Genomic DNA, 114,555 nt, shown 5'->3' with positions numbered 1-114,555 from the left:
ATTCGCGGCCAGGCTAAGGTTGGGGAGCAATGCCGGATTGGGAATTTCGTGGAGGTCAAAAAATCGACCATCGGCAACAATACCAACATGGCCCACCTCTCCTATATCGGCGATGCCACCCTAGGAGCAAAGGTCAATATCGGCGCTGGGACGATCACAGCAAACTATGACGGTGTGAATAAGCATCAAACAGTGATTGGCGATCGCAGTAAAACCGGAGCCAATAGCGTCCTGGTTGCGCCCATCACCATCGGCGAAGATGTGACCATTGCGGCAGGTTCAACAATCACCAAGGATGTGGATAATGATTGCCTCGTTGTCGCCCGGGCTCGCCAGAAGGAAATTAAAGGGTGGCGCTTGCAGTCTTGAACGGGGAAGCAGGCGTAATGGGGAATCAAACCTGATTAAAATTGCCGCCGACTGAAAATAAAGATGGCGATCGCCTGGAGCAAAATTACATAGACAAGGCCATAAATCGCGCTGAGTAGTAGGGTTTGGCCATCGGGAACCACCCCATAAACCACCTCATTACGGAAATTTAGACGCGATAAATCCGGCAAAACTTTATAGAGATTTTCGGTGATCCACTGAACTCCGGCATTTTGGCTCAATTCCCCTAATTTCACTAAATCGGTGCTGAAGTGGCCCATCAGGTAAATCCCAAAGGAGAACAAGGTCGCCAACAGAGAACTGGTAAATACCCCAAAGGCGATCGCCACGGCAATGATCAGCATTAGCTCAATCAATAAATAACCGAGGGAAAGGGAGATTGGCCCCAGCGGCACCGTTGAGTCCTGCCACAACAGCGGCATCATACTTTGTGACCAGGCCAAAAGCGCGAAATAAATAATTCCCATGGCAACTAACATCACCGCCACCACCGCCGACAGCCCCAGATGCTTCCCGACAATCAGTTCGGCGCGGCTAATCGGTTTGGGGATCAGCACCAGGATTGTGCGTTTTTCAATTTCTTTGTTGACCAAGCCTGTGCCGACAAAAATAGCCACCAGCACACTCAAGATACCGATCATCCCCAGGCCAAAATCCACGACGATCTTCGCCCCTGCCGTCGCCGACACATCGGGTAAAATCCGTACCGCCAGGGCAAACACCAGGCCGTAAAATCCCAAAAAATACAAAATGCGATCGCGGATCACTTCTCGAAAACAATTACTGGCGATCGCCCAAATGCGCTTAAGATTCATCGCTTTTCTCAACAGGACAAGCATCAAGGAAACAGCATATCAAGATTTTTTCATCCCGCAGCGAAAATGCCCCGACAAACACCCCAAAATCGTGATTTTTTAACGATTTAATAAAAAAGGCTGCATCCCTTCTTAGCCATGGGTGAGAATGCCAGAGTATCCCTACAGACGAAACTGCCCCTCCCCATGAGCCATCCCCACGCTGCCCAACTCCAAACCCTCATGGCCCAAGCCAATGTGAGCGATGTCATTCAACTGGCGGCCTATTCGCGGGTCGCAGCGCGGCAAATTTACCGACTGCAAGCTGGGCTCATTCATAGCATCCCCGTCGAAGCCGTGGTGAAATTGGCTCAATATTTCGATCAATCGGTGGATGAATTTCTCGCTCTATTTCTGCCCACAGGGATTCAGCCGTTAGAATTTACCCCCAAAACGACCCAAGCGACTGGCGTTGACCCCGTCGAACTCGAAGCACTTCAAGCAGAAGGCGATCGCCTCCGCGCCCAACTAGAAACCCAGGCCATCAACCACGCCGAGGAAATCGAGCAGCTCCAACACCATCTCCAAGCCCAGCAGCAGGAATATACCGATAAAATCGATCACCTCCAACAACAGTTAACCGACCAAGCCGAAGCCCAGGCCCAGCAGGAAGAAACCCTCAAAGCCGAGTATGCCCGCCTAGAAACCCAACTCGACAGCCAACAAGCGCAAAATGAGCAACGTTGGCAACAGGAAGCCCTGGATATCCTCGAAGCTTGGCTGTTGCAATGGTCTGCCGCAGCGAAGGCCGCCCAAGACAATGCCCAGTTCCCCGCTAGAACCCTGGTGGCCCTCACACAACCCTTTGAGCAACTCCTGGCGAGCTGGGACGTGACTCCCATCGGCACCGTCGGCGAAATTGTGGACTATGACCCCCAAGAGCATCAATTGGTGAAAAATCACGGTGATGTCGGCCCAGGGGATGCGGTGGTGATTCAAAATGCGGGCTACCGCCAAGGCGATCGCCTTTTGCATCGGGCGAAAGTGATCCATCAGGAAGAACCAAAAGGGACAGAAAACTAAGGTTTGTCATTGAATCCTAATCTCCAAGCCCTAGTGAGATGACAAATCCACCATGCGCATCCTAAAAAGCACTCCCCGCCAACTACATATCGAATTTCCAGAAGAATGTACGGCCCAAGCAACCTTAGGAATCGTATTTGTCATTACGGCGTTACTTTCCCTAGGATTAGTACTGATGGCAGGAGGGGGCGAAAGCTTTTTTTTTCTAGTACTGTCAATAGTGGTCGCAGTTTATTGCTTTTTAGAAAAAATTCCCTACGCCTGCTTAATAGACCGCACCGCAGCACAGCTAAGCATTCTTCGTCGCAATAGTTTAGGTCAGCAGCAGTCCCTCATCTACTCCATCAATGACATCGACACTGTAACCGTAATCCGAAATGTGCGCCGAGGGCGGCCTTGTAGCACCAATGTTTGCTTGAAGTCAGGTGGGCGATCGCGGCTAATGTCCTACCAATCCTGTGCCGCTCAGCACCAAGTTGCAGATCGAATCACAACTTTCTTGCAAAACCCATAGCTACATCTGGCTGAATTGATGAAACACTCCAGGGATCTAGACAGAGGTGGGCGATTGTTCCTGAAGATTTTTAACATAGTCCCGAAAACGGTGGAGATCGGCTTGGATGGTTGATTCCACGACCCGGCCTAAAAAGAGATTGTCCATGACCTGTCCCAAAATACCAGGGATATCATAGGCAATGCTGAGGCGAACAATGGTTTTGCCATGGCGGTCATAGAAACGGATCGCCCCCCGATTCGGCAGGCCATCAACGGATTCCCACTGAATAATTTGGTGCTTAACAACCTTTGTGATCCGAGAGAGCCAGGTAAATTCAAAGGAGCCACTGGCCAATTTCCAGCGGGACAGATCTGGGTCATCCTTGAGGATGGCGACAGAATCAATCCATTTCATCCACTGGGGCATTTGTTCGAGATCTGACCAGAGTTCCCAAACGAGATCGATGGGGGCGTCAACTTCTACCTGTACGCTGTGCTCTAGCCAACCTGACATAAAACTTTATAAAACCAAACGTCCCCCTCACTGTAACAGAATTCCCAAATGAATTGGTACCGCTTCTGGAGGGGGAAATAGCCCCTAGTCTTTAGGCAGTTCGTACTGGGCGACGATTTTTTTCGCAAACTCTGGCACATGGGCTTCCAGCTTGTCTGGATAGTTGCGGCGGGTATAGAGATAGTTCCGCGTAAAGTGAGAATCAATGGAAAATTTTGCGTACTCTAAACCCTTCGGGCCAATTTTTTCGATCACAACTCCCATCAGTTTCGCGGCCCACATTGGTAGAGTAACGCCTTTGTCATAGGCAGGAATACTATTTTGCACAGCGGCGCGGCGATCGCCTTTAGAACTAACCGGCTGCGTTTCAATTTGATCGGCGACGAGATCAAACATTTCCTGGCCTGTTTCGTTGCGCACCACCATCCACTGCCAACCAAATGGTGCGCCCATGTAACCCACCACGAGATCCGCTAAACCGTTGGTATAGTCAAAGCAACTCATACAAGACGGTGCAAACACATCCTTCAGTTGATTGGTTTTTAAACCAAAGAAGGGGACTGTTTCCGTCGAACCATCCTCATGCTTAAAATGCACCTTAAAATCCTGCATGAACTCGTAGTAAACCACCGTTTCCGGGGAGCGACTGGTGGTATCGAGGAATTTTTGCAAACCCGCGCGAGTAACATTATCCACACAGGGCAAGCCCAAAACATAAAGTTTTTCGAGGCCCAATTTATCCTGTACTGCCCGCAAAGCTTGGATCTGGCAACCCACACCGATCACCAATAGTTTCTTAAATTCCCCCTGTTCAATCTGCTCTAGGATCGTCAAGTTGGGCGACAGGGTTGGCTTGTTGACACGGGCGGCGAGGATTTCCTCTGGGGTAGTGGCGATGATCGGCATCGGCTGAAAGCGATCATCAGGGGAACTCTGCACACAGACCACGCCTTCTACCAATTTCTCTTCAAGCATTTTGCAGGCGAGGGAACTGACAATCCCCGTCCATTGCGCCCCTTCGATGGGTTCCGTTTTCCGGGCGGCGACCATTTTTTGATGCACGCCAAAATACATTTCCTGCTCTTGGTCTAGATCCCGCTTGCGGCCATGAACTTTGGTTTCGAGCTTGTCAAACTGCTGGTTCAGAAAAGCACAGGCTTCTTTAACATAGTGGATAAAATGGGTATCACAGAGACCACAGTCACTACACAGGGCCTTGGCCGGACGGACACTTCCCCGGGGTAAACCTTTCGCTTTCTTGTGGGCAGGAATTTGGGCAGTCATGGGCAGCAGAGTCGATCAAAGAACAGTATTTGTCAGCGTAATGGAAAGGATTACCGAAAAGGGAGCTTTTGTGACGAACTGTAACGCGATCGCCGTCAGGATGATTGAAGACCGAAAATCAAGCAGATATCAATCGGCAGTTCAAACACCGTATCCAGGTTGCACAGGGGAAACAAGCCAAACGAGAAATTTATTAATTTTGCCAAATCCACCAGATTGACCTCGAACCAGAGGCGATCGCCTAAGTTTTTATCAACAAAGAGTCGTTTCTACTTATTCATAAACATTTTGGCGATGACCAACACGAATAATTTCAATGATTAATGCATTTTTTAAGACAGAATAAATAATGCGGTAATTGCCTTTGCGAATACGATAAGTTGAAGACATCCCAGCCATTTTTTTACAACCATTAGGATAGGGATCAGCCGCTAAAGATTCAACAGCTTTAATAATTTCTGGAATAATCTGGGGTTGAATTTTTCGAAGTTCTTTTTTTGCTGAAGCTTTCCAGCTAATTTGGTAGGAGTCCATCAGCTTTTAATTCTTCGATAAATACTTGATGTTCTGTTGTTTCTTCTTGTTGCCGCTGAATGACGATGGCAAGGTCTTCAAGCTCTTCAAGTAGCGCTTCAAATTCTCGGATGGGTAAAATGACTTCTGTTTGTTTCCCGCTTGAATCTGTGACATATTTCGGATGCAAATCTGCAATATTCATAATCATTACAGGTGTTGGAAACGGATATTCAGCATCGTAACATCAAATCCACTGGGTGCCGCCCATACCCAAGGCTCGTCGGGACTGGACAAAATCCTGAGAAAAATTCAAAAGTGCCCGTTGGCCGACTGCCGTTTCAAAAACAGTAGAGAGTACAAAATTCAGCTTTTTAGTTTGACAGAAATCTTGAAGACGGGACGGAAAGCCGGCGATCGCCAATTTGATCACAAAGACACCGCGCCACCCTTGGCGGTAACAATGTTTTAAAGAAGCGATCTGGGAAACGGACTCATCCAGGGCGATTTGGGTCTGAAATTCTGCGTTTAGCTGTAATAAATCAGAAAAAGACTTGGGAGCTAGGGGTTGCTCGATAAATTCTAGTTTTGCCTGGGCTTCCCCCCAATCTAACCATTGCTTTGCTTGTTCTAGGGTTAAACCGCCATTGGCATCGAGGCGCAACCGACCATCGGCGGGCAAGGTTTCCAGGATCTGCTGGCAGAGGGCGATTTCTGTTGCGGGTGTATCCAGGGCAATTTTCAGTTTAAAGGTGCGAAATCCTTGTTGTAGTAAAGTTTGTAGGTCTTGGAACAGGGTGGGCGATCGCCGGATTAACTGACAGAATTTTATAGGGTGTAGAGGAGCTAAATTTTCGGTACTGGCAAGATTAAGTTGGGCCGTCTCAAAACCGAATTGACAGGCTGGCAGGGCATCGGGCATCGCCGCAATTTGCCCATCAGTAATGTTTTCCCCAAAGGCAGCACAAAAGGCGATCGCCTCCTCAAGGGTTTCTGTCCCAAACCACGGCAAAGGCGCTATTTCCCCCTGGGTAATCTGTCCCACTTCATCCCGGAGCGACAGAATAATGCCCTCCCGCACCGTCCACAAACCATGGTGAGTTTGCAGAGGCGTTTTAAAGGGGCGGCGGTAGGGGGCAAAGCGAAACTGGTAATTCACCTAGGCCACTCGCTGCACCGCAGGCAGGGTTTCCAGGAAGGTCAAAGGCCGACTCATATTCGCCGCAAACCCTAGAATATTTTGGTCGAAGTGTTCATATTGCAGCGTGCCATCGGCAGCAAAGAGGAATGTCGCTCCCCGTTGGGTCATGTACTGGGCATCGGGCACATAGGTAGACCAATTACCGAGGACTTCAGCCATATTTCGCAGGCGCAAAGTTGCCAATTCTAAGGGCCGCTGAAAGCCTTTTCCCCCAGCCGCCGCAAAAAATTCTCCCTTGAGAGCTGGTAAAGGAGCCGCTTTAACGACTTCATCATCGGCAAACAGTTGGGGCGCTTTTTTATCCCCCGTATAACCCCGCAAAACTTCCTTGAGAGTACCTGGGCTGCCAATGCCAGCACACATCAGCATCAGATTTACCCAAGCATTTTGTCCTGCTTTGAGTCCGGGAATTTTCCAGGTTAACCCGCGATATAGGCCCAGTTCCTGATGAATGGTTGCATTGGGATCGATGAATAATTTCTCGGCCGGGAAACCCGTATAGTCACAAAATTTTTGACCAGAACGGCGATCGCCAATGCCCACTGCCACATAATCTACCCCGCGACAGAAATCAGCATCCTTTTGGAGCCACCAAGCATACTCAAGACTGTCAAAATCGCCGAGTTGGGATAGGATCAGCACCATTAGGGGGCGAGTCAAACCGGACGGGATTAATGGTGTCAGTTGACCATCGCTCACCCGCTGCCGTTCTGTGTGTTGAAAAAACTGAAGATAATCCACGGTTATTGGGAAACATTTAGGATAGAGAACAAGGGTTGCTATGGAGCCATAGCCTCGCCTTCGTCAGGATAAACAGATCTCGTTTAAAAATGCTACAGTGCCTGTCGCCCTATGGTTGCTTCTCATTATAGTGTCGCGGTTTTATCAACGGATATTAACGTTTACCAACGGCTGCAAACGCTTTTGGTAGAGGAGCAGGCTGAAGATTTCCAACTGGTTTGGCTTGATTTGACGGCGGCGTCTGCGCTGCAAAGTTTGGGTCACCATGATCTTTATCTCAGTGATGCACCGCTGACTTATTTGGTTGACCATGCCGAGGTGGTGCAACGGTGGCCTTGGATTGGGTTGACCGATGAGGCAGCACTCCAGGATGAAATGCTGCGCCTTGGGGTTTTAGATTGTTTTTTGTGGTCTGAGCTGACGGGGCCGCTTTTGGTACATACGCTGCGGGTTGCCCTACGGATGATATTGGGCCGAACTCAGGGGACACTCTCGGCAGCACCTTTAGGCGATTTCCAGGGCGATCGCCTCCAAACGTTGATTCAAAATATTCCGGGCACGGTGTACCGCTGTTTAAATACGGCGGAATGGCACGGGATCTATTTCAGCGAAACCATTGAGCAATTGCTTGGATATCCTGCGGCTGATTTTTTACCGGGGGGCGATCGCCACTATGCCAGCCTCATCCACCCCAATGATCGGGCCTTTGTGCGCCAAATTATTGAGCGGAAAGTACAGGAGAAAAAACCCTTCGCCCTCGAATACCGCCTCAAACATCGCGATGGCACGGTGAGATGGGTTGATGAACGGGGCCAAGGGGTCTTTGATGACCAGGGAAATCTGCTTTGGCTCGATGGGGTGATCATTGATATTTCCGAGAAAAAGGCGATCGCCTTCGAATTAGACCAACAGGCCATCCACTATTACGAAAAAACGCCGGCAATGTTGCATTCGATGGATGCAACGGGGCAAATCCTTGCGGTCAGTGATCGTTGGTTGCAGGTGCTGGGTTATGAACGGCGGCAAGTCATTGGCTGCAATGTCACTGATTTTCTGACGCCAGTCTCCCGCCATAAAGCAGAACAAGTCCTCCTGCCTACCCTAACCACCCAGGGCTCTGTAGAAGATGATGCCTATCAGTTCATCAAGAAAAATGGCGACATTTTAGAAGTGGAGTTGGCGGCTGTCTGCGAACAAACAAACCATCACTCTCGCCTGTTGGTGGTCTTGACGGATGTGACCGCCCGTAATCACCTGGCCCAACAGGTCAACCGTTATCAAACCCACCTCGAAGATCTCATTGAGCAACGCACCCAAGCCCTCGCCGCGAGTCAAGCCCGCCTTGCCCAAGCCCAGGCGATCGCCCATATTGGCGTTTGGGAATGGGATATCCGCACCGATCAAATCTATTGGTCTCCAGAAACATTTCAGATCTTTGGCTTTGCCCCTGGTGAAATTCAACCCAATGCGGAAACCTTTTTTGAGCGGCTTCACCCCGACGACCGCGATCGCATAAAGGCCAGTATTGAAAGTCTCTTTAGCGGTCAACAACTACCCAGTTCTGCATATCGCATTATTACTCCCGCCGGCGAAGTGCGTTATCTCAAGGATTACCACGAACTGACCCGGGACGAGCAGGGACAACCCATTTTCCTAGGGGGAGCCGTGCAAGACATTACGACAATGCAGCAAACCCTCAATGTCTTGGCCGCCAGTGAAGCCCGTCTACGGGCAATCTTCGACCAAGCCGCCCTGGGGATCGTACAAATTGACCGGACGGATCATTTCTCGCTGGTCAACCAAGCCTTTTGTCAGATCTGTGGCTACAGTGAAGCGGAATTGCAGCAACTCACTTGCCAAGAACTCACCCATCCAGAAGATATCCAAATCTGCCGTGAAGCACGGGCTAAACTCGATTGCCGCCAAGCTGCCAGTGCTGTTTTAGAAAAACGTTATCGTCACCGCCAGGGCCATTTTATTTGGGTCAAGGTGATCTGCTCCTATATCTATGACAACCAAGGCCAACCAGAATATCTTTTGACCATTATCGAAGACATTACTGAATATAAACAGGCGGAGATCGCCCTGGCCGAGAGCCAAACTCGCTATCAAAAAATGGTTGATGGGATTCCAGCGATCATCTACCAATATTCGCCCCAACGGGGTGGTTTGTTTTATTCTTCTCAGGTGGAGCAGATCCTTGGCTATGAAGTGCAACGTTTGCTAGATGAACCAGAACTCTGGCACCGGTCGATCCACCCAGAAGATGTCGTCGATGTCGATCAAGTCCTCCAAACCTTACACACCGGGAAAAACTTTGAGCTGGAATATCGGATCCGGGATGCTACTGGAAATTGGCACTGGTTCTACGACTGCTCCTTTAATATCCATGCGGTCGATAGTGGCGATCTAGTTATTGATGGTTTTGCCCTAGATATTACGGAGCGAAAAAACTTTGATGAGGTGCTCCGCCATCGCCTCAAGCTCGAAACCATGCTGGCTGAGATGTCCCATCTGATGGTCGTTGAAGCGGAGCTGAATTTAGAGAAAGTTTTAGCGTTACTGGGGCGTACTTTCCAGGCAGACCGCGTTTCGGTGATGATCAGCCAAATGGAGGCCAACTCTGTCGAGCGCCTTGTGAGTTGGCACGCTGGCCCTCACCTCGACCTCGACGAAAACTTTAACACCATCGATCTCAGTGCCTATCCTTGGTGGTTAGACCATTGGCAGCAACAAAAAGTCATTCTCTTTGATCGCCAACATCCCCTCCCGGAAACGGCAAAACCGGAACAGACATTGGTCGCTTACTTAGATCTTAAGGCGGTATTGTGGGTGCCGATTCAGGATGCGACCGGGCAACCCTGGGGTTACATTGCTTGCTCTTCGACAGCGGTAGATCATCTGCTGTGGTCAAAGGAAGATGCGGATATTTTGGCGATCGCCGGGAACTTAATCTACAACTATTACCAGCGGCAGCAGGCCAATAAGCAACTCGAACTGGCGAAGGAATTGGCGGAGGCTGCGAACCATGCCAAAAATCAGTTCCTCACAAGCATGAGCCACGAACTAAGAACCCCCCTAAATGCGGTCTTAGGCTTTACCCAAATTATGGAGCGATCGCCAGACCTCTCGACGGATCACCAGGAATACCTCAGTATCATTCATCGGTCGGGGAAGCATCTCCTTGCGTTGCTCAACGATATTCTCAACTTGGCGAAATTTGAAAAGGGCACCCTACAACTAAACCCCAACCTGTTTAATCTCCATGATCTCCTGGATGATCTCGCCCAAATGTACGCCCTCGAAATCCAGCACAAAAATATCCAGCTTGATATCCATTGGGACGAACAGGTGCCCCGCTATATCAACGCCGACCAAGCAAAACTCCACTCCGTGCTGCTCCATCTTTTGAATAACGCCCTCAAATTTACCGACAGTGGCTGCGTTCAACTGATGGTCAAAACCCTGGCGCAAAATCCCCTCCGTCTCCGGTTTAGCGTCACGGATACAGGGATTGGCATTGCCGAAACAGATTTCACCAGACTCTTTGATAATTTTGTGAAACTAGAAGCGGGCGATTGCATGGGTCAAGGCAGTGGTTTGGGCTTGGCTCTCAGCCAAAAATTTGTCAACCTCATGGGCGGTGAAATCGTCGTCAGTAGCCAGCCGGGAGTCGGTTCGTGCTTTTCCTTTGAGCTCACGGGGGCGACCCCGGCCAACCCGATGCACCTGGCCCTCTATCCTCCCCAAGCACGGGATGAACAACTCCCAGCCTTAACACCAGAGGCCTTACAAAAATTTCCCCCTGAATGGTTAACTGCCTTTCACCAAGCCGCCCTTGCGGCCCGGGCCCAACACCTCAAATCCCTCATCGATCAACTGCCGCCCCAGGCAACGGCGATCGCCCGGGCCCTAGAAATCCTAGTGCAAAAATTCGCCTTTGATACTCTAGCCAAACTCAGCCAACAAAGAACCCCCAATGACTTTTCTTCATCAAAGGGGGAAACTGGAAGTTAGCCTAAAAACGACCGTGATTTAGCCCTCACTATCCTTTGGTTTGGGTCGGGGCACCGGTCTCGCTCTAGCAGTTGCCCCATGGCTGTCACTGGTATGATGATCGGCGACGGGTCTGGGTTTGCTTTTGTCGCGGTTAAAGGGTTTTCCGCCTGGCTTGGGGCCTTTGCGACGACTGCTGATATAGCCAATATCTTCGCAGGTTTGAATCATCAGCATATTATCGAGGAGCTTCGCCTGGAGATCGTAGAAATGGTTAACGGGGCGATCCGGCAGAGCACCGATCAGTTGAATCTTGAAAAACTTGGGCTTGTCCCCTTGCTTCTTCGGGGATTGGCGAATTTTAACGATGACTTTTTTGGATTCGGCATCATAGAAAACCACCTGGCCGCGAATGGAAAAATAGCCGTCTTCGACTTGGTCACTGGTGGGAATAGACTCCGTGAGGGCCTCTGGATCATCAAGGTTTTCGGGCTCCCAAATGCCGAGAATCTGGAGGTGGAGATGGTTATCATCCTGGCGGGTGCGGGGATAGACGACCCAAACGTGCTCTTGGTTGAGGTCAATGTGATTTTTGATCAGGCTAATCACACGACCTAATAAAACGGCTTCGATAGTGCCATCTGCTGTGGCGATCGCCCCCTTACTAATTTGCTCTGGATCTTCGGGGGTATATTTGCCGCGCACAATGCCAATGGCCCGATATTGACGGGGATGGCTCGCGGGGGGAATGGGATGTTGCCGTAGTTTTTGGGAGGTCGTCTGGTCCTCATGGGGATTCGGCGCTGGTGGAGACGATAGATGATGGTTAGATTCAGACACGGGCTTATCCAATGCTTTCTAGGTGGGCTAACAAAAAATACAGATCGTTTTCGATACCAGATAGTCAACTATCAGACATCAACATCATCGGTAGGCGATCGCCATCACGATAAAAATTAGCATTCTGCCTTCGATCATATAGGACGGACGAAGACGTTTAGCGCCTGCCTATTGTACTCAATGGGGTGTCAGAGGTGATAAATCAGTAAAATTTAGATAAAATTTTGCCAACCTTCTGACTTTTTCGGTCTTTTAGGTCTGGTTTTTATCCCTCTAGTTTTCCCCACTATCTATAGCCATGGCGAGTCACATCATCGAAAAATACTATCGTCCCCGTCCCTGGGTCTATGGTCTTTCTGGGCTTCTATTTCTGTTGGCTGGGGGACTTTTGGTGATGCCCCGCTTCGACCAGTGGATGTTGGCCCGGCAGACGGCAGCGGCGGCAAAGGTGCAACCCGAAACAACTCCTGATCCGGCGATCGCCCTCCTCGAAAAAGACCAACAAAGTTATGAAATCTGGTTAGAAAAAGAACCCAATAACGAAAAAGCGCTGCGGGGTCTCTTGGATACCAGCCTCAAGCTTAATGATTTAGAAAAAACGGCCACTGCCCTCGATGGTCTGGCGCAAATCCACAGTGATAATCCCGATTACCTCGTCCTGCTGGGCCAGGTGGAACAGGAGGCCAAGGATTACGAAGGAGCGGCGGCCACTTACAAAAAAGTGCTGTTGACAGATCCGACCCACATCAACGCTCTCCAGGGCATGGTGGATCTGCTCCTGGTACAAAATCGGCCAGAGGGGGCAATTGAACTGCTCCAAACCACCCTCAAGGACATGGGGCAATTAACAGAAGACGAAACCATTGACATTGATCCAGAAAAAGTGACATCTATCCAACTGATGCTGGGGCAAATTTACGTCGCCCAAAAACGCTTCGGGGAGGCGATCGCCATCTATGACCAAGCCGCCACGGTGAATAAAACAGACTTTCGGCCAGTCCTCGCCAAGGCCATGGTCTTAAAAAATCAAGGGAATGAAGCCGCCGCGAAACCCTTTTTCATGACCGCGATCAACCTCGCCCCCGCCACCTACAAAGACCAAATTAAGGAAATGGCCGTACTCAGTGCCGCAGATCTCAAGGCCCTCGAAGCCGTCCCCACCGAAACCGACCCAGAAGCAGAGGCAACGGAATAATTTCCCTGGGGCGATCGCCTATAATGGCGGCTTGAAAATCTTTCCCCCAAACCCATGTCCGACGCCCCCCAAACCCGCCTGGCCCAACTGCGATCGCAACTGCAAAAAGCGTCCTATGCTTACTATGTCCTCGATGCGCCGTTCATGGAGGATGCTGTCTATGATCAGCTCTATCGGGAACTGGTGGCCCTGGAAACAGAATATCCCGAACTCATTACCCCCGACAGTCCTAGCCAACGGATCGGCGACCAGCCCGCCACCCAATTCACCAGCGTCAAACATAATATTCCCCTCTACAGTCTGGAAAATGCCTTTGACTTTGGGGAACTGACCCAGTGGGAACAACGGTGGCAGCGGGCGTTGGCCGGAGAAATCTCCAGCGATTCCGGTTATGTGTGCGAACTCAAAATCGATGGCTCGGCGATCGCCTTAACCTACGAAAACGGGATTTTAGTGCGCGGAGCCACCAGGGGCGACGGTGTGACAGGCGAAGAAATCACCCAAAATCTGCGTACCATTCGCACCATTCCCTTGCGTTTAAACCTCGATAATCCGCCCTCTTTAGTGGAGGTGCGGGGGGAAGCCTTTTTACCCCTAGAGACCTTTGAAAAGATTAACCAAGAGCGGGAAAAAGCGGGCGAAAATCTATTTGCTAACCCGCGAAATGCCGCCGCTGGTACCCTACGACAACTCGATTCCCGGATTGTTGCGGCCCGGAAGTTAGACTTTTTTGCCTACACCCTCCACCTCCCAGAATCGCATAATTCCCCTCAGTTAAATAGCCAATGGGAGGCCCTCGAATTTTTAAAAAAAATGGGGTTTCGGGTCAATCCAAACCGTGAGCTTTGCCCTAATTTAACTGCCGTAAAAAATTATTTTGAAAAATGGGATGAAGGCCGCAAAAAACTCCCTTACCTGACCGATGGAGTTGTCGTTAAACTCAATGACTTTTCCCTCCAGGCTGAGTTGGGCTTCACCCAAAAATTTCCCCGCTGGGCGATCGCCTTGAAATATGCCGCCGAGGAAGCCCCCACCACCGTCAAAGATATTATCGTCAACGTGGGCAGAACAGGCGCTGTCACTCCCATGGCCGTCATGGAACCGGTGCAATTAGCCGGAACAACGGTACAACGGGCCACCCTCCACAACGAAGACCGCATTAAAGAATTAGATCTTAGAATCGGTGATACGGTCGTCATTCGCAAAGCAGGGGAAATTATCCCGGAAGTTTTGCGAGTTTTAGTTGATTTACGCCCAGAAGCTACTATTCCTTACGAATTTCCAAGTCATTGTCCCGAATGCAACTCAGCCCTGGTACGCCCCTCTGGAGAAGCCGTCGCCCGTTGTGTGAATAGTTCTTGTCCGGCAATTTTGCGGGGTTCCCTCGTCCATTGGGCTGGCCGCGACGCCCTCGATATCCAGGGTTTAGGCGAAAAAAATGTGATTCTTTTGATTGAGCATGGTCTAGTGCAATCCATCGCCGACATTTATGACCTAACCAGCGAACAGTTGCAGTCTCTCCCCCGTATGGGGCAAAAGTCAGCGGCAAATTTAATCCAGGCGATCGCCCACTCAAAAGCTCAAGACTATGCCCGTGTTTTGTATGGTCTGGGGATTCGCTTTGTGGGGAAAGTCAATGCAGAAATTTTGGCGCAAAACTTCCCAACTTTAGACCAACTCCAAAAAGCCAGCTTCGCCCAATTACAGGGGGTTTATGGCATTGGCGAAGAAATTGCCCAGTCCGTCGTCGATTGGTTCCGGGTAGATGCTAATCAACAATTGATCGAAAAGCTGCAACAAGCGGGCTTGACCTTTGCCCAAACCCAGACGGCCCAAACCCAGACCAATCGTCAGATTTCCGGTAAAACCTTTGTGATCACAGGGACATTACCGACCCTCAAACGCACTGAAGCTGCCGAAAAAATCAAAGCAGCCGGCGGCAAAGTCACGAGTTCTGTCAGCAAAAATACTGACTATCTTGTGGCAGGCGAAAATGCCGGATCTAAACTAGACAAAGCCCGACAATTGGGGATTCAAGAACTGAATGAAAACCAGCTTTTAGAGTTGTTGGTATGGAAAAAATCTTTTTAATATGACGCAATCTCAACCGCCAATTGCCGCCCTGGCGCTCCGTTAGAGAATCGATGGCAAGTGACTTGGGATTTGCCTTAGAGATAAAAACATTTGCACTAAAAAAATATCAAGAAATTTAACGAAACCGCGCTTTTAACCCCCGGAAATCCTTGCTATGATTCAGAAAACTCCCCCTAAGGTACTGAAACGATGACTTATCCTAATTTTCCTGACGAAATCCCCTGGACGGAAGAAGCGAAAACCAAATACAAAAATATTCCTTTTTATGCCCGTTCCCAGGCGCGACAAACCATCGAAGAACTTGCCCGTGAAGAAGAAGTCGAAGAAATTACGGCGGAACTGGTGATGCGCGCGCAACAAAAATTTGGAAAATAAGTCTAGAGCTAGATTATGGTGGTGGCGATCGCCAAAAAAATTCCTAGATTTGGGGGGCGACCCGTGCAAATTTTTTACTCTGTCCCGGATATGGTGCGTCCATGATTTTTGATGCGTCAAACTTAGGCTACTGGGTGCTCCTGGGGAGTGGCATCCTGTTGTATTTGTTTGTCATTTTCTCTGGGGGTGGGGACGATGATCTCGATATGGAAGCCGATTTTGATGCAGACATCGACGCCGATATGGACTTAGATGCCGACGTTGATGGTGATCTCGATGGGGATACCGAGGTTGAGGGTGAAGGGTTTGGTCTCTGGTCGGTGTTGTCTTGGTTTGGTTTCGGGCAAGCGCCGTTGATGTTGCTGCTGGCCACAGATTTGAGTCTATGGGGTCTGTTGGGGTGGATGTTCAACGTGGGCCTGGGGACACCGACGGGATTTTTAGGAATTGTGGTCTTTTTTGGGAGTGGGGCGATCGCCTTCTGGATCGGGAAACTGTTGGCTTACCCCCTGGGGAAAGTGTTTGCCGCCTTTGGGGAAGATGTCAGCAGCGATCGCCTGATTGGGTGCCTGGGGGTGGTCTCTTCTAAAACTCTCCCCCATTACGTCGCTGGCAAAATTGGCCAGGCGGATGTGTACGATTCGGCTCGGAACCTGATGACTGTCCCGGTGAGTTTACCCCACTGGGCCGAGGTGATTCCCCGACGGGGCGACAAAATTTTGATCGTTGATCGCACCGAACATAGTTATCTGGCGATCGCCAAAGATAGTTCCGACGAAGACCGCTGGCTCGCTGAAGTGAAACAGCTTCCCCAATAATCTTTTCCCCTTTTGCCCTAGGATAAGGCCAGGCTAAATCGCACCTTGTGGAGAGTGAGCACCGATGCCGATCGAAATTATTGTGATCGTCGCCGCTTTGATTATTTCTTGGTTAGTTTTTACCGCGTTTATCAAAATCGTGAAAACCAGCGTGCAAACCGCTGTGACCATTGCGGCCATTGTGCTGGTGTTGCAACTGGTCTTCGGGATTCAGTCGGGGCAGGTGATTACACAGATTATTGAACTCCCCCGCATCATCTGGGACTTTTTCAATAACCGTTAAGGCATAGACATTAAAGACCTTTGGCTAACGGTACTGTTCAATTAAATCCGCCAGACGGTCGAGTACCTGCTTAATTTGCGCATCGGTTTTATGCTCTAGGCCCATGGCCACCATCAATAGGCCCATTTCCACTGCATCATTTAGGCTCAAGGCTAGATCAACGGCTTCGGTAGCTTCGAGGACATCATGGAATTTTTCTGGGTGATCAACGCTTAGGTCAATGTAGATAGCAGCAGGGTTTTTGCGGGGATCGTCTCGTTTTTCTTCCACGCGAGAGATGCGATTGGCCCGTGCCGTCACGCTGGTCACATTACTGGTGAGGGTGATGTCGCCCGTGGTGATTTCTGTGGTGAATAGTTTGTTTGTCATGGTACAAACTCCTGCGGCGATCGCCAACGATAATTTAGAACAACATCGGCTACTTTTAGCTTAACTCCCTCCTTTGGGGGCAGGCCAGAAACTGTACATATCTTGAGCTTGATGGCGCTTTATGGTCTAAACCGAACTTTAGGGCAATGCCGACGAGAGACTTCTGTCCCAAAGGCGATCGCCTCCCCCGTAAACCCCCGTAAAAACATTGCCAAAATTTGAACAACCCCTTGTAAAATAGCTAGGTTGTATTCTGCGGCACATCTCGTGATTGAACGTTATACCCTCCCCGAAATGGGGAATCTCTGGACAAATGAAGCAAAACTCAAGGCCTGGCTGAAAGTCGAAGTTGCCGTCTGTGAAGCGCAAGCAGAGTTAGGGTATATTCCCACAGAAGCTGTAGAAGAAATCAAAGCCAAAGCCCAGTTCGACGAAGCGCGGGTTTTAGAAATTGAGAAAGAAGTGCGCCATGATGTGATCGCCTTTCTCACCAACGTCAATGAATATGTCGGCGATGCGGGACGCTATATTCACCTCGGCATGACCAGTTCCGATGTTCTGGATACGGCCCTCGCCCTACAGATGGTGGATAGTCTTGATCTGATCCTGACCTGTGTCGAAGAACTGATCCAAGCGATTCGCTACCAAGCCCAACAACACCGCTACACCGTCATGGTAGGTCGTTCCCACGGCATCCACGCCGAACCGATGACCTTTGGGTTTAAGCTGGCGGGTTGGCTCGCAGAAATGCTCCGGAACCGCGATCGCCTAGTCGCTGTGCGCAAAGAAATTGCCGTGGGACAAATCTCTGGCGCTGTGGGAACCTATGCGAACATTGAACCCCGCGTTGAAGCTTTAGCTTGTCAAAAACTCGGCCTGGATCCCGATACTGCTTCGACCCAGGTGATTTCCCGCGATCGCCACGCCAACTACATGAACCAACTGGCTGTGTTAGCCGCCAGCATCGAACGCTTTGCCGTGGAAATTCGTAACCTCCAACGCACCGATGTATTAGAGGTCGAAGAATATTTTTCCAAGGGTCAAAAAGGCTCTTCGGCGATGCCCCACAAACGCAACCCGATCCGTTCTGAACGTTTAACCGGGATGGCACGCTTGGTGCGGGGGAATGCGATGGCCGCCCTCGAAAACGTTGCCCTCTGGCATGAGCGGGACATTTCCCACAGTTCCGTCGAGCGGGTCGCCGTGCCCGATAGCTGCATCCTCGTGCATTTTATGCTGCGGGAAACCATTAGCCTCGTGAAGAATCTTTTGGTGTATCCAGAGAACATGAAACGTAACATGAACGTCTATGGCGGCGTGATTTTCAGTCAGCGGGTACTGCTGGCCCTCGTCGAGAAAGGCTTGACCCGTGAGGATGCCTACCGCCTTGTGCAAGGTTGCGCCCACACCGCCTGGAACACTGAAGGCGGGAACTTCCGCGCCAACGTCGAGCAAGATGCGGAAATCACCCAACACCTCTCTGGTGAGGAGATTGCAGCCTGCTTTGACCCACAATTCCAACTGCGTCACCTCGATCAGGTCTACCAACGCCTCGGTATCTAAACCTTTCGTTTAACCGACGTCAATTTGGCAATCGCCTTTTTTGAACTAAGATCCAAGAGAGGCGATTTTTTATGGATAAATATTGATCTTCATGGAAACAAACCCTAACCGCTGAATATGTTGATGTTCAATATTGATCATCGCCAAGATAGTTAAGAGACCCTATAAATTAGGTGCACCATGGAATGTAGAGAATGCACGAATCGAAATAAACTCGATTTTGAATTCACAATGGCCTTTCAACCCATTGTCAACCTAGAAACCCAAACAATTTTTGCCCATGAAGCCCTGGTGCGGGGTTTAAATAATGAGTCAGCCCAAGCAATTTTTCAACACATTAACGACAGTAACCGCTACTTATTTGACCAGTCCTGTCGCACCACAGCGATTCGTCTTGCCGCAGAACTGCATATTCCCTGTTTTTTGAGTATTAATTTCTTACCCAATGCCGTTTATGAACCAGAACGCTGCATTCGCACAACCCTAGAAGCGGCGGAAACCTATGGATTTCCCATTGAGCAAATTATTTTTGAGATTACCGAAAGTGAACAAATCACAGATTTAGTCCACCTCCGAAAAATCGTTGAATATTATCGAGCCCGTGGTTTTAAAACAGCCATTGATGATTTTGGGGCAGGCTATGCTGGGTTAAATCTTCTATCAGAAATTCAGACTGATTTGATCAAGCTTGACATGGCCTTAATTCGCGGCATTGACCAAGATAAAGTGCGGCAAGCGATCGTCAAAGGTGTACTACAAGTTGCCGGGGAACTCTCTAGTCTGGTTATTGCCGAAGGCATTGAAACCCAAGCAGAATTAACCACCCTCCAAGGGCTAGGCATTAACCTTTTCCAAGGCTTTTATTTTGCTAAACCCACATTTCAATCCCTGGCCCAAATTCCGCCAGACAGGTTTGTTAATGTCGCTTAATTTTGGCGATCGCCATGGTCAATATCGCCCTTCTCCTCTGACGCATTTTTTCCAAGTTGACCGTGGCCTTCACCTCTGCGCATTTCTAACTTTTCCCGAAGCATCGCCCCGACTCTAGACGCCAAAAATACTGTGTAAGATAAGAAGAAGTTGTTTTCTAATTGAAAGTGAAAAATATTATGCCCACAGTCAGTAGCCAAGCCCCAGGTGCCGATACCTTAGATGCCAGTAAAAGTGGCCTTCCCGTAACGATTATCACCGGATTTCTCGGCAGCGGCAAAACGACACTACTAAACCACATCCTCAGCAACCAAGAGGGACTTAAAACTGCTGTCCTCGTGAACGAATTTGGGGAAATCGGCATTGATAATGAGCTAATTGTCACCACCGAAGACAACATGGTGGAACTCAGCAACGGCTGTGTCTGCTGCACCATCAACGAAGATCTGGTGAATGCGGTGCATAAAATCCTTGATCGGGGTGACAAAATTGATTATCTCGTCGTTGAAACAACGGGACTGGCAGATCCATTACCTGTGGCCTTGACCTTCCTGGGGACAGAGTTACGAGACCTAACCCGCCTAGATTCCATTGTGACCATGGTGGATTGTGCCAATTTTAGTTTGGATTTATTTAATAGTGAAGCGGCCTACAGCCAAATCGCCTACGGTGACATCATCGTGTTGAATAAAACAGATTTAGTTGAGGAGTCAGACGTTGACGCCCTAGAAGTCAGAATCCGCGACATTAAAGAAGGGGCTAGACTCCTGCGCACCCAAAAGTCTGAAGTGCCCTTGCCGTTGCTACTCAGTGTGGGCCTGTTTGAGTCGGATAAGTATTTTGATGCGGCAGATACCCATGTACATCACCACCACAGCCACGATCACCACGACCACGACCATGGGCATAACCATGACCACCACGATCATGACCATGTTTGCACCCCAGAGTGCGACCATGACCACGACCACGAACACCATCATCACCACTCAAACCATTTAGAAAACGATGGGTTTACGTCTATTTCCTTCCAAAGTGACAAACCCTTTGCGATCCGTAAGTTTCAATATTTCCTAGATAATCAGTTACCCGTGAATGTCTTCCGGGCGAAGGGAATTCTGTGGTTTGAGGAAAGCCCGCTGCGCCATGTGTTTCACCTGAGTGGAAAGCGGTTTACGATCGATGATTCGGAATGGAAACCTGGGGAAACGAAAAAAAATCAGTTAGTCTTGATCGGCCAAGATTTAGATGAGGCAACGTTGCGACAACAGATAGAAAACTGTTTCTGCATGCCCTCCAAAAATCGTGGTCAGGGTTTTTCATAATATCATTTCATTTTTCAACGGCATTAACCGCTGAACGGCCAATCTACACAACGCCTGGGGTAAGGAAAGTCAATTTCTTTACCTCTTTTTCGTCTCGGCAAGATGATCGAGATTTACCGCTAAGATGGAAGGACTTTGGTTTTTTAAGCGCGCTATTTTTTGGGTTTAATTTTTTATGCGATCGCCCGCTCCTTCCCGGACTGTAACCTTCCCCTTTTGGCTGACCCTCTGCTTACTCTTAAGTTTAGGCACTGTAGGGGTTTTAGGGACAGTGCCAGCCTTTGGTCAGGGGCGCAAACAAAACGCCGAACAAAAATTACTCCAGCGTAAAGATGCGGATCGTCATTTTGAACTTGCTCGCCAGGCCCACAGCGAAGGCAACCTAGAAACAGCACTGTTTCACTGGCACCGGGCCGAGGCGATTTATCGACAGTTTCGCACTTGGGATCAACTGAATTTAACCCTCACAGCCTTAGCTGATACCTATTTGACTCAGGATAATCTCCAGGCAGCAGAAACCGTCCTGCGGCAACAACTCCATCTGGCCCGCGATCGCCAGGACGTACAGACCCAAGTTACGGTGCTCAATCAACTCGGCTATCTCCTTGAAAAACAGGCCCAACCCCAGGTTGCGGCGGCTATTTTTGCCGATGCCCAGGCGATCTCCGCTGGATCGACCACAGGCAAAATTGGGCTCACCATAGATTAATTTCAGACAAAAAAAGCGGCTAGCCATAGATTCTAGCCACTACATCAAGGGTGAGGAAAAGTTTTTTAGATTAAGTGGATGAGTCCAAGGTTTTTAGCGAGGGAATACGCACCCCATATTCAAAGATTGAATATATGATTGCCGCTTAAAACTTCATTTCAAGGTTGAACGATAACACTGCATCAGGCGCATCTTCACTCAGTCCAAACAACAAAGCAACTCTCGGTTCAAGCACACGGTCTTTACCGAGGCTAGTCTCAAAATAAGCCGCAGGGCCAATAAAGTGAGATTGCTCTTCTGTTCCACCAAAAAATTCTTCTAGTGCGCCATAGGCTTCGATTCCTAATGCAACTGATTCACTGACAGGGGTAGAAGCACCGAAAGCATAAGCCAACCCTGCATCTTCGTCCTTGAAAGGAACCTCAACTATGAGATTGCCAATAAGGTTAACGTCTCCAATAGTGACTTCTCCAATAGGGCCAATTTCAAGGGCACCTTCATCAATACCACCTTCATTGGGAATTTCAAGCCCTGCAAAAAGGCCAAAGGCACCGCCGTGTCCATGGCCATGCTCTTCATCATCGTCGTCATGGCCATACTCTTCTTCACCTGTCGTAAACAAGAACACGTTAGTGAACTCAATGCCTTCAACCTCTAAGTTCCCGCCTTCGATATCTGCTAACTCAATAGCAAAAGTGGGTTTCCAGAAATCAGTGACTCCATAGCCAAGAGCAAATTCAAAGGCAGCTGCTTCTTCATCGTCTTCTACTTCGCTAAGGGTAACCCCTGACAGTACTTCAAGCTTGAACTTACCTTTATCTACATCAGGATGAATGATTTCAAAGACTTGTGCCTGTGCGGAAGTAGCCTGGAATGCCCATAGGAATAGACCCGGCAAAAATATTTTTTTTAGTGAAAGCATTATCAAAAGACCTCAAGGATTAGATAAAAGGATTCAGATAGGGACAAGAGTATACAGTGAAATCAAACCCAGAATGATAATCACAATCATTTTTGTTTGATTATCAGTTCACTATAAGCAAACTAAGAGGAGATAAACTTCTGTGGAGAAAGTAGACTGGCGGCGATCGCCATACTTGTAGAAATGAGAATATCAAGGTGATAAGAGCAGACTGACACGCTACTCCCTTGGGATATACCGGAATAAAAAGAGATGAGTATGCTGTGCAAGTTAAGAAACAGTGTCGATCAAGCTTTCATTTCAATTGGGGATCGCATCCTTCTACAACAATGGTTTATCTAACGCAAACACGGGCAGGCTGAGTGTGTTCGCCGCTGGGTACGTCCCATGAGAGACCTTAAACTCGCTGCAGCGAATCCTTGGGTTGAGTGCATTACAAAATTCTCCACACACTAAATTTACGAAAACAATAATGATAATCGTTTTCGTAAAAGTCTACAAGGGAGATCGTCTTTTGTGGAGTCTAGTTGGCAAGAATGCTAGCGGGGTGATTCCGCATCAACTGGCGAAAAACCGAGGCAAGCCGCAAACATAAAGTAAAAGAAATCAATCATTTTTTATACCGAGAAAATAAAGTTGTTTTAACGAAATATCTGGTCTAACCTCAGGACTCCGCTAAAGCATGGTCTAAACTGAGGGTCGCTAAATAATATTGGGCAAGATCAGGAGCCGTATGGGGCTGTCTACCTTGGGATTGCTCTGGGGCTTGGCTATCTTGGCGAAGCTGCTGGGTAATGTCGGTTGTACCGCAGGAGTGGACAATTTTCATGGGATATTTTAATGAAAATAATTCTTATTTAAACTAGATAAAGTGTATCGATACTTGGAAAGTTCGTCAATAGTATTGATACTCATTTTCAATAAAATCCTGGCTGAGTTTGTTTACTCACTCCAGAGCCGCAGGAGATTCGCCACACTTTTCGAGAGGAGATCAAATTCTGTGGTTTTACCGCTCTGGGCAAATAGGCTGCGGCGACTGACATCAAGATCAAATACAATTTCCCGCTTTTGGGCATCGCGGATCCAACTTTGTACCCAACCCACCGCTACCAAGCGCGTTCCTTTTGTCACTACATTCACCCGATGCAACGAGGTAGAAGGATAGGCGATCGCCGTTCCAGCAGGCAGTTTATAGCTTTGTTCAGAATCTGCCCCTTCGATGACTAGCTCTCCCCCTTCATAGTCACTAGGTTCATTGAGAAACAGGGTAAATGAAACGTCCGAGCGCATCCCATTCATCAGGGCATTGTCGGTGTGGCGACCATAGGCCATGCCGGGGCTATAACGGCTAAACAGCAGGGTGTGGACAGTTTTGGGACGGATCGCCGTTTGAAAGAGAGCATTGTTCTGGAGGGCTTGGCGCACTTGCTCTTCTAGAGCTTGGGCCGTGGGGGTTGCCTTGGCCAATTGTTGATTTTCTTTGACCAGTTTGGCATGCCAACCTGCCGTAAGTTTGCCATCGACAAATTCGGCTTCGGTCAAGGTTGTGGTTATTTTTTCGAGGGCCTCTGGTGTCAATACCTGGGGAATTTTAAAGAACATTTGCCTTACCAAAAAATCTTAAAAAAGCCCCAGCAAAACCGGGGCCACTGTAATGATATTCACAGAACTTTGGGATTAACTGTTACTGGCAGCTTCAATCTCCACAATGCGGCTTAAGACTTCCTGGGGCGTTTTCACGGGGGTTTGGGGTGGTTCCACCGTGGGCCAAGCGGTTTTGAGATCGGCTAAAGCCGTGGCGATCGCCTCTCTGGTCTCCGGGCTGAGTTGATCCGCAACTTGTTCATAAAGCATCTCGCTATGGAAAACGAAACCACGGGAATCTTGGTATTCCACCGCTTCGACGATCTGATTATTGGCGATCGCCGCCGCGTATTCTTCCCCGGCCACCTGGAGGAGATTATTCATGACCCCAAGGACAAACTCAGGGGACTGCAATTCTGCTTCGCCCAAAGCCGCAAGCGCTGTATCGATGGCCTCAATGGAAGCATCGAGTTGGGTTTGTAATTCGGGGGATTCCGGTGCTGTCTTAATCAAATCATGGGCACTATTGAGGGCATCTTTAAAATCGGCCACGCCGCGATCGCCCAATTGACCCTCAATGGCACCATACAACTCTTCTACAGGGTGGCCAATATGCGGTTCTGCCTGTTCATATTCCCCAGCCGCAATCAGTTCCTCTGCCACCATCAAATGACCCAACATTAACGAGAGGGTCGTGGCATAGTCTTCATCGGGATTGCCGGAACTCGCACCTTCGCCCCCTTCACCACCTTCTCCGCCTTCGCCCCCGTGGTCAGCACTATTCTGTTCTACAGTTTCTGTCGTGGCAGCATTTTCTCCCCCTTCCCCACCATTGTCTGGGACGGAGGTGCCACAAGCTCCAAGGCTAACAGCTAAACCCAAGGTTAGGAACAATTCAACGGGCTTTACAGGTTTCATACTAATTAAGAATAATTTTCAAATTAAATATTGCAATACGCTAAAGTTTTTGCTGACTATTGTCAATAGAAGCTTGGATTTAGGCTGGGAACACTTCAAAAAAGCCCATGCAACCATGTTCAGCGATGTCATCCTGGTGGGGATGGAACATATATTTACCAGGGAAAGGATAGGCAAACTCTAGGATGTGGCGTTCGGCAGTGCCCATGGTGACCACATCACTTTCTTCGTGGGGCGTCATGGCCATGCCAGTGCGATAGAGCTTAAAAAAGTTGGCGTGGATATGAAAGGTAATCGCCGGATCAAATTCGATCATATTCAAGACATAAAGTCGCACCAGTTGATTTTGCACGATGGGGATGGGGCGATCGCGGAACACGTTGGGAATGCCGTTGAAAGCATACAATTCGTTTTTTTCATCATCATTAATGTCGTAGCCCCCTAGCACCAAAACCATTTCGTCAGCGGGCGGTCTTGGTTCGGGGGGATCAATAATAAAGAGTCCAAATAAGCCTTTACCGATGTGGCGCGTCACCGGGGCAATGTGGCAGTGGTAAAGGTGGACACCGTAGGGTGTTGCGTCAAATTCATAGATGGTAGTTTGACCATGGCGCACTGGTTTGACCCCATCCATCGTGTCGGGGTGAGTCCCATGAAAGTGGAGGGTGTGGGAGTGTCCATCGGCATTATGAAAAATAATCCGGACGCGATCGCCCGCCGTTGCCCGTAGGGTTGGCCCCGGCACCCGTTGATTAATATTCCAACTCACATATTCAAGGGCGGCATTGAGGTAAATAGTGCTGCTGTTGGCTTCTAGGTGAAATTCTCGCACCCGTTGCCCCTTTTCTTCGCTCACTTCCCCGTAGTCAAAATCTCGCAAAATTTGCATCGGGTCAAAGCCATTGCGGGTAATGCTGTCTTGGTCGAAGGTCACCGGAGGAATTTTGACTTCAGCTTGGGCAAGAGAGTTTTTTTTACGCCAGGCATAGGTGGCGATCGCCCCTGTTCCCAAACCGACTAATCCTGTCTGTAAAATTTGCCGCCGACTCCAGCGAGAGAAAACCCCACCACGCCTTAAACTGTCCATAAACTAATTTCTACTACCCAATTCGTCGCCCGTTATCAGCAGTTGACCACCCTAACTTGAAACGCCATTGATCCTGAACTGGGCTTTTTTAATAATCCAATACCTTAATAAATCCAAAACCTTCTCTAAAACAAAAGGATCTAAACAGAAAGACTTGCAAATAAAATTTTGTCTATCTTAGGCAATGCTCGAAGTACAGGGTTGCTTCACACAGCCTTGCTCATGGTGATCCTGCAATAGCTGGGCGGCATATTCTAGGCAAGTGCCACAATCCATTCCGACGCCCATCACACTCGAAAGCTCTTTCATAGAGCAGCTTTGTTGTTCCGCAGCTTGGCGGATTTGCTTTTCGGTAATGCCACGGCAAAGGCAAACGTACATGGTGACCTCAAGGGGAAAATGCTTGATTTAACTGTCATCCCCTACTATGCCCTATTCTGAAAATTATTGCAATAGATTCTCATTCTTTCTCCTAAAGTTGATCAGAAAATAAAATTTTGTGAGTAAAGCCCCCCAATGTTGGGAACTGCCCTAAGCTAGACATACCGAAGTATTTATGACACCTTTTTAGAGTAAAGGTGGCCGATTTGGAGTGAAATAAGGCGAAATGCAAGGAAAATCCGGCATTAACACCCAGCTTAATGCAGTCTTAAAGTCCCAGTTGACTGCAATTAACCAGTTCTTTCTCCACGCGAGAATGGCCAAGAATTGGGGCTTGGGGACATTGAATGATCAAGAATATAAGTACTCCATCAAGGCCATGAAGCAGGCCGACAGTCTTATTGAACGGATCTTGTTTTTAGAGGCCTTGCCCAACCTCCAGAGCCTTGGCAAATTGATGATTGGTGAAGATGTGCCAGAAATGTTGGCCAATGAGCTAGCGACCGCCACAACAATCCGCAATGAGTTACTAGCGGCGATCCAATTGTGTGAGACAGAACAAGATTATGTCAGTCGTGATCTTTTGGACGAAATTCTTGAAGAAACCGAAGAACAGATCGACTGGTTCGAGTCCCAGCAGTGGCTGATCGAAAATTCTGGTTTAGAAAACTATTTACAGTCGATGATGTAGATAGGGCAAGGGTATGGGCCACGCTATGGCCATGTTTTTATTCACTTAGAGTATTGAGACAATTCCGATGAAAGGTAATCAAAACGTTTTAGAACAACTCCACAAACTGCTGCGCAATGAGCTAGCAGCCCGGGATCAGTATTTTACCCATTCCCGGATGTACCTAGACTGGGGCCTGACGAAGCTCCATGAACGCATTAACCACGAGATGCAGGACGAGACGGGCCACGCATCTCGATTGATTGAGCGGATTTTGTTCCTCGAAAGCACTCCTGATCTGTCCCAACAGGATGGGTTGAACATTGGTAAGACTGTGCCTGAGATGCTCCAAAACGACCTCGATTATGAGTACAAAGTCATTGGGGATCTTAAGGGGGCGATCGCCATTTGTGAGACAGAACAAGATTACCAAACCCGCGATATCCTCCGGCAGATGCTGGCCGACACCGAGGAAGACCACGCCCACTGGTTAGAGCAACAGTTGGGACTGATCGAGAAAATTGGCCTGCAAAACTATCTGCAATCCCAGATGTAAAGCGCCATATATCGTCATTGCCATAAAAAAATGTAGGGGCTTACCATGGCAGGCCCCTACAACTACTTATTGGTGTTGATTTTTTCTATACGCTTGCGGCGATCGCCCCTTTCCCAGTGGTGAGATATTCATAAGTTTGGCGCATCTTGAGGCCAACGAGCACTTGGAACAGACCTGTGCCATTGTCAGAACCGGGGTAGTCCTTGTGCTTCAGAAGCAGCTCAGTCATTTCACCGTAATACTTGGTGCCCGTTTTGCTGAGGTGGCTTTCGATGTAAATCATTTCTTCGAGATTATCGAATTTCCCGTCTACTTCCAGGACAGAAACTTCATTCCCGAAGTAGTTATCGGGGCCATAGTACATCTTGATGCCGGGATAGTTACAGGTGAGCTTCCGGCCACAGGGACGCCAGTTAATCGTAGAGCCTTCATCAAAGAGATAGGCTGGTTCGAAGCCCGCAACTCCTTCTTTTTGGACGAGGCGTACCCGGAGATATTTACCTTCTTTGTCATCGACAAGCTCAGTGGGGAGCACCTGGATCACCACATCGGCAAATTCCCGTTGGGGTTCGATATAGGCGCTGAAATCCGGTTTCCGGGCATTAATTGAAGCGAGAACATCCTCGTAGGTGTGGCCCCGTTCTGCCATGTCCCGTTGAATCTTCCACTGGATTTTGACTTCATCGCTGATGTCGAGGTACACGCCGAAATCGACTAATTCCCGCACCCGGGCATCGTAGAGGGGATGTAGCCCTTCGATCACAACGACTTTGTTGGGTTCAATGCGTTCGGGCGGGTCAATTTCCCCGGTTTCGTGGTTATAGATGGGCTTATCAATGGCCTTTCCGTTCTTTAGATCACGGATTTGCTCTGCCATGAGATCAAAGTTGTTGGCCTTGGGATTGAGGGCAGTTACCCCAGCTTCTTTGCGGCCTTTGCGGTCAAGGCTATGGTAGTCATCAAGGCAGATTACCGTCATGAACTCTTCGCCGAACAGATCGGTAAGCCGGCGTAAAAAGGTAGATTTTCCGCAGCCGGAGTCCCCGGCAACACCAATAATAACTACACGGTCTGTCTGACTGGTCATAAATTTCCTCTGGATCTGCAAATTTTATGTTTTAAACTCATCCGTTATCTATGGCGGGAACTCGTGACGAATCGGTTTATTCGCGAGGCTCAGGCGTGTAAATAACCTTAGCTTTGCCACACTGTCACCCCGAAGGCGATCGCCCAGATAAACTCGGTACGAAAATAATTGCTTTTATTAATTTCGCCGCTTATTATACAACGGCACTAACATTTAACCATGGTGCTCCCCCAGAAGCGAACAAATATGGAGTTTGTTTGCCGTTCATGGGGAAACACAAATTTTCTTAAATCCCTGTTAAGGCCACGTTTGCGCCTAATGGGTCACGGAAAAATAAAAAGCCACCCCAGAAGGTGACCTTGGCATATTCTTCTTAAGGATGGGCGTTACTGGATTTGAACCAGTGGCATCCTGCTTGTAAGGCAGGCGCTCTACCGCTGAGCTAAACGCCCTTAAGCCTTAACAACTATAACAGGGGATTTTTTAAAACGCAAGGGGAGAGGCAAAAGTTTTTTTGAACGGCCCCGTTTTAGGTTGACTAACGCCGCCAACGGGCTTTGGGAATGTCTTGGTTGCGTTTGAAATTTTTACGGGGCTTTCGGGATTGGGACTTAGGGGCCAGACCCAGGGCTTTTTGGTAAATGTGTTCGTTTTCTTGGACAGAGGTTTGCAGATCAACCATCGGTTTCGGGTAGGTTTGCCCTAGAATAATTTGGCGATCGCCTAACGCTTGCACAGGTAAACGCCAGGGTTGATGGATCTGTTCACCGGGAAGAGTCGCCAATTCCGGAAGCCAGTGGCGCACATAGTCCCCCTGGGGATCGTAATCCTTGGCCTGTTTGGGAATGTTGAAGTAGCGAAAGCCGCGCGCATCATTCCCCACGCCAGCGGTGTAGTTCCAATTGCCCCAGTTGCTGCACACATCGTAGTCAATGAGTTGCGACTCAAACCAAGCGGCTCCCCAGCGCCAGTCAATCCCCAGATTTTTCGTCAGAAAGCTACCAACATTTTGCCGGCCCCGGTTGGACATAAAGCCCGTATACAGGAGTTCGCGCATATTGGCATCGACGAAGGGAATCCCCGTTTGGCCCGTCCGCCACAGTTCAAAGGCTTCGTGGTCTTGTTTCCAAGGAATTTTTACCCCCTGTAAACCTTCGGGTTGGAAAATTTGGTTGCCGTGTTTGGCACAGATCCAGCGGAAATAATCCCGCCAGAGCAGCTCAAAAATCAGCCAGTAGGTGGAGTTGTTAGCGATCCGTTTTTGTTCGTATTCGGCGACTTGGGCGGCAATGTAACGGGCCGAGAGACAGCCCAGGGCGAGCCAGGGTGAGAATTTTGAGGAGTAATCGGCTCCTAACAAACCATTGCGGGTTTCTTTGTAAACCTTGAGGCGATCGCCTTCCCAAAAATAAGCCTGGAGCCGTTTCATACCAGCCGTTTCACCGCCTTTGAACGGGAGCACACCACGGGGATCAATGGTTGGTTCCGGCAAACCCAAATCCTGGAGACTGGGAATCTCACCTGGAGCAACGGTTTCGGGGAGGGGAGGCAATTGGGTTGGTGTGGGTACTGGGGAGGCGATCGCCGCATACTTTTCCACATCCTTACGAAATTGCGTAAAAACCTCCGGCACTTCGTTAATCCCAAAAGGCAAATCTCCTGGGTCGTGGAGGGTCGTTCCCCAAAACGTTTCTACTCGAACACCCTGTTCTTGGAGAGCTTGGCGCAGTTTTCGTTCAACGCGGGTTTCCTCTGCCGTTACCTCCCTGTGACAATACACAACATCAATCTGCCATTGCTGACATAAATCAGGGATTAACTTTTCCGGGATATCCTGACGCACAATCAAATCACTGCCCTTGGCGCGGAGATTTTGCCGGAGATCCTGGATGGCTTCCCGGAGAAACTGACCCCGAAAGGCACCTGTTTTCGGGAAATCTAGCCCAATTGAACCAAACTCCCGGGGATCAAAACAGTAGAAAGGAAAAATCTGGGCCTGTTGTGCTAGGGCTTCCTGGAGTGGCTGGTGGTCATGGAGCCGGAGATCACGGCGATACCACAGGAGAATATTGACAGAAGACATTGTGATCTAGCGAACGATAAAGTAGAGGCTCATAAGGTAACGTTAATTGCCATGGAGATTCAATTGATTCGGGGACACATGATTTTTATGAGTTTTAAAAACTGTCCTCTCAACTCAAAATAAAACTGTCATAGTTTTTGCTGAAAATCACTTGAAATATCCCAAAAACAAATCGATAAGAGGCAATTCAAATGCTAGTCCCCAAGGTAATTTTTCGGCATTTTGGCGTATCTTACTAATCGTCACAAAAATCTTCCAAGCTAGTCTAACAAGAGATTTTGGGCGATTTATGCCTTTTTTAGAAGTTAAGATTAAACACAAAAAACTGTCAGAAATATGTATAACTTGTACTATTTATTGCTAAGATTTAATTTGAGTAGCTGATGTCATTCTTTTGCTCATCATTATTGGGGTAAACACTCCGATGAAGTTAATTTTTGGTTAAGCCACACCACAATATACCCCCATCATTTTTTAATGATTGTCCGTGGATTCTATGATTGCTCCTCCAATCCTGACTAACGAAGAACATCGTCTTGCGGCACTACACCGTACTTATTTACTGGATACCCCCCAGGAAGCAGCCTTTGATCTCATCACGCGGTTGGTGGCGCGGCTCTGCGGCACAAAAATTGCGGCAATCTCTTTGGTGGATCGCGATCGCCAGTGGTTTAAGTCACGCTATGGCTTCACCCTCGAAGAAACCTCCAGGGTTATCTCTTTTTGTGCCCACGCGATCGAGGATACTGAGCTGTTTGAAATTCCTGACGCCAGCCTGGATAAGCGTTTTTGGGACAACCCCCTCGTGGTTCAAGCGCCCAAGATTCGTTTCTATGTGGGTGTTCCTCTGTATACAGCCGATGGTTATTGTTTGGGTACTCTCTGTGCGATCGATGATCGCCCCCAAACTCTTTCTGACAGACAGCGCCACCATTTACTGGGCTTGGCAAAACAAGTGGAACGACATATCCATTGGCGCACCGCGTTTTTGGCCCAGTATCCTGACTCCCAAACATTGGTCTCTCTGAAGGAAGCAGCTCATCAAGGCCCCCACTGCAGTCTTTCCGTTGTTTAACGTTGTGGCAAATTTTCCATGGGGTGGCGATCGCCTTTTGCTGTGAGTTCAATGGAGAAAATCCTTGAGGGCAGCGATCACCGCCTGGGGATTACTCAATTGGGGAAAATGCCCCTTGGCGTCAATCCAGTGGAGTTGACTCCCGCGAATGGCTTGGTGGAGATATTCGCTCACAGCTTCAGCCACAAAAGGATCATTCTCGGCTTGCAAAATTAACGTTGGGAGCTTCAATTGACTCACCTCGCGACGATAATCAGATTTGAGGATCAGCGAAAAGGTCAAAAAAGCATAATCAGGCCGTAGACGGAGGAGGGTTTTTGAAAATTCCGCCGAGAGTAATGGTTGCTTCGGGGTGTTCATGATCGATGGCGCATATTTACGTACCCATTGGGAGTAGTTCTGGGTCATTTCCGCCAAGATTTCATCGGCTGTGGCCTGATCAAAACTCCCTACATAATCTTGGTCATGGATATACCGGGGTGAGGCACTGATGAACACTAAACGAGTAATCAGATTGGGGTGCTTGAGAGCCACCAGGGTGGCGGTCATACTACTGACTGAATGGGCAACCAGTTGCACTTCCTCCAAGTCGAGGGCCTCACAAATGTCGAGAATGTCCTGGGCGTAACTTTCGAGGCGTGTGTGATGTAATGTTTCGTTTTCGTCTGCCTGCGATCGCCCACAACCCGGCAAATCAAAAAGCACCAAACGGTAGTCCGCCGCAAAGGCCGGGGCCACTAAACGCCAACTGGTTTGATCACTGCCAAAGCCGTGGGCGAAGAGGAGTACCTTGTCTGAACTGGCATTGCCAAGGATTTGAACATTATGTTTGGTCAGAACATCAGTTGTCATATCGATTATGTCAGCAAAATACTTGTTGAACTTGCTTCCATCATGCCAAGAAACGCTTTAGGCCGCAGCGCCCAGGGTTTAGCAAAACCGACGTCAATTTAGGCATCGGTCACTGCAAATTTTTCGATAATCTCGGCGCTAGAAAGACCTTGTTTGACCCACATTTCCGTCTGTTCAATTTTTGGCCCTAAGCCCACCAAGAAGTTGGCAAATTGTGGCGGATTTGCCATTAACGTTGCCGCATCCTTTGGTAAATCCACTGCACAGGCCCGAATGCCTTTCCCAGCCCAACGGGAAAACCAAGCTGCAATAAAACCCGCTTCCAAATGATAGGACGGTGTTTGTTCTGGTTTCAGGCCAATTTCCGTACCCAACTGCATCATTGAGGCCTCTACTTGTACCTTGATTAGGCCCAAATCACGGTGGGTAAAATCTAAATTTAAATGCCCAAAACCGTGGGTTTCCCAAATTTGCCGCATCATCACCAAAAATTCTAGGGCATTCATCTGGGGGATCGTGCGTTGGTAGTATGCTTCAATTTCTGTTTTCAAGCGGTCGTAAAAGGCACCCCCCCACCAAAAACCAAAGGTATAGAGGGCGAAAGGGGTTGCTTCACCTGTTTCTTCCCGTAGAGCTTTATGGATGCTCCGGAGCAACACTTCTGGTACGGCCAAAAGGCGATTTCCGTGGCGTGTTTTTAAAAGGCCCGTTTCCGGTTGGCATTGGATATAGGTGCGGGGGGTAAAGTAATTCCCAGGGACAGGGGACAAAGTCATGGTTATTCGCTCAGGTATTGGTGGGTGACTTGGAGATAGGGCAGCATCAGTTGGGCGTATGGGGTGGGGAGTTCTTCTTGGATGACCTCTTGGATAATGCGGTAAACTTCGTTGTTGTATTTTTGATTTTTCAAGGCCCGCATAATATTTTGCATCCAGTACAGGAAGCGATCTTTGAGGAGTTCTTCGTCCTGGAGGAGCATCGCTGTGGCGCAGTTGCGGAGGACTGAGATGAGGTCGCCTTTGCATTTTTTGAGAACCGTCTCCGGGGCCGAGCGCAATAGCACTTCGTTTTCGGTTTGGAAGCGCCGGAGTGTCTCGTCGACGATTTTTTCTTCTTTTTCTTGGATCAATTGATAAGTGATCCGGCGATCGCCCCAGGATTGGAGAGTCTGATCGACTTGATCAAGATCTTGGGGTTCGATATAAGCCCCGTCGGAACGTTCAAGGAGGGTTTCTAAGAGGGTGATCATAAAAATTTATCCTAATGAAAAAAGTAGACAAAATTTACGCTGGAAAAATTCTAGGTTTTTCTCGAAAAGGGACGGTAAATTGTTTTATTTTTTAATAATTCCGTTTTTGTAAGGAGTTTTAGCCACCTAACGCCCTAAATATCGGCGACATCTAATAAATCGTCGAGTAAGTCGTAGTCATCGGGGTCAACTTCTCGGAGAGTTTGACCTTGCTCTTCCCAGGTGAGGAGGGCGACAAGATCTAAATTTTTGAGGCCATCGACGGTTTCGATATTCTGTAGGCCCCGAATGAAAAAGTCGGTATCAGATTCCTCGGTTTCAACAACGGGCGATCGCCTAGGTGAAGTCCCTTGGAGGGTGGCAGCATATTGATCCAATTCGGAAGGCGGCGCACTCCACTGTAGGGCTAACAGCAGATCATCCCGGGAGAGAAAAGCTGCTTCCTCAAACCCCTTGAGAAAAAAAGGGCCATCTGGTCGAGGCGATCGCCGGACGAGGGTCGGGGCAGGGGTCACTCCACGGGTAGGGACAGGGGCTGCCGTAGGAGGCTTGAGTTTTTCAAAAAGTCCCACAAAAGTCGGAAACCAGCGCCGGAGTAGAGAATCATCTTGTGCCATGTGATTTGTCCTCGAAGTGTGCCTTTGCTTTATTCGCGCCCAACCGCATCAAGTGCCGCTTCCGTTTTGAGCGCCTGGAAGCGAGCTTCAATATCCGCCGCCGTTGCCCCAGATGTCAGCCAAAATTCCGCCGCCTTCACCCGTTTTTCCGAACCGATTAGGAACCGACAAAAATCATTCCCCATGGAATAACACTGAATTTCGGTGCTACTCAAGGCCCGGTCAAAAAAGCTCGAAAAGAACCCCGCAAATAGCCCTGCATAGAGGAAGCACACGGGCTTACCGACATCACCGAGGGTTTTCGCCACCGCCGAGTCAAATAGATCAATAAATAAAAAGCCTTCCTTAATCGAAGACAAATCCACCTGCCATTTCCCCCACCCCTGGGCCGTCAGGGGCCACCACCAGGTTTCGAGGGCAAACCGGAGCGCCGCATCTTTAAAATACAGGCCGAACTCATCCTGGAACCATACCTTAAATTGGGCCGCATCTTCGACGCCCCACTCCTGGCCGATCAGGTACATTAACCAACCGGAAGCTTCACCGACTTCATGCTCAAGGCCCTTTTGCAACCCGATAATAAAATCTTCCGTGGTAAGGAGATTTCGTTGGCCATGGCGATCGCTTACGGTGCCTTGGGTGGGATCAAACTGAAAGAAGGTATGACGGCTATAGTGGCAGGCTTTTTGCCAGGAACGGTGGTATGGGAGAGTTTGGGAACGGGCAGAAGAAACCATAGGATCAATAAATCGCAATCACAACAGTTAGAAAGACAAGCTTAAAAAAGCGAGAAAAGCCAAAACTAATCAAAGTAGTTGGCAATATTTGACACAGAAGAGGGTTGGAACACATCCAAAAGATTGGTTTCTAAAGCCGCATCAATATTGGCCATTTTTTCGAGGGCCGAGCGCAGAATTAATTTGTTTTCTTCGACGAGAATTTCCCCGGTCAAAGGGTGAATAATATTTTGATTAGCGCGGGTGCCAACCAGGGATTTGAGCTCGCCCATGGAACCGATATACATCCCTCTGGGCACTTCGATAACGGCCCCATCACCACAGATCTTCGTTTGACAAGCAAGGCGAGAATTGGCTTGGGCGGTGGCAATAAAACTGAGAGTCAGTCGTTCTTGGTCATTCATCGGGCTGAGGGCTTCTCCCCCAGATTTGACGTAAATATGACAAGTGGCACAGCGCCCTTGGGCACCACAGGCCTGCATGACACTCATATCTTCCCGGAGCAGCACATCAAGCAAGGTCTCTTGGCCCTGGACGGGAACGGTTTTATCGAGGGGTTGGATTGAGATTTTATTCACGGGGGATTGGGGGGGGGGTAAAAAATTTAAAGGAGAAAGCGACAATCAGCTTCGCTGAGGGCATATTGGCGGAGCAATTGGGCAAAGTCTACAACAATGCGTTCGCACTCTTGGGTAAAGGTCGCTACCCATACTTTGAGGCTCTGTAGTTCGGCCTGACTGAGATGCGGTTCGGGAGAGGCGATCGCCCCTTGCTCTGGATCAAAACTGCCCCAGTGATCCACCACCCAAAAGTCCAAAAGGGGATGTTCTGACTGGAGCGTTTGCTGGGCTTTTCGCCAATAATTACCGATGGCAAGGTTCCCAAAATACTTTTGACTAAATTCACTAATTTGATTCAAAGCAATGATGGCCCTGGCCCTGGAAATATCCGTACCCTTAGCTGGATTTGTGACCACCGGGATTGGGGTGGGCGGCATGGTGCGCTTGGCCGTGGCGGCAACGGGCTCTAACAGAGGAAACAAAATATCTTGTACCGTGGCCTGTAACTGGGCGAGATGTTGCACATAGCTGCTGAGTACCGCTCGCACCCCCTGTTTCAGCGCCCAATCACGAAAGTAATCATTGACTAGGGGTTGGTGGGCGAGGAGTACCACGGGTAAATCTTGCCAAAAATCTCGACATTGCCGAAATAAATCGAGACTGTTGGTATGGGGGAGCGTGCCCAGTAACAGTAACTGGGGATGACGACGGTCGCATTCTTTGAGTAAAGCCTGCCTCGTCTCAGAGACGCAAACAACGGCTCCAGCGCGGGTGAGCTGCGTGGCAATGGGCTTATACACGCGCTCATTCATTTCCGCGATGAGAATGATCTGGTTGTGCAAAGTAGATGTACCAACCATAGGCGGTAGCTTGGAACAAGCAAACGACGATACAAAACTCAACAAATTGTCATTGGCGACAACATTGTCGATGTCTAAATCTAATTTTTTAGGGGGGCACCACTGGAACCAAGCAATTCAAACGTCCAAGTCCGCAATTTGTTTGGTTAGTATGGCTAAAAATCGAGTTAACTCATTACACATTCTCAAAGGGGACTAGAACCCTTTGAAAGTCCTGGATTTTGGACGATATCTAAGAAACCCCTTAAAAAACGAGAGTTATAAGACTAGGACTTTGTTATGGAAACCAAACATAGCATGGAAATTTCAGACCCCCGGCGGAACCCACAATCAATCAACAAAACTTAATTGTCTCTTAATGAAAATTTATATTTTTTTTCTAGAAAAGGACTTCAGGCACTTAACAGGCGTTCGAGAATATCCTGAGTCACAATGCCCCCCTGCTTAACAAGCAGTTCTCCGGTGCGGGGGTGGCGGATATCTTTCGGAGCATAGCGATTTTTTAGACGATCGAGAATTTGTTGTAACTTTGTTAGGGTGCGGGATGGGAGGTCACAAACAACGGTTTCTCCGTCACGCACATAGGCCTGGCAACTGAGGCGATAGGTGTCACTAGATTTTTTCAGATTGTTGAGGATGGTTTGTTCTTGGGCCGTCACCGGACTGAGTTGGGTCGCACCACTAACAACATGAACGACACAGGTACCGCAATAGCCTTTACCGCCACAGATGGCATCGAGGTGAACTTTGGCCCGCAGGAGCGCCTTGAGGAGAGTTTCGGTTTCGAGGGTTTGGAGTTGGATCGCCAGGGGGTCGATGCGGATTTGCGCCATGGTTAAATTCGGCTCAGAATTGGGATTAGGTAAGGGAACAAACAAGAAATCTTTATCAAAATAAGTCACAAGCTTTCCCCTGGCAAACTTTCTCAGGTGAAAACGGCAGGGAAATTTATTTCAATAGTTTTAGGGAGTCAGTAAAGGTGATGCGACAAAGTTTATGGGCTAGACAAAATGGGTTGGGGCGATCGCCTTGGGTTTGGGTTGGGTTAATTTGCCTCGGTGCTTGTAATGGGCAGTCTATTAGTTTGGAGGAACAGCCAGGGGATGTAACAGCGCCATCTACCCCGGCCAATTGTCCCAGCACCGATGGAGCAGCCCAGCGATTGACGATTCAAGCGGATCTGTCAGTGGCGGATCAGTTCGATTTTACGGCGTGGGACATTCAAGCTGATTCAGATACTGTGACGGTGCAAACTCGGCATCATCAATTGGTTTTTTGTCGGGAAACCCAGAGTTGGGCGATTCTGCCACCAACCACGGACAACACCTCTAATGCCGTTCAGGATCAGGAGTTGCTTTTAGCGGGGGAAGATCCGGCGTTTCAAACGATCGAGCTAGCGGGAGAAGCCTATCAATACCGTGTCCTCTTACGGCCAAATCCTTTTTTAGATTTTGAGAATCCCCCCGAAAAGGCAATTTTTGAACTGATTCCCCCAGGGGAAACCGAGGCGATCGCCTTAGATCTTTATACCCTCGAACAGTTGCGGGCCAGTGGCATTGGCGCGGATCTAGGCATTCCCACGGTGACAGCGGCCATTCCTGTCGAAGACATGTTATTTTTTGCGGTTTCCTCAGAGCAAGGGGAAGGCTTTAGCGGCTTGAGTAGCCTAGTTCGCTATGACCCAAGCACCGGCAGCCTCGAATTACAGCAGCCGGACGAACTGATCGCCACCCAAATCACTGACCTCCAGGCCACAATCAACGACGATCAAACAACTCTTTGGTTGGGGACAAAATATGCCGCCGAAGGTTCAAGCCTCATTCCCGCACGAGGCTTGGTGGCCTATGAATTTAATCAAGATTGGCGTGATGGCAAAATCTCGTTTCACACGATTCACAACAGTCCCTTGATCGGGGCGATTCCCACCCAACTCCACACTGAAGGCGATGTGCTCTGGGCGGCGACGGGGAACGGCATTTGCAACATTCAGTGGCGCAATATTGACCAGTGGGACGCGTGGAATTGTTGGCGCTTTACCCTAGAAGCACAAGTACCAGAGTCAGGTTTACCTATTTATCGCAGTCTGTTGGCAGAAACTCCCAGCACCACCCTAACCGCAGACACCGCCGAAGTGCTCTGGTGGGCGAGTACCGTCCCCTTTGGCATTGCCCATGAACAGCCGAAAAAAGGTCGTTTTGAAGTTGCTTATCCTACGGGTTTTCGGGTGACGGTACCGGAAGGGGCTTTCCAGTGGGACAGTGAACCCGGTGCGGATTTGTTGCCTTGGGAAGATCGTCTCTACTGGCCCGGAGAAGAATGGCATTGGGCAGGCGATCGCTTTGGGCGGAGTTTCGATGAAGTGATGGGGCAACAGGTGGGCTTGGGGCCAGTGGGCATTAGTGAGCAGGGCTATAACCCTGAAGGGATCCAAGATCTCAATGCCTTGCGGGGAGACTTAACACTTTTTGCCCTCGACCTAGACAGTACCACCGTGGATTATTTTTCCGGCTGGGTGGACGATGCTCTCCTCGAACCCGACTTTACCCTCGTTCCTTCTGAGAAAAAACCAATCACAACGGAGTCTCCCCTCAAGGCGATCGCCGCTGAACTTTTCTAGAAAATTTTCTGGGGCGGAAGAAAAAAACTGCATAAGCAAAATTTCTGGTCACTATCACCTGGCAACACACAACAATCAATCAACAGGTAACTGACCCATGACTACTTTCACTTTCTCTCGTCCCCAATCCCTCAAACTTGCTACCGCTGGTGCTTTCCTCGCTCTCGGTGTTCTAAGTATCGCTCAACCCGCTAAAGCTGATAATGTTTCTAGCAGCACAATGATTTCTAATCAAACCAGTGCCGCCGTCGGTGTGGGGAACTCCACTTCTAATACCATGGGCCAATCAAATTTCCAAAATCAGAGCGGCTTCTTTAGTGGTGGTAACAACGGCGCCCAGTCTACAATTGTCGGTTCCCAAACTGCCGTGGCTGATGGCTTTTTCAACAACGTCAACAACAACCTCGGTCAATCCAGCACCCAACTCCAATCCGACGCCTTTGGGTTCGGCAATAATGCCAGTGTCGCCCAGGTGGGTGCCAGCCAAACAGGCGCGGGGATTGGTTTCGGCAACAGCGTCAACAACAGCAGCTTCCAGAACAGCTTCCAAAACCAAAGCTCTATTTTTTCTTTCTAAGACCAACACCAGGGCAGTGGTTTAACCCAACTCTCCGTTCACAACTGCCCTGTTTTCCCCTGTTCCCTTCACCGAGGCCAAATCAATGAAAATTCTCTTTGCTGGTTCCCCCTTCTGGATTATCTTTACCCCTTCCTTGCTTGTACCCGTAACTTCTATCGGGATGCCTGCCCAGGCCGCCTGTGTGATGACCGATGTGTCCCTCCAAGTGGCAATCCACGGTTCTCCAACTCCCGCTAACCAAAGTAACCAAGTCTTTATGGGTACGGGTAACCAACCCTGCTGGGGCAATACCACGACCAACACAAGCAGCCAGCTTTATGTCGGCTCTGGTAACGCCACCCAACAACGCACCAGTAGTCACTTTGTTGATGGCAATGGCGCGAGTCCCCTGGCTCCCTACGGCATCCAAAGCCCGACCATTGGCACCCAAATTAGTGTTCCCATTGATATCTATAGTCCCGCCCATGATCCAAATTTCATGGAGTCCCTGGGATTACCCCTTAGCCCTTAAATCGACCACCTACTTTTTACTCGCCCCCGGAGAAACCAACCATGTTTAACACAACTCACAAGCTCGCTGTTTTTGGCTTAACAATGTTACTGCCCCTTAGTTTTGTCCCAGGGGCGATCGCCGACGACTATCAACCCTGGCTAAGCGTAGAAGAGGCCAAAGAATTCTGTAATACTCAGGAAATGGAAGACATGACCCAGGTGAACAGTTTCCATAACGAAGCAACGGTAACAGATAGCACCAGCACCCCGGACAGTACCACGACCCAGCATATCGATGCCCAAAATACCGGTTGGGGCATGCAAACCATCGGTTCCATGAGTGCCAAGGATTGCTCTGCCGTTATCCAAGCAGAAGCCCACCGTTATGCCACCTACCAACAGCTAGAAAACGTGCGCTATGTGAATGACTCTAATTTGCGCCAAGGTCTTTTGGGGAATATGTTGGCTTGGTAACCAGTTGTTAAGAAAAAGCTCAATTAAGATGTATAGCGACAGGATAATGATACTTACAAAAACACCGCTATGCATTTTTGCTTGAATGGGGAACCCAAGGGGAGATCATGAGTTATCCGAAGCAGTACTGGCACCTATACCGCATCAGTCTCCAGCATCGCCAAGGATACCACTGGGCACCGCTCCCGACCGCCCAAACGTGGTTAGAGACCACAACTTTTTCGGCTAATACTTTACCAGAGCAGCTCCTCCAGGTCTTTCAAGGCAACCAAGGGGAATCATATTATCAGGCATTAGCAGGGCTATGTTTACGGTGTTACGTCTCCCAACCGATTCTCCAAAGTTGCCAACGCCTCGCGAGTTTATTTAGTGCCCAACAGAATTTTTCTTACCAAGACCTTTTGCCTCTGGTGCTCCACGACGACGGCCAGAGGTTAATTTTGATTGATGAGGCCACGGACAGCAATCAAGTCCAACTCAACGAAGCGGCCCAACTTAGCCCCTGTCAGTTTCAGATTTTTGCGGTGGAAATTCTCCGCTCCTATGGGGCTCAACGGGAAAATAAACTCAGTTTGAAAAATTGGGCTTTTCTAAAAACGAAACAACATCCAGAGATCCGGGCTTTTTTAGCGGAATTCGGGTTTCAGCACCTCACGGATTGGGCCTTGTTAAACCGCGCCCGCAAAAGTCAGTTTGAGCAGTTAGCGCCTGCGGATCAATGTCTGCTGAAGGCTTTCCATGGAGTGTATCGTCGCGATCGCCGCCAACAGACGAAACAACGCACCAAGTGCCAAACCCCCACGGAAGCACAACTTTTGGAAATGGATGTTTACTGCGTTGACCAGGGTTATCCGAGCCGCGCCCCGAAGTTACTCCTGGGGGATTTGCATCGCCTCGCGGAACAGTTGCGGCAATATGACATTTGGCGATCGCGCGAAAGTTTAGAAACCTACGACGCCGACAGTGGTGACTATGCCCCCAGGCGGGATCTCCCCCACGAAAGCCTCGATGAAGGGAACCTCGAACAACGGGAGCTGATCCAATTTTTGCATGACCAATTGGCGATCGCCTTTGACGAGAGCCTCCGGGAAAACCTCAAACAAAAACAACAAAAACTCGCCAAGAGCAAACGCTACAAACCTTTTGCTGATCGCTATTTGCAAGGTCTTTCCCTCTATTACATCGAGGCCCAATCCCTCGCTGAAATTGCCCCCCAACTGGGCATGAGTAGCTGGGATCAAGCCCGCCGCATCCTCAATCCTGGGGATCTGCTGAACCAGGTGCGTCGCCAAACCACGGAAAAATTGCTCGCCAAACTCCTCGATCTCGCCCGCCAAAAGGGACTCACTGGCCCGGAACCCGACCCAAACTACCTAAGTTCCCTTTGCCAGCAACTAGAACAATTTGTAGACCAAGAACTGTTTACGGAGGCCGCCGCCGAAATCCGCAGTGGCAAGAACCGTCGCTTCGACAGTGCCTACGCCCAAAAACTAAAGCATTACTTAACGAATGCCACCCCAAACTAACCCCTAATCTTGCTTGACGCCGAGGAGCCCCAAAATGTTCACCCAATCTGAATTCCGCCTACTGATCCCCGAAGAAATTACCCTCAGCGAGCTTGACTATGCCCTTGTTCAAACCTGGCCTGCTGGAAATTTGCCAGAAGCTGACCAGTGGCAGGCTTATTTAAACGGGCTGGGGTTAGTGGCCTTTGAAAATTGGCTTGGCGATCGCCTCCCAGAAAAACGTCGCCAACGGGATCTGACCCATCTGCCCCAGGTGGCCTATGTGACCATAGGGGATTTTAAAGTTTGTCTTTTAGCCCAGAGTGACTACCTCGACGAACAGGTACTCTGGCCCCAGGAATATCTTGAACAACCGGAACTCGCCGCCCATTTCTACGGCATTGTCGAAGTAGATGAAGAAGCAGAAACCGTCATTTTACGAGGAATTAGTCGGGGCGATCGCCTGCAAACTGCCCCCAAGCGGGATGGCCATTATTGCCTCAGCCTCGACCACTTCGATGCCGAACTGAATCATTTCCTCGCCGACTGCCGTTACCTTTCCCCCGCCGCTATTCCCCTCCCCGTGAATGCCCTGGCAGACCTCAGAAACCAGGTGACAGAAACGATCACGAAACTCGGCAACTGGTTTGATAATGTCCTCGATCAAGGTTGGCAGGCCCTCGATCAGTTGATGCTGCCCGAAGCCCAGCTCGCCTTTGCCACCCGTAACCTCAGCGAAGATATCCAAGCTGGTAAACTCCTCGATCTTGGTTTGAGCCTGGGCAATGAACAGGTGGTTCTCCTCGTCACCCTCGCCCCCACCGACGAAGACGACAAAGTTCGCATCCAGGCACGACTCCTCCCCTTTGAGGCAGAGTATCTCCCAGCGGATTTAAGTATTTCCCTCAAATCTAAGTCCGGCAAAGTGCTGCAAACGATCACCAGTCGCCAACAGGACAGCTACATTCAACTCAAACCCTTTAAGGGTGTTCCCGGTAAAGTATTTCAAGTGGAGGTAAGCGGCGATGGTTGCACCGTCAACGAAACCTTTGAAATTTAATTGGCTCAGTGATGCTAACGTCACCATTTCCCTGGCCTTTGGTCGGGGGAGCCTCAGCGAAGGGTTTCCGACAATTACAGCCCAGATTTGGGAGATGGATGTCCCTTTACCCCAGCAATTTGTTGGGCAACTGCCCGCTTTCCCAGACCTGCTCAATAGTCTGCAGCAGTGGCAAACGGTTTATCTCGCCCTCGCCCAACGGCTGCAATTGGGACGACAGCGACAGGCCGAGGGAATACGCAGTTTTGACGATGATGACGATGATTTTGAGATCGAAGAAGACGCCGTTACCCATGTGTCCCAGGTCAGCTTTGAGGACTTGTCCCAGCGGCTCCAACGACAACTGAATGAATGGCTCCTCAGCCCCGGATTTACGCCCATTGTCCAGGCACTGCGATCGCATCTTTCCCCAGAGATGCCCCTGCGGTTAATTTTGCAGACGGATGACCCGCATTTGCACCACTTGCCCTGGCAGGGTTGGCAATTTTTGGTGGATTATCCCCTGGCGGAAGTGGCCCTCAGTCAGCCCCAGTTTTATCGTTTAAAAGAAATCACCCCCCAGAAAAAACGGCAACAGGTACGCATTTTGGCGATCCTCGGTAGTAGCCAGGGCATCGATCTGACGGCGGAACAACAACAACTCTCTGAAATTCCCGATGCGGAGGTGCAATTTTTAACGCAGCCCACCCGCCAGGAATTTGATGCGGCCCTCTGGGATGACCAGGGTTGGGATATTTTATTTTTCGCGGGCCACAGCCAGACAGAACAACAAACGGGCCGCCTCTATCTCCACGACGGGCCAGAACACCGCAGCTTAACCCTGGAGCATTTGCAGGAAGGCCTGCGCACAGCTTTGGAACGGGGGTTGCAGTTGGCAATTTTCAACTCCTGTGACGGGTTGGGTTTGGCGAATAGTTTAGGTAATCTCCAGATTCCCGTGACCATTGTGATGCGCGAACCGGTGCCGAATCGAGTCGCCCAGGACTTTTTTCAGCGCTTTCTCGAAGGTTATGCGATCGCCCAACTGCCCCTTTATCAAGCAGTGAAACAGGCTCGCCGCCAACTGCAAGGCCTAGAAAATGATTATCCTGGGGCGGCTTGGCTACCAATCATTTGCCAAAATAGCGCTTTATTGCCCCCCACTTGGTTGCAACTCGGTGGTTTGCCCCCCTGTCCCTATCGCGGTTTAAATACCTTCCAGGAACAGGATGCGGCGGTTTATTTCGGGCGGGAAAGTTTGCGAGAAAAGTTGATAGAAAAGCTCCAAAGCCAACCGCTGTTACCGTTGGTGGGGGCGTCCGGTAGTGGGAAATCGTCCCTGGTGTTTGCGGGGATTGTGCCCCAGTTGCGACAGGATGCTAGGTACAACTGGGTGATCCAGGTGATGCGTCCCGAAAACGATCCCGTAGCAAGGTTGGCCCATGCCGTGGCGATGTGGCAGCCCGATATTTCAGAAACAAAATTGCTGCAATCCTTCCGAGAGGATACTCAAAGTTTAGGGACAGCGTTAGGACAAATTCAGCAAACCCAACCAAGGCAAACCCGCCGACTGCTGATTATCGATCAATTCGAGGAACTTTTTACCCTTAATCACCCAGAGGCACAGCGGCAATTTTTAGATCTGTTGGTGGCAGCCATCCAAGAAGCGCCCCAGTTTGTGGTGCTGCTTACTCTGCGGGCCGATTGTGTTGGGCCAATGCTAGAACATCCCGGCCTGGGGAAACTCTGGCAACGCCATGAACCAGAATTTCTGCTACCCCTTTCCCGTGCGGATCTCCAGGCGGCGATCGCCCAACCCGCAGCCCTGATGGGAGTAAGGTTTGAGCCGGGTTTAGTAGAAAAAATAATCACAGAAGTACAAGACCAGGTGGGAAATTTACCCCTCCTCGAATTTGCCCTGACCCAACTGTGGCCCCACCAAGAGAAAGGTTGGCTCACCCATACCGCCTACGAAAATCTGGGGGGAATTACCGCCGCGCTCCGGGACTATGCCGAACAGGTTTATGGGAAACTCTCCGCTGACCAGCGGCCCCAGGTGCAAGCCCTCTTTTTGCAACTGATCCAAGTGCGGGAAGGGGCGGAGGCTACCCGACGGATTCTGCCGCAAACAGAAGTTAAAGCCTGGCCTCTCGCGTTGCAATTAGCTTCAGAACGGCTGTTGACGACGAACCGCGACCCGATCCGCAACACTGAAACCGTCGAAATTGTCCATGAAGCGTTAATTCGTCACTGGCAACGTCTCCAGGGTTGGATTGCCGATAATGCTGATTTCCTACGATGGCAAACCCGTTTAAATAACGCCATTGAGCAATGGGAAAGCCACAACAACAGCGACGGTTATCTGTTGCGGCAAGCGCCCTTGGTGGAGGCCGAGTTTTGGCTGGATAAAAGTCCCGATCGCCTCAGTGATGCCCAACGGTTTTTTATCAACTTGGGTCTGGATTTGCGTACCCAAGAGGAAACGGCGATCGCCCTACGGCAACAACGGGAACTAGACCAGGAACGGAAAATTCGGCGTGGTGCCCAAAAACTGGCGGTGCTTTCCTCTGTGGCTTTGGTATTGCTAGGTTTAGCAGGGGGCTGGACTTGGTGGGAACGCCAACGATCGCTCAAAATTATCGAGACGATTTCGATTAATAGCTCGGCCACAACCCCGACCCTCCTCCGGGATTTACCCCGGTTCCTGACCATTGCCCAACGGCGACAAAATACGGGGGACTTTGATTTGGCGATCGCCTATTACCAGAAAATTTTGCAGGAGATCACCAAACTCCAGGCACGACCTGATTTAGCGGCGGCCCAACAACAGGAATTACAAGACCTTGCCAGCCAAACAGAACAACAATTGGTTGCGCTGATCCAACAGCAAAAATTGCCTACCCTCGAAACCGCCCTCGCCCAGGGAGAATTTGGCAGTCTCAAGCCCGAAACTAACCTTTTGGATTATGAAGATCAATATACCCCTGGGGCATTACGGGAAACTTATGGCCTCCTTTTACGTCCCCAGGGAACAAACGCTGACCTCAACCAGGACGGGGAAATCAATAACCCGACGGAAGCCCAGCAACTCCCCTGTCAGCTTCTCCAAGACCTTGAAGCCCTCTGGCGTGACCACACCGATCAACAATGTGGTTTCTACGGCGATCGCTCCTTTTATGCCGCCCCGACCTGTGCGCCCCTCCAAGGCAGAACATTGACAGAAACGATTTTTGTGGGGGATTACGAGGCGATCGCCACGCAACTGAAAGCTTGCCAAGTGGCCCCAGAATCCGCTGATCCCTATGAATAATTTGACGCATTATTTAGCCAAACCATTGAGGAAAAATACCGTGAAGCCCCCAAAAATTGCCCTCCTGAGTAGCCTTTGTTGCCTCGGTTTTACGTCCTTGGCCGTGGCGACCTTGCCCCAAGCCAGCCAAATTGTTTCCGTGCGGGGAAATTACCTCATGATCCAACGGGGGAATCAACGGCCCAGCTTTGCCCGGATCGGCGATCGCCTCGAAAATCGTAGTCAAACTCTCCTTGTCCCCGGCAATAACTACTCCCTGGCGCGGTTGTCCTTTGTGGGTGGCGGCCAAAATTACGCTGGTTTAGCGGTGCAAGCTGGCCCCGATCTCCAACAAACCCATTATCAATTTCCCTGTGTCGTCAGTCGGGGTAAAGTCACCCTCAGTTGGCGTCAGGGCAATAATCGCGGTTGTGAAGAAGGGATTTATCTCAGCCCCAACCGCAGCAATAAAAAAGGCTTGAAACAAACAGAAAAAGAAAAGGCGACGACAAAGGTTATCGAGGGGATCGTCATCCAGCCCAAGGACAGCAATGAAGTGATCCTCCAGGCCCGCACCCTAGGCGATCGCCAGATTGTTGATGCCCTAGTTGGCGAAATCACCCTCACTTCGGCGGCTCACCCCAGAGGGTTTACGCTCCAGCCCGGCCAACGCTACAGCCTCGATGGGACGAACCCTAACGCCAGCCCCCAGGTGGAACCGATTAATGCGACGGCCATTCTCAATTCCCCCGAATTGCAAGAATTTCTCGCCCCCAGTAGTTGGCTTCCCCAAGAAGAAACCCTGGCCAATGCTCCGACTACCCCTAACTCCGGCTGGCCGATCCGTCCCCCCGTCCAGCAACCGCCGACCGGAAATACCGCTGGGACAAATAACGGCGGTTTCTGCGAAAACTACTTCACCGCTCTCCAAAGTTTTCTCCAGGAAGCCCAAACAATCGCGCCGGGGGCCTGGGACTTTACCAACAACCCCTATGCTTTTTTGGCGCAACCGGAGGCCAGTTGGCTGAACGATGTCAATGCTCCTGAGGGGCCACAACTGACGCGACTCCAGCAACGGGCCGAGGACTTTATCCGTGAGTTTGAGCGGTGTCAGTTTGCCTTACCGGATTTACCGACTGATCCCGAACCTGAAAACAATCCCAACGATCTCCCCCCCGAAAATCCAAATTCATCCCCGGAAATTTATCCCGATAGTCCTTCGTTCTACTAAAAAACCATGTTTAAGCCCATTACGTTATTGAATGTTGCGCTTCTGGGGCTTCTGGGTTTTACCCCCTTCCTCCAGGCCAGCACCCCCAATGCCAGTCAAATTGCTTCTCTCCAGGGCGATCGCCTCTTACTCCAAAATGGCAACCAACGCCCCAACCCGGCCCGCGTGGGCAATCGTCTGACCAACCAAAGTCAAGCCTTAATCGTCCCCGGCAATAACCGTTCCCTAGCGCGCCTTGCGTTCGTGGGCGGTGGCCAAAGTTACGATGGCCTCCTGTTACAGGCGGGGCCAGACCAACAACAAACGGAGTACCGCTTTCCCTGTGTCATTGTCGGCGGCAAAGTGACCCTCAGTTGGCGTCAGGGGAACAATCGCGGCTGTAAATATGGTGTCCATCTCAGTCCAGGACGGAGTTCAGCAGCCCCTAAACGACAGCAGAAATCCGGTGCTGCCAGCAAGCAACTATCCCAGGATTCTTCGGAGATCAAGGAAGCCTCCCTCACCATTCAACCCCTAGGAACTGACCCAATTTTGCTCAGGGCTGTTGTTGACGATAATCTCCAGGCCATTGAAACGCTCCAAGGGGAAATTTTGATTATTTCAGCTCAATATCCAGAGGGTTTGCGGCTCCGTAGTGGTGAGCGTTATTTCAATTTGGGTGACGGTCAAGATCAAGTGGAGTCTTTTAACCCCACCGAGGCGATCGCCAATTCCCCAGACTTACAGGAATTTTTAAACCCTGAGATTTGGCGCGAGTCCCAGTTACCGGCTCCCGTTTCCCAGGACATCGATAATCACCTGATCGCGTTTCGGGATCTCAATCAAAATACGGCCGCCACCGATACCCCGGACATGACCGACCTGAGTTTAGCCTGTCAAGCTGAGGTAGATTTTTATCTAGCCAACCTCAAAGCCACCATGGGCAATACCTGGCGGCCCCCCTATCCGCCGTCCCCTGGGGTCTGGCGCACCGAAGTTAACTATCTCCTCACGAAAGATGGTCGCGTCCAAAATCTCCAGGTGGCCCAGTCCAGCGGTGCCAACATTATTGATCAGGCGGCCCTAAGCCATGTGCGTACCCTCGAACAGCGATTCGAGCCGTTCCCTAGTTGCTATCCCTACGAAGCTTTGCCCGTCGATAACAACTTCACCGTCCGTTATCAATAGAGGCATTTGTCCTAAAAAACTGCATCAGTTCCCCAAGCCAGTAACTACTACCCAGCATCGAGCCAAGGTGATGATTCTCCCGCACCCCTCGAAGCCGCTATTTTTACTGGAAGAACCTGCCATGTTGTTTCAATCCTCTCTCTACCAACGCCTCCTCAAGTCTGCAACGATTCCCTTTCTATCCCTTCTGGTGATGGGTACCCCGGCCCCCGCTTTTGCCAACCCCCAAGGGGCGATCGCCGAGCCTTCCCTTGAAGTCCAATTGCAACAACTCAAAGCCCGCCTTGCTGGTCTCGAAGCCCGCACTGGCAGCACCGATACCACTACCCAAACCGTTGCCGCAGCACCGATCAACTCTTCCCCGAATCATCACTCACCTACGCCGACGACCCTTGCAACGCCTCCCGTCACTCCCGCTGCCCCCACTTCCCTGATGGCAAAACTCAGCCCCGCTAGTGCCATTTTGGTGAACTTTCCCAGTGCTGTCGTTGTCGATGTCGGCCAAAAAGATGACTATCCTTTGACCCTGCCGTTATTCCAAGATCTCCGGAGTGCATCGGGAGAACTGCTTGCCCCAGCGAATACCCCCATTACCCTACGGGTTAAACCCCATAAAGATGGCGCAATCCTCGTTGCTGATTCGATTATCGTCAATGGCCAAGTGGTGAATATTCAAGCCCAAAGTAGTACGATGATTCCTGGCCGCACCGTCACCCAGCGCACCGCCCAAGAAATGGCCAAGCAAAACAGTGCCGTTTGGGGAAATCTCACCACCTCCCTCGCTGGGGCTGCTGGCACAAGTATTGGTACCCAACAACAGTTTGGCTTCCTCGGCGCGGCGGTAGGGATTCTCTCCGGCATGGGTTCCCCTGATGACCTCCGGATCGTCGAAATTCCGGCTGGCTCTGTCCACCTCCTGCAAGTCCAAGCCCAGAATTAACTCTGGCACCACTTCCAGCAAGGCAAAATTTAAAGTTTTAACGGGTAAAGGGTTTGGGAATCACCTTTTACCTTTTTCTATGGTCACAAACAAGCTTTATCTAAGACACCATCGCCAGGAGTCGTTCAGCAACGGTTTCAGGAACGGGCATCACAGAAAGACGGTTTCCGCGACGCACCACGGCAAATTCTTCGGGGGTAAAGCTGGCCTTGAGTTGATTCAGGGTGATGATCTCGGCAAAGGTTTCTTGGTAGCCCACTTCGACGGTGTACCAGCGGGGTTTTTCTGGGGTCGCCTTGGGGTCAAAATATTTACTTTCCGGGTTAAATTGGCTCGGATCAACCAGATTCGCTTGGGTGACCCTAGCAAGGCCGACGATACCGGGGGGTTTGGTGTTGGAGTGGTAAAAAAAGAGGCGATCGCCTTTTTCCATTTGCTGTAAAAAATTCCGCGCTTGATAGTTCCGCACCCCATCCCAGAGTTCTGTCCCATCGGCAGCCAAATCCGCCAAACTATATTCACTGGGTTCTGATTTGATCAACCAATAGCGCATGGATGCAGTGATGACACGAAAAGAACAATGGCAAGCATCACATTTACTGTAGCGTGTTTTGGTCAGGGAGAAGGACAATTTCTAGGGTGAAAATTTGGGTTGCATCGGCCCTAAAGTGTAATCTGGAAAGCACGTCATGCGTTTCTCAGCCACTTGATTTTAGTGCGTTTGCCAGTTGATCTATGAAAAGCCAAGCCGATCTTTCCGCGCTCCTGTTTGCACTCGATAGCCGGGGATATAAGGCCTACAAGCAGATAAAAGGGGAGTACAGCTTCCCAGACTTCACACTGATCATTGATTACGTCCAGGGAGATCCCTTTGCCGCTCCGACCCAGTGCAGTGTGATTGTCCCCCAGGCGATCGCCCAGTTTCCCTCTGCCCTCTACAACAGCCTCAGTCGCGAAATTGCCCTACGGGATTACCTCACCAGGCAGTTTTATCAAGTGGCCAAAGACTTTAGTGGCTTTCGGGGAACCGGCAAAAGCGGCTTGATCCAAGGGGTAGAACCTGCCCAGGAAATATTAGAACGCACCGCTGTATTTATTGATGACCAAGACTTGGAAGTACGTTTTTGGGTGGGCTTACCCGCTAAGGGACGGTCGATTTTAGGTCGCCAAGCGGAGGAAATGCTGTGCTACGACCTACCCCAGATTGTGCAAAAGTCCTTACTTTTCCAGAACCTCAACGCCGCGGCCCTAAAAACCCACGTCGAAACCAGCGAAGATGCCGACTGGATCCGCAGTGAACTGGCGCAACGGGGTCTTGTTGCCTTTATTGCCAATGGGGCGATTTTACCCAGACAGAGCGGTGTCGATGCCCATCCTTTAACGGAAAATGTAATTCCCTTCCAGAGTCCTCCAGAACTTGCGGTGAGCTTTGACTGCCCAAACCATGGCCCAATCAGAGGGATGGGGATTAAACAGGGGATTACCCTGATCGTTGGGGGCGGCTACCATGGCAAATCAACCCTGCTCAAAGGAATTGAATTGGGGGTGTATAACCATCTGCCGGGGGACGGGCGGGAATGGGTGATCACCGATGCTAACGCCGTCAAAATTCGGGCCGAGGACGGACGCAGCATCGCCAGTGTTGATATTTCGCCGTTTATTAACCAGTTGCCCCAGGGCCAATCGACCCAAACCTTTTCGAGCAATAATGCCAGCGGCAGCACCTCCCAGGCCACCAACATCATCGAAGCGTTAGAAGTGGGAGCAACGGCTTTACTACTAGATGAGGACACATCCGCCACGAACTTCATGATCCGCGATCGCCGCATGCAACAGCTCATCCACAAGGACAAAGAACCGATTACCCCCTTTGTGGATAAGGTGCGCCAACTCTACCAGGATCATGGGGTTTCAACAATTCTCGTGATGGGGGGCAGTGGCGATTATTTTGATGTGGCCGATACGGTGATTGCCATGGATAACTTTCAACCCCAGGATGTCACCACCACCGCTAAACACATTGCCACCAACCACAAAACCGAAAGACGCCTAGAGGGAGGCACACAATTTGGCACCATTACCCCCCGTGTTCCTGCTGCCGAGAGCATTGATGCCAGTCGGGGAAAACGGGCCGTCACCATTAAAGTGCGCGATACCAGTCGCCTTGGGTTTGGTACCGAAGACATTGACCTCAGTGCCGTGGAACAGTTGGTTGAAACGACCCAACTGCGGGCGATCGCCCTTGGTATTCTCTACGGTCGTGATCGGTATGGCCAAGATAATCTCACCCTTACAGAAATGTTGAACCGGGTTTTAGGCGACATCGAAGCGGAAGGACTTGATATTCTCAGTGAATATCCCCAGGCCGATTTGAGCTATTTCCGCAAATTTGAACTGGTGGCAGCCCTCAACCGTCTGCGATCGCTAGCCATTGTCCCCCAGGTGACAACATAAATTTTTCTCTCAAAGCCCTGGGATTTCCCCGATGGAATGACACACTGGAAGTAGAAAGGCACTGCTCTTGTTGTCACTGTCGGAGGACGCTGCTATGTTACCGACCCCATCTGCCCAAACCACTACCCCTGGGCCACAGACGACGGCGATTCAAAAAATTCTCGTGGCCCTCGACTATCGCACCGAAGATCCCAGTATCTTTGCCCAGGCCCTCAATTTCGCCGAAAAATTCCAAGCGACCCTCACCATTTTTCACTGCGTCCAGCCCCAACCTGTGGCGATGCCCGAAATCGGCTCCCTCGCGGCCTACGGAGGCATGATCGATTCAACGGCGATCGCCCTCCAAGAAGAACAATTCCAGCAGCACCTCAACAACGTCGATCATTGGCTCCAAAGCCTCGCTCACCAAGCCCGCCACAAAAAAATCCCAACCACCATCCACCGACAAATTGGTGATCCCAGCGAAACCATTTGTGCGATCGCCAAAAACCAACAAGCCGACCTAATTATCCTCGGACGCCGGGGTTTAAAGGGCCTAGGGGAAGTCTTTTTAGGGAGTGTCAGCAGCTACGTACTCCACCATGCACCCTGTTCCGTTTTGGTCGTCCAACATCCCCAAACTCCGGAAAAATCCCCTAAACACCGCAAGTAATCGTAAATCCCTTTACATAATTTGCTTGAGAAACGACACATCCGCATCACCAAAATGCACACTGAGGGCAATGTGGAGGTTTTCTAAGGATTTGATCAGCCAAGGTACCCCCTCTTGGGATTGGGATTCGTAGTGGCTGAAGAGAATTGAAAAGCGCCTTTCGAGGTGGGGTTTCGCCTTACCGCACATCAAGACCAACTTCAGGAGCAATGCCACCGTCACCGTCGGGCCAAGGTTCGTGATCATATCTACAAAAACGTAATGCTCCGGCCGCTGGGGACTTTCCACAATGAGATAATTGAGCAGTTGACTGGCCGTACGCATCATCAACAACTCATTGGGTTTTTGGTGATCGTAGTTCGGCAACATGGTTTGCAGCTTTTGGTAGAGCCTCTGGTTAAACTGCAACTTGCCATACTTTTGATCGACGCTAGAAATTAAGTAGCTAAATAGCTCATGCTTAAAGTCTTCGTAGGAGAGAATTTCCGTCGTCCGGCGTAAAAAATATTGAGACAAGTCCCGGTAGCTGTGGCCCCGCTCCGGTTTCCCCACGAAATATTTCAGGGCAGTTCCCAACTCTCGCTCTGTGAGTAAAGTGGGATTTTGCACCCCCTGGAGCATTTGTTTAGCATCCTGAATCGAATGCTTACGGCGAGCCAGTTGAGCCAAACGCACCTGATACATGACATATTTAGAAAGGTCTAACTCAAAGGCCCGCTGAATTCTCGCTTGCACCTGACGGACGGTCTGCTGGTGTTCAAAGCTGCTATCTTCACTGAGCAGGCAGTGTTCATACAGATAGGGATAGCGTTGAATTAACTGACCCACCGAAACGCTTTGGTCATTCCAGGTAAATTTCTTTTTACTGTCGTCGTCTTCTACCACCCGCGCCAAACGTTGCAGGGTGAGATATTGTTCGGAGGTACTAAAGTCCGCCACTAATTGGCGATGTAATTTCGTCAGGCGGGGCGTCGAAAGGCTCGGCGGCGGGATAGAGTCAAACAGTTCAACCAATCGAGGGATCGATTTTTGGAGCTGGGGGTGGATTTGCCAGCGGTTGATAATGATGTGACAGCAGCGGTTCAGAATGAATTTAAAATCTTCTTCGACACCAGGGGTTTTGAGGATAGTGATCAGGGCCTGGTGTAGCTCGGGAGTCGGCGCTTGGCGTCCTTCAAGGAAAAATTGCTTGAATTCCTGGAGCAGCTCATCGGGGGTGTGGCTTTGGACGGCGTGCATCAAATAGTCATATAGCTCTTGTTCGGCGGAATTGGTTTGCCGGAGATAAGAGGCGATGGGAGTTACTTTCGTCACGCTAATCGAGGAACTGGGTAAGGGATAGGCTGATTACAAGGCGAGGGACGACAGAGGAGAGCTATTAGATTTAGGGGAGACTGATTTTTTTCTATCTTAAGTGGCAACTGAGGGGAAGAGGCGCGGCTTTTTGTGTTTTCTTGGTAAAGATCAAGGCTACGGTTGTAAAAACGGGTCTTGGGAGGGTTGAGCTTTGCTGTGGCTATTTTCTCTGATTTTACTAGGCTTCTGGGGTTTGGTTGCTAATTTTGTCACAGGGCATCTCTTTATAATGTAGGCGATCGCCGCCCCGACGATGGTGACAAATATCACTAGGGGCTACCCAAAATCCCGTAAGATTGCCTAGGAAAGTTTGTTGTGGGGTTACTCAAGTCATGGGGATTGTGTTGATGTTGTCTCAGTTGACGGCAATCTTGGGGGAAAATTTACGGCGATCGCCCCAACAGATTTCCCCTGAACCCGCCACCGGCGTTTCGACGGACACTAGAGATTTACAGCCGGGCAATGTGTTTGTGGCCCTCGTGGGCGAGAAATTCGATGGCCATGATTATGTTGACCAAGCACACCAGGCCGGGGCGATCGCCCTCATTACCAGTCGGCCCCTGGAGACGGATTTACCCCAGTGGATCGTCAACGATACCCTCCGAGCCTACCAAGATTTAGGGGCGTGGTGGCGACAACAGGTCAACATTCCGGTGATTGGGATTACGGGTTCTGTGGGGAAAACCAGCACCAAGGAACTGATTGCGGGGGTTTTGGGCACCCAGGGCAAAGTGCTCAAAACCGAGGCCAATTTTAACAATGAAATCGGCGTCCCCAAGACCTTGTTAAACCTGACCCCAGACCATGATTTTGCTGTGATTGAAATGGCGATGCGAGGGCCAGGGGAAATTGCCCGACTCGCAGAAATTGCCCAGCCAACGATCGGCATTATTACCAACGTCGGGACAGCCCACATTGGTCGCCTCGGATCACGGGAGGCGATCGCCAAGGCCAAATGCGAACTGCTCGAATTTATGCCCAAGGACAGCGTGGCGATGCTCAACGCCGATAATGAGTTACTGATGGCGACGGCAGCAACGGTTTGGTCTGGGAAAACCCTCAGCTATGGCTTTAGCCAGGGGGATCTAACCGGGGAATACATCGCGCCGGATCAAGTCAAAGTGGCCGATCAAGTATTTCCGGTGCCCCTCACAGGTCAACACAATGCCCTCAATTACCTGGCGGCCCTGGGGGTGATGCAAGTGCTGGGTTTTGGTTGGCAGGATTTAACGACGGAAATTTCCCTGGCCATGCCCAAGGGGCGATCGCAGCGCCTGGTGCTCCCCAATGACATTGTGCTGTTAGATGAAACCTACAATGCTGGGCTAGAGTCGATGTTGGCGGCCCTTGATCTGCTGAAACAGACCCCCGGCGATCGCCACATTGCCGTGCTGGGGACAATGAAAGAACTGGGGGAATTTTCTGAAGCGCTCCATATCCAAGTGGGCGAAAAGGCCCAGGCCCTTGGTCTCGATCAGCTCTATGTGTTGGTGGATGACCCGGAAGCCCAGGCGATCGCCGATGGTGCCCCAGGGGTGCCAAGTCTTTGTTTCCCCGACCACGGGAGCTTAATTGCGCATTTACGGGCAACTATGCAACCCGGCGATCGCCTTTTGTTTAAAGCCTCCAATTCCGTGGGTCTCAGTCGCGTAGTAGAAGCGCTCCAACAGGCCTATGCTGCCTAATTATCTGGATGTAGGGTAGAGTGGAGGTTTGGCAGACCTCTGCCGTTCGGGAAAGTTAAAAAGCCTCAAATTGCTGTTGCATTGACTGAATCACATCGGCCCCCAACAGCGCCACAAATACCCCAAAGCTCAACAGACTTAACAGCAAAATTTGCACCCGCAACAACGTAAAACGGCGGAACAGTTCCCGTTGGTAATATTGGCGAATTTGACTAAAGCTGAGGGGCAAGGTGCCGGCTGTTTCCCCAGAACGAATGATTTGGCGCACCATCGGCGAAAAATAGGGGGCGATCGCCGTCGTTAAGTCTGTGCCCCGGCGCACCTGGGGTTCAATGCGTCGGCAAATGGTTTGGAGATCTGGATCTGGAAATCCCTCGGCTAACCAGGCGATCGCTGCCGTTAGGGGCAAACCACAATCCAGGGGCAACTGGAGATAACCCAGATGAATCAGCATCTGCAACCGAGTAATGTTTCGCAGCGGCGGCACCCGCCGTAAACCGAGGCGCAGCGGTTCCCAAGTGATCGCCCCATACAGAAAAACCATTAAGGCGATCGCCGTGGTCAAGGCCGTCGCCCCGAAGTCTCCCGCCAGGAGTGAGCCCCCCAGCAGCAGATAGATAACCATCACCCAAGACCAGACCATGACCAGCCCCCGCAGGAGCATCCCTCGGATTAAGCGCCGCCGTTCTGCCATCTCCACCAAGGTATCTGACACATCCCGGCAAACGCTCACCAAAGCCCCACTGGTTTCGGCAATCTCCAGGAGGGCGATCGCCCAGGCCGAAAACTGCGATCGCACCGGCCGCCAACTTTCCCGGAGACTATGGCCCCGCTCTAACTGTAAAATTACCCCCTGCCAAGGCTCCCGTTGCCGCCGGGGAATTTCCCCCATGGCCAAGGCTACCGCCTGACCCAAGCCCATGCCTGCTTTGAGGGTTGCCCCCAACTGCCGAAAAAATAACGCCTGTTGCTGTTCTTTCATCGCAAATTATCTCTCTGCTGCACCATCGCAATCTAACCTCCCAGTACCGATAAGTATTTCTTCTTAGGTTTTCTGGCGATCGCTCTACCCATGCTTGTAGGCTAATGCGATAATTCACCATAGTGACGCCAGCCAAGTTCATAACCCTTTAAGTAAAACAAAAATTCCATGATGCAAGCCCGGCACCTTTCCCCCAAGCACATTCTTCTTAGCCTCCTCGTTATTCTCATAACAACGCTATCCCTATGTGTCACCCCCGCCTGGGCGAGCCTCAACGATGATCGCTACGATGGCAATGTTTTTGTTCTTTACGCAGGCAATGGTTCCCTCGTACCGCCCCGCCTCTCTCTCCAAGAAACTAGAGAACGGAAACTCCCTGCCATGTTGGTGTTCTACGCCGACGACAGTAGCGACAGTAAGCGTTTTGCCCCCATTGTCTCCGAAATCCAGTCCTACTACGAAAAAGTGATCAGCATTATCCCCGTGGCGATCGACTCCATTCCCCAGAAAAAACGCTACAGCAAAGACGAAGTCGGTTATTACTACGGCGGAAAAATCCCCCAAACCGTCATTCTCGATGCCAAGGGCAAAGTCATTTTTAATGAAGTCGGCCAAAGCGACTTTAACGACATCGACAATACCTTCCGGAAGCTCTTTGACTTACCACTACGGGAAGGCGAGAACCTCAAAAAACCGATCCAATCCTTTAACGAATACAACTCCGGTTTCGCCCAATAACCACTACTTTTTCCCATAATCCAGTTCCTAGAGAATGAGCCAAGTGCTGATTCTCTTTTTTTATGTCCTGGTTTCACCTCCCCAGCCCAGGTAACTTTTCCACAACAGAAGCCCATCAAGACAAACGACCTGCGCTAGCCTGAAAACAAATCCTGCTTATATTTACCCAACAACCATTGAGGCAGATTCCAATGAACCCTTTAGTATTTATCATTTTGGCCCTGGGTGGTTCCGCTGTTTTTGGTTCCGTCAAGATTGTCAATGAAAAAAATCAATATTTAGTCGAAAGCCTCGGTAGCTATAAAAAAACCCTTGAACCGGGCTTGAATTTCGTCACCCCTTTTATCGATAAAATCGTTTATCGCGAGACCATTCGGGAAAAAGTTTTAGATGTCCCCCCCCAATCTTGCATCACCCGTGACAACGTTTCCATTAGCGTGGATGCGGTGGTTTACTGGCGCATTGTCGATATGTACAAAGCCTATTACAAGGTAGAAAATCTCCAGTCTGCCATGGTGAACTTGGTTCTCACCCAAATCCGCTCGGAAATGGGCAAGCTAGAACTTGATGAAACCTTCACCGCCCGCACCGAAATTAACGAGCTCTTGCTGCGGGAATTGGATATTTCCACCGACCCTTGGGGCGTAAAAGTCACCCGGGTCGAACTGCGCGACATTGTACCCTCTAAGGCGGTGCTGGACTCCATGGAGCTGCAAATGGCCGCTGAGCGGAAAAAACGGGCCGCAATCCTCACCTCTGAAGGGGAACGAGAATCGGCGGTCAACTCTGCCCAGGGTCGTGCTGAGTCCCAGGTGTTAGAGGCCGAATCCCAGAAAAAAGCAGCTATTCTCCAGGCAGAAGCAGAAAAAGAAGCGATTATCATGCGGGCGGAGGCGAAACGCCAGGAAGAAGTGATGCGCGCCCAGGCCTCTGCCCAAGCGATGCAAATTGTCGCCCAACAGCTCAAAACCAATCCTGCCGCCGGTGAAGCGTTGCAGTTTATCTTGGCCCAGCAATACCTCGAAATGGGGCAAACCATTGGTAGTAGCGGCAGCAGTAAGGTGATGTTCCTCGACCCCCGCAATATGATGTCTACCCTAGAGGGGATGAAATCGGTGATTGGTAATAATGCGGATATTGCCGCTTTAGACTTGGATTTAGACCAGTTGGATCGCCACCAGGCCGGTTAGATGCATTGCGGTTTGAGATAAAAAATAAAAACCTAAAAATCATGCTGAAAATCCCCCTGCATCCACAAGGGGATTTTGTGTTTCTAAGAGATCTTAAGTGAGGTTCTCTTAGGCGGCGATCGCCATTTCTGTTTCTTTTTCCTTAGCAGCCATACTCAGGAGCAAATCTAAAACGCGATTGGCATAGCCCCATTCGTTGTCATACCAAGCTACTACCTTAAAAAAGTGCTCATTCAGCGCCATCCCAGCCCCGGCATCGAAAATGCTGGAATGGGGATCGCTGGTGAAGTCTGTAGAAACCACATCATCCTTGGTGTAGGCCAAAACGCCTTTTAGCTCACCATTGGCCGCCTCACGCATCGCGGCACAAATTTCCCCATAGGAAGTGGGTTTTTCGGTGCGGAAGGTCAGATCAACCACCGAAACATCAGGGGTCGGCACCCGCATCGCCATCCCGGTTAAACGTCCGGCCAACTCCGGTAAGACCAAGGTCACTGCCTTCGCCGCGCCAGTAGATGCCGGAATAATATTTTGACCTGCGCCGCGACCACTCCGATTGTCTTTTTTATTGGCTCCATCCACGGTGGGCTGGGTCGCTGTCATCGCGTGGATCGTCGTCATCAATCCCTCTGCTAGGCCAAAGTTATCGTGGATCACCTTGGCAATGGGGGCGAGACAATTGGTCGTACAACTGGCGTTGGACACAATGCGGTCATAGGCCGGGGAATAATCATGGTGATTTACCCCAACCACAAAGGTGGGAATGCGCTGGGGTTCGCTGGTAGGCGCAGAAACAATTACCCGTTTCGCTCCGGCTTCTAGGTGCTTGGAGACGCCGACAAAATCCCGGAAACATCCAGTAGATTCAATCACATAGTCAACGTTTAGTTCTTCCCAGGGCAACATACTGGGGTCTTTGACCATCGTGCAGCGGATAAACTGGCCATTCACATAAATACCATCGGCGGTGGCTTCGATGGTGCCCGGAAAACGACCATGGGTAGAGTCATATCTGAGGAGATAGGCAATCTTTTCCGGGGAAATCAGATCATTGATGCAAACAAAATTGAGATTGGAGTTGTGGAGGGCAGCACGGAAAACGAGGCGGCCAATGCGGCCAAAACCATTGATTGCGAGATTGAGAGAAGCCATATATTTGTGCGTCAGTCCAACTGGATAGAACTGGGTAGGTTGGTTACGGCCCCATTCTAGGCAGTGAATTTGGGTCGGCTGAGACAGCTCAAAGAAGTATAAAGTTACGAAAAATTTTCTTCTTTTACAAAGGGTATGGGCAGATGAACTTTAGTAACGCTAGTGGGGGGATTGCCGTGGCGATCGCCTTTTTTGCTGCGATATGTTTCGGGGATCGCTCCAGAAAAAAGCAATGCCGCCCTGAGATCCGGTGTTGTCATCGCCAGTTCATGACATCCAGAAGTTGCGAAACGTAAAGCCTGCTAGAAAATCTCGACAAAGGGGGCGATCGCTTAAAATTCTGTAAAGCTTCTTCGAGAAATCATGTCTGGCCCCTGAACCAAGGGGTTACACTAGAGGGCAATCTTGCTGGACTGCTTACTGAGCTTTGGTGGTGCTAGTCCTCGATTTTAAAAATTTTTCTATATTAATTATTCCCGCCGTTAAAAACTATTTTGTCTCCCCCGACGCTAATATGCCAGCCCCCTTGCCCATCACCATTGAGCCCTTTACTTGGTCTAATCTCGACTTGCAGCAGACCTTTCAGTTGATTGATCGCTATTTGCCCCTGAATCTTTGCCGTAATCACGAAATTCTGCCCCTCACCCTCCAAGATCGCTGTCTCACCCTGGGCATTGTCGATCCCCAACGCTCAAGCGTCGCAGCCATCGTCAATAAACTGCTCAGTCGCGGCGGACTGCAACTCAAAGCCCAAAAGCTTGATCTCAAAACCTACCAGCTAATTCTGTCTTCTTACCTGAATTACCATCAAAGCAAGCAAAAATCTCCGCCCCAACCCAAAACGTCCCCAGTCCCTGGCCAAAAAAACGCCACCCCACCAATCTCAGAACGGGCGACTTTAGTCATGGAAAATGGGCCACCACCCATGCCGTCGTCTGTTTCTAATGATGCGGATCAAGACACTGCCGTGTTTTCTGGGGAGACAACGACTCTACAGATGCCGGTGGATAATGAACTGTCCGAATTTTTTCGACATGTGCCGGCGGTGGTGATTCCCAAGGGGCCAGTACAATTGCAAGCGTCACCGTCTGCTACGGCGAATGATGCAGGGGAATTGCAAATTTCACCGCAATATCTCAACACTCCCCTCGAAGAACTCAACCACTTATCCGCGTCGCAACTATACCAAGAACTGCTGGGCCGCATTTTAACGGAGGGCATTGGCCGCCTCTATTTTGAAAACCACGCCCGGGCAGGCCGCATTTTTCTCAGTGAAAGTGGTTTGATGAAAGGGTCATTGTCCGGTATTCCCCAGGAAACATTCCACGGCATCCTCGATGAATTTAAGCGCCTCGCTCACCTGCCCCCAGGGCCCATCGACCGACCGAAAAAAGTGGAAATGGAACAATACTATCAGGGTGAGCGAATTTTACTGCGGTTGCGGGTTATGCCGGGACAGTACGGTGAAGAGGGCACCTTACAAGTCTTACGGGGTCAAGCACTGGCGTTTTATCAACAGCAGCAGATGGATGAACTTGGACAAGAGGCCATTGAAGCGGCCCAACGTCTAGAGCGGAAATTGCGCCATATTTATCTGCGGAGCCAAATTAATCCGGCTCCCCTTAATGCTTTGGATGAACTGTATGGTTTTTGCGATCGCCTCCGAGAACAGCTTGATAATCTGAACAAGCCCCAATAACAATCTTTGATCACGAATCACGGATTTGTTGACGATACCATTGACGGAGAATCTCTGGATCAATGCCGAGATGATAACCGAGGAGCATTTTTTGGTTAATCCAAGTGGTGCGCCACAGACCCAGTCGCTGCCATCTGCGAGCCGAAGTTTGTACAGGTTGGCTTGTCAGGCGAATCTTGCCCCGTTTTCTCAGCCGTTGCATTAGCTCGTAGTCTTCCATAATAGGAATTTCAGCATAACCCCCCAGGGCTTCAAAATCCTGACGCCGCAAAAAAATGGCCTGGTCACCGTAGGGCAAAGCCAAAAGTTGCGATCGCCATTGCACTAACTTTTCTAAAGCACGAAATCGCCACCGAGAATCGGTAATTCCTAAAGGAAAGGCTCCAGCCACCACCTGGGAATCAGCCAAAGTCTCTGTCACAAGGGCCGCAAAGTCCTGGGGTAATTGGGTATCGCCATGGAGAAACAGAAAAATGTCTCCCTGGGCGATCGCCGCCCCTCGATTCATTTGTTGGCCGCGTCCCCCAGTGGTTTGACAAAGGGTCACCGGAAACTGACGCACTAGATCACAAGTCGGATCCTGGCTGCCCCCATCCACAACAATAATTTCTAAAGGAGTAGGAACTTGGAGCAAAGATTGTAAACAAGGGACAATACCGGCTGCCTCATTTAAAACAGGCATAATCACTGAAATCATGATTTCTAAAAACTTGAGGCCCCAATATTAGGACGAACCCGTAACCGCACAAGCACCGCCGTGATGTTGTCATGACCATTGCGTTCATTAGCCAGGGCAATTAAGCGATGCACTCCTTCATCTAAATTGGCCCGGGCACTCAGGAGGGGGAGGAGCATTTCTTCCCAGGTCGTTTCAATTAAGTCATTGTCTGATAAGCCATCGGAACAGAGCAAAAACAGACTATCTTCGTTCACCTGGAAAAAATTAATATCCGGCTCCACAAAGCTATTTTCCCGGGGGCCAATGGCCTGGGTCAGTTGGTAGGCATCGGGCCTCCCATAGGCAATCTCTGGGGTGACGCCCCGATGTAATTCCCGCTGACCCACCTCATGGTCAACGGTGAGTTGTTCGAGATTTCCTTTGCGGCTCACACGATAGATGCGACTGTCTCCCACATGGGCGATCGCCACCTGATTGTCTTGAACCAACATCAAAACTAAGGTGGTGCCCATGCGCCCGCTCCCAGAACGGGAATTTTTCAGGTTGATATTGTAAACCGCCTCATTGGTCTCCCAAATGGCCTGGCGGATCACGGCCTCATCCGGTAACTTGTCCTGCCAATGCTCTTGGAAAAAAGCCTGAATCGTTTCTACAGAAAGGGCACTGGCCACTTCCCCCGCCGCATGGCCGCCCATACCATCACAGACCACATAAAAGCCGCGCCCTTGAATTTGTCTCCCCAGGAGATTTTCCTGCTTTTCGATGCGGGTACGCATACCAAAATAGTCCTCGTTGTGATCCCGCTCTTGACCAATATCCGTGCAGCCTGCATCGTCTAAACTCACCAAATTCATCGGTAAGACCACCGTTGAGGCTTCCTCTTCGTCTGGGAAATCCAAGGGTTCAAAGTCCCCCGAGGCGATGCTCCCTCCAGAATGTTCAATCTGGGGTGAGTCTTCTGTTTCTGATTCAGGATTGGCCGTTGCCGCTTCTCCGTCCGGGGTTTCTGCGAGATCTTCTGGGCCTAAATCAGCCGACAACAACACATCATCCAGGGTGGTTAAATCCTCTGGTTGTAATTCGATGGCTTCTAATTCTCCCTCCACTTCCCCATAAAAATCATCGGTATCTTCTGGGGCGAGGGCACGGAGGGCTTTTTTTAGGCGGGAGACCGTATCCAAACCACCAATTTGGGCCGTTTCAGTCAGCTCATAGAGGGGTTGCCACGCTGGTTGGGTAGATAGGTGAAACAAATCTTGCCATAGTTGAGGCAGTCGCTGCAGTGCCGGGAGATGGTCTGGATCGTCCTGGAGGAGTTGTCGCACCACGAGGCTTTGGTCTTCGTCGAGGTATAAATTTGTTGGTTCAAGGATAGTTTGGCAACATTGGAGGGGCACCAATTCTCGCCATAGCTGCACCATCTGAAAACACCATTGCAGCAGTTGTTCGTAGAGGGGGGTTTGTGCTTGGCAGTAGGTTTTTAAGGGCGTGAGGGGCTGTGGGCGTTGCTCAAACAGCAACACTTGATATTCTGGCTGACGCCAAGCTTCCAGGAGTTTTGGCACCGCAGAAAAATCATCTTGCAGGCTGAGATACTGACGGGCGATCGCCGGAATTTCTTTATCTTGCCAGAGGTCGGGATCAGCGAGCTGGGCGGGATCGGTTATTTCTAATTCTTGGAGGGCAGTTTCTAAAATTGTTGGGGTTTCTGGGGTTGTATCGATCACCGTGAGCCAAGGAAATGTTTCGGCCCGTACCGTTGGGCGATCGCCCAGGCGATAACGACCAGCTTCATCAAGGGTTTCTCGTGCTTGGCAAGATGCCGCTTCAGCGTCCAGGATCAAGGCTGTGAGAGGCCGACTGACCCACCCTTGGCAAGATTCACATTGCTCTTGCTGTAACCGTACGGGCGCTTCACAGTGGGGACAGGGCCTCGTCAGAGAGCTTCCACAATACTGACAGAAACGATTTTCTGGTGGGTTTTCTTGGGTACATTGGGGACAAACAACCATGGTCACAGGGGCCTTCTGGATGGGGGGGGACCCGCGAAGCTTAACCTAAGCTTGTGGGGGAGAAACCTAAATTTGCAAACAGTCTGGGTGTTTTAGGAACTTTTGAACAGCGACGGGCCATGGTTGGCTTTAACGTTATAGAAACAACATTGGGGAGTAGCTTTTGCCCGCAAGCACAACTGACTCCCCAGCGATAAATAGCTACATTTTCATGTTGGCCGCCTCAATCGCGCCTAGGTGGATTTTTTCGGGGCGAGGATCATCATCATGTTACGCCCTTCTCGTTTTGGCCGCTGTTGAATTTCACCGACTTCTTCGAGGTCTTTGGCCATGCGATCTAGCAGTTTTTGGGCGAGGTTGGAGTGTTGGATCTCCCGGCCCCGGAAGGTGATCGTTGCTTTGACTTTGTCGCCTGATTTGAGGAAGCGCTGGGCACTGTTTACCCGGACTTGGTAGTCATGTTCCTCAATTTTGTAACGCATTTTGACCTCTTTGAGATCCGCATTGTGCTGTTTCTTTTTGGCTTCTCGGGCGCGTTTTTCCTGCTCGAATTTGTACTTCCCGTAGTCCATAATCCGGCATACTGGCGGCTTGGCGGTTTCGCTGACGAGGACAAGATCGAGGTCTTCTTCTTCGGCGATCGCCAGGGCCTCGGCGGGGGTCATGATGCCAAGTTGTTCCCCGTCTCCACTGATGACTCTGATATTTGGAAAACGAATTCTTTCGTTAATTTTCGGGAGGTCACGTTTTACGCGTCTTTTATCTTTCACAGGCTATGCGTTGAATGTTGTTACGATTTGGTAGGTAGGTTTATTACAGTCAATAAAAAATTGAGAACTATGCCCATTTTACTCATTGGCGGACTTTTCGTTACGTCCTGGGGCAGATTTTAGGGACAATTTGTGATGATTTTTCAAGCGAGGATGCTCAATTTAAGTTATGGTGATCGCCCAACACCCTAGGGGAATAAATGCTGCAATGGCGCTTCAACCTTGGTCACAACGGATCGGGTCACAACGGTGCTGGATTTGGCGGGGCTGGCAGATTCGTTACAGTTTTTGGCGCACGGTTCCAGAAAACAGAGGGCGATCGCCCCTTGTCCTCCTCCATGGATTTGGGGCGGCCCTGGAGCATTGGCGTCATTTAATGCCCTTGCTGGCCCAGGATCGCGATGTGTATGCCCTGGATTTATTAGGGTTTGGGGGTTCGCGGAAAGGCCGTGCAGAGTTTGGCGTCCCCCTCTGGACAGCCCAATTGAGCGACTTTTTAAACCTTGTGGTGCGGCGTCCGGTAATTTTGTTGGGCAATTCCCTTGGTTCTTTGGTCTGTGCCAACCTGGGCCAAGATCCGAAAAATCGGGTCGAGGCGATCGCCCTGATGAGTGTGCCGGATGTTGCCCAACGCCAAGCGATGCTCCCCAAACCTCTGCGCCCGATTGTCAATGGTTTGGAGCGCAGTGCCATGCAACCCTGGCTCCTGAAACTCATCTTTCGGGTGGCGCGTCGTCCCTTTGTCCTGAAAAATTGGCTGAAATTAGCCTATCCTTCCTGGCCAGACATTGATGCCGAACTGTTAGCAATTGTGCAGGCCCCGACCCTGGATCAAGATGCTGCTCAAGCATTTGTTGCCCTGAGTCGCCGCGTCGGTCAGCCAGGCTTTGTGCCGCCCATGGCCACGGTTTTTGCGAAAATGCCTTGCCCAATGTTGCTGCTCTGGGGCGAACAGGATTGTTTTGTCCCCGTGGCGATCGCCCCCCAACTTGCCGCCGTTAATCCCCGGATCACCCTCAAGATTTTGCCCGGCCTTGGCCACTGCCCCCACGACGAAGCCCCGGCCCTCATCTATGAATTATTTTCCCAATGGCTAGAAGGTGCCAGCGAGCTATAGTAATATATCCCCTTGGTTTTAGTACGTAGCGCCGCCCCAATTCCCCAGACCATGATGAAACACACCCTCTCAGTTCTTGTTGAAGACGAAGCCGGAGTCCTCACCCGCATTGCCGGACTCTTTGCCCGTCGTGGTTTTAACATCGAAAGCCTCGCCGTTGGCCCCGCCGAAAAAGAGGGTATTTCCCGGATTACCATGGTTGTTCCCTGCGACGAAAAAGAAATTGAACAGGTTTCTGCCCAACTCGACAAGCTCATCCACGTGCGGGAAGTGGACGATGTCACCGCCAAACCCTGTGTGGAACGGGAACTGATGTTGGTCAAGGTCAATGCCGATGCGAGCCAACGCTCTGAAGTGATGCAATTGGTCCAGGTTTTCCGGGCGCGGATCGTCGATATTTCTGACAGAACCGTGACGGTGCAGGTGGTGGGTGACCCCGGCAAAATGGTCGCTATCCTTCAAATGCTCGAAAAATTCGGCATCATTGAAGTGGCGCGGACTGGAAAATTAGCCCTCGTCCGGGAATCTGGCGTAAACACAGAATATCTAAAATCTGCGGGTAGAAAGGCCTAATTTCCCCCATGAGTGCTAGGGACAGACAGTGCATTGCAGTATTGATGAAACTGTCCTAAATCTTCTGAATTCCACAAAATTTTTCTTGATTTTCCTGGGACTGACTTGATGTTTCTTAACATCTAAGCCCGCCTTTGTGTGGCTAAGATCATGGGGTGACACATTTTGATCAGGGATAGTCTAGCTATGAATCAGTACCCCAACCCAAATCCTCAGCCTGAGGATGATGGCTCTGTGAATGAAGTCGCGAAACTGCGCCAAGAACAGCAAAAAGTGGATGCGATTCGGAAAAGGGTTTTGTTTAGGCGCATCGAAAATAGCATTTACATTCTCGTGGGTTTACTGGAAGTGCTGTTAGTCTTGCGGTTTTTCCTGCGGCTATCCGGCGCCAACCCAGAAAATACCTTTGCAAAATTTATCTATGCCCTTTCGGGGCCTTTTGTCTCACCCTTTTCAACGCTGTTTATCAGCCCGGTAGAACGCACTGATGCAACCCTCGGCACGAATATTTTTGATGTCAATCTCCTCATTGCGATTGTGATCTACGCGCTGTTGGGCTTCCTTGCCAGTTGGATTGTTCGTTACATCTATCGGCAAGTTGCCCCGACAGATTTCTAGGGAGCGGTGAGCCTGAAAAAATTTTCATTGGGAGCCGGGCGAGAACCTTGTAAAATAGGGCGAATGTGCCTGTTGTCTTGCCCTTGGTTTGACGCAGTAGCGACAAAAAGTTTGTATTGAATCTATTCCTAGGCGATCGCCCCTGTATGACTTCTCCCGTTCGTTTTGCCCTGACAACTCCCCTCTATTACGTCAATGACGTGCCCCACATTGGCAGTGCCTACACAACGATGGTGGCCGATGCGATCGCCCGTTTCCATCGCCTTAAGGGGAATGACGTGCTTTTTATCACAGGCACCGACGAACATGGCCAAAAAATCCAGCGCACCGCCCAGGAAAAAGGCGTTGATCCCCAGGTACACTGCGACGAAATTATCTGCAGCTTCAAGGATCTCTGGCAGCACTACAACATCCAATACGACCGCTTTAGCCGCACCACCGCCCCTAACCACGCGAAAATTGTTGCTGAATTTTTCCAGCGGGTCTGGGACAACGGCGACATTTACCTCGCCCAACAGCAGGGTTGGTATTGCGTTGCCTGCGAAGAATTTAAAGAAGAAAAAGACCTGATCGAAGACCACCACTGCGCGATCCACACCAACAAGCAGGCCGAGTGGCGGGACGAAGAAAATTACTTTTTCCGTCTGTCTAAATATCAAGTCCAACTCGAAACCCTCTACCAGGAAAATCCCGACTTCATCCAGCCCGCCAGCCGTCGCAACGAAGTGATCAACTTTGTGAAACAGGGATTGCAGGATTTTTCAATTTCTCGCGTCAATCTCGACTGGGGTTTCCCGGTGCCCACCGACGAGAACCACACGATCTATGTTTGGTTTGATGCGCTGTTGGGTTATGTTACGGCTCTGCTAGAAGACGGGGAGGAAGTCACCCTCGAAAATGCCCTGAAAAAATGGTGGCCCATCAACCTCCATTTGATTGGTAAAGATATTCTGCGCTTCCATGCGGTCTACTGGCCAGCGATGCTCATGTCAGCAAACCTGCCCCTGCCCGATAAGGTGTTTGGCCACGGCTTTCTCACCAAAAATGGCCTCAAGATGGGTAAAAGCCTCGGCAATACCATCGACCCCATTGCTTTGGTCAATCAATATGGTGCCGATGCCCTGCGTTATTACTTCCTCAAAGAAGTGGAACTGGGGAAAGATGGTGATTTTAACGAAACTCGCTTCGTGAATGTGGTCAATGCTGACTTGGCCAATGACCTGGGGAATTTGCTGAACCGCACCCTAGGCATGCTGAAAAAATACTGCAAAAGCGAAATTCCGTCCCTAGATCTGGCCACCATTGCCGCCGATCACCCCCTCAAAGCCCTAGGGGAAACCCTTGGCGATCGCACCTGTGCCGCCTACGACAATCTCAACTTTACCGCTGCCTGTCAGCAGGTATTAGCACTCATCCAAGCCAGCAACAAATACATCGATGACCGCGCCCCCTGGGCCTTATTTAAAGCGGGAGAACAAGCCCAAGTCGAGGAAATTCTCTTGACGATCTTAGAATCCGTACGTCTGGCGGCCTATTTACTCTCCCCGGTGATCCCCAATCTCAGCAATCAAATTTATCGTCAATTAGGTTTCCCTGGGGACTTCAATCGCCCTGAAGACCTTGTCAATCTGGCTCCCTTTGCCAGCCATAGCCGCTGGGGTTTGCCTTGGTCTGAACGAACCCTAACGAAAGCCCAGCCTATCTTTGCCCGCCTTGAAGTCCCTGAAGCCTCCGCCTAAGCGCAGCCCCAAAACCGAGGGAATGATAAAAGTTTTGACGAAGTTCCAGCTTTCTCAGTAAGCTTAGTTATTGGGTTTCCCTTTTTTACAATGGGGCATCTATTTTTTTATAAAAACTGTTTCATAAATATTTTCGTTTTAATAAAATCTCAAGAGGCATAATCACAATGCTGGATCACTTTGGTAGCGATCCGGTTTTCTCGCCTGAACAGGTACTTGAAAATCGAGGTCGTGTTGCGATCTTTATCGATGGTTCTAATCTATTCTATGCAGCGCTGCAATTAGGCATCGAAATCGACTACAGCAAACTTCTTTATCGTTTAACGGGCGGGTCACGGCTACTGCGGTCTTTTTTCTACACAGGGGTTGACCGGGCGAACGAAAAACAGCAAGGCTTTTTGTTGTGGATGCGCCGCAATGGTTATCGGGTCATTGCCAAGGATTTGGTGCAACTGCCGGATGGTTCGAAAAAAGCCAATTTGGACGTGGAAATTGCAGTGGATATGATGGCCCTCGTGGGCTCCTATGATACGGCGGTGCTCGTCAGTGGTGACGGGGATCTAGCCTATGCAGTGGATGCGGTCAGCTATCGGGGGGCACGGGTTGAGGTGGTTAGCCTGCGATCGATGACTAGCGATAGTTTGATTAATGTGGCAGACCGTTACATTGACCTAGAGCAAATCCAGACGGATATCCAAAAGCTCCATCGGGGCCAGTTTTCGGAACCGAGGCTGATGGAAGATCGTGGTGGTGGCACAATTGAGTTACCCAGTCATGAGTAAGTAAATGTGATGGTGCGTTTGTGTCGATGGAAATGGGGGCGATCGCCAAAAATATTCGCCTTAGCACTACTCTTGATGGGGAATCTTGGGGGAATAACGGCCTGTCGCAATAGCCCGCCAGCGACGGAAACAGAACCCCAAAGCCAAAATTCCGAAAATCGCCTCATCGTCGAAGATGCCCTCCTCGAACAATCCGATGCCGAGGGAAATATTCTCTGGAAAATCCAGGCCGAAGAAGCCATCTATAGCCAAGACCGCAAAGCTGCCACCCTCACCAAGCTCGTGGGGAACCTCTACCAAGATGGGGAAGTGATCCTCAGTCTCCAGGCGAACAAGGGTCAGGTGATTAACGATGGCGATCGCATTATCCTCGAATCAGGGGTTTTGGTCACGGATAATCGTCAGGGGGCCGTCTTTGAAACCGAGAAAGCCGAGTGGGAACCCGCCAATTTCATCCTCCAGATCACCACGGGTCTCCAAGCCAAATATCCCAACGGCACACTCAGCGCCAAACAGGGTAAATATTTCATCGATCGCCAGGATTTAGAACTCGCCGATACCGTCGAGGTGGTCATTGTGGAGCCCCCCTTGCAACTCCAGGGCAGCAAGCTCAATTGGCTCGTGGCTGAAGATAAAATTACCGCCGCCGAGGGCCTCACTGTCCAGCGTTACACCGCAGAAACAATCACCGATCGCCTCCGGGCAGATCAAGGTGAAGCCCAACTCAAAGCCCAGAAAATTATTGTCAGTGGCAATGTTTTGTTAAATAGCCTTGACCCAGAGATGCAGTTTGCCAGCGGAGCCGCCACCTGGGATATCCAAGCGGGTATCATTACAGGTCAAGATTCTGTACAACTCACCCAAACCGCCGAACGAGTCCAATTTCGAGGCAACCAAGGACGCTACAATCTCAAGACTCAACAGGCGCAATTAAGCGGTGCGGTCAGGGGAACGGGCGAAGATCCCCCCACCTCCCTCAAGGCCAACCAAGTGGATTGGAATCTCACCGCCGAGGAAGTGGTGGCCGTGGGCAATGTGGTTTATGAACAGACTAACCCACGGGTCAAACTCAATGGCGATCGCGCCGTGGGCAAATTCAAACAAAATCAATTGGTGGTGACAGGGTCGGCCCAAAAACAAGTCACCACAGAAGTCATCCCCTAAGTGATCAACAAAGTTCAGCACATCCTTAGGGAGCGACACAGCCCAGCAGCGAGGGGATACCAGTACAATGGTAAATCGCTAGGCACATCAGGCAGTGCATTTATCTAGTTGTAGGCAATTCACCAAAAAAGATATTGAGATCAGATAAGGCCATGGGTAAAGTTGCAGTTGGGTTATCAGGGGGCGTAGACAGTTCCGTCACCGCAGGGATTCTCCATCGCCAGGGCTATACTGTCGAAGGGGTCACCCTCTGGCTGATGAAAGGTAAAGGTCAATGTTGCTCGGAGGGGATGGTGGATGCGGCAGATATTTGTGAGCAATTGGGCATTCCCCACCACATCGTGGATAGCCGTGATTTGTTTCAGAAATACATTGTTGATTATGTTGTGTCTGGCTATGAAGCGGGGGTGACACCTTTACCCTGTTCCCAATGTAATCGGATGGTGAAATTTGGGCCAATGTTGCAATGGGCCAAGGCAGAGCTGGGCATTGATCAGATTGCGACGGGTCACTATGCCAGAATTCGTTACAACGATCAAACCGGACGCTATGAACTGTTGCGGGCGGTGGATCGCCATAAGGATCAATCCTATTTTCTCTATGATCTCACCCAAGAAATGCTGGCGGGGACGCTGTTTCCTTTGGGGGAAATGACCAAGGGCGAAACCCGGCAAATTGCGGCGGAAATGCAGCTTTCGACGGCGAAAAAACCAGAAAGCCAAGACCTCTGTCTCATTGAAGCCCATGGTTCGATGAAAACCTTTTTAGATAAATACATCGAACAGCGGGAAGGGGAAATCGTCGATCTCGATGGGAAAGTACTGGGACACCATACAGGCATCCATCATTACACCATCGGCCAACGAAAGGGCTTGGGCATTGCCGCCCCGGAACCCCTCTATGTGGTGAAGCTGGATAATGTGATGAATCGGGTGGTAGTAAGTACCCGCGATCGCGCTGGTCAGTCTGAATGTACAGTACAGCGCATGAATTGGTTGGCGCTCCCAGGCATTACAAGCCCCATCCGCGCAGAGGTGCAGGTGCGTTATCGCAGTGGTGCGGTGCCTGTGACGGTAATTCCGCTAGAAGGCGATCGCCTCAAACTGGTTTTTGAGGAACCCCAATTTGGCATTACCCCTGGTCAAGCGGCTGTGCTCTATGACGGCGATCGGGTGCTGGGGGGCGGCATTATCGAACATCCCGAAGCGGCTTAGTCTCTTATTTGCCGGACATTTAGGGGCGAGGGGAAACCAGCCGTTGCCGTTGGGCCTGTTCAATGGCTTCAAACAATGCTTGGAAATTCCCTTCGCCAAATCCCTGGGCCTGTTGTTTGCGTTCGATAAATTCCCAGAAAAATGTCGGCTCTTTAAAAATAGGCTGGGTGAAAATTTGTAGGAGCATTTCCTTGGGCGATCGCACCACATCCACGAGGATTTTTTCCTGTTGAATTTGGGGCCAATGGGGTAATGTTTCTAGGTGGGGATAGCGATCACAGAGATTCTTGTAATAGGTGGCCGGAACGTCGAGAAATGCCATATTTGTCCGGCGAAAGTGCCCGATTTGCTCCGGTAAGTTTTTGTATTTCAGGGCAATATGTTGAATCCCAGCACCACGATTAAACTCGATAAATTCTTGGATTTGGGAACGCTGTGCCGTTTCCGGATTTTCACAGCAGTCTCCCGGTTGATTAATGGGTAGTTGAATTCCGCTGGGATGGGAAAGAACCTGGGAAGCGAGACCGGAATAATTGGTTTTGATCGTAAAAGTTTGCTGACGATTAAACCCAAATTTATCTTCGTACCATTGCACCGTTTCTTGGAGTTTTCCTACTGGTACATTGAGCACTAAATGATCAATTTGGGTATTCGTTCTAGGAACTGTATCTCGATAAATAAGGGTGTGTTGAAACCCGACATTATTGCGTAATACGGTAACAGATTGATCAGTATTTTTTGGCTGAAAAAAAACTTTTTGGTCAATATAAAAGGCGACATCCGCAACACCACAGGGATGATGGGTTAAGTATTGGGCAACGGGATCGGCAGGGGCTTGGGGCGCCGAGAGCATCAGGGTTAACTCTGGGCTATTAAGTTGAATGGTGTTTTGAGGTAAAAACGGAAATGTTGCTTGGGGAGTGGTGATGTTGAGTTGAAATTTTGTTTGAAACCAGGTCTGCCAATAATCCAGATCGTCTACATAGAAATGGACATAGGCGATCGCCAAATTCGGGGGGCTCTGGTTTGCCATGTGTCGGGAAAGATAAACAACAGCTCCTATTCAACTTAGCGTACTTTCTCAGGATTGACCGATGGCCTTGGTTATTGCTGGGAGCGTTCGAGAAAGTCTTGGTTGAGTTGGGCTGCTTTTTTGCCACAGAGGTAACTGGCGATCGCCAAGGGCAGCCAAATCACTGTCAGCAGCCGACCAAAGCGTTCCCCAGTGCGGCGAATGTCTGCTTCGGTGCCGAGGGCAATTTTTAAGCGACCTCCCAGTGGATCAACCAATTGTTGATCGCGCAGGGCCGCCACCACCGTGACTGTTTGGCCGTGGGGCAGGACGCGACGATCTAAATCTGTCGTAATGTAATCAAGTCTGCCCCAATCTGCGGCGGTGAGAGGGAAGGTTTGATCGGCATAGGTAATGGCTTTGGGTTTACTTAAGCGGGCCGATTCTCCGGTGCGTTCGATCTTGGGACGCTGGTCAGGCTCTGGTTGCGCCGCCGGGAGGGGAAATTGCTCCAGGGCGATCGCCAAGGGAATACGTGTTTCTCCATCGCTCAAAAAGACCTGCTCAACGGCGGCTTCCCAAGTAAACAGCACCTTTTGAATTGTGTCTTCGGCAGTGCTGGGGCCATTGCGGGCGACCAGTTCAATTTTGCCCTGAATGATCTGTAGGGCGGGATCATCGGGCAGCGTTGGGGGATTGTCCGCCACAAGGTAGCCTTCGAGCTTAATGAGATCGCGATTCGTCGTTGCTTCACTGGCGGCCTGTACCGAAAGCGACTCCACCTGGGCAAGTTCCTGAGATGTTTTGAGAGCTTGGCCCGTTAGCCCCATCAACAAAGAGATCACCGCTAAACCACCACTGGCGATCGCCCCCAGCACGAGGAATTCAAATTTGGCATATTCATTTTCACTGACATTGCGCGGTGCGTCCTTCCACCAACTCCAGCGCATCCGTCGTTTTGGGCTCATGGCTTTTCGGGGCGGGTTACAACGAAAAATTTGTCACGAAAAATTCAGGGCAATCGCCTTTGAAATACATTTTAAAAACTAAGCTTCAGGGCATTAACGGGCACATCATCCCAAGAATCAACGGTGCGGATCTTTGCTTCCCAGCCGATGGTGGTTTTATCCGTGGCGAGTTTTTGTTTCCATTGCTCATGGCAATCCTTCGCGGCTTCTTCATTTTGACAAGCAATGCAAGCTTGAAGAATGCCCGTCGGATCAATTTGTTCATTTACCCAAATGGTCATCGCAGCTACCTTAAAATGATGATTTCACCGCTCATTCTAGCAACCTCTTTTGAGGGCTCGATCAACTTGGTGATGGAGTGTTGCAAGATCCAAAGAATTATCAAGCACCACATCAGCCTGCTGGATTTTTTCGGCGAGGGGCATCTGGCTGGCGATTCGCGCTTGGGCCTGGGCAATGCTTAACTGGTTACGCTGCTGGAGCCTCGCCAACTGCTGCTCAGAAGTACAGGCAACCACCCAAATTTCCGTGACAAAATCCGTTAACTGCGCCTCAAACAGCAGTGGGATCGCGCAAATTACCGTGGCTTGTGTCTCCTGAATGGTTGCTAAGGTTTCACGGAATCGCTGGCGCACGTAGGGATGAATTTGGGCTTCGAGCCACAGTTTTTCGTCGGGATCAGTAAAGACAATGTCCCCTAAAGCTTGGCGATTGAGGGAACCATCAGCGTTTTGTACTCCCGCCCCGTAGCGGGCAAAAATTTGCGTCAATATTGCCGAGGGCGGGGCGATCGCCTCACGGGCATAAATATCAGCATCAAGAATGGGGAACTGGTAGCGTTGGGCCAGGTAAGTCGTTACCGTACTTTTTCCCGTCGCAATCCCCCCCGTCAGACCAATGATTCTTGGTTTTGTCACTTTATGGTGCGACATGACGTTTCACCAACAGTGGAATCCCGCAGTCATACCAAAATTCAGGGCTTATCCCGCCGCTAGACATGCCGCCATGCATAAATCTTTCGACGGTGAAAGGTTCTCTATGATTGATGGAGTGACCTGCCGCTACTTCATATTCCTTTTCGATGATGCTTTTGAGCTGTTCGGGTGTGTCTGGCATATCAACATTATCCAGTCTTTCCTTTAACTCACGCCAAAGATATGGATCCCCTCGGAATCCCCATTGCGTAGGTTCGTTTTCGAATATTTCAGCTATTTTCATTTTCTGTCAGCACCATAACACCAGTCGTAACCGGCGCATTTGTAGCGAGCACAGCGAAAAAAAATGCGTCCGTGTTGACGGCCTTATTAGCTCTCAAGCCACTGATCAGTAGCCTCGCGAAACTTGGCAATGAGATCTATTCTTCCGCAAAGCCTCGGCTCACACAAGAACTCATAGGCACGATTAATTACTTGCTCAATTTCTTCCCGTTGAAGTTCAGCGCAAAAAACCGAAAAGAAATCTAATAAATCAACGACAGCGAGATCAAAATGCAGGCGTTCGACGAAATCTACGAGGTTAGAGGCAGGGAATAAATCAGGATCGTTACGTACATTAGAGGCAAATATTATGTACTTTGGTAACCTTGCCTCCTCCACCTTAGAAGCGAAATCAGTTAACCGGTTTTTCCAATCACTGCGAACTGTAACTTCGTACGCAGCTACCAATTGGTAATCTTTGAACTCTTCGATATCACCCTTGGTGCCATCAAATTTATCCGACGCGTGCGGGTGGTGGGTTACGATGCGGTTCCCAAATCTCCTACGGTGTACTTCGAGAAAAGCGGCAACGAGGAATTGTTGAATATGCCCTTCTGACGGAATGGCTAATAACGTTTCGCACAATGCCAGACTGCGTGCGTACGATAAGTAATTACTTGGTAGTTTCGGTAGTGCCTTAGGAACGACACGAGATTCGTACATGCGCCAAGCAATATGACGAACAAGGCTACGACGCTCTTCCAGGCCCAATTCTTTGAGATTGGCTAAAAAGTCGGAAAACCTCGAATCCGACGACAACTGGAAGTTGCGTACGTTTCCCTTCCAACCCAAGTTTTCGCCAAAAGCAGTGATATTTTTATGCAAGGTTACATGACGAAAAGTTAGCTCTGCGGCAAGCCGTTTGTCCCCGTACTTCCCACGAATTCCTGTTGGTACTAAATTGAAGTCCCATGCGGAATCAGTAAGCGAGTATGAAACGAGAAAAGCGCAGGCCAAGATAACGCTTCCACCATGGCCTTCGATATGACCATCAAATACCTGTTTTAATGCCCGAGGTGTAGGCGAGCCGATAGCCTCACCTTCCGATAACTTATCAACATATTCAATTAGCAGATCAACTGCTTCTTGAACGTGAACATTTCTCATAGTTAGAGACTACCCTGAATCATCGAAACATCCGGCTCAAGGGCTGGGGCTAAATCTGCCGATGAGCCTCCGTTGAGTTGGAAAAAAACTGACCTCGCTATTACAAACGCGAAATCTGGCGGAACAGCATCCCCAATTTGGGTGTATTGAGAAGATCGTGAACCAGCAAACACTAAATCTCTTGGGAATGTTTGAATAATCGAACATTCTTCAACGCTGAGACGTCTTGCTCCCGGAACTTCACCTTTCCATGGTTCTCCCCCGGCTTTCAGATGGGCATGATATTTTGGCGCCACCTCTTCTACATCAATCCAGTGAGTTTTATGGCCACCAGAGGATGCCAATATGGTGTGGCATGGCCCATTCGGATCAATTGGGCGGCCACCACCATTATAGATATGTCCAGCATACGGACTTGGACGTAAATCGGGATACTTGGCATATTTAACCGGAGATTTTGGCGACTCGCCAATTTGCTCAGGCCCCAGTACTTCTAATGCCGAAAGGTGATCTTTTTCAGTTCCTGGGCCATGGGTTGGAGCTGGGAAACATAGTTGTGTGGTTCTACTACCCAGTACGAATAACCTTCTTCTTTTCTGTGGCACCCCGTAATCGGCAGAATTAAGTACAGCCCAATTGAGTTTATAACCAAGCCCAGACATCCGGGCCAACATTGAATCGAAGTAGGGCCGCGCACGCTTTTGCGCAAGCCCAGGTACATTTTCCATTAGGAAAGCCGCTGGCCGTATTTCTGTGAGGGCACGCAGGTATTCTGGAAGCATGTCACGAGAATCGTTGCTCGTTTTTCTCAACCCACCAATTGAAAATGGCTGGCAAGGAGGGCCACCAGCTAAAAAATCGATTTTTCCCTGGTACTGGGTGAAATCGATTTCGCGAATATCTGAGTTATAGTGCGTTGCTTCAGGGTGATGTTGCGCATAAGTCTCGATTGCGTCTCTCTTGAATTCGACGCAGGCTTCTACGCCAAACCCTGCCCTACGAAGGCCGATGGATAAGCCACCAGGGCCAGAGAATAGGTCAATTGTCTTCATAGGAGACTATTTTACCTTTAGAAGGGTTTTCTAGTTTTTCAAGAGCTAACTAGGAGTTATACCGCACCTTCAGCATAACAACCCAAATCTACCAAAATATTACCGCAGACTTTGGCCATAGAATAGCGGTCAGGAAGTAAATACTATAACCACAGATGCTTGAAGATCATTCAACTCAATTCGCAATTGCTTACCAATGATCGCCCCTGCCTTTGCCATTTTCTTTAGTGCCACTGAGATATTTCCAGGATCAAGCATTGTTTGTCAGGCAGAACGGCTCAAGCCTTTCTGTTCCATGGCCTGAATCAGTTGCCAAGCTAATACCCGCTTGAGGGGTAAAGCATTAACCTCCAAGAAAAAAAACGATATGCTGATTATTTTTCATTTTGGTGATTTTTGGCGATCGCCTTACGGACATGAACATCAGCATCAAAAATGGGGAGCTGGTAGCGTTGGGTCAAGTAAGTCGTTACTGTACTTTTTCCCGTCGCAATGCCCCCCATCAAACCGATGATTCCTGGCTGCGTCACCGTGCGCGGATCAGCCTATAGTTTGGCATGACTGCCATCACAAAACGGCGCATCTTGGGTGTGTTTACAAAGACACAGCGTCACTTTTTTCTTCTCTTCTAGGGTGAACTTTTGGGGCTTGAATTCTGTACCTTTGTGACTGCCATCGCAAAAGGGTTGATCCGCAGATTTACCACAGGCACACCAGAAATAATCGCCGGCCTCAAGTTCCAGCGTCATGGGCTTTTTCGCCGCAATCGTTGGTTTAGCCATATTCATTTTTCCTCTATAAACTTTGGGCAACAAACTCGGCTGACCTAGGGCAAATCAAACAATAAAAATTCCGTTTCGGCCCCTTGACCTGCAAAAATCAGTTCTGTTTCGCCACTGATGCCAGCCCCATCGCCCGCTTCCATCGTAACGCCATTCACCGTGAGGCTTCCTTTGACAATCTGTAGCCAAGCCCGACGACTCTCTGCCAATGGATGGGTGACCGTAGTTCCAGAAGACAACAGCGCCGCATAAATCGAGGCATTCTGGTGAATTTTTACGGAGCGATCGCGCCCATCTGGAGAAGCAACAAGTCGCAATTGATTTTCTTTTTCTTCCGGGGCGAAGTAAGTTTGCTCGTAGCTGGGTTCTACATTCAGTTGATCGGGGGTAATCCAAATCTGCAGTAAATGCACAGGCTGTTCTGACGAAGGATTAAATTCACTGTGCAAAATGCCAGTCCCCGCGCTCATGCGTTGCACATCCCCAGGACGAATAATCGAACCATTGCCAATGTTGTCTTTGTGGGCCAATTCCCCTTCGAGGACATAGGTGACGATTTCCATATCGCGGTGGCCATGGGTGGCGAATCCTTTGCCTGGGGCGATGTAATCTTCATTGATCACTCGCAGATTAGAAAAATTCATGTGGGCCGGATCGTAGTACTGGGAAAACGAAAAACTAAAGTAGCTCTCTAGCCAATCTAGTTTGCCACGACCCCTTTCAGCAGAGGGACGGAGTTGAATCATAAAAACCTCCGAGGCGTTTTTTAGCGGGTTTAGGTGATTGCTTCTATTGTAGATTGCCGCCAAATAAAAGACAATAAGCTATTTTATATACAGAATGTATCCTAAAAAGAAACAATAGGCCATGGATAAGTTAGCCAGTTTGTATGCCTTTACCCAGGTGGTGGAAGCGGGAGGATTTGCGGCGGCGGCACGACAGATGAATGTCGGGCGATCGGCGGTGAATAAGCTAGTGATTGCCCTCGAAAATCACCTCCAAGTTCAACTCCTCCACCGCAGTACCCGCAAGGTGACACCGACCCCCACGGGCTTCGCCTTCTATGAAAAATGCGTCCAGATTTTGGCGGATCTAGAGGAGGCAGAGCTATCAGCTTCGCAACTACACGGGGAACCCAAAGGCTTGTTACGAGTAAACGCGCCGATGACCTTTGGCCGGATGCAGGTGGCCCCCCTCGTGGCAAAATTTATGGCCCAATATCCCCAGGTGCAAATCCAACTCACCCTAGAGGATCGGTTTGTGGAGGCGATCGCCGAAGGTTATGACCTTGTGATTCGGATCGCTGAACCCGTCGAATCGGCCAGTCTCATTAGTCATCCCCTCTGTGAGACAAAATTAATCCTCTGTGCGGCCCCCAGCTACCTAGAACGCCATGGTATCCCCCAAAGTCCTGGGGACCTGGCTCACCACAACTGTTTACGTTACGGCCCCACAGGCAATACCTGGCATTTGGTCGGCCCCCAAGGGGAAGTTTCTGTTAACGTGTCCGGCTCTTTTTGTGCGAACAACGGTGAAGCGTTGGCGATCGCCGCGGCGGCGGGCTTAGGCATTGCCCAATTACCCCAATTTATCCTCGATGCAGCCCCCTGGACAGAACAACTCACGGTGGTTTTGCCTGAATACAATCACCGCACCCTTAGTACCTACGTCCTCTATCCGATCAATCGCCATCTTTCTATCAAGGTAAAACTCCTGTGCGAATTTCTCCAGCAACACCTTGCTGCTGCTGATCTTTCAGGCTAACTTTAAACACAAAAAAACCTCCCCCTGAGGTTTGGGAAGGCTTTCTGTTTTTTATGGTATGCGGATGGCGAGACTCGAACTCGCAAGGATCGCTCCACACGCCCCTCAAGCGTGCGTGTCTACCAATTCCACCACATCCGCTCGTTTTGACTTGAACGAATATAGCATACTCATTTGGCGATCGCCAAGAGTTTTTGAGAAAAAAATTATCCAATCTCTGAAAATGGTTCTTAAGCTCACCAAAAGTCTCTAGCCGATTTCTGTCTGGTTAATTTCTGGACTGACCTTGGTCTGGGTGTTGGGACTTAGAGCGTAACGAGATTTGTCGTTGCTGGTTATAAATGGGGCGCTGTTGCTCAATGCGATTAGCCACCTGAATCTGTTGTTGCAGTTGATCCGTCGAGGAAACCAACTGACTGAGACCATTCACCAAATCAATCAGATTTTTCCGAAACTGCGGATCTCCCGTTAGCTCATCCAGGTCTGAAGTGATTTTTTGAGTATTTTCAAAGGTGACCCGGGCTGCATCAAGGGTTTTTTGCAACATCAACACATTGGTTGGATCGTTCAGGGCCGTTGAGACATCCTTGAGATTTTCCGAAGCCGTTGCCGCGTTGGCCGTTAGCACCGTGAGATTATCCAAAATTTCCTCGGTATTCGCTGCACTGAGATTTTGATTGACCGTATCGAGGGTCGTATCAAAGGAAGCCAAAGTGCGCTGCATTTGATCACTGGTGCGCCCAATGCTATTGAGGGTACCCACCAGAGCCTGGCGATTTTCGACCACAAGGCTATTAAAATTCCCTGTTAGCGTATTCACCTGTTCAAGGGTGCGGTTGAGTTGATTGGAACTGGTCACTGCCGCATCACTAATGGCTTGGGCATTCTCGGCAAAATTATCCACTTCCCCCCGCACTTCCTTAGAAAGCAGCGCTAATTCTTCGGTAAGGATCGCCACCTGGGCCGCCGCATCACTGGAATTGTCCGCCAAGGTACGCACAATTTCAAAAAACTCTGGATCACCGTACAGTTCACTAAATTTGGTGGTGTTGCGGAGCACCTGCTCGAAGCTCACCCCGATCACCCCCTCTAGGGTGGTGCCATCACAGAGAATTGCTCCTTTTTCCGGGCAGTCCGCTGCGAAGGGGCTCTGGGCCATTTCTGCTTGGGTTAATTCTGTTTGGGGAATAATTTCGAGGGAGGTTTCTCCGATAAGTCCCCCTTGGTTTGCCTCGACCACGACCTCTCGCGGCATGATCAGATCGGGAGTTTGGATTTGAATTTGGATCTCAACGCCATTGCTGGAAGGTTGTACGTCAATGATGCGCCCCACCTCCAGACCCCGGTAGCGGACGATCGCCCCCTCTTGCATCGCATTGGCATTGTCAAAGCGGACATTAATCGAATAGGTGCGTTTCCCCAGGGTTGCCCCTGTCAGCCAGATGAGCACGACGCCGAGCAGGGAGAGTCCAGCGAAAATAAATAAACCGAGGGAGCCTTCTTTGAGGGTACGCGATCGCATTGGATTCGTCAGTAGGGGGAATAAATTTACGTTTTATTGTATGGGGGAGGATGAATTTTAGCCGATAACTTTAATCGGGCCTTCCACCGCCGCGTCAAAAAACTGGCGCACGAGGGGATTATCGGTCTGGTCAATTTCTGCCACTGTCCCCGTCCATTGGATCTTACCGCCATAGAGAAAAATAACTCGGTCAGCGGTGCGACGAATCGTGCTGTCCTGGTGGCTGACCATCACGTAGGTGCCACAAACCCCTTGCATTTGCTGGAGATGGCGCACGAGATCTTCAATCACCGTTGAGGCAATGGGATCAAGGCCAGCGGTGGGTTCATCGTACAAAATAATTTCGGGATTGTCCTTCGGGTTATCAGGGTTGGCCATGATTGCCCGGGCAAAGCTAACCCGCTTGCGCATCCCCCCAGAGAGTTGAGATGGGTAGCGATCGCCGACCCCTGACAACCCCACCATATCCAACCGTTCTTCTACCAATTCGCGAATGGTTCTCGCAGACAGGTTTGAATGTTGATAGAGCAAAAAACCGACATTTTCCGCCACGGTGAGGGAGTCGAAGAGGGCCGCCTGCTGGAAGACCATGCTGATCCCAATGGGATCGTTGCCATCCTCGATCAGTCCCCGGCGCTTGATGCCATTGATATAAATTTCCCCTGCATCTGCTGCCAGTAGTCCCGCAATAATTCGCAGGATGGTGGATTTCCCCGTACCGGAGGGGCCAATAATCACGAGGGCTTCTCCCCGATAAATGCTCAGGTCAACATCATCGAGAATGACATTTGACCCGAAGGCCTTGGAAATTCCCCGCAATTCAATCAAGGGTTCGGCTTGGGTGGCAACCATAGGACGCAAAAGATAAGGGCAATTAATTTAACAATAGCGATAGATCAGCAACTACACTGGCAAACGGCGATATTTTAGGTAATAACCCAGAAATAACAACGCCACTAGACCCCCGGAGCCAAGGCCTACCCAACTGGGCACCCAAAAGGCCACTTCCAGATGATTGAGCTGCCCCGGTTGTAATGTCCAAATTAGGCGATCGCCTTCCTTGCGAGTCACAGGCGCAGTCGTCGTGTTGCGATTAATTACCCGTGCTCCCAAAGGCGTTTTTAGGCTGACGTCTAAATCCAGGAGGGAACCGGGACTGAGGATCAAACTGCCCCGCTGGGACAAAACGCCCAAGGCCCGCAAATCTACGTCCAAAGTGGCTCGGTTACGTTCAAACAAAAGCCAGTTTTTTTGTTCAAGGGCGATCGCCGATTTGAGTTGTACCAAATCGAGATCCGTGGCCTGGAGATTTTGTCCTTCCGGGTTAAAAAAGTCATTGAACTTTTCTACTAAATCTGCCCCATTGTGGAAGGGAATTCGTACATCCAACTCCTGGGTCGAGAGCCGCTGGGCAGAACCATGGAGCCCCCTAGCGCGTTTTTCCACACTTTTGAGCCAGTGCTTTGCTTCTTGCTGATTAAAGTTCGTAAACTCATCCCCCAACTGGAGATGCTGGTGAATTTCGCCATGGTGCTGGTGGTCGAAGGCGATCTCCACATCATAGTCCACACAACCCGCCAGGCAGAGGACACACACACAACAGAGACTCAGCAATCGGATCAAAGATTTCACAGGCATCATCGCTCACAATGCAGGGGCAAGTATGGCAATTTTAAACTGCCCTGGACGCAACCCCCAACTTGCCGAACAGAATCGCTGGCATATAGGCGCTGCCACCAACCCATTCGCAGGTGTCACTAAAATCAACCAAATCTGCAAAGGCCTCGAAGATGCTGCCCGCCACCATGGTATTTTTCAGGCGACCAACAATTTCGCCGTTTTCGACTTTGTAACCGAGGTCGAGGTTCACGGAAAATTCCCCAGCTAGCTGATTAGACTGACCCGCTCCTAACACTTGATCAACGATCACGCCTTCCTTCATGCCCTTGATCAGCTCCGTTAACGGGGTTTTCCCGGCCCCCATGCAAAAGTTCACCATGTCGGGACTGGGACGAGAAAGACCGCCCCGGAAACCGTTCCCCTGGGCCTCGGCGTTGCCCCGGGCGGCCCACTGGCGATCCCAATAGAATTGCTGGACAATGCCGTTTTCGATAAAGGTTTTTTTCTGGGTGGGGGTGCCTTCGTCGTCAAAGGGACAGGCAGAAACACCGATGGTCGGATCTTCGTAAATACTTAGGCGATCGCCAAAGAGTTGTTCGCCAATTTTTCCGGCGAGGGGTGAGGCTTTTTGCACGACCACTTGACCGGAAAGAATCGTATCAAACAGGCCGCCGATGGCGCTGAGGGCCGCCCTGGGGGTAAACAGCACCGGGTATTGACCGCTGGTGATTTGGGCTGCTTTTTCGGCGTTGGTATATTTTTCGATGAGGGTAGCGAGGATTTTGTCGTAATCGGGTTCCCCATCCTTGGCGACATCGTAACCGTAGGCATTGAGAAAATCTTCCCCCTGGACAAGATTTCCCCCCAGGCTGGCACTAACAATTTTGCTGTTGCGCTCGCCATAGACGCCGCTGGTAGTGGCCAGTTTGGTCTGACCAGAGCGGATATGGAACCCCGCACTGACAAGAATATCGTCGTTGTAAGCCCGTACTTTTTCGATGAGGGTTTCGCCAATTTTTACCAGTTTCGCGGTTTCTGGCAGCACATAATCGCTTTCGGGGACAACCCCTTGAAAATCCTTGGCAAACTCAAAATCCACGGGATCACCGATTTCTGCCGTGGCGATCGCCGCATCGACGACATCTTCGAGGCGCGTTAAATCCGTGGCACTGGCAAAGCCCAATTTCCCATCGACGACCACCCGCAGGGCAACCCCTTGGCTCGCTTTGGTTTCGAGGGACTTGAGGCGATTATTCTCAAAATCGATGGGAGTATCACGGCTACTGCGGTAGTACACCTCCGCTTCGATACCCTTTTGTTTGGCGAGATCCAGGATTTGCTCAACTACCATAAAACTTTCTAAACACAATTTGAGAATAACGGCCGCTCCCCATTGTAGAAGATTCTTCTAGATCACCGGGGGCGATCGCCTTTGGTTGAAAATTGCCTAAAAAAAGAGGGACAAATGATCTTTCCCTCCCCAAAACCAATTAATTGTTCTAGCCAAGCCAAAATTTACCGAAACATACTGCTCACAGAACTTTCTTCGTGGATGCGCCAAATGGTTTCACCGAGGAGATTGGCCACCGTCAGCACCGTCAGTTCTTCAAATTGCTTATCGGCAGGCACCGGAATTGTATTGGTTACGATAACTTCCTCAAACAGGCCACTGGAGAGCCGTTCCACCGCAGGCCCAGAAAAGACTGGATGGGTCGCACAAGCGTACACTTCCTTAGCCCCTTCCTTCTTCAGTAATCTGGCCCCTTCCTGGAGCGTCCCAGCGGTGTCGATCATGTCATCAACAAGGATCGCTGTTTTTCCTTTAACTTCCCCGATGACGTTCATCACTTCGGCGACATTGTGGGCCTGGCGACGTTTATCAATAATGGCCAAGGGCGCATCGTCTAACTTTTTCGCAAAGGCCCGCGCCCGCGCCACCCCCCCCACATCGGGAGAGACCACCACAATATCCTCTAAATTTTTGCTTTTGAGATAATCGATGATCACCGGGGAACCGTAGACATGGTCACAGGGAATGTCAAAATACCCTTGGATTTGCGCCGAATGGAGATCCATTGCCAATACCCGACCGGCCCCTGCCTGGGTAATCAAGTTAGCCACCAGTTTCGCTGTGATGGATTCTCGACCAGCGGTTTTACGGTCGGCGCGGGCATAGCCGTAGTAGGGGATCACCGCTGTGATTTGGCGTGCCGAAGCCCGACGACAGGCATCGATCATGATCAACAGTTCCATTAGGTGATCGTTGACCGGACGGCAGGAGGGTTGAATGAGGTAAACATCGCAACCTCGGATCGACTCTTGCACCTGGATGTACATTTCACCGTCGGCAAACTGCTTCCGGATCATGGGGCCAAGATCCATGCCCAGATAACGGGCTACTTCGTTGGCTAGGGGCAAATTCGCCGATCCCGAAAAAATCCGGAGACGGTTGCTATCAGTGGGGGTTTGCAGAACAGATTGTAAGGCGAGGGTGGCGGAGTGGCTCACAGCAGAATAAACCTCTCTTTCGGTTTGATAAAGGACATCCAAGGGATCAGTGCAGACACCATAATCCTCCTTTTGGTCGTTTCGATGATATGTGTTACCAAAGTACAATTACTTAACCCCATTTTTTAGACTGGATAGATACGGTAAAACCATTGGGGGCAATCATCGCCACTGGAAAGGATTAGGGTTAATAGAAAATAAAAAAATTGTTAAGGAAGGTGCTGATCTTCAGGGTCTATTGTACTCAATAAACCTTTAAATTCAATTTGAAATTTTTCTATGCTGCAAAATTGCTTGTTAATCGCGGGAACAGACACAGAAGTGGGGAAAACAGTGGTCAGCTCGGCCCTGATTGCCTATTGGCGTCATTTTCTTCCTTTTTCTCGGCTAGGGGTAATCAAACTACTCCAGACAGGGATCGGCGATCGCCAATGGTACGAAAAATTCTGTGATGGGGGAACAGTTCTCAAGGTGCCTTTGGAGTATGAAACCCCGGTTGCGCCCCCGGTGGCTGCCCGCTTAGAGGGAAAAGCCATTGATCTGGGGATCGTCTGGCAGGAGTTACAGGATTTGAGTAATGCTCAAGATTTTGTCATTGCTGAGTCCCTGGGGAGCTTGGGATCGCCTGTAACTGACGAGTTGACGGTGGCAGATTTGGCAGGGCAGTGGAAGTTACCGACGCTGTTGGTGGTGCCGGTGAAATTGGGTTCTATTGGTCAGGCGATCGCCCAGGTGAGTTTGGCGCGGGAACGGAAGGTTAATCTCAAGGGAATCATCCTCAGTTGCGGTACCCCCGAAGCCATGGGACAAATTGAAGCTTTGACGCCACCGACTATGGTGCAACAGTTCACCCAAATCCCGGTGCTTGGGGTGATGCCCTATGTAGAAAACTTGTTGGATGCCCAAGCCCTTGCCAAGGTTGCCGCCCCTTGGCACCTGGAGCAGCTTATCCCGCCGACGTATTTGCGACCCCAGGCTCCTTTGTTACAGTAACTTGACCCCGATCAATGTGCCAACAACGGTCGGCGATCGCCTCTAGCTCGTGGGGATCATGGGTGACGATGAGCAACGTCCAATGTTGTTTGAGTTTCGCCAGTAATTTTGCCAACTGCGATCGCATCGACCAATCCAAGCCCGCCGTCGGTTCATCCAACATCAACAGGTTTGGCTGGCGAATTAATTGCACCGCGAGGGATAAACGCCGTTGCTGGCCGCCACTCAGGGCATGGGGTGAAGCCTTGAGATCCAAATTTTCGAGACCCACCTCCGCCAAAGCATCTTGGATTTGTTCTAGGCGTAATTCTGGATGGCCAAACCGGACTTCCTCTAAAATCGTCGAGGCGCAAAAGTGACGCTCCGGAAATTGAAACACGAGGCCCGCCAACTGTTGCAAGTGGAGATTACTTAAAGTTTGTTCTTGCCAGCGGATCTGCCCCTGGGTCTGCTGGGCCAAGCCCGCCAAAATTTCGAGTAACGTCGTTTTCCCAGAGCCACTCGGCCCCACAATCATTCCCATTTCCTGGGGAGCTAACTTAAGGTTCACCTGCTGCAAAATCGGCTCAGGCGTTGCCGCAGGATGGTACACCAAATCTTGGATGTAGAGCATTGACAGGCCCAAAGAGAAATCTTTTCCCAAGCTACCATAGCCGTTTGTGTAAGGGGGCGATCGCCTGGAAAATCGACCGGGTAAACTTGAGGCTAAGTATTTACTTTTCTTCACAGAAAAAATTGTTTTTACTCAGTGAAGAATAAACTTTCATTGAAAGTAATTGTTTTGGTCAAGAAACCCTGTTAAATTAAGAATTGAAGTTAGATAGAACTTAACTTCCCTGGCAGATAAAACAGCCACTGTCTGAGTAAAGTAAAGTTAGTTAAGGAGATAAACCAAGCTGTTTCTTTGCATATCTGTCTCGTCGAACGAAGCAAAACCACTCAAGCGCGAAATCCATACTTCCAACCACCTGTAGCAGCAGGGAGCAACCTAACTGAATAAACTGTCAAGTCGGGCAGCAAGATGATTCAGTTAATGTCTCCAGAGAGTCTTCGTTAAAGGGTTCCGGAAGTTCTCAGGAAAGTAGGTTCTGGGTGGTTTTGTTCTATTAAGATTCAATTTGTATGGGAAACTCTTCACCCGAAAATCCCTAAACCTCCGCAAGGGCGATCGCCAATTTCTCAGCAAGAGCTGCGACCCAATTTTCATCTTGTTTTGTATAGCTACGGGGAATATTTGTCCCCAAAACTAAGAGACCTGTTTCACCGAGGGGCTGACAAATAATGCCCTGGGTATTTTCTGGCAAATAATCAAATTCAACCCGCCCCGGATACATTTTTAAGGTCACCAGATACACGGCCTTTTGGGTTTCAAGAACCCGTTTGGCGATCGCCCCAACATTAAAATCTTTTTTCGCCCCAAAAATGCCCCGCCGCAGAATTGTCTCGCCATCACGGTAAACCACCACCGATTTCGTCACCGTATTGGTCAAGAGTAGGTGGGATGCCCAAGCCAACTCTGTTTTGACAGCGTCCGGCAGATCCTCGGCCAATTCAAACTGCTCTTCTCCTTCTAGAATCACCGCTTCTGGAGCCTTGGGCTGGATCTGTTCCCATAGCAAGGTGGTCAAAATCAAAACAGCACTGAGAATTACCCCCACCACGTCGGAACGGGCCTGGGAATCGCTGAGGGCGGGAGTCAGTAAACGGTTAACCATCAACATAGTGCCCCCGATCATCCCGACGGTAAGCGGTAGATATTGCAACGGATTGCGCCCAGAATCAGCCATGGTAAACCCCAAGATATTTTGTTTCAGCTTCCCTGAATTTATCGTTGAAAGTCAATAAAACCCCAAACAAAAACCACCTCGCCAGGGTCGCTCAGGTGGTCAATGGGCAGTGATTCAATATTTTGATGAAACTTGATCGCGCAGAAAACCTAGGGGCAGTATAGGGTTGCTGCGGTGTCACGGCCTGTGGTGGGATTGGTGCCGCTGGCCAGTTCGCAAAGCTTGTCATTTTCCCGCGCCAGGATCAGGGCATCGGTGAAATCGGCCCCTTCAATGACTGTGGATGGCGTAATTTTGACGCTGGCGAGGAAAGCCCCCTCTAGGTTGGCATTTTTAAAGTTCGCGTGGCCAATGCGGGCAGAATCTAAGACGGCTCCCCGGAGATCAGCCCCTTCAAAGTTGACGAATTCGAGATTAGCCGAGAAAAAACGCACCCCCCGCAGGTCTGAATAACTAAAATCGCAGCCCCGGAGACTGGAGAGATCGTAACTATTGTCCCGCAAGTCCTGGTGGGAAAAATCTTCTTGAATAAAGGTGCGCTTGTTGTAGTCTACGGCCCAGACCTTTGGTGGGTCAAAATTGCCCCAGGCGAAACTTATAATCCCCATAACCAAGGCGATCGCCATTAGCCGTTTGCACATTGCTAGCATACCAGTCAGCTCCCAAGCTCTTTTCGTAAAATTCACTCAAGCCTATTTTATCGGGAATCGACCCCAACAAAATACGTCCGCAGCATTGGCCTGGATCAAAAAAAGTGTCTTTTCTCCAAAAAAATAATTCGCTTTTTAGAAATCCTTGAGGACAGTCGTTGAAAAATAGATTCACCTTTAAATGTCGATCAATTTCCCATAGAAAAGAGTTGATTTGTTCAAAAAACTATTGATTTAAAAACTAAATTTTTGACAAAGAGCATCACTAAATCGGCATGAATAAAGCTAACATCTGGCCATTAAAAACCATAAAGTTTCTGCTTCTTTTTAGCGGATGATTATTATAATTTGACAGAAGACAAAGCCAATCTATACTTAGACAGCTACGCGCAGTCAGTCTTGAGGACAATGGAAAAATTAACCCTAGCGTGGTCGTTACAAAATCATCTACACCACTACACATTCCACCAAGCTGCAACCACAAAAGTTGCCCAAAAATTGCGGATTGGCCGAGACCCAGCCCAGTGTGACATTATCTTTGCTGACCGCAGTGTTTCTTCTCTCCATGTTGAGCTATTTTTTAGTGCGGCCTTAGATGCTGCGCTCATTCAGAATCTGCGTCCCTCTAATCCTCCCCTCATTGATGGCTTCCAACTGACCCAAGGAACAGCCAATCTATCCCAGGGCAGCCAGATTCAACTGGGTCGCATTCAATTGCAGGTATCCCAGTTAGTCCTACCAGGCCAAGTTCAGGTGGCAGCCCCGCCCCAACCCCAAGTCCCCAATACGGCCTCAGCCTACGGTTTAAAATGCCCTAATCCGTCCTGTGGCAAGGTTTCTCGGTATGATGAGCAAGTGCTTAAACAAGGGTGTCCCTGGTGTGGATTTTCCTTAGCCGCCGCAAATACGGTGATGATGGTGCGGCCACAGTCCTAGGGTTTCTCTTGTTTCTCCTCAGAATTCATTGATATGACAACATTGCAGCAGGTCTGGTTAAGCTGGAAAGATCCCCTCACAAGTGACGTGCAAACCTTAGCCCTGGGGTTACCCATTGCCATTGGTCGTGATGCCAACAGTATGCCGACGGCGATCGCCAATGGACAACCTGTCGCCAAATTAACCCTCAATAGCTCCCAAGTTTCTCGATACCATGCCCTCATTTCTCTTCAGGCCGATCAACTGTGGATTGGGGATCAAAATAGTAGCAATGGCGTGTTTGTGAATGGCCAGCGCCAAACCCAAAGGAGCTTGAAATCTGGGGATGTGGTGCGGATTGGCCCCTATGAAATTTCGATTACCACCACCGCCCCCAACCAACCTGCGACCCAGCGCCGCTCCAGCGATTCTTTTATTCAGGTGCCAGACCAACAACTGCCGGATCCCCCCAGCAGCAGTTCCCCATTAGAAACCTTTCCCCCCGCAGAATTTCAAGCGCAGTATGTCAGCCCCCAACAGTTATATGCCACCGGATTGCCCGTCGAAGAGATAGACTATGTGGCCATTGGGGCCGGGCTTGGCAGTTATATTTGGGTTGATTTTTTACGGGTTTACGGGGTGCAGGCCCAGCAAGTTCGTGCTTTGGGCCTAGAAGGAAAACCCTATGGCCGCTACCAACGGCTCTGCTTAAACTCGCAAATTCCTGCCCACGAGCGGCTACGGTCGAACTCGGATTCTTGTCCGGATAATCTCTGGGGTTGGCCGAGCTATGCGTTACGGGAAGCCTACGGCGATTTTTTGCGGGGACATTTCCAGGCAGCTCTACGGCATCTCTGGCAGGTCTTCACGGAACCGATTTTGACGGAAACCTATACGCCTCGTTCTGGCAATGTCTTCAAATCTATCGACCGAGAGGCGGCACGGATTGGGTGGCACCATATGTATCGCTTTGGGCGGGTGCGGGCAATCCGGAAAACCGATGATGGTCGTTATGCGATCGCCTATTCTGCGGGACGGGGCCGCCATGCCTTTGTCATTGGCCGTTATGTTCATCTGTGTACCGGATATCCGGTGATCCAATTTTTGCCAGATCTCCAGGACTACCGCGAAAAAACAGGGGATTTTAAAACGGTCGTCAATGCCTACGAGGAACATGACCACGTCTATAGCACCCTCGAACGCCAGGGGGGGACAGTCTTGATTCGGGGTCGGGGGATTGTCGCCTCTAGGGTGATCCAGCGCATCTACGAAGCCCGCCGCCGTAACCCCAACATTTCGATCTTGCACCTAATGCGATCGCCAAAACCCGTGGGAAATAAATTTGGCCTGGCCCAGCGACCCGTGAGCAACCATTTTGAACTGCAACCATTTAATTGGCCTAAGGCCTGTTGGGGCGGCACCCTGCGCGAACAATTAGAAAACGCTGCCCCCAGGGAACGCACTAACCTCCTGGCCGATTGGGGCGGCACCACCACCGCCGATCGCCATGACTGGCGCGATATTATCCAAACGGGTTTAGATAAAGGCTGGTATCGAATTGTTTTTGGGGATGTCGTAGCCGTCGAACCCGATGCCCAAGGACGTCCGGTGACGCGGATTCGCGAAAAAGGTATCACAGGGGAACTCACCCTCACCGCCAACTACATCATTGACGCCACGGGTCTCGATGGTAAAGTCAAATCCACCCCCCTGCTCAATGACCTCGTGACCCATTACCAACTGACCCTGAATGCCCTTGGCCGCTTCCAGGTGAACAATGATTTTGAAATGCCGGAAATGCGTAACCGCTCAGGACGAATGTACGCCGCCGGAGCCATTACCTTTGGTGGCCCCCATGCCGCCGTCGATAGCTTTTTGGGGTTGCAATACTGTGCCCTAAAATCAGTAGAAGCCTTGGCTCAGGAAAATGCTTCCCAGGTGCGCCCTTTGCATCCCTTGGCTTCCCTATCCCAATGGTTTAAATGGATTAACAATCAAGCCCCATGACCCCAACACTCCTTGGCCGCTGGCAAACTCGACTTCTTTTGATGGGTACGGTCGGTGCCCTCCTCACAGTCTGCTTTGCAGAGGGACTCTGGGGTAATCCTGTTGGTGCTGTCTATTGGGCGGTTTGGGGTTACATCACCGTTTTTGGCCTTGGCTGGGACTGTCTTTACATCTATTTACAAAATTACCGTTGGGATCAAGATTGGCCGGCGATTCTACAATGGCTGGCGGCCCTCTGGGAAGGGATATTCTTTTTGCTTTTGTGGGCTGGCTTACCGAATTTTGCGGGCGTCGCCTTACCCCTAACGGCAGATCTGTCTTTAACCTGGTTTGTGATTCACTACGGCTCGGTTTGGCTGGGGATCTTTGTGGTGTCCCAGAGTTTGATGCGCATCTTATTTCCCCTGTGGCGTTTCCATGGTGGACGTTGGTTTTAGAAACGAAATTTTCCCAGGGGCGGCCTTGATATTTGACGGTAAGTAAAGGGCGATCGCCTTTTTGAAGTGGGAATTTCTCACCTCTAACCAGACTTTTGAGATTCTCCGTTTATGATGAAAGCATCAAAGGCCCCAAGTACTCCTTTGACATCGCGAAATATAACCTGAAGCCATGACGAAACAGACAATCGGTTCTGGTCGATATCAAATTCTCCGTGAGTTGGGTAGTGGAGGATTTGGCGTCACATACCTCGTAAAAGACAGCTACATGCCCTCCCAGCCCATCCGGGTCGCAAAACAGCTTCGGCCCATTGAGGATCAATCCGAAATCTATCGTCTGGTGCAGGAACGTTTCCAACGGGAAGCCGTATTACTAGAAGAACTCGGCAGCAATCCCCAAATTCCGAGCCTCTATGCCTATTTCGAAGAAGATGGCAAATTTTACCTCGTCCAGGAGTACATCGAAGGTCAAACCCTAGAGGCACTTTTAAAAAATGAAGGGCCCCAGTCCGCCGCCACCGTCCGGCAAATCTTGGTGGACACCCTCGATATTTTGGAATTTATCGAAACCAAACAAATTATCCACCGGGACATTAAGCCAGAAAATATCATTCTGCGCGAGGCGGACAAAAAACCGGTACTAATTGACTTTGGCGCAGTCCGGGAAATTATGGGCACCCAAATGATGAGCAGTGGTGCCACCCCAAAAAGCTCCATCGTGATCGGTACCCCTGGATTTATGCCCCCGGAACAGGCGTCCGGTCGGCCCGTTTTTTCGAGTGACTTGTATGCCCTCGCCCTGACGATGGTCTATCTCCTCACCGGAATGATGCCCCAAGATTTTCAACATGATCCCATCACCGGCGAATTAACCTGGCCCAGTCAAAATATCGCGGATCAACATCTGGTGGCGGTGCTGAATTTTGCCATTAAGCCTAATCCGAAAGAACGGTTTATGACGGCTAAGGCAATGCGGGCGGCCCTTACAGCGGCGATGCCTAACAATCAAGCCACGGAGGTCATGCCAGAAATTTTACCGACCATCGTTGCCTCTACCATTGCCACAGCACCAGTTGGCACGGGTTCCAATGCTAATGCTGCGGCTGGTACGCCGGTCACACCGCCAACAGAGATTACCGGAGGAGGCCAAGCCCCGCCGACCTATCATGTGGCCGAAGAGCTTTCTTTTTCGGCGGCAGATCTACAACAGAACAGTTCCAAAAAACGCGGCGCTCCCTGGGGATTACTCCTGGGTTTAGGGCTACTGGGACTGGGTGGCTACCAACTTTATCAAGTGGTGCAACAACGTCAAATTGCCGGGGAAGTCCAACCAGGGGTAACGCCCAGCAATCCAAATCCGGGAACAACGCCACCGGGAAATGGAGAAAACCCAAATCCTAACCCCACTAATCCGACCACGCCAGCAACCCCGACAACCCCCACACCAACAACACCCGATCCGGTTATTACCGCCCCGACTGATGGCGTCTTTTTTGGGGCGATCGCCTTTTCGGAGGCCACCGGGGAATATGGCTATGTGATTGATGTACCCACCCAAGCAGAGGCCGAGCAAGCCGCTGTGGAAGATTGTGAATTTTTTGCTGCGTCCGGTGATTGCCAAGCCTTAGTCTGGTTCCGCAATGCCTGTGGGGCGATCGCCATGGGGCCAGAGGCCTATGGCAGCGGCTGGGGGGCTGATATTGAGAGCGCCGAGGCAGCAGCCCTCGATGTGTGTAGTGATTTTGGCTCCGGCTGTGAGGTGGTCGATTCCATTTGTACGAGCCAATAACCATTGTGGGCCTGGCTTCCCAAGGGGTAGAGTAATAATCAGTTTGAATTTTCTTGGGTTTTTTCTACCATGGCCACTCCGCAAACCGCCCCCTACGGCACTTGGCGATCGCCGATTACCTCTGACCTGATTGTTTCGAGCAGCATTGGTTTGGGGGCAGTGGCCTGGGCTGGCACAGATCTTTACTGGCTTGAGGGCAGACCCCAGGAAAAAGGGCGCAATGTCCTGGTAAAACGCAATAGCGACGGAACGACAGTTGATATTACGCCGCTGGGTTTTAATGTGCGTAGCCGTGTCCATGAGTATGGTGGTGGTGCTTTTTTAATTACGGAAACTGGCACCGTTTATTTTTCCAACGATGGCGATCGCCGCGTTTATGTCCAAAAGCCAAACCAGGAACCCCAAGCCCTCACCCCAGAAAATCAACGCCGCTATGCTGATTTCATTCTTGATGCAGCCCGCAACCGTTTAATTTGTGTTAGCGAAGACCACAGCGTCCCAGGCCACGAACCCAAAAACGATTTGGTGGCGATCACCCTCGATTCCGGCGACCTTCAAGTCCTTGTTGAAGGCAATGATTTCTACACTTCGCCCCGTCTTTCCCCCGATGGGAAAACCCTCGCCTGGGTTAGTTGGGATCACCCCGATATGCCCTGGGACAACAGCCAACTTTGGATCGCCGCGATTCAAGGAGATGGCACCTTAGGAGAAAAAACGCTCGTAGCTGGGGGCAATGGTGAATCCGTCGTTGAACCCCGTTGGTCGCCCGGTGGTGTGTTGTATTTCAGTGGTGATCGCAGCGGCTATTGGAACCTCTATCGCTACGTTGAGGGAACTGTCCAAGCGGTCTATCCTGCCGAAGCGGAATTTGGCTATCCCCACTGGGTATTTGGGGAATCGATCCTCGGCTTTATCGATGAAACGACCCTCGTCTGTACCTACAACGACCATGGCACTTGGAAGCTGGCGACCCTCAACCCCGACCGCCGTGCCCTTACGCCGATCCCCGTCCCCTACAGCAGCATTAGTGACCTCCAGGTGCAGGGGGAAATGATTGCCTTTATCGGCGGTGCTGCCACCCAACCCACCGCCATTGTTACCCTGGATCTATTTACGGGGGAAACGGTGCGGGTCAAGGAAGCCAGCACGTTAAAAATTGATCCTGGCTATCTGTCCCAACCCCAGGCGATCGCCTTTCCCACGGAAAACGGCCTCACCGCTCACGCCTGGTATTACCCGCCAACGAACCAAGATTTCCAAGCCCCTGCGGACACGGCACCACCTCTCTTGGTAAAAAGTCACGGTGGCCCCACGGCGATGGCTGCAGCGAGCTTAAATCTGCGGATTCAATATTGGACGAGTCGGGGTTTTGCCTTTGTGGATGTGAACTACGGCGGCAGCACGGGCTATGGTCGGGAATATCACCAACGCCTTGATGGGAATTGGGGCATTGTCGATGTGCAGGATTGCGTCAACGTCGCGAAATATCTCGTGGCAAAGAGGTTAGCTGACGGGGAAAAATTGGCGATCGCCGGGGGCAGTGCCGGGGGATACACCACCTTAGCCGCCCTCACGTTCCATGATGTCTTTAAAGCCGGGGCCAGCTATTACGGTATTTCTGACCTGGAGGTACTCGCCACCGATACCCACAAATTCGAGGCCCGCTACCTCGACCGCCTCATCGGTAAATATCCCGCAGAAAAGGAAAAATACATTAGGCGATCGCCGATCCATTTCACCGAAAAACTCGCCTGTCCCGTGATCTTCTTCCAGGGTTTAGAAGATAAAGTCGTCCCCCCCAACCAAGCGGAGATGATGGTAGAAGCGATTAAAACCAAGGGTTTACCCGTCGCCTATGTTCCCTTTGAAGGAGAACAGCACGGTTTTCGCCAGGCTGAAAATATCAAAAAAGCCCTCGACAGTGAATTTTATTTCTACAGTCAAATCTTTGGCTTTACTCCGGCCGATGCCCTCGACCCTGTGGAAATTATCAACCTCTAACGAAAATTGGCCGGATCTTGGTCGCGGCGGTGGCGCACCGGGATCGGTTCCCCCTGTCTTTCACCTGCCAGTTGCGCCGTCTTTTCTAGGGCAGTGCGAAGATGTTTCGCCGCATAGATCGACATATCTCTCGGTACATTCAGGCGATCGCGCAGATACCGCAAGGCTTTGTCGGCATCCTTGGGTGGCTCACAAACTTCTCCTGTCATCATGGCGGTCAGGGCACAGCGCAACGCTTGGTCAAAAAATTGATCATTGGCGGGATTAACCTTAACAATATTGCGGCGATGTTTAATCACCCGGTACAGGGCTTCTTGTTTGGCGTTGGCTGGCTCAGGGTAAGCGACATCCGGCAGCCCGAACCAATCCCCTTCATCAACTTTGAGCTGATTCTCTAAAGCTTGGGGTTCGCCGTTGGCATAGCAGCCGCCCATTTGTGGAGGAAGGTCATGGACATGGGTATGGAAATCACTCTGGGTACCCCGGTAAGTTAGGCGAGTTTCCATGGCATCAAACCAGGCGGCAAATCCAGGATTTTCCTCCCGCAGGGAATAGCCTTTGTAGTAGTAGAGGCTGGCATTCATCCGCTCTACATAGGGCGTGAAAATCACATCAACCACGCTAAATTCTTCGAGGAAGTAAGGGCCTGGGGTGGCGGCTAAGGCTTCTTCTACCTGTTGCACCACTTGGATAAACTTGCGGCGACCTTCTTTATCTTGTCCGGGGAATAGCGGTGGCCGACAGAGCCAATTGCACCAGGCGCGGAATAGTAATCTCTCTAAGCGGCGTAGGGGCAAAACTCTGGGATCCGTCAGACTGAAAGTAAGCGGCCCAAATGCCTGTTCTAAGGCGAGTAAAATATCGTCGCTCTCGGTGATCATGCGTCCATCGAGTTCAAGGGCTGGGAGCATGCCAGAGGGGACTTTTTGTTTGTACCAGGCTTCTTTTTCGCCGTAGCAAAACATGGTTACTTTTTTGATGCGGTAGGGGATGCGCATTTCCTCTAGCCAGAGCCAGACTTTTTGGCAGTAGGGACACCAGGCATGGTTATCCCGGTAGAGAGTGACCCGAATATCGCTTTCTGACTGACCAAAGAGCCGTAAACAGGATTGGGCATTGGTCGGGCCATTTTCGTAGTCAAGCTGAAAATCGGTGAGGGCTTCGAGTTCTGGCCAACTGAGGGGGGCAAGGGGCATCGCTTTTGGGGAAATACGCAACAGTTGATTATTATGACGAAATTTTGTGGCTGGGGGCGATATCTAGCCAGAAAAAACCCCCAAATTTAAAACTTGGGGGCAGCACTGTGATCAATAATTTAAGGAATTAACTGTTCGTGGCAGTTTCTGGGGCGATCGCCTTTTCGGCGTTAGTATTTAAGCCCTGGACGTAGGTCACATTCGTCGGGTAAGCGAATTCAATGTTCCGCTGACTGAACGCCTCAAAGATGGCTAGATTAATTTTCTGTTGGGTGTCCATGTAGAGGGCGTAGTCACTACTTTCAACGTAGTAGACAATTTCGTAGTTCAGACTAAAATCGCCATAGTTGGCAAAGTGAGCCCGGTCGAAACTAACCTGTTCCTGGGCGCTAATGATGTCCTGGATGAGGGCCGGAATAATTTCTAATTTTTCTTTAGGCGTTTCGTAAAGCACACCGAGGCTAAAGACGATCCGTCGCCGCTTCATGTGCTTAAAGTTCCGGATGCGGGAGCCTGTGAGGTCGGTGTTGGCCATAACGATTTCTTCGCCGCTGAGACTCTTGAGCCTCGTGGTTTTGATACCGATATATTCCACGGTACCGATGAAATCGCCCACGATAATAAAGTCTCCCAGGGCAAAGGGACGGTCGAGGACGATGGAAAAGTAACTGAATAAATCCGTTAAAATCCCCTGGGCCGCAAAGGCGATCGCCAAACCCCCAATCCCCAGACTGGCGACCACAGCAGAGATATCAAAGCCGAGGTTATCCAGGAGGAAGACCGCACCGATAGCCCAGAGTATGGCCCGCAAAATGGGCATCAGCGCACTAAAACTCTGTTCTAGCTCAATGTCGCCTTTACGCAGGAGGTAGGAGCGAATCGCATATTCTGCCAATTGGGAAATGAGCTGAATGCCGATCACCGTCGTCGCAATAACCGTTAAAGCCCGCACCGCTTGGTTCAAAATGGGGTGCAAGTTGAGATTTCCAATCGCCAAAAAAACGTTCCCTACATAGAGGAGACGCACTAGGGATTGACTGAGAATTTTTGTGATGCGCGGATCGAGGGTCGTTTGGGTCTTTTTGGCCCAGCGCCGCAGTGAACTGAGAATGAGCGCCCTGAACCCATTGATCAGGAGAAAGCCCACCACCAGCACGGCGATCGCCATGGCATAGGCGGCGAGGGTATTCCCCAAAATACTTCGGGTAAGAAAATCTAAATTCATAAAAAAAGATGCTTGAAGCTGCGTAAAAATCAAAAAAAGTGAATATTTTGCAGTAGATGCCCGTCCAACTTAACAAAAATATATAAAATCCGCTTCTAGTCAACGATGTAAAAGCAATCTTCCCTGGGATAGATTTTTCGATTCTCAAAGCTTTAAAAAAGGCGATCGCCTGTCTCCCGGCGTGGATCAGTTAGGATAATTTGAGCCCTTTTTGCCGCAGTTCACGCAAACTCAACCCATGAATATCTTGCTCCTTGCCCTGGGGATTAGTGCCACAATTTTGGCGATCGCCCTCATTAGCTATCTGCTGACAGCCCGCCGTTACCAATCTACCGACACCGTCGCCGACTCCTACGACGAATGGACCGAGGACGGCATCCTTGAATATTACTGGGGCGAACACATTCACCTTGGTCACTACGGCAACCCCCCGAGGGCGAAAAATTTCCTCAAAGCTAAGGCAGATTTTGTCCACGAAATGGTGCGCTGGGGCGGTTTGGATCAATTACCCCCTGGAACTAAAGTGCTGGATGTGGGCTGTGGCATCGGTGGCAGTAGCCGCATCCTCGCGCGAGACTATGGCTTTGACGTAACTGGGATCACCATCAGTCCCAAGCAAGTGGAGCGGGCAACCCAACTCACCCCCCCAGGAATCAGCGCCAAATTTGCCGTTGATGATGCGATGAATTTATCCTTCGCCGATGGTAGCTTTGATGTGGTTTGGTCTGTAGAAGCTGGCCCCCACATGCCCGATAAGGCGATTTTTGCCCAGGAACTGCTCCGGGTACTGAAGCCAGGCGGAAAATTAGTTGTCGCCGACTGGAACCAACGGGACGATCGCCAAATTCCCCTCAACTGGTGGGAAAAACCCGTGATGACTCAACTCCTTGACCAATGGGCGCACCCGAAATTTTCGAGCATCGAAGGCTTTTCGGAACTGCTAGAGGAGACAGGTCTTGTTCAAGATCACGTAATTAACGCTGATTGGAGCCAAGCAACCCTTCCTTCCTGGTTACACACAATTTGGGTCGGCGCAATTCGGCCCTGGGGTTGGCTGCAATACGGTCTACCCGGTTTTATCAAGTCAGTACGGGAAATTCCGACCATTCTGCTCATGCGCCTAGCCTTTGGTACGGGCCTGTGTCGGTTTGGGATGTTCCAGGCGGTGCGGGGCGAGGGCAACCCAGTGGCTGAAAATCGGACAACCCAGCAGGCTATTTCCCGTTAGATGAATCCCTCCAAAAAGTTTGGGCAAAAGGGTTGACATCTCAAAATTCTTCAGTTAGATTGTATAACTGTGAGTCGCAAGCGAAACAAACAAAAACGCTTCTGCTCAGTCCGCAAGCCCCCATCGTCTAGTGGCCTAGGACACCTCCCTTTCACGGAGGCGACAGGGATTCGAATTCCCTTGGGGGTACTAAACGTAAAGAGAGCTTCAGTTTTGGCTGGGGCTCTTTTTGCATTAAGGGAGAATTTTTTTGACCATGGTAGCCCTGTGGACAGCAGAAATCTTAGCGGAAATGCGGCGATCGCTTTTGGATTGGTACCAACAGGCGGGCCGTACATTACCCTGGCGCAACGAACCGGATATTTATCGGGTCTGGATTTCAGAAATCATGCTCCAGCAAACCCAGGTAAAAACGGTGATTCCCTATTACGAACGGTGGTTAGTACAGTTCCCGACGGTGGAAGCCTTAGCCGCAGCGGATTTACAGGCTGTTTTAAAGCATTGGGAAGGGTTGGGATATTATGCCCGGGCGCGGAATCTCCACCAGGCCGCGCAACAGGTGGTGACGGATTTTGCAGGGCAGTTTCCTGAAGATTTAGACAAGATTCTGTGCCTCAAGGGAATCGGGCGGACGACGGCTGGAGGCATTCTTAGTTCGGCTCGCAATTTACCCCTTGCAATCCTCGATGGCAATGTGAAACGGGTTTTGGCGCGGCTCATCGCCCTAGAGGTGCCGCCTGCTAAAGCGTTGGATGAACTATGGGATGTTTCAGAGACCTTGCTCGATCCAGAAAATCCCAGGGATTTTAACCAAGCCTTGATGGATTTGGGGGCGACCCTCTGCACGGTGAAACAACCAAATTGTCCCCGCTGTCCTTGGCAAAATCATTGCACTGCCTATCTCAAGCATCAACCGACGGATTTCCCTCGCAAGGCCCCGAAAAAACAAATTCCCACGAAAAAAATAGTAGCGGCGATCGCCTTTAATCTGGAGAATCAAGTTTTTATTCAACAGCGGCCCCAGGACGGACTTTTGGGGGGCTTGTGGGAATTTCCGAACCAGGAAGGCAATATTCAGCCCTTACTCACGGATTTATTTCCGGGGGCGCAATACGAACGCAGTTTAAACACGGTTTTCCATGCCTATACCCATTTCAAAATTGAAGTAGAGCCCCAAATTTATCGGGTAAATTTATCGGGGGCAGGCTGGGTCTCGCTCCAAAGCCTCAAGGATTATCCTTTCTCAAAAGCCCACCTCAAAATTATTGAACAGTTGCAAGATCCTCAATTAAGCTTGCCGATCTAACGTTTTTTGCCGTGGCATTGTTTGAATTTTTTGCCACTGTTACACCAGCAGGGTTCATTCTTTTTCGGTTGTAGGGGTGGCAAGATATCCCCTTCGAGGTAAAACCAGCGACCTTGTTCTTTAATGAATTGCGATCGCTCGTGGAGTTGTCCCATGATTTTTCCTTCCTGGTACACGGCGACAAATTCTACCATGCCCGTTTCGTCCTGGGGTTGGCCCGCTGCCGTCGCGAGAACAGTTAAGCTCAACCAAGAAACGCTATTCGCCGTTGCTGTAATCAATTGGCGACTATCGGGGGTGTGGCGGCTGGGGTACTCGGTTTTCAGTAGGTAATCCACATCCCGAAAACAGTAGGCGGTGTAGCGCGATCGCATCAGGGCTTCGGCGGTGGGGGCAGCCAGTTGACCTTGAAGATAAGGGGCACAACATTGGGCCAAAGGCTTTTGACTACCGCAGGGACAAAGACGGGACGGGTGATCGCCAGAAATTAACACAGGCAAACAATGGGAAAGAACGGTCTTATTTTACCGAGCTACCGAATTCTAAAAGTTTATTTAAATGGTGTAAGCCAGCCCTGTTGCCTCCCGAAATTCAACGCCAAAGCCGTCAAACCAAAGACCACAAAATTTTCGCCACAGGCCGCCATAAAGGGCCAACCCTTTTGGGCGATCGCCGATCCCGCATCCACCAGCGCTACCCCCCGCACCAGGGCAAACGCCGCAATCACCCCAGCATTCAATTGGGGATTATCATCGGTGCGCACCGCATAGCGGTAAGTCAGGGCAAACAGGGCACCGGATAGGGCGGAAGTACCCAGATTAACCAGCAAGGTGAGGGTGCCAAGGCCGCCCCCAAAATTTAAGGGCAACCCTTCAGAACCAACCAAACGATGGAGTAGCAAAAGTCCGAAGCTCAGTAATCCAGCAGTCACACCACCGGCGATCGCCGTTTTTAAAGAAGCAATGCGTTCGGCAGCAGAAAAACGAGAAGAAGTTGTCATGGGGGTCAATGGCGGTGATTTTTATTGATTTTAAGCGTTCTGACCTTGGCTTGCGGTAGGGTAGCAAGCAGCAGCTTTTTCATCGTTTCCGGGGCCTGGGATTTAAGAAAATGAGTGATCTTGTTTTTGTTGGGGGGGGTCATAGCCATGCGATCGCCTTAAAAATGTGGGGCATGCAGCCGCGAGCCAAGGCGCGGTTAACCTTGATCAGTAATGTCACCTATACGCCCTATTCTGGGATGTTGCCGGGCTATGTGGCGGGTTTTTATGGCTACGAAGAAACCCACATCGATCTACGGCGCCTGGCCCACTTCGCCCAGGCAGACTTTTTAAAAGATCAAGTGATTGGCCTTGATCTTGACCAAAAAGTTGTCCATTGCACCAATCGGCCGCCAGTACGCTTTGATTACCTTTCCCTGGATATTGGCAGTACCCCGGCAACAGAAACGATCCCTGGGGTAAAAGCCTATGCGATCGCCGCGAAACCTGTCCCCCAATTTCTTGACGCTTGGCAACGAATTCTCGACACGGCAAACCAAGCGCCCGATCAACCCCAACGGATCATCATTGTCGGGGGCGGGGCTGGGGGCACAGAACTCGCCTTCAATATTCACCATGCCCTCAGCCAACGTTTAGCTTCTCCCGAATTATTAGAGTTGCACCTCGTCCACCGGGGCCAGCAACTCATGGGCACCAACCAAAATCCTGGGGTCAGTCGCCAAGCAAAAAAGCTGTTGGAACGGCGGAATGTCCAAGTTCATCTCCAGGAAACGGTTGTTGAGGTGACACCCACAGGGGTACGGTGTCAGTCGGGCTTGGTGCTGACGGGCAAAGTGATTTGGGTGACCCAGGCAGCGGCCCCTTCTTGGCTCAGAGCAAGCGGTCTCCAAACTGATAACCGAGGTTTTGTAATGGTGGATCAAACCCTGCGATCGCCTTCCCATCCTTTTGTGTTTGCCGCTGGTGATATTGCCACCATGCGCGACGAACCGCGACCCAAAGCGGGGGTTTTTGCGGTGCGCCAAGGGAAACCGTTACTACGGAATTTACAGCGGGTTATCCTGGGCGAAACATTAGAAGCCTACCATCCCCAAAAACGTTATCTTGCGCTCATTGGCACGGGGGACAAACAGGCCTTTGCAACCTGGGGAAAATTGAGTTGGCGATCGCCTCTGTTGTGGCGCTGGAAAGATCACATTGATCGCAAATTTATGGCGCAATTTGCCGACTTGCCTCAGATGTCCCGGACAAGCGAATTTCCAGCCCAAGAACAACCTAAAATGTATTGTGCTGGTTGCGGTGCTAAGGTCGGCAAAGATATCTTAGCGAGCAGCTTAAAGGGCTTAAACTTACCCACCCATGCTGATGTGATCGTCGGTCTAGATCAGCCCGATGATGCGGCGATTATTCAAATTCCGAGGGATCAACTCCTCGTCCAAACCATTGATTATTTTCCGAGCTTAATCAATGATCCCTTTCTACTCGGCCAAATTGTCACCCATCATTGCCTGAGCGATCTTTACAGTATGGGTGCAACTCCCCACAGTGTTCTTGTACTCGCTACATTGCCCCATGGCAAAGCGAGGGTACAACAGGGAATGTTGCAACAATTGCTTGCAGGGGTTGTCGAAATTTTAAATCGGGACAACATTGCTTTAATTGGCGGCCATACTAACGAAGCGGATCAACTGGGGCTGGGCTTGACCTGCAATGGTTTGTTGCAAAAAGACGCAATTTGGCGCAAAACTGAGCTAAAGCGAGGTCAAGTATTAATTTTGACGAAATCGCTTGGGACAGGCACTCTTTTCGCCGCAGAAATGCAAAGAAAAACAAAAGGACATTGGATCGATGGGGCGATCGCCGCCATGGTGCAATCCAATAAAACAGCGGCGGAGATTTTACGAAACCATGGGGCCACGGCCTGTACCGATGTAACCGGGTTTGGACTAGCAGGCCATCTTCTGGAAATGTTGCAACCCAGCGGTTTAGGGGCTGAAATCTACCTTGATCAATTGCCTATTTTGGAGGGGGCCAGGGAGACTCTGCAACGGGGTTTAACCAGTTCCCTCGCACCCCAAAACCACACCGCCGAACAGTTTATTCAAGTCACCCCAGCCCAACGGCAACGACCAGACTATGAACTACTTTTTGACCCCCAAACCTCCGGCGGACTCTTGGCGGCGATCGCCCCAGAAAATGCCCACACTTGCCTAAAAACATTACAAAGTGGAGGTCATCCCCAAAGCGCGATCATTGGTCGGATTGTTAAGTCCCCAGCAAGCCAAGCCCAGATCAGTATTTCCTAAGGCACTGGCACAAAATCATAGCCAAAGCCCGACCGTTCCCCTGGTTGGACGGTGACCATTTCTAGGGCCTGGTTGCGATCGCCCGACGGCAAAAATTGAATCGTTTGGGCCGCCCCCGCTGCGGAAAAATTTGGACTAGCGAGAATTTGTTGCAAACCTTGACGATCGGGTGTGGGGCTTTGTTGAATCCCAGTCATGAGGGCGATCGCTGCATCGTAACTCAGGGCTGTGCGCCAGTTCACATCACCCCCCCACAGAGCGCGGGACACCTGGGGAAAGGTGCCATTGGTATGGTTCAAAATGTGCCAAGGAATCGCCACCACCATATCCACGGCATCGCGCCCACCAATTTGTAGGGTTTCTGGCTTATAGAGGCTATCCCCAGCGACAATAGGCAACTGATTTTCATTCACCTGGATGATCTGGAGCGCTTGGTTGAGGGTCGGGGTATCGGTGACGAGGGCGATCGCCGTTGCCCCTTTATTTTTCGCGTCCGTGAGAGCTTGGGCACCATTAAATCCCCCAGGGCTCACATCCACCTCGGCCACCACGGTGCCACCACGGGTAAAGAGTTCTGTGGTGAGGCTGTCCTTGAGGGAATTACTATAGCCACTGGCACTGTTAAAAAACACCACTACCTGCCGTTGATTCAGACGTTCTAAAAGATAGTTGGCCAGGGCTGTCCCTGTGAAGCGATCGCTCGGTACTGTCCGAAAAATATAATCCCCTGCTGTAGAGAGGGACACCGCCGTACTCGTGGGGGAAATCATCACCAGGCTTTGGGCTTCATAGATTTGGGCCGCCGCCAAACTGGTATCACTACTAAAATGCCCCACCACCCCTAAAATGTCTGCTTGATCCGCGAGGGCTTGGGCTACCTCAGCGGCGATCGCCGGATCGCCATCATCATCAGCAAGTACCACCAAAAATCCGCGACCCCCATCAAGGGCTTCCTTTTGGGCCTGGGCCACACCCCGCAAAATTTCCTTCGCGCCGCTTGTATCGGTATCCACTGGTAAAGAGACCACTACGGCGATCGCCTGGGGATTGGCAGTTTGCTGGCGAATTTTGGCGTTATTCAGATAAATTAAAGTTTCAGGATCGTTGGGGCTCGCCTGGAGAGAAGCTTGAAAGAGCCGAATTGCTTCCGGGAAATCTCCTGTTCCATAGGCCGCAATTCCTTGTTCTTTGTCCGGTTGGCGATCGCCTTGGAGCAGTAACCTTTCCCCTCGACTAAGGCGATTTGCGGTTTCCCCCTGGCCAATTACATCTCCCAGGGAAGTCGGCAACTGGAGAGATTGATTTTGTTGGAGAAACCACCAGCCACCAGCGCCCAATAACCCCAAGGTGATCACCAAGGCTCCCAATAATGCCGCCGTATCATTCTTTTTCGCCATGGCTTTTTTCTCCTCTACTACCGAATGCCTCTACTGTGATTGTGCCGAAAAATTCCCTCAAAACGTTGCTTCATAGCCGAAGAAACCATAAATCTTTTTGAATGACGTCTTTTTGCCTCTTATCCAGTTGATCTGGAATCGTTTGATCTGTCGGCAAAAATTCCAATGCACCGGAGGAAGAACCATTACGCAAACCAGAGGAGACTTTAAAGGCGATCGCGGAGCTTGACCAAGAGAGTGCAGAAAATTTGGCTAGTATTAGGTCGATGTTGGGTTTGTCGCTGGTTTCGGTTTCGCGTAGGTCATGGGATAGCTGGTTTCGGCTTCGCTCAACCAGCTTTTAAGACGGATGAGGGCTGAGCATTGTCGAAGCCCGATCTTTTGACAACAAGGAGTTCAACTATGCCCCACATGTATATTTTGGAATGTGCCGACGGATCGTTTTATACGGGTAGTACGAAGGATTTGGAGCGGCGTTTATGGCAGCATCAAAATGGGCAGGGGGCTAATCATACGAAGAAACGTTTACCTGTTAAATTGGTTTATGCAGAATATTATGATCATGTGGCCAATGCTTTTTATCGGGAGAAGCAGGTGCAGGGTTGGAGTCGGGCGAAAAAGTTAGCTTTGATGAATAGCGACTGGGATCGTCTTCATGTTTTGGCGGAATGTCAAAACGAGTCGCATTACCAAAAACGAAGAATTAGCGAGGGCTAACAAATTAATGAGGGTTGAGCATTGTCGAAGTCCGGTCGCTGGTTTTGGCTCCGCTTAGCCAGTAAAGGCGATCGCCGCCAGTGCAAGCAAGAGTATGCCAATCCTCAACTCTCACTTATGTCATTGATTAGGAGCATCTACCTATGATCCCGCCGGGATAGGTTTTATACTGGATAGGACATAAAAATTCCAAGTCAAAAAACTGCGAGGTATTACAACACCAGTGTTTGTCCTCTCCGGCTATGAATATTTCCTAGGCTTTCTCATCGTCAGTAGCCTAGTCCCGATCCTTGCCCTCACCGCATCGAAACTACTGCGTCCTAAAGGGGGCGGGCCTGAACGCAAAACCACCTACGAATCAGGGATGGAACCCATCGGCGGCGCGTGGATTCAATTCAACATCCGCTACTATATGTTCGCCTTGGTGTTCGTTGTCTTCGATGTGGAAACCGTTTTCCTTTACCCATGGGCGGTGGCCTTTAACCAACTCGGCCTACTTGCCTTTGTTGAAGCCCTCATTTTTATCGCAATCCTCGTGATTGCCCTTGTGTACGCCTGGAGAAAAGGAGCCCTTGAATGGTCATGAATCCGACATCCTTTGAACAACAGCAAACCGAAAAACTGCTCAACCCCATGGGGCGATCGCAGGTCACCCAAGATCTCTCGGAGAATGTCATCCTCACCACCGTTGATGATCTCTACAACTGGGCGCGCCTCTCTAGTCTGTGGCCGCTCCTGTACGGGACAGCCTGCTGTTTTATCGAATTTGCCGCCCTCCTTGGCTCCCGCTTTGACTTCGACCGCTTTGGCCTCGTGCCCCGTTCTAGTCCTCGTCAGGCAGATCTAATTTTGGTCGCTGGTACCGTCACCATGAAAATGGCCCCGGCCTTGGTGCGCCTTTATGAAGAAATGCCCGAACCAAAATATGTAATTGCTATGGGTGCTTGCACGATCACCGGCGGGATGTTCAGTAGCGACTCCACCACCGCTGTCCGGGGCGTTGATAAGCTGATTCCGGTGGATCTGTATATTCCCGGTTGTCCCCCCAGACCAGAAGCCATTATTGATGCCATTATCAAATTGCGCAAAAAAGTTTCTAACGAAACCATTCAAGAACGGTCTTTAAAAACAGAACAGACCCACCGCTACTACAGCACCGCCCACAGCATGAAAGTGGTAGAGCCAATTCTCACCGGGAAATATCTGGGCATGGATACCTGGAATAACCCGCCGAAAGAACTTACCGAAGCGATGGGAATGCCTGTTCCCCCTGCACTGCTGACCGCAAAACAAAGAGAGGAGGCCTAAGCGATGGCAGAAGAAAATCAAAACCCCACCCCCGAAGAAGCCACCATTGTTGAGGCGGGTGCTGTCTCCCAATTGTTGACAGAAAACGGTTTTAGCCACGAATCCTTAGAGCGAGATCACTCTGGTATCGAGATTATTAAAGTCGATGCTGATCTCCTAATTCCTCTCTGCACTGCCCTCTATGCCTTTGGGTTTAATTATCTCCAATGTCAAGGGGCCTACGATTTGGGGCCAGGCAAAGAATTGGTGAGTTTTTACCATTTGCTGAAGGTTGGAGACAACGTAACTGACCCGGAAGAAGTCCGCGTTAAGGTATTTCTACCGAGAGAAAATCCAGTGGTACCTTCGGTGTATTGGATTTGGAAAGGGGCCGACTGGCAAGAGCGGGAAAGCTATGACATGTACGGCATTGTCTATGAAGGACACCCCAACCTAAAGCGGATTTTGATGCCGGAAGATTGGATCGGCTGGCCGCTGCGGAAAGACTATGTTTCCCCTGATTTTTACGAACTCCAGGACGCTTATTAAGGTCTACCGAACAGTATTGACGGCTTGGAATTTATTGTGGCACCTCCTAGATGGGGGTGTTTTTTTATTTTGTAGCTTGGGGGAGACTACAACATTTTCTGAACTTTTGGGTCAGTGGCCCAACGGCGTTGCCTACCATTTGAAAGAAAACTCCTGAGAATTTAGAGATAGCAATGGGTATCAAAAAGGCGATCGCCACTTTTTTTATTAGCACAGCACTTTTTCCCCTAGGCTTCAACAGTGGTGCCCAGGCCGAGGTCGCAACCCTAGAATTTGATTACGAAACCCCCGATCACTCTGGAAGTATTACCAGCCAGGGAGTAACGGCGAATCTCAGCTATGCCGAACAAACCAATCCAGAGGGCTGGAGCAACTATGTTCCGACCTTGACTATTCAGGTGGATGAGCGAGAAGTGTTACGGCGGACAGAAGACAGTTCCTTTATGATGTATAGCCTGGTGCAAATCGCGGAGATGGATCCTAAGAATGACTTCCCAGAGGTGATTTTTTCCCAATATTCCGGTGGTGCCCATTGCTGTGCCATGGTGCAAATTTTTACCCAAAATCCCGACAACAATACCTGGGAAGTGGTCGATTTAGGGGCCTTTGATGGGGGGCCAATTCCCGTCGAAGATCCCGATGGCAATGGTATTTATGAATATGTCACCAGTGATAATCGGTTTCTCTATCGCTACAGCAGCTATGCTGGCAGTTTTCCGCCCGTGCAAGTTTGGCAGCTAGACGGTTTAACTTTACAGGATGTCTCCCAAGAAGAACGGTTTTACCCCCTCCACCGGGAACGACTCCAAGCGATGTGGGCCGCGATTCAAAATGCAGAAACAGAAGGCTATGAAGTGAATGGGATGCTGGCGGGCTATGTGGCGACAAAGGCCATCCTCGGTGAAACCCAAGCGGGCTGGAATTTAATGCTCAATCGCTACGACAGAACCAGTGATTGGGGCCTCGAAGAATGCCGGGGCAATTTTGACGATCAGGGCAATTGTGAAGGAGGCTTGTTGACCTATGATTCTTTCCCCGCAGCCCTCAAAGACTTCCTAGAAGAAGCAAATTATTTAACAGCAGGAGAAATCAAGTAATTTTTCTGGGAAAAACTCACGGTAAATATTTAATATAAGCGAGGTCACAGCGGGCGGTTTCGACATCGGTAATCGGTTGATAGCCTTGGCTTTCATAGAGTTGAACCGCTTCCTTGAGAACAGTGACAGTTTCGATCCAGATTTCTGCAAAGCCCCGGTTGGCGATCGCCTTTTCGAGTTCCTCCAGGAGATATTTTCCTAAACCCTGGCCCCGCACTTCAGGCAGAAGATACATTTTACGGATTTCGACGGCCTTGTTGCCTTTGGGAATGGGGTAGTAGGCGGCGGTGCCAACAATGGTTCCGGCCTGCTCGATGACCCAAAATTCACCACCCTGCTGCCAATAATACTTATCGATATTAAATAATTCCTCGTCGGCTCCTTCCGGTTCCCAGGGTAAACCGTACTCTTTTAAAACCTGTTCAATGACCTTGGCCGCATCGGCGCGATCGCCTGGTTGCCAATCCCGTACCCAAAATTTATCTCGCCAAACTTGATCCATGGTGCAAAGCCTTAACCTGAGGCGAAGCTATTATGCCATGGTTTTTATTGATCGCTCTGGAGCTTAATAATCGCGGCCTCGATATTTACGGGTTTTCGGGGCAGGGGCTTCCGGTGGTGGTGAGGCAACGGTCGGCGCGGGCGGTTTTAGTTCAGGTGTATTTGAAGACACGACAGGGGGAGCAACGGGAAATTCTTGACCCGCTTCTAGCTCCCGTTTCAGTTCCATGATGCAGGTGACGAGGGTGTTGTTGACGATGTTGATATTTCCCAGCACCTTGGCAACGGTTTTGAGGCCACTGACGGCTTTGATCGCAATGCTATTGAGATCAAATTGAGGTAAAAGATCCGCTGCTCCATTGGCGATCGCCGTTTCTCGATCAGCCGGGGCCACCTTACGGGTTTGGGCCGCAATTAAAATCACTGGAATCGGTTGCTCAAAGCTTTGCATCCACTGGCAAAATTTCGCCGTATCAAAGCTGGGTAGTTGTTGCTCTAATAAAATCAAGTTGGGTAAAGATTGTTGGGCCGCCGCCAAATCCAGGAGCTCTCCCTGCAGATCAACGCTGAAGGGCAAGATCACAGACTGTAGCCCTTGGGAATGGAGGATTTTTTCCCAGATGTTCCCCTGCAACTCCGCTTGATGGAGAATCACGATTTTATCGGCAATGTTCATCAGCATTGGTTTTTATGAATATCCATAGGGGTGTGCGGAGGGGCGATCGCCACAGGGTAGAAACCCAAGTGATGCAACGGATATGACTCAACGGCCGCTGAGGGCTTGGTGGGTAACAACATCCCCTGGGGAGATACAGCTCATTAAAAATTATCCTTGAGTCCAAGGTTCATCTTAAGGAGTATAAATTTTTTTCTTAGTGACGAAAGCTACATTTTGCGCGGCTTTAATGACGTAATACAAGATTATTACGGCAATACACTTATAGACCATAATTATGGGTTCTTCATTTTTATTTTGCTATGACTTTTTCATTTGATTCGTGGTTTCGGGGGCCTTCCCCTCGGCTTGGCTACCCATTTCGCCGCCAGGGCCGCTTATTGCTTTTGGCCTGTGTGTTACCGCTCCTTTGGCAGGGGGTGGCGATCGCCCAGGGTAGCGTTGGTGAAATTCCCCCAGCCGTTCAGGTTACCCTAGATACCCTCTGGGTGGTTTTCGCGGCGATGCTCGTGTTCTTTATGAATGCGGGGTTTGCAATGTTAGAAAGCGGCTTTTGTCGGGCGAAAAATACCGTCAATATTTTGGCGAAAAACCTAATTGTCTTTGCCCTTTCGAGCCTTGCTTTTTGGGCGATCGGTTTTGCCCTGATGTTTGGCGATGGCAATGCCGTTTTAGGCTGGAATGGCTTTTTCCTTACTGGGGCAGATAATAGTCCCCTCACGGATTCGGCCTATAGTGGGATTTTTTCGTCCCTAAGCTGGGCGGGGATTCCCCTTTACACCAAGTTTTTCTTCCAATTGGCCTTTGCGGGAACGGCGGCCACCATCGTTTCTGGGGCCGTGGCGGAACGGATTAAGTTTGCTTCTTTCGTGATTTTTAGCCTGTTCTTAGTGGGATTTTCCTATGGTATTACCGGCCACTGGGTTTGGGGGGGCGGTTGGTTAGCGACCCTCGGGTTCTATGATTTTGCCGGATCAACGGTGGTACATTCGGTGGGCGGTTGGGCTGCTTTGATGGGGGTGATCCTCTTGGGGCCACGCCTCGAAAAATTTGCTGGCGATCGCATCAATGCCATTCCGGGTCACAACATGAGTACCGCCACTTTAGGGGGATTAATCCTCTGGTTGGGTTGGTTTGGGTTTAACCCAGGTTCCACGATGGCCGCTGATCCCGATGCCATTAGCCACATCATCGTTACGACCAATATGGCTGCTGCCGCTGGGGCGATCGCCGCGACCATTACCTCCTGGATTCAATTTGGGAAACCAGACCTTTCGATGATCATTAACGGTGTCCTGGCTGGGTTGGTGGGGATTACTGCCGCCTGTGCCTATGTGAATGTTCCTTCGGCCATCGTGATCGGGGCGATCGCCGGGGTGATCGTGGTTTTTTCGGTGCTGACCTTCGAGGGTTTACGCTTTGATGACCCCGTTGGTGCTCTCTCGGTACATCTCGTCTGTGGTATTTGGGGCACCCTGGCCGTGGGCTTATTCAGTGTGGGGGGTGATATTTACCCTTGGTATGCCGCCGATGCTGGCCCTAGTGCCGGATTATTCTTTGGGGGTGGTGTTGCCCAACTGCTCAGTCAATTTATTGGTGTTGTCGTGGTTGGTATGTTTACCGCTGGCTTTAGCTTTGCCATCTGGTTAGTCCTAGAACTGAGTATGGGCCTCCGGGTGAGCAAAGAAGAGGAACTAGAAGGTCTCGATATTGGTGAACATGGTATGGAAGCGTACCACCGCTTCTTCCGGGAGTAATCTCAGCACCTCCTTTCCTTAGGGACTCACCCGCCACCTTCGGCACCTCCCTCCAGAGAGAATGTTAGGAGGCTCTTTAGCATAACCAACAAAATCTCCTTTAGAGGGGATTTTTTTTACATAAAAAACACCCTAAAACCTAGGGTGTCGAAACAAAAGCTCAGTCGGCAATATTTTCGTTTTTTAAAAAATTGTTTTACTGAAATTAGCGTTTTTGATGTTGCGCAAAGGAAATGTAATTGTGCTCAGCGTCGTAGAGGTGACATTGCTCAGTAATTGCTTTCATCAACTCCCAAGAAAATTTGGTTTCGTAGAGATATTCACCCCAATTTTGCTTGATGCTGGCGTAGGCTTTGCGGAGATTGTAGGAGGGAATCCCGGTAGAAAGGTGGTGGGGCACATGGACATTGATGTCGTGGCAAAGGACTTCAACCCACTTGGGATAGTCGCAATGGACGGTTCCAGACAGTTGGGCGATCGCCTCATTCCATTTGTCCCGGTAGCTAAAGGGAATTTCCGGTACGGTGTGGTGGACGAGGGTGAAGGTGCTCATCCAGAAATGATAGCCAATCCAGGGCATCAGCCAGAATTTCACGACGCCCCAAACGCCGAGGGTGTAGAACATCACCGGAAAGGCGATCGCCCCAGCAATAATCACAAATAGGGCAGAAAAACGAACCTGTTCCCGTTGCTTCCCGGTAAATTGGAACCAGTTAAAGTGTAATTTTAGTTGGTGAATCACCGAAGCAAGCCACCAGAGTTTGCCCCGGATCGCCCGGTAAACAGCTTTGATAAACGCCGGAGAGTCATCGTATAGCTCAGGGGTAAAGGGAGCCCAGGCATTGTCCTCATCCATGTTGTTGGTGTAGCGATGGTGATGATTATGGAGAATGCGCCAGCTATGGAAAGGATAAATGAGCGGCAAAAAGGCCAGGTGACCGACTAAATTATTGATCCAATTTTTGCGGGAAAAGGAGCGGTGGCCGCAATCATGGCCAATCACAAAAAAACCCGTTAGGGCAGTTCCAGTTAAAAACCAAACGGGTAAAAGTAAATACCAAGGGGCGATCGCCAAGAGGGCATAACAACCCACCACCGCCGCCACACTTAACAGCACCCTAGACCAAGCTTTTAGCGGATTTATTTCGTAGACGGAACGGGGCAATGTATCGAGGATATCCCGGAGCCGTAGATTTGGATGCTTTTCTAAAAGAGTTGTGGCACTAGGGCGCACAGTAACTGATGTCATTGATATTGTTTGCGAAATGTAACATGGTTTCTAAAGGTTATACCACGATCACTATGCAAGCGTTTTTTTTCGATTACCGGGTCTGGCTCTTGGCGAGTCTCCATTGTTTGATGGGGGTGATGGCGGCATTGGTCTCTTGGCGTAAGGGTTACAGCTTCCGGCGTTGGTTGGGTTGGGGCCTTTTGGGAGGGACACCAACGCTCATTTTTGCCCTGGGGCGATCGCCTCATAATT

Annotated in this window: 114 protein-coding genes, 3 tRNA genes and 1 pseudogene (1 of these 118 only partly in view); 57 read left to right on the top strand and 61 right to left on the bottom strand. The window is 50.3% G+C overall.

What is annotated here, in order from left to right; all coding sequences use genetic code 11:
- Positions 1-369: the 3' portion of a bifunctional UDP-N-acetylglucosamine diphosphorylase/glucosamine-1-phosphate N-acetyltransferase GlmU gene (gene glmU, locus AACT35_RS11915; protein WP_099239645.1), read on the top strand. It extends 981 nt beyond the left edge of the window; 369 of the gene's 1,350 nt are visible here — the last part of the coding sequence; its start codon lies beyond the left edge, outside the window; its stop codon occupies positions 367-369.
- Between the two features lie 35 nt (positions 370-404).
- Here the strand turns inward: glmU and AACT35_RS11910 are convergent, their stop codons facing one another.
- On the bottom strand, positions 405-1,205 hold the full coding sequence (locus AACT35_RS11910) for an ABC transporter permease (RefSeq protein WP_099239643.1): 801 nt from the start codon (positions 1,203-1,205) through the stop codon (positions 405-407).
- 138 nt (positions 1,206-1,343) lie between these two features.
- On the opposite strand from AACT35_RS11910, the gene grpE reads away from it, so the two are divergent.
- Together grpE and AACT35_RS11900 are read left to right on the top strand one after the other, a co-directional pair.
- Complete coding sequence (gene grpE / locus AACT35_RS11905; RefSeq protein WP_099239641.1) at positions 1,344-2,267, top strand: nucleotide exchange factor GrpE; 924 nt, start codon at positions 1,344-1,346, stop codon at positions 2,265-2,267.
- A gap of 52 nt (positions 2,268-2,319) precedes the next feature.
- Entirely contained in the window at positions 2,320-2,781 is a 462-nt protein-coding gene (locus AACT35_RS11900; protein ID WP_099239639.1) for a hypothetical protein, read from the top strand.
- Positions 2,782-2,817: 36 nt separating this feature from the next.
- Here AACT35_RS11900 and AACT35_RS11895 read toward each other — a convergent pair whose 3' ends face one another.
- The 6 genes from AACT35_RS11895 to AACT35_RS11870 all read right to left on the bottom strand — a co-directional run bounded on the left by AACT35_RS11895 (position 2,818) and on the right by AACT35_RS11870 (position 7,015).
- Positions 2,818-3,276, bottom strand: coding sequence for an SRPBCC family protein (locus AACT35_RS11895; RefSeq protein ID WP_012308232.1), 459 nt, complete (start codon positions 3,274-3,276; stop codon positions 2,818-2,820).
- 84 nt (positions 3,277-3,360) lie between these two features.
- Positions 3,361-4,560 (bottom strand): Coenzyme F420 hydrogenase/dehydrogenase, beta subunit C-terminal domain, encoded by a 1,200-nt coding sequence (locus AACT35_RS11890; RefSeq protein ID WP_173867244.1) that lies wholly within the window; start codon positions 4,558-4,560, stop codon positions 3,361-3,363.
- Between the two features lie 273 nt (positions 4,561-4,833).
- Positions 4,834-5,094, bottom strand: coding sequence for a type II toxin-antitoxin system RelE family toxin (locus tag AACT35_RS11885; RefSeq protein ID WP_030007420.1), 261 nt, complete (start codon positions 5,092-5,094; stop codon positions 4,834-4,836).
- Entirely contained in the window at positions 5,075-5,278 is a 204-nt protein-coding gene (locus AACT35_RS11880) for a hypothetical protein (RefSeq protein ID WP_223209935.1), read from the bottom strand. The genes AACT35_RS11885 and AACT35_RS11880 overlap by 20 nt, the downstream gene beginning before the upstream one ends.
- A 42-nt stretch (positions 5,279-5,320) precedes the next feature.
- Complete coding sequence (locus tag AACT35_RS11875; RefSeq protein WP_099239635.1) at positions 5,321-6,232, bottom strand: o-succinylbenzoate synthase; 912 nt, start codon at positions 6,230-6,232, stop codon at positions 5,321-5,323.
- Positions 6,233-7,015, bottom strand: a complete 783-nt coding sequence (locus AACT35_RS11870) for a peroxiredoxin-like family protein (protein WP_099239633.1) — start codon at positions 7,013-7,015, stop codon at positions 6,233-6,235.
- A gap of 111 nt (positions 7,016-7,126) precedes the next feature.
- Here AACT35_RS11870 and AACT35_RS11865 point away from each other — a divergent pair, with 111 nt between their 5' ends.
- Positions 7,127-11,032: a PAS domain-containing protein gene (locus tag AACT35_RS11865; RefSeq protein ID WP_099239631.1), complete on the top strand. Its 3,906-nt coding sequence runs from the start codon at positions 7,127-7,129 to the stop codon at positions 11,030-11,032.
- An 18-nt stretch (positions 11,033-11,050) separates the two neighbouring features.
- On the opposite strand, the gene AACT35_RS11860 is transcribed toward AACT35_RS11865, so the two are convergent.
- Positions 11,051-11,851, bottom strand: a complete 801-nt coding sequence (locus AACT35_RS11860) for a hypothetical protein (protein WP_254048028.1) — start codon at positions 11,849-11,851, stop codon at positions 11,051-11,053.
- A 298-nt stretch (positions 11,852-12,149) separates the two neighbouring features.
- On the opposite strand from AACT35_RS11860, the gene AACT35_RS11855 reads away from it, so the two are divergent.
- The 5 genes from AACT35_RS11855 to AACT35_RS11835 all read left to right on the top strand — a co-directional run bounded on the left by AACT35_RS11855 (position 12,150) and on the right by AACT35_RS11835 (position 16,616).
- A complete protein-coding gene (locus AACT35_RS11855; RefSeq protein WP_254048027.1) occupies positions 12,150-13,046 on the top strand; it encodes a tetratricopeptide repeat protein in 897 nt (298 codons plus the stop codon).
- A gap of 54 nt (positions 13,047-13,100) precedes the next feature.
- Positions 13,101-15,137 (top strand): NAD-dependent DNA ligase LigA, encoded by a 2,037-nt coding sequence (gene ligA / locus AACT35_RS11850; RefSeq protein ID WP_099239627.1) that lies wholly within the window; start codon positions 13,101-13,103, stop codon positions 15,135-15,137.
- A 192-nt stretch (positions 15,138-15,329) separates the two neighbouring features.
- The gene (locus AACT35_RS11845) at positions 15,330-15,515 is read left to right on the top strand and encodes a PCP reductase family protein (RefSeq protein ID WP_012308243.1); all 186 of its coding nucleotides are present in this window, start codon (positions 15,330-15,332) and stop codon (positions 15,513-15,515) included.
- A gap of 101 nt (positions 15,516-15,616) precedes the next feature.
- The gene (locus AACT35_RS11840) at positions 15,617-16,333 is read left to right on the top strand and encodes an OB-fold-containig protein (RefSeq protein ID WP_099239625.1); all 717 of its coding nucleotides are present in this window, start codon (positions 15,617-15,619) and stop codon (positions 16,331-16,333) included.
- Between the two features lie 64 nt (positions 16,334-16,397).
- Entirely contained in the window at positions 16,398-16,616 is a 219-nt protein-coding gene (locus AACT35_RS11835; RefSeq protein ID WP_030007410.1) for a hypothetical protein, read from the top strand.
- Positions 16,617-16,640: 24 nt separating this feature from the next.
- Here AACT35_RS11835 and AACT35_RS11830 read toward each other — a convergent pair whose 3' ends face one another.
- Positions 16,641-16,985, bottom strand: a complete 345-nt coding sequence (locus AACT35_RS11830) for a hypothetical protein (RefSeq protein WP_030007409.1) — start codon at positions 16,983-16,985, stop codon at positions 16,641-16,643.
- Positions 16,986-17,252: 267 nt separating this feature from the next.
- On the opposite strand from AACT35_RS11830, the gene purB reads away from it, so the two are divergent.
- From purB to AACT35_RS11810, 4 genes are all read left to right on the top strand, one after another.
- Entirely contained in the window at positions 17,253-18,548 is a 1,296-nt protein-coding gene (gene purB / locus AACT35_RS11825) for an adenylosuccinate lyase (protein ID WP_012308248.1), read from the top strand.
- A 231-nt stretch (positions 18,549-18,779) separates the two neighbouring features.
- The gene (locus AACT35_RS11820; protein WP_232318826.1) at positions 18,780-19,478 is read left to right on the top strand and encodes an EAL domain-containing protein; all 699 of its coding nucleotides are present in this window, start codon (positions 18,780-18,782) and stop codon (positions 19,476-19,478) included.
- 179 nt (positions 19,479-19,657) lie between these two features.
- On the top strand, positions 19,658-20,803 hold the full coding sequence (locus AACT35_RS11815; protein WP_099239623.1) for a CobW family GTP-binding protein: 1,146 nt from the start codon (positions 19,658-19,660) through the stop codon (positions 20,801-20,803).
- Positions 20,804-20,978: 175 nt separating this feature from the next.
- Complete coding sequence (locus AACT35_RS11810; RefSeq protein WP_099239621.1) at positions 20,979-21,512, top strand: tetratricopeptide repeat protein; 534 nt, start codon at positions 20,979-20,981, stop codon at positions 21,510-21,512.
- 145 nt (positions 21,513-21,657) lie between these two features.
- On the opposite strand, the gene AACT35_RS11805 is transcribed toward AACT35_RS11810, so the two are convergent.
- From AACT35_RS11805 to AACT35_RS11780, 6 genes are all read right to left on the bottom strand, one after another.
- On the bottom strand, positions 21,658-22,434 hold the full coding sequence (locus AACT35_RS11805; RefSeq protein ID WP_099239619.1) for a hypothetical protein: 777 nt from the start codon (positions 22,432-22,434) through the stop codon (positions 21,658-21,660).
- Between the two features lie 664 nt (positions 22,435-23,098).
- Positions 23,099-23,263, bottom strand: a complete 165-nt coding sequence (locus AACT35_RS11800) for a hypothetical protein (RefSeq protein WP_158227968.1) — start codon at positions 23,261-23,263, stop codon at positions 23,099-23,101.
- A 113-nt stretch (positions 23,264-23,376) separates the two neighbouring features.
- Entirely contained in the window at positions 23,377-24,036 is a 660-nt protein-coding gene (locus tag AACT35_RS11795; RefSeq protein ID WP_099239617.1) for a Fe2+-dependent dioxygenase, read from the bottom strand.
- Positions 24,037-24,111: 75 nt separating this feature from the next.
- Entirely contained in the window at positions 24,112-24,936 is an 825-nt protein-coding gene (locus AACT35_RS11790; protein WP_099239615.1) for a hypothetical protein, read from the bottom strand.
- Positions 24,937-25,015: 79 nt separating this feature from the next.
- Complete coding sequence (locus tag AACT35_RS11785; RefSeq protein ID WP_099239613.1) at positions 25,016-26,023, bottom strand: multicopper oxidase domain-containing protein; 1,008 nt, start codon at positions 26,021-26,023, stop codon at positions 25,016-25,018.
- 177 nt (positions 26,024-26,200) lie between these two features.
- Positions 26,201-26,404 carry a (2Fe-2S)-binding protein gene (locus AACT35_RS11780; RefSeq protein ID WP_012308257.1) on the bottom strand — a complete coding sequence of 68 codons (204 nt, stop codon included), beginning with the start codon at positions 26,402-26,404 and terminating at the stop codon, positions 26,201-26,203.
- A gap of 226 nt (positions 26,405-26,630) precedes the next feature.
- Between AACT35_RS11780 and bfr (AACT35_RS11775) the strand changes: the two genes are divergently transcribed.
- Together bfr (AACT35_RS11775) and bfr (AACT35_RS11770) are read left to right on the top strand one after the other, a co-directional pair.
- Positions 26,631-27,095, top strand: coding sequence for a bacterioferritin (gene bfr, locus AACT35_RS11775; RefSeq protein ID WP_099239611.1), 465 nt, complete (start codon positions 26,631-26,633; stop codon positions 27,093-27,095).
- 67 nt (positions 27,096-27,162) lie between these two features.
- Positions 27,163-27,630 (top strand): bacterioferritin, encoded by a 468-nt coding sequence (bfr, locus tag AACT35_RS11770; RefSeq protein ID WP_099239609.1) that lies wholly within the window; start codon positions 27,163-27,165, stop codon positions 27,628-27,630.
- Between the two features lie 85 nt (positions 27,631-27,715).
- On the opposite strand, the gene AACT35_RS11765 is transcribed toward bfr (AACT35_RS11770), so the two are convergent.
- From AACT35_RS11765 to AACT35_RS11755, 3 genes are all read right to left on the bottom strand, one after another.
- Positions 27,716-28,717, bottom strand: coding sequence for a phosphoribulokinase (locus tag AACT35_RS11765; protein WP_012308260.1), 1,002 nt, complete (start codon positions 28,715-28,717; stop codon positions 27,716-27,718).
- Between the two features lie 380 nt (positions 28,718-29,097).
- A tRNA-Val gene (locus AACT35_RS11760) sits at positions 29,098-29,169 on the bottom strand.
- 86 nt (positions 29,170-29,255) lie between these two features.
- Positions 29,256-30,800, bottom strand: coding sequence for a DASH family cryptochrome (locus tag AACT35_RS11755; RefSeq protein ID WP_099239607.1), 1,545 nt, complete (start codon positions 30,798-30,800; stop codon positions 29,256-29,258).
- A 496-nt stretch (positions 30,801-31,296) separates the two neighbouring features.
- Between AACT35_RS11755 and AACT35_RS11750 the strand changes: the two genes are divergently transcribed.
- Complete coding sequence (locus AACT35_RS11750; protein WP_099239605.1) at positions 31,297-31,875, top strand: GAF domain-containing protein; 579 nt, start codon at positions 31,297-31,299, stop codon at positions 31,873-31,875.
- A 48-nt stretch (positions 31,876-31,923) separates the two neighbouring features.
- Here the strand turns inward: AACT35_RS11750 and AACT35_RS11745 are convergent, their stop codons facing one another.
- The 8 genes from AACT35_RS11745 to AACT35_RS11710 all read right to left on the bottom strand — a co-directional run bounded on the left by AACT35_RS11745 (position 31,924) and on the right by AACT35_RS11710 (position 37,652).
- Positions 31,924-32,727: an alpha/beta fold hydrolase gene (locus AACT35_RS11745; RefSeq protein ID WP_099239603.1), complete on the bottom strand. Its 804-nt coding sequence runs from the start codon at positions 32,725-32,727 to the stop codon at positions 31,924-31,926.
- A gap of 98 nt (positions 32,728-32,825) precedes the next feature.
- On the bottom strand, positions 32,826-33,503 hold the full coding sequence (locus AACT35_RS11740) for a hypothetical protein (protein ID WP_012308265.1): 678 nt from the start codon (positions 33,501-33,503) through the stop codon (positions 32,826-32,828).
- 2 nt (positions 33,504-33,505) lie between these two features.
- Positions 33,506-33,976, bottom strand: a complete 471-nt coding sequence (locus tag AACT35_RS11735; protein ID WP_062436125.1) for a phycocyanin — start codon at positions 33,974-33,976, stop codon at positions 33,506-33,508.
- 134 nt (positions 33,977-34,110) lie between these two features.
- Positions 34,111-34,593 (bottom strand): hypothetical protein, encoded by a 483-nt coding sequence (locus AACT35_RS11730; RefSeq protein ID WP_065717118.1) that lies wholly within the window; start codon positions 34,591-34,593, stop codon positions 34,111-34,113.
- 29 nt (positions 34,594-34,622) lie between these two features.
- The gene (locus AACT35_RS11725; protein ID WP_030007396.1) at positions 34,623-35,330 is read right to left on the bottom strand and encodes a V4R domain-containing protein; all 708 of its coding nucleotides are present in this window, start codon (positions 35,328-35,330) and stop codon (positions 34,623-34,625) included.
- 65 nt (positions 35,331-35,395) lie between these two features.
- On the bottom strand, positions 35,396-35,908 hold the full coding sequence (locus AACT35_RS11720) for a 2Fe-2S iron-sulfur cluster-binding protein (protein WP_030007395.1): 513 nt from the start codon (positions 35,906-35,908) through the stop codon (positions 35,396-35,398).
- Positions 35,909-35,934: 26 nt separating this feature from the next.
- Positions 35,935-36,702, bottom strand: a complete 768-nt coding sequence (locus AACT35_RS11715; RefSeq protein WP_158227967.1) for a hypothetical protein — start codon at positions 36,700-36,702, stop codon at positions 35,935-35,937.
- A gap of 440 nt (positions 36,703-37,142) precedes the next feature.
- Positions 37,143-37,652, bottom strand: coding sequence for a 2Fe-2S iron-sulfur cluster-binding protein (locus AACT35_RS11710; protein ID WP_012308271.1), 510 nt, complete (start codon positions 37,650-37,652; stop codon positions 37,143-37,145).
- An 80-nt stretch (positions 37,653-37,732) separates the two neighbouring features.
- On the opposite strand from AACT35_RS11710, the gene AACT35_RS11705 reads away from it, so the two are divergent.
- From AACT35_RS11705 to AACT35_RS11660, 10 genes are all read left to right on the top strand, one after another.
- On the top strand, positions 37,733-39,367 hold the full coding sequence (locus AACT35_RS11705) for a hypothetical protein (RefSeq protein WP_099239597.1): 1,635 nt from the start codon (positions 37,733-37,735) through the stop codon (positions 39,365-39,367).
- A 97-nt stretch (positions 39,368-39,464) separates the two neighbouring features.
- Positions 39,465-39,944: a hypothetical protein gene (locus AACT35_RS11700; protein ID WP_012308273.1), complete on the top strand. Its 480-nt coding sequence runs from the start codon at positions 39,465-39,467 to the stop codon at positions 39,942-39,944.
- Between the two features lie 85 nt (positions 39,945-40,029).
- The gene (locus AACT35_RS11695) at positions 40,030-40,458 is read left to right on the top strand and encodes a hypothetical protein (protein ID WP_030007391.1); all 429 of its coding nucleotides are present in this window, start codon (positions 40,030-40,032) and stop codon (positions 40,456-40,458) included.
- Between the two features lie 41 nt (positions 40,459-40,499).
- On the top strand, positions 40,500-40,913 hold the full coding sequence (locus AACT35_RS11690; RefSeq protein WP_012308275.1) for a hypothetical protein: 414 nt from the start codon (positions 40,500-40,502) through the stop codon (positions 40,911-40,913).
- Positions 40,914-41,020: 107 nt separating this feature from the next.
- The gene (locus AACT35_RS11685; RefSeq protein WP_099239595.1) at positions 41,021-42,439 is read left to right on the top strand and encodes a hypothetical protein; all 1,419 of its coding nucleotides are present in this window, start codon (positions 41,021-41,023) and stop codon (positions 42,437-42,439) included.
- A 34-nt stretch (positions 42,440-42,473) separates the two neighbouring features.
- Complete coding sequence (locus AACT35_RS11680) at positions 42,474-43,478, top strand: DUF1822 family protein (protein WP_099239593.1); 1,005 nt, start codon at positions 42,474-42,476, stop codon at positions 43,476-43,478.
- On the top strand, positions 43,444-46,767 hold the full coding sequence (locus tag AACT35_RS11675) for an nSTAND1 domain-containing NTPase (RefSeq protein ID WP_099239591.1): 3,324 nt from the start codon (positions 43,444-43,446) through the stop codon (positions 46,765-46,767). Before AACT35_RS11680 ends, AACT35_RS11675 begins: the two co-directional genes overlap by 35 nt.
- Positions 46,768-46,807: 40 nt before the next feature.
- Positions 46,808-47,977, top strand: coding sequence for a hypothetical protein (locus AACT35_RS11670; RefSeq protein WP_099239589.1), 1,170 nt, complete (start codon positions 46,808-46,810; stop codon positions 47,975-47,977).
- A 6-nt stretch (positions 47,978-47,983) separates the two neighbouring features.
- Positions 47,984-49,144, top strand: coding sequence for a TonB family protein (locus AACT35_RS11665; protein WP_099239587.1), 1,161 nt, complete (start codon positions 47,984-47,986; stop codon positions 49,142-49,144).
- A gap of 121 nt (positions 49,145-49,265) precedes the next feature.
- Positions 49,266-50,084 carry a hypothetical protein gene (locus AACT35_RS11660; RefSeq protein WP_099239585.1) on the top strand — a complete coding sequence of 273 codons (819 nt, stop codon included), beginning with the start codon at positions 49,266-49,268 and terminating at the stop codon, positions 50,082-50,084.
- 100 nt (positions 50,085-50,184) lie between these two features.
- Here the strand turns inward: AACT35_RS11660 and AACT35_RS11655 are convergent, their stop codons facing one another.
- Positions 50,185-50,637 carry an EVE domain-containing protein gene (locus tag AACT35_RS11655; protein ID WP_099239583.1) on the bottom strand — a complete coding sequence of 151 codons (453 nt, stop codon included), beginning with the start codon at positions 50,635-50,637 and terminating at the stop codon, positions 50,185-50,187.
- Between the two features lie 182 nt (positions 50,638-50,819).
- Here AACT35_RS11655 and AACT35_RS11650 point away from each other — a divergent pair, with 182 nt between their 5' ends.
- Positions 50,820-52,538 (top strand): ABC-ATPase domain-containing protein, encoded by a 1,719-nt coding sequence (locus AACT35_RS11650; protein ID WP_099239581.1) that lies wholly within the window; start codon positions 50,820-50,822, stop codon positions 52,536-52,538.
- A gap of 94 nt (positions 52,539-52,632) precedes the next feature.
- Positions 52,633-53,190, top strand: coding sequence for a universal stress protein (locus AACT35_RS11645; RefSeq protein WP_099239579.1), 558 nt, complete (start codon positions 52,633-52,635; stop codon positions 53,188-53,190).
- Between the two features lie 12 nt (positions 53,191-53,202).
- On the opposite strand, the gene AACT35_RS11640 is transcribed toward AACT35_RS11645, so the two are convergent.
- Positions 53,203-54,504, bottom strand: coding sequence for a hypothetical protein (locus tag AACT35_RS11640; protein WP_099239577.1), 1,302 nt, complete (start codon positions 54,502-54,504; stop codon positions 53,203-53,205).
- A gap of 374 nt (positions 54,505-54,878) precedes the next feature.
- Between AACT35_RS11640 and AACT35_RS11635 the strand changes: the two genes are divergently transcribed.
- A complete protein-coding gene (locus AACT35_RS11635; protein WP_099239575.1) occupies positions 54,879-56,231 on the top strand; it encodes a UDP-N-acetylmuramoyl-tripeptide--D-alanyl-D-alanine ligase in 1,353 nt (450 codons plus the stop codon).
- Between the two features lie 55 nt (positions 56,232-56,286).
- Here the strand turns inward: AACT35_RS11635 and AACT35_RS11630 are convergent, their stop codons facing one another.
- On the bottom strand, positions 56,287-57,213 hold the full coding sequence (locus AACT35_RS11630) for a type II secretion system F family protein (protein ID WP_099239573.1): 927 nt from the start codon (positions 57,211-57,213) through the stop codon (positions 56,287-56,289).
- Between the two features lie 168 nt (positions 57,214-57,381).
- Between AACT35_RS11630 and AACT35_RS11625 the strand changes: the two genes are divergently transcribed.
- Together AACT35_RS11625 and AACT35_RS11620 are read left to right on the top strand one after the other, a co-directional pair.
- Entirely contained in the window at positions 57,382-57,951 is a 570-nt protein-coding gene (locus AACT35_RS11625; protein ID WP_099239571.1) for a thylakoid membrane photosystem I accumulation factor, read from the top strand.
- 191 nt (positions 57,952-58,142) lie between these two features.
- Entirely contained in the window at positions 58,143-59,141 is a 999-nt protein-coding gene (locus tag AACT35_RS11620) for an SPFH domain-containing protein (protein WP_012308290.1), read from the top strand.
- 108 nt (positions 59,142-59,249) lie between these two features.
- Here the strand turns inward: AACT35_RS11620 and gap are convergent, their stop codons facing one another.
- Positions 59,250-60,293: a type I glyceraldehyde-3-phosphate dehydrogenase gene (gap, locus tag AACT35_RS11615; RefSeq protein WP_099239569.1), complete on the bottom strand. Its 1,044-nt coding sequence runs from the start codon at positions 60,291-60,293 to the stop codon at positions 59,250-59,252.
- A 104-nt stretch (positions 60,294-60,397) separates the two neighbouring features.
- Complete coding sequence (locus tag AACT35_RS11610; RefSeq protein ID WP_157096874.1) at positions 60,398-60,553, bottom strand: hypothetical protein; 156 nt, start codon at positions 60,551-60,553, stop codon at positions 60,398-60,400.
- Positions 60,554-60,726: 173 nt separating this feature from the next.
- Here AACT35_RS11610 and AACT35_RS11605 point away from each other — a divergent pair, with 173 nt between their 5' ends.
- Positions 60,727-61,992, top strand: coding sequence for a hypothetical protein (locus AACT35_RS11605; protein ID WP_339374615.1), 1,266 nt, complete (start codon positions 60,727-60,729; stop codon positions 61,990-61,992).
- A 10-nt stretch (positions 61,993-62,002) separates the two neighbouring features.
- Here the strand turns inward: AACT35_RS11605 and AACT35_RS11600 are convergent, their stop codons facing one another.
- The 3 genes from AACT35_RS11600 to infC all read right to left on the bottom strand — a co-directional run bounded on the left by AACT35_RS11600 (position 62,003) and on the right by infC (position 65,453).
- Positions 62,003-62,689 carry a TIGR04283 family arsenosugar biosynthesis glycosyltransferase gene (locus AACT35_RS11600; RefSeq protein ID WP_254048026.1) on the bottom strand — a complete coding sequence of 229 codons (687 nt, stop codon included), beginning with the start codon at positions 62,687-62,689 and terminating at the stop codon, positions 62,003-62,005.
- 5 nt (positions 62,690-62,694) lie between these two features.
- The gene (locus AACT35_RS11595; protein WP_099239565.1) at positions 62,695-64,683 is read right to left on the bottom strand and encodes a serine/threonine phosphatase; all 1,989 of its coding nucleotides are present in this window, start codon (positions 64,681-64,683) and stop codon (positions 62,695-62,697) included.
- 233 nt (positions 64,684-64,916) lie between these two features.
- Entirely contained in the window at positions 64,917-65,453 is a 537-nt protein-coding gene (infC, locus tag AACT35_RS11590) for a translation initiation factor IF-3 (protein ID WP_012308296.1), read from the bottom strand.
- A gap of 208 nt (positions 65,454-65,661) precedes the next feature.
- Between infC and AACT35_RS11585 the strand changes: the two genes are divergently transcribed.
- From AACT35_RS11585 to mnmA, 7 genes are all read left to right on the top strand, one after another.
- Positions 65,662-66,570 carry an alpha/beta fold hydrolase gene (locus tag AACT35_RS11585; protein WP_099239563.1) on the top strand — a complete coding sequence of 303 codons (909 nt, stop codon included), beginning with the start codon at positions 65,662-65,664 and terminating at the stop codon, positions 66,568-66,570.
- A 54-nt stretch (positions 66,571-66,624) separates the two neighbouring features.
- Complete coding sequence (gene ilvN / locus AACT35_RS11580; protein ID WP_012308298.1) at positions 66,625-67,143, top strand: acetolactate synthase small subunit; 519 nt, start codon at positions 66,625-66,627, stop codon at positions 67,141-67,143.
- Positions 67,144-67,329: 186 nt separating this feature from the next.
- Entirely contained in the window at positions 67,330-67,761 is a 432-nt protein-coding gene (locus tag AACT35_RS11575) for a YggT family protein (RefSeq protein WP_012308299.1), read from the top strand.
- Between the two features lie 146 nt (positions 67,762-67,907).
- Entirely contained in the window at positions 67,908-69,500 is a 1,593-nt protein-coding gene (gene metG, locus AACT35_RS11570; RefSeq protein WP_099239561.1) for a methionine--tRNA ligase, read from the top strand.
- A gap of 167 nt (positions 69,501-69,667) precedes the next feature.
- The gene (locus AACT35_RS11565; protein WP_012308301.1) at positions 69,668-70,282 is read left to right on the top strand and encodes a LabA-like NYN domain-containing protein; all 615 of its coding nucleotides are present in this window, start codon (positions 69,668-69,670) and stop codon (positions 70,280-70,282) included.
- 9 nt (positions 70,283-70,291) lie between these two features.
- Positions 70,292-71,446 (top strand): LPS export ABC transporter periplasmic protein LptC, encoded by a 1,155-nt coding sequence (gene lptC, locus AACT35_RS11560; protein WP_254048025.1) that lies wholly within the window; start codon positions 70,292-70,294, stop codon positions 71,444-71,446.
- Between the two features lie 152 nt (positions 71,447-71,598).
- Positions 71,599-72,660: a tRNA 2-thiouridine(34) synthase MnmA gene (gene mnmA / locus AACT35_RS11555; RefSeq protein ID WP_099239556.1), complete on the top strand. Its 1,062-nt coding sequence runs from the start codon at positions 71,599-71,601 to the stop codon at positions 72,658-72,660.
- Between the two features lie 19 nt (positions 72,661-72,679).
- Here mnmA and AACT35_RS11550 read toward each other — a convergent pair whose 3' ends face one another.
- The 10 genes and pseudogenes from AACT35_RS11550 to AACT35_RS11505 form a co-directional block, all read right to left on the bottom strand.
- Positions 72,680-73,693 carry a VOC family protein gene (locus AACT35_RS11550; protein ID WP_099239554.1) on the bottom strand — a complete coding sequence of 338 codons (1,014 nt, stop codon included), beginning with the start codon at positions 73,691-73,693 and terminating at the stop codon, positions 72,680-72,682.
- Positions 73,694-73,764: 71 nt separating this feature from the next.
- Entirely contained in the window at positions 73,765-74,640 is an 876-nt protein-coding gene (locus AACT35_RS11545; RefSeq protein ID WP_099239552.1) for a hypothetical protein, read from the bottom strand.
- A gap of 71 nt (positions 74,641-74,711) precedes the next feature.
- Positions 74,712-74,921, bottom strand: coding sequence for a hypothetical protein (locus AACT35_RS11540; protein WP_012308307.1), 210 nt, complete (start codon positions 74,919-74,921; stop codon positions 74,712-74,714).
- A gap of 36 nt (positions 74,922-74,957) precedes the next feature.
- Complete coding sequence (gene coaE / locus AACT35_RS11535) at positions 74,958-75,572, bottom strand: dephospho-CoA kinase (RefSeq protein WP_099239550.1); 615 nt, start codon at positions 75,570-75,572, stop codon at positions 74,958-74,960.
- Positions 75,559-75,858: a hypothetical protein gene (locus AACT35_RS11530; RefSeq protein ID WP_099239548.1), complete on the bottom strand. Its 300-nt coding sequence runs from the start codon at positions 75,856-75,858 to the stop codon at positions 75,559-75,561. The genes coaE and AACT35_RS11530 overlap by 14 nt, the downstream gene beginning before the upstream one ends.
- 86 nt (positions 75,859-75,944) lie before the next feature.
- The gene (locus tag AACT35_RS11525) at positions 75,945-77,003 is read right to left on the bottom strand and encodes a hypothetical protein (RefSeq protein ID WP_099239546.1); all 1,059 of its coding nucleotides are present in this window, start codon (positions 77,001-77,003) and stop codon (positions 75,945-75,947) included.
- A gap of 2 nt (positions 77,004-77,005) precedes the next feature.
- Entirely contained in the window at positions 77,006-78,055 is a 1,050-nt protein-coding gene (locus tag AACT35_RS11520) for a DNA cytosine methyltransferase (RefSeq protein WP_099239544.1), read from the bottom strand.
- A 395-nt stretch (positions 78,056-78,450) separates the two neighbouring features.
- Positions 78,451-78,558 (bottom strand): annotated as a pseudogene (locus AACT35_RS11515) (dephospho-CoA kinase); the annotation flags it as partial.
- 42 nt (positions 78,559-78,600) lie between these two features.
- Positions 78,601-78,837, bottom strand: coding sequence for a CDGSH iron-sulfur domain-containing protein (locus tag AACT35_RS11510; RefSeq protein ID WP_065711449.1), 237 nt, complete (start codon positions 78,835-78,837; stop codon positions 78,601-78,603).
- A 44-nt stretch (positions 78,838-78,881) separates the two neighbouring features.
- Positions 78,882-79,583: a pirin family protein gene (locus AACT35_RS11505; protein WP_062436196.1), complete on the bottom strand. Its 702-nt coding sequence runs from the start codon at positions 79,581-79,583 to the stop codon at positions 78,882-78,884.
- Between the two features lie 121 nt (positions 79,584-79,704).
- Here AACT35_RS11505 and AACT35_RS11500 point away from each other — a divergent pair, with 121 nt between their 5' ends.
- Positions 79,705-80,601 carry a LysR family transcriptional regulator gene (locus AACT35_RS11500; protein ID WP_099239540.1) on the top strand — a complete coding sequence of 299 codons (897 nt, stop codon included), beginning with the start codon at positions 79,705-79,707 and terminating at the stop codon, positions 80,599-80,601.
- Positions 80,602-80,660: 59 nt separating this feature from the next.
- Here the strand turns inward: AACT35_RS11500 and AACT35_RS11495 are convergent.
- The 6 genes from AACT35_RS11495 to AACT35_RS11470 form a co-directional block, all read right to left on the bottom strand.
- Positions 80,661-80,742 (bottom strand) — tRNA-Leu (locus AACT35_RS11495).
- Positions 80,743-80,869: 127 nt separating this feature from the next.
- On the bottom strand, positions 80,870-82,123 hold the full coding sequence (locus tag AACT35_RS11490) for an MlaD family protein (protein WP_099239538.1): 1,254 nt from the start codon (positions 82,121-82,123) through the stop codon (positions 80,870-80,872).
- Positions 82,124-82,180: 57 nt separating this feature from the next.
- Positions 82,181-82,975, bottom strand: a complete 795-nt coding sequence (locus AACT35_RS11485; protein ID WP_030007725.1) for an ABC transporter ATP-binding protein — start codon at positions 82,973-82,975, stop codon at positions 82,181-82,183.
- A 51-nt stretch (positions 82,976-83,026) separates the two neighbouring features.
- Positions 83,027-83,764 (bottom strand): DUF3153 domain-containing protein, encoded by a 738-nt coding sequence (locus AACT35_RS11480; protein ID WP_030007726.1) that lies wholly within the window; start codon positions 83,762-83,764, stop codon positions 83,027-83,029.
- A 31-nt stretch (positions 83,765-83,795) separates the two neighbouring features.
- A complete protein-coding gene (locus AACT35_RS11475; RefSeq protein ID WP_085519907.1) occupies positions 83,796-85,094 on the bottom strand; it encodes a TldD/PmbA family protein in 1,299 nt (432 codons plus the stop codon).
- Positions 85,095-85,258: 164 nt separating this feature from the next.
- Complete coding sequence (locus AACT35_RS11470) at positions 85,259-86,251, bottom strand: ribose-phosphate pyrophosphokinase (protein ID WP_012308319.1); 993 nt, start codon at positions 86,249-86,251, stop codon at positions 85,259-85,261.
- A gap of 279 nt (positions 86,252-86,530) precedes the next feature.
- Between AACT35_RS11470 and bioD the strand changes: the two genes are divergently transcribed.
- On the top strand, positions 86,531-87,244 hold the full coding sequence (bioD, locus tag AACT35_RS11465) for a dethiobiotin synthase (protein WP_099239536.1): 714 nt from the start codon (positions 86,531-86,533) through the stop codon (positions 87,242-87,244).
- On the opposite strand, the gene AACT35_RS11460 is transcribed toward bioD, so the two are convergent.
- From AACT35_RS11460 to AACT35_RS11450, 3 genes are all read right to left on the bottom strand, one after another.
- Positions 87,198-87,857 (bottom strand): ABC transporter ATP-binding protein, encoded by a 660-nt coding sequence (locus AACT35_RS11460; protein ID WP_099239534.1) that lies wholly within the window; start codon positions 87,855-87,857, stop codon positions 87,198-87,200. The genes bioD and AACT35_RS11460 overlap by 47 nt on opposite strands.
- A gap of 535 nt (positions 87,858-88,392) precedes the next feature.
- A complete protein-coding gene (locus tag AACT35_RS11455) occupies positions 88,393-89,031 on the bottom strand; it encodes a cofactor assembly of complex C subunit B (protein WP_030007730.1) in 639 nt (212 codons plus the stop codon).
- Positions 89,032-89,180: 149 nt separating this feature from the next.
- Positions 89,181-89,681 (bottom strand): pentapeptide repeat-containing protein, encoded by a 501-nt coding sequence (locus tag AACT35_RS11450; RefSeq protein WP_099239532.1) that lies wholly within the window; start codon positions 89,679-89,681, stop codon positions 89,181-89,183.
- 408 nt (positions 89,682-90,089) lie between these two features.
- On the opposite strand from AACT35_RS11450, the gene AACT35_RS11445 reads away from it, so the two are divergent.
- The 5 genes from AACT35_RS11445 (at position 90,090) to AACT35_RS11425 (ending at position 96,830) form a co-directional block, all read left to right on the top strand.
- A complete protein-coding gene (locus AACT35_RS11445; RefSeq protein WP_062436206.1) occupies positions 90,090-90,617 on the top strand; it encodes an FHA domain-containing protein in 528 nt (175 codons plus the stop codon).
- 33 nt (positions 90,618-90,650) lie between these two features.
- Positions 90,651-92,603, top strand: a complete 1,953-nt coding sequence (locus tag AACT35_RS11440; protein WP_099239530.1) for an FHA domain-containing protein — start codon at positions 90,651-90,653, stop codon at positions 92,601-92,603.
- Complete coding sequence (locus tag AACT35_RS11435; protein ID WP_065711458.1) at positions 92,600-93,040, top strand: hypothetical protein; 441 nt, start codon at positions 92,600-92,602, stop codon at positions 93,038-93,040. Before AACT35_RS11440 ends, AACT35_RS11435 begins: the two co-directional genes overlap by 4 nt.
- A gap of 172 nt (positions 93,041-93,212) precedes the next feature.
- Positions 93,213-94,829 carry a protein kinase domain-containing protein gene (locus tag AACT35_RS11430; RefSeq protein WP_012308328.1) on the top strand — a complete coding sequence of 539 codons (1,617 nt, stop codon included), beginning with the start codon at positions 93,213-93,215 and terminating at the stop codon, positions 94,827-94,829.
- Between the two features lie 69 nt (positions 94,830-94,898).
- A complete protein-coding gene (locus tag AACT35_RS11425) occupies positions 94,899-96,830 on the top strand; it encodes a S9 family peptidase (RefSeq protein ID WP_099239528.1) in 1,932 nt (643 codons plus the stop codon).
- On the opposite strand, the gene AACT35_RS11420 is transcribed toward AACT35_RS11425, so the two are convergent.
- Positions 96,827-98,026, bottom strand: coding sequence for a glutathione S-transferase family protein (locus AACT35_RS11420; RefSeq protein ID WP_099239526.1), 1,200 nt, complete (start codon positions 98,024-98,026; stop codon positions 96,827-96,829). The genes AACT35_RS11425 and AACT35_RS11420 overlap by 4 nt on opposite strands.
- 127 nt (positions 98,027-98,153) lie before the next feature.
- Positions 98,154-99,251: a mechanosensitive ion channel family protein gene (locus AACT35_RS11415; RefSeq protein ID WP_030007738.1), complete on the bottom strand. Its 1,098-nt coding sequence runs from the start codon at positions 99,249-99,251 to the stop codon at positions 98,154-98,156.
- A 238-nt stretch (positions 99,252-99,489) separates the two neighbouring features.
- Here AACT35_RS11415 and AACT35_RS11410 point away from each other — a divergent pair, with 238 nt between their 5' ends.
- The 3 genes from AACT35_RS11410 (at position 99,490) to mutY (ending at position 101,785) form a co-directional block, all read left to right on the top strand.
- Positions 99,490-100,479 carry a methyltransferase domain-containing protein gene (locus AACT35_RS11410; protein ID WP_099239524.1) on the top strand — a complete coding sequence of 330 codons (990 nt, stop codon included), beginning with the start codon at positions 99,490-99,492 and terminating at the stop codon, positions 100,477-100,479.
- 116 nt (positions 100,480-100,595) lie between these two features.
- Positions 100,596-100,668, top strand: a tRNA-Glu gene (locus AACT35_RS11405).
- Between the two features lie 67 nt (positions 100,669-100,735).
- Complete coding sequence (gene mutY, locus AACT35_RS11400; protein ID WP_099239522.1) at positions 100,736-101,785, top strand: A/G-specific adenine glycosylase; 1,050 nt, start codon at positions 100,736-100,738, stop codon at positions 101,783-101,785.
- Here mutY and AACT35_RS11395 read toward each other — a convergent pair.
- Both AACT35_RS11395 and AACT35_RS11390 read right to left on the bottom strand, forming a co-directional pair.
- A complete protein-coding gene (locus AACT35_RS11395; protein ID WP_254048024.1) occupies positions 101,782-102,279 on the bottom strand; it encodes a YchJ family protein in 498 nt (165 codons plus the stop codon). The genes mutY and AACT35_RS11395 overlap by 4 nt on opposite strands.
- Before the next feature lie 56 nt (positions 102,280-102,335).
- Positions 102,336-102,785: a hypothetical protein gene (locus AACT35_RS11390; RefSeq protein ID WP_254048023.1), complete on the bottom strand. Its 450-nt coding sequence runs from the start codon at positions 102,783-102,785 to the stop codon at positions 102,336-102,338.
- Between the two features lie 110 nt (positions 102,786-102,895).
- On the opposite strand from AACT35_RS11390, the gene selD reads away from it, so the two are divergent.
- Positions 102,896-105,091 (top strand): selenide, water dikinase SelD, encoded by a 2,196-nt coding sequence (gene selD, locus AACT35_RS11385; RefSeq protein WP_099239516.1) that lies wholly within the window; start codon positions 102,896-102,898, stop codon positions 105,089-105,091.
- Here the strand turns inward: selD and AACT35_RS11380 are convergent.
- Complete coding sequence (locus tag AACT35_RS11380; RefSeq protein ID WP_099239514.1) at positions 105,088-106,488, bottom strand: ABC transporter substrate-binding protein; 1,401 nt, start codon at positions 106,486-106,488, stop codon at positions 105,088-105,090. The genes selD and AACT35_RS11380 overlap by 4 nt on opposite strands.
- Positions 106,489-106,890: 402 nt before the next feature.
- Between AACT35_RS11380 and AACT35_RS11375 the strand changes: the two genes are divergently transcribed.
- The 5 genes from AACT35_RS11375 (at position 106,891) to AACT35_RS11355 (ending at position 110,138) form a co-directional block, all read left to right on the top strand.
- The gene (locus AACT35_RS11375) at positions 106,891-107,205 is read left to right on the top strand and encodes a GIY-YIG nuclease family protein (protein ID WP_012308339.1); all 315 of its coding nucleotides are present in this window, start codon (positions 106,891-106,893) and stop codon (positions 107,203-107,205) included.
- A 223-nt stretch (positions 107,206-107,428) separates the two neighbouring features.
- On the top strand, positions 107,429-107,791 hold the full coding sequence (ndhC, locus tag AACT35_RS11370) for a photosynthetic/respiratory NAD(P)H-quinone oxidoreductase subunit C (RefSeq protein WP_012308340.1): 363 nt from the start codon (positions 107,429-107,431) through the stop codon (positions 107,789-107,791).
- A gap of 47 nt (positions 107,792-107,838) precedes the next feature.
- Complete coding sequence (locus AACT35_RS11365; RefSeq protein WP_369802362.1) at positions 107,839-108,513, top strand: NADH dehydrogenase subunit K; 675 nt, start codon at positions 107,839-107,841, stop codon at positions 108,511-108,513.
- Positions 108,514-108,516: 3 nt separating this feature from the next.
- The gene (locus AACT35_RS11360) at positions 108,517-109,041 is read left to right on the top strand and encodes an NAD(P)H-quinone oxidoreductase subunit J (protein ID WP_099239512.1); all 525 of its coding nucleotides are present in this window, start codon (positions 108,517-108,519) and stop codon (positions 109,039-109,041) included.
- Positions 109,042-109,214: 173 nt separating this feature from the next.
- Entirely contained in the window at positions 109,215-110,138 is a 924-nt protein-coding gene (locus tag AACT35_RS11355; RefSeq protein WP_099239510.1) for a hypothetical protein, read from the top strand.
- Between the two features lie 16 nt (positions 110,139-110,154).
- Here the strand turns inward: AACT35_RS11355 and AACT35_RS11350 are convergent, their stop codons facing one another.
- Positions 110,155-110,640: a GNAT family N-acetyltransferase gene (locus AACT35_RS11350; protein WP_065711469.1), complete on the bottom strand. Its 486-nt coding sequence runs from the start codon at positions 110,638-110,640 to the stop codon at positions 110,155-110,157.
- Between the two features lie 63 nt (positions 110,641-110,703).
- On the bottom strand, positions 110,704-111,321 hold the full coding sequence (locus AACT35_RS11345; protein ID WP_099239508.1) for a response regulator: 618 nt from the start codon (positions 111,319-111,321) through the stop codon (positions 110,704-110,706).
- A 296-nt stretch (positions 111,322-111,617) separates the two neighbouring features.
- On the opposite strand from AACT35_RS11345, the gene AACT35_RS11340 reads away from it, so the two are divergent.
- Positions 111,618-113,072 carry an ammonium transporter gene (locus tag AACT35_RS11340; RefSeq protein WP_099239506.1) on the top strand — a complete coding sequence of 485 codons (1,455 nt, stop codon included), beginning with the start codon at positions 111,618-111,620 and terminating at the stop codon, positions 113,070-113,072.
- Between the two features lie 205 nt (positions 113,073-113,277).
- On the opposite strand, the gene AACT35_RS11335 is transcribed toward AACT35_RS11340, so the two are convergent.
- On the bottom strand, positions 113,278-114,321 hold the full coding sequence (locus AACT35_RS11335; protein ID WP_099239504.1) for a fatty acid desaturase: 1,044 nt from the start codon (positions 114,319-114,321) through the stop codon (positions 113,278-113,280).
- 53 nt (positions 114,322-114,374) lie between these two features.
- Here AACT35_RS11335 and AACT35_RS11330 point away from each other — a divergent pair.
- The coding region (locus tag AACT35_RS11330; RefSeq protein WP_099239798.1) for a hypothetical protein at positions 114,375-114,555 on the top strand (181 nt) is incomplete at its 3' end.

This window comes from Synechococcus sp. BDU 130192 (assembly GCF_963876085.1).
Lineage (GTDB): Bacteria > Cyanobacteriota > Cyanobacteriia > Cyanobacteriales > MRBY01 > MRBY01.
This window is presented reverse-complemented; position numbering and strand designations above follow the sequence as displayed.

Bases quoted from the DNA above. Each gene is read 5' to 3' on its own strand.
- AACT35_RS11910 (WP_099239643.1), bottom strand. From the start codon at position 1,205: ATGAATCTTAAGCGCATTTGGGCGATCGCCAGTAATTGTTTTCGAGAA.
- grpE (WP_099239641.1), top strand. From the start codon at position 1,344: ATGGGTGAGAATGCCAGAGTATCCCTACAGACGAAACTGCCCCTCCCC.
- AACT35_RS11900 (WP_099239639.1), top strand. From the start codon at position 2,320: ATGCGCATCCTAAAAAGCACTCCCCGCCAACTACATATCGAATTTCCA.
- AACT35_RS11895 (WP_012308232.1), bottom strand. From the start codon at position 3,276: ATGTCAGGTTGGCTAGAGCACAGCGTACAGGTAGAAGTTGACGCCCCC.
- AACT35_RS11890 (WP_173867244.1), bottom strand. From the start codon at position 4,560: ATGACTGCCCAAATTCCTGCCCACAAGAAAGCGAAAGGTTTACCCCGG.
- AACT35_RS11885 (WP_030007420.1), bottom strand. From the start codon at position 5,094: ATGGACTCCTACCAAATTAGCTGGAAAGCTTCAGCAAAAAAAGAACTT.
- AACT35_RS11880 (WP_223209935.1), bottom strand. From the start codon at position 5,278: ATGAATATTGCAGATTTGCATCCGAAATATGTCACAGATTCAAGCGGG.
- AACT35_RS11865 (WP_099239631.1), top strand. From the start codon at position 7,127: ATGGTTGCTTCTCATTATAGTGTCGCGGTTTTATCAACGGATATTAAC.
- AACT35_RS11855 (WP_254048027.1), top strand. From the start codon at position 12,150: ATGGCGAGTCACATCATCGAAAAATACTATCGTCCCCGTCCCTGGGTC.
- ligA (WP_099239627.1), top strand. From the start codon at position 13,101: ATGTCCGACGCCCCCCAAACCCGCCTGGCCCAACTGCGATCGCAACTG.
- AACT35_RS11845 (WP_012308243.1), top strand. From the start codon at position 15,330: ATGACTTATCCTAATTTTCCTGACGAAATCCCCTGGACGGAAGAAGCG.
- AACT35_RS11840 (WP_099239625.1), top strand. From the start codon at position 15,617: ATGATTTTTGATGCGTCAAACTTAGGCTACTGGGTGCTCCTGGGGAGT.
- AACT35_RS11835 (WP_030007410.1), top strand. From the start codon at position 16,398: ATGCCGATCGAAATTATTGTGATCGTCGCCGCTTTGATTATTTCTTGG.
- AACT35_RS11830 (WP_030007409.1), bottom strand. From the start codon at position 16,985: ATGACAAACAAACTATTCACCACAGAAATCACCACGGGCGACATCACC.
- AACT35_RS11820 (WP_232318826.1), top strand. From the start codon at position 18,780: ATGGCCTTTCAACCCATTGTCAACCTAGAAACCCAAACAATTTTTGCC.
- AACT35_RS11815 (WP_099239623.1), top strand. From the start codon at position 19,658: ATGCCCACAGTCAGTAGCCAAGCCCCAGGTGCCGATACCTTAGATGCC.
- AACT35_RS11810 (WP_099239621.1), top strand. From the start codon at position 20,979: ATGCGATCGCCCGCTCCTTCCCGGACTGTAACCTTCCCCTTTTGGCTG.
- AACT35_RS11805 (WP_099239619.1), bottom strand. From the start codon at position 22,434: ATGCTTTCACTAAAAAAAATATTTTTGCCGGGTCTATTCCTATGGGCA.
- AACT35_RS11800 (WP_158227968.1), bottom strand. From the start codon at position 23,263: ATGAAAATTGTCCACTCCTGCGGTACAACCGACATTACCCAGCAGCTT.
- AACT35_RS11795 (WP_099239617.1), bottom strand. From the start codon at position 24,036: ATGTTCTTTAAAATTCCCCAGGTATTGACACCAGAGGCCCTCGAAAAA.
- AACT35_RS11790 (WP_099239615.1), bottom strand. From the start codon at position 24,936: ATGAAACCTGTAAAGCCCGTTGAATTGTTCCTAACCTTGGGTTTAGCT.
- AACT35_RS11785 (WP_099239613.1), bottom strand. From the start codon at position 26,023: ATGGACAGTTTAAGGCGTGGTGGGGTTTTCTCTCGCTGGAGTCGGCGG.
- AACT35_RS11780 (WP_012308257.1), bottom strand. From the start codon at position 26,404: ATGTACGTTTGCCTTTGCCGTGGCATTACCGAAAAGCAAATCCGCCAA.
- bfr (WP_099239611.1), top strand. From the start codon at position 26,631: ATGCAAGGAAAATCCGGCATTAACACCCAGCTTAATGCAGTCTTAAAG.
- bfr (WP_099239609.1), top strand. From the start codon at position 27,163: ATGAAAGGTAATCAAAACGTTTTAGAACAACTCCACAAACTGCTGCGC.
- AACT35_RS11765 (WP_012308260.1), bottom strand. From the start codon at position 28,717: ATGACCAGTCAGACAGACCGTGTAGTTATTATTGGTGTTGCCGGGGAC.
- AACT35_RS11755 (WP_099239607.1), bottom strand. From the start codon at position 30,800: ATGTCTTCTGTCAATATTCTCCTGTGGTATCGCCGTGATCTCCGGCTC.
- AACT35_RS11750 (WP_099239605.1), top strand. From the start codon at position 31,297: ATGATTGCTCCTCCAATCCTGACTAACGAAGAACATCGTCTTGCGGCA.
- AACT35_RS11745 (WP_099239603.1), bottom strand. From the start codon at position 32,727: ATGACAACTGATGTTCTGACCAAACATAATGTTCAAATCCTTGGCAAT.
- AACT35_RS11740 (WP_012308265.1), bottom strand. From the start codon at position 33,503: ATGACTTTGTCCCCTGTCCCTGGGAATTACTTTACCCCCCGCACCTAT.
- AACT35_RS11735 (WP_062436125.1), bottom strand. From the start codon at position 33,976: ATGATCACCCTCTTAGAAACCCTCCTTGAACGTTCCGACGGGGCTTAT.
- AACT35_RS11730 (WP_065717118.1), bottom strand. From the start codon at position 34,593: ATGGCACAAGATGATTCTCTACTCCGGCGCTGGTTTCCGACTTTTGTG.
- AACT35_RS11725 (WP_030007396.1), bottom strand. From the start codon at position 35,330: ATGGTTTCTTCTGCCCGTTCCCAAACTCTCCCATACCACCGTTCCTGG.
- AACT35_RS11715 (WP_158227967.1), bottom strand. From the start codon at position 36,702: ATGAATGAGCGCGTGTATAAGCCCATTGCCACGCAGCTCACCCGCGCT.
- AACT35_RS11705 (WP_099239597.1), top strand. From the start codon at position 37,733: ATGCGACAAAGTTTATGGGCTAGACAAAATGGGTTGGGGCGATCGCCT.
- AACT35_RS11700 (WP_012308273.1), top strand. From the start codon at position 39,465: ATGACTACTTTCACTTTCTCTCGTCCCCAATCCCTCAAACTTGCTACC.
- AACT35_RS11695 (WP_030007391.1), top strand. From the start codon at position 40,030: ATGAAAATTCTCTTTGCTGGTTCCCCCTTCTGGATTATCTTTACCCCT.
- AACT35_RS11690 (WP_012308275.1), top strand. From the start codon at position 40,500: ATGTTTAACACAACTCACAAGCTCGCTGTTTTTGGCTTAACAATGTTA.
- AACT35_RS11685 (WP_099239595.1), top strand. From the start codon at position 41,021: ATGAGTTATCCGAAGCAGTACTGGCACCTATACCGCATCAGTCTCCAG.
- AACT35_RS11680 (WP_099239593.1), top strand. From the start codon at position 42,474: ATGTTCACCCAATCTGAATTCCGCCTACTGATCCCCGAAGAAATTACC.
- AACT35_RS11675 (WP_099239591.1), top strand. From the start codon at position 43,444: ATGGTTGCACCGTCAACGAAACCTTTGAAATTTAATTGGCTCAGTGAT.
- AACT35_RS11665 (WP_099239587.1), top strand. From the start codon at position 47,984: ATGTTTAAGCCCATTACGTTATTGAATGTTGCGCTTCTGGGGCTTCTG.
- AACT35_RS11660 (WP_099239585.1), top strand. From the start codon at position 49,266: ATGTTGTTTCAATCCTCTCTCTACCAACGCCTCCTCAAGTCTGCAACG.
- AACT35_RS11655 (WP_099239583.1), bottom strand. From the start codon at position 50,637: ATGCGCTATTGGTTGATCAAATCAGAACCCAGTGAATATAGTTTGGCG.
- AACT35_RS11650 (WP_099239581.1), top strand. From the start codon at position 50,820: ATGAAAAGCCAAGCCGATCTTTCCGCGCTCCTGTTTGCACTCGATAGC.
- AACT35_RS11645 (WP_099239579.1), top strand. From the start codon at position 52,633: ATGTTACCGACCCCATCTGCCCAAACCACTACCCCTGGGCCACAGACG.
- AACT35_RS11635 (WP_099239575.1), top strand. From the start codon at position 54,879: ATGGGGATTGTGTTGATGTTGTCTCAGTTGACGGCAATCTTGGGGGAA.
- AACT35_RS11630 (WP_099239573.1), bottom strand. From the start codon at position 57,213: ATGAAAGAACAGCAACAGGCGTTATTTTTTCGGCAGTTGGGGGCAACC.
- AACT35_RS11625 (WP_099239571.1), top strand. From the start codon at position 57,382: ATGATGCAAGCCCGGCACCTTTCCCCCAAGCACATTCTTCTTAGCCTC.
- AACT35_RS11620 (WP_012308290.1), top strand. From the start codon at position 58,143: ATGAACCCTTTAGTATTTATCATTTTGGCCCTGGGTGGTTCCGCTGTT.
- gap (WP_099239569.1), bottom strand. From the start codon at position 60,293: ATGGCTTCTCTCAATCTCGCAATCAATGGTTTTGGCCGCATTGGCCGC.
- AACT35_RS11610 (WP_157096874.1), bottom strand. From the start codon at position 60,553: ATGACAACACCGGATCTCAGGGCGGCATTGCTTTTTTCTGGAGCGATC.
- AACT35_RS11600 (WP_254048026.1), bottom strand. From the start codon at position 62,689: ATGATTTCAGTGATTATGCCTGTTTTAAATGAGGCAGCCGGTATTGTC.
- AACT35_RS11595 (WP_099239565.1), bottom strand. From the start codon at position 64,683: ATGGTTGTTTGTCCCCAATGTACCCAAGAAAACCCACCAGAAAATCGT.
- AACT35_RS11585 (WP_099239563.1), top strand. From the start codon at position 65,662: ATGGCGCTTCAACCTTGGTCACAACGGATCGGGTCACAACGGTGCTGG.
- ilvN (WP_012308298.1), top strand. From the start codon at position 66,625: ATGAAACACACCCTCTCAGTTCTTGTTGAAGACGAAGCCGGAGTCCTC.
- AACT35_RS11575 (WP_012308299.1), top strand. From the start codon at position 67,330: ATGAATCAGTACCCCAACCCAAATCCTCAGCCTGAGGATGATGGCTCT.
- metG (WP_099239561.1), top strand. From the start codon at position 67,908: ATGACTTCTCCCGTTCGTTTTGCCCTGACAACTCCCCTCTATTACGTC.
- AACT35_RS11565 (WP_012308301.1), top strand. From the start codon at position 69,668: ATGCTGGATCACTTTGGTAGCGATCCGGTTTTCTCGCCTGAACAGGTA.
- lptC (WP_254048025.1), top strand. From the start codon at position 70,292: ATGGTGCGTTTGTGTCGATGGAAATGGGGGCGATCGCCAAAAATATTC.
- mnmA (WP_099239556.1), top strand. From the start codon at position 71,599: ATGGGTAAAGTTGCAGTTGGGTTATCAGGGGGCGTAGACAGTTCCGTC.
- AACT35_RS11550 (WP_099239554.1), bottom strand. From the start codon at position 73,693: ATGGCAAACCAGAGCCCCCCGAATTTGGCGATCGCCTATGTCCATTTC.
- AACT35_RS11545 (WP_099239552.1), bottom strand. From the start codon at position 74,640: ATGAGCCCAAAACGACGGATGCGCTGGAGTTGGTGGAAGGACGCACCG.
- AACT35_RS11540 (WP_012308307.1), bottom strand. From the start codon at position 74,921: ATGACCATTTGGGTAAATGAACAAATTGATCCGACGGGCATTCTTCAA.
- coaE (WP_099239550.1), bottom strand. From the start codon at position 75,572: ATGTCGCACCATAAAGTGACAAAACCAAGAATCATTGGTCTGACGGGG.
- AACT35_RS11530 (WP_099239548.1), bottom strand. From the start codon at position 75,858: ATGAAAATAGCTGAAATATTCGAAAACGAACCTACGCAATGGGGATTC.
- AACT35_RS11525 (WP_099239546.1), bottom strand. From the start codon at position 77,003: ATGAGAAATGTTCACGTTCAAGAAGCAGTTGATCTGCTAATTGAATAT.
- AACT35_RS11520 (WP_099239544.1), bottom strand. From the start codon at position 78,055: ATGAAGACAATTGACCTATTCTCTGGCCCTGGTGGCTTATCCATCGGC.
- AACT35_RS11510 (WP_065711449.1), bottom strand. From the start codon at position 78,837: ATGGCTAAACCAACGATTGCGGCGAAAAAGCCCATGACGCTGGAACTT.
- AACT35_RS11505 (WP_062436196.1), bottom strand. From the start codon at position 79,583: ATGATTCAACTCCGTCCCTCTGCTGAAAGGGGTCGTGGCAAACTAGAT.
- AACT35_RS11500 (WP_099239540.1), top strand. From the start codon at position 79,705: ATGGATAAGTTAGCCAGTTTGTATGCCTTTACCCAGGTGGTGGAAGCG.
- AACT35_RS11490 (WP_099239538.1), bottom strand. From the start codon at position 82,123: ATGCGATCGCGTACCCTCAAAGAAGGCTCCCTCGGTTTATTTATTTTC.
- AACT35_RS11485 (WP_030007725.1), bottom strand. From the start codon at position 82,975: ATGGTTGCCACCCAAGCCGAACCCTTGATTGAATTGCGGGGAATTTCC.
- AACT35_RS11480 (WP_030007726.1), bottom strand. From the start codon at position 83,764: ATGATGCCTGTGAAATCTTTGATCCGATTGCTGAGTCTCTGTTGTGTG.
- AACT35_RS11475 (WP_085519907.1), bottom strand. From the start codon at position 85,094: ATGGTAGTTGAGCAAATCCTGGATCTCGCCAAACAAAAGGGTATCGAA.
- bioD (WP_099239536.1), top strand. From the start codon at position 86,531: ATGCTGCAAAATTGCTTGTTAATCGCGGGAACAGACACAGAAGTGGGG.
- AACT35_RS11460 (WP_099239534.1), bottom strand. From the start codon at position 87,857: ATGCTCTACATCCAAGATTTGGTGTACCATCCTGCGGCAACGCCTGAG.
- AACT35_RS11455 (WP_030007730.1), bottom strand. From the start codon at position 89,031: ATGGCTGATTCTGGGCGCAATCCGTTGCAATATCTACCGCTTACCGTC.
- AACT35_RS11450 (WP_099239532.1), bottom strand. From the start codon at position 89,681: ATGCTAGCAATGTGCAAACGGCTAATGGCGATCGCCTTGGTTATGGGG.
- AACT35_RS11445 (WP_062436206.1), top strand. From the start codon at position 90,090: ATGGAAAAATTAACCCTAGCGTGGTCGTTACAAAATCATCTACACCAC.
- AACT35_RS11440 (WP_099239530.1), top strand. From the start codon at position 90,651: ATGACAACATTGCAGCAGGTCTGGTTAAGCTGGAAAGATCCCCTCACA.
- AACT35_RS11435 (WP_065711458.1), top strand. From the start codon at position 92,600: ATGACCCCAACACTCCTTGGCCGCTGGCAAACTCGACTTCTTTTGATG.
- AACT35_RS11430 (WP_012308328.1), top strand. From the start codon at position 93,213: ATGACGAAACAGACAATCGGTTCTGGTCGATATCAAATTCTCCGTGAG.
- AACT35_RS11425 (WP_099239528.1), top strand. From the start codon at position 94,899: ATGGCCACTCCGCAAACCGCCCCCTACGGCACTTGGCGATCGCCGATT.
- AACT35_RS11420 (WP_099239526.1), bottom strand. From the start codon at position 98,026: ATGCCCCTTGCCCCCCTCAGTTGGCCAGAACTCGAAGCCCTCACCGAT.
- AACT35_RS11415 (WP_030007738.1), bottom strand. From the start codon at position 99,251: ATGAATTTAGATTTTCTTACCCGAAGTATTTTGGGGAATACCCTCGCC.
- AACT35_RS11410 (WP_099239524.1), top strand. From the start codon at position 99,490: ATGAATATCTTGCTCCTTGCCCTGGGGATTAGTGCCACAATTTTGGCG.
- mutY (WP_099239522.1), top strand. From the start codon at position 100,736: ATGGTAGCCCTGTGGACAGCAGAAATCTTAGCGGAAATGCGGCGATCG.
- AACT35_RS11390 (WP_254048023.1), bottom strand. From the start codon at position 102,785: ATGACAACTTCTTCTCGTTTTTCTGCTGCCGAACGCATTGCTTCTTTA.
- selD (WP_099239516.1), top strand. From the start codon at position 102,896: ATGAGTGATCTTGTTTTTGTTGGGGGGGGTCATAGCCATGCGATCGCC.
- AACT35_RS11380 (WP_099239514.1), bottom strand. From the start codon at position 106,488: ATGGCGAAAAAGAATGATACGGCGGCATTATTGGGAGCCTTGGTGATC.
- AACT35_RS11375 (WP_012308339.1), top strand. From the start codon at position 106,891: ATGCCCCACATGTATATTTTGGAATGTGCCGACGGATCGTTTTATACG.
- AACT35_RS11365 (WP_369802362.1), top strand. From the start codon at position 107,839: ATGGGGCGATCGCAGGTCACCCAAGATCTCTCGGAGAATGTCATCCTC.
- AACT35_RS11360 (WP_099239512.1), top strand. From the start codon at position 108,517: ATGGCAGAAGAAAATCAAAACCCCACCCCCGAAGAAGCCACCATTGTT.
- AACT35_RS11355 (WP_099239510.1), top strand. From the start codon at position 109,215: ATGGGTATCAAAAAGGCGATCGCCACTTTTTTTATTAGCACAGCACTT.
- AACT35_RS11350 (WP_065711469.1), bottom strand. From the start codon at position 110,640: ATGGATCAAGTTTGGCGAGATAAATTTTGGGTACGGGATTGGCAACCA.
- AACT35_RS11345 (WP_099239508.1), bottom strand. From the start codon at position 111,321: ATGCTGATGAACATTGCCGATAAAATCGTGATTCTCCATCAAGCGGAG.
- AACT35_RS11340 (WP_099239506.1), top strand. From the start codon at position 111,618: ATGACTTTTTCATTTGATTCGTGGTTTCGGGGGCCTTCCCCTCGGCTT.
- AACT35_RS11335 (WP_099239504.1), bottom strand. From the start codon at position 114,321: ATGACATCAGTTACTGTGCGCCCTAGTGCCACAACTCTTTTAGAAAAG.